At 62.0% G+C, this 115343-nt stretch carries 104 protein-coding genes and 2 pseudogenes; 46 read left to right on the plus strand and 60 right to left on the minus strand.

The features are described from left to right. Positions 1–251: 251 nt before the first annotated feature. From C8K44_RS01245 to C8K44_RS01260, 4 genes are all read left to right on the plus strand, one after another. Positions 252–1316, plus strand: a complete 1065-nt coding sequence (locus C8K44_RS01245; protein ID WP_109573922.1) for a GlxA family transcriptional regulator — start codon at positions 252–254, stop codon at positions 1314–1316. 101 nt (positions 1317–1417) lie between these two features. Next, a complete protein-coding gene (locus tag C8K44_RS01250; protein WP_158282690.1) occupies positions 1418–2167 on the plus strand; it encodes a GntR family transcriptional regulator in 750 nt (249 codons plus the stop codon). 214 nt (positions 2168–2381) lie between these two features. Beyond that, the gene (locus C8K44_RS01255) at positions 2382–3908 is read left to right on the plus strand and encodes a trimethylamine methyltransferase family protein (RefSeq protein ID WP_158282691.1); all 1527 of its coding nucleotides are present in this window, start codon (positions 2382–2384) and stop codon (positions 3906–3908) included. Beyond that, positions 3905–5128, plus strand: coding sequence for a Xaa-Pro peptidase family protein (locus tag C8K44_RS01260; RefSeq protein WP_109573925.1), 1224 nt, complete (start codon positions 3905–3907; stop codon positions 5126–5128). Before C8K44_RS01255 ends, C8K44_RS01260 begins: the two co-directional genes overlap by 4 nt. Positions 5129–5216: 88 nt before the next feature. Here C8K44_RS01260 and C8K44_RS01265 read toward each other — a convergent pair whose 3' ends face one another. Next, the gene (locus C8K44_RS01265; RefSeq protein ID WP_146203894.1) at positions 5217–5510 is read right to left on the minus strand and encodes a hypothetical protein; all 294 of its coding nucleotides are present in this window, start codon (positions 5508–5510) and stop codon (positions 5217–5219) included. A gap of 229 nt (positions 5511–5739) precedes the next feature. Between C8K44_RS01265 and C8K44_RS01270 the strand changes: the two genes are divergently transcribed. The 9 genes from C8K44_RS01270 (at position 5740) to C8K44_RS01310 (ending at position 14832) form a co-directional block, all read left to right on the plus strand. Continuing rightward, a complete protein-coding gene (locus C8K44_RS01270) occupies positions 5740–6114 on the plus strand; it encodes a nuclear transport factor 2 family protein (RefSeq protein ID WP_109573927.1) in 375 nt (124 codons plus the stop codon). Positions 6115–6143: 29 nt separating this feature from the next. Further along, complete coding sequence (locus C8K44_RS01275) at positions 6144–7676, plus strand: aldehyde dehydrogenase family protein (RefSeq protein WP_199226982.1); 1533 nt, start codon at positions 6144–6146, stop codon at positions 7674–7676. A gap of 4 nt (positions 7677–7680) precedes the next feature. Beyond that, entirely contained in the window at positions 7681–8802 is a 1122-nt protein-coding gene (locus C8K44_RS01280; protein ID WP_109573928.1) for an FAD-binding oxidoreductase, read from the plus strand. A gap of 411 nt (positions 8803–9213) precedes the next feature. After that, positions 9214–10383 carry an ABC transporter substrate-binding protein gene (locus C8K44_RS01285; protein WP_158282692.1) on the plus strand — a complete coding sequence of 390 codons (1170 nt, stop codon included), beginning with the start codon at positions 9214–9216 and terminating at the stop codon, positions 10381–10383. 124 nt (positions 10384–10507) lie between these two features. Further along, positions 10508–11395, plus strand: a complete 888-nt coding sequence (locus C8K44_RS01290) for a branched-chain amino acid ABC transporter permease (protein WP_109573930.1) — start codon at positions 10508–10510, stop codon at positions 11393–11395. 23 nt (positions 11396–11418) lie between these two features. Next, positions 11419–12156, plus strand: a complete 738-nt coding sequence (locus tag C8K44_RS01295; RefSeq protein ID WP_158282693.1) for an ABC transporter ATP-binding protein — start codon at positions 11419–11421, stop codon at positions 12154–12156. A 13-nt stretch (positions 12157–12169) separates the two neighbouring features. Continuing rightward, on the plus strand, positions 12170–12964 hold the full coding sequence (locus tag C8K44_RS01300) for an ATP-binding cassette domain-containing protein (protein WP_158282694.1): 795 nt from the start codon (positions 12170–12172) through the stop codon (positions 12962–12964). Then, positions 12948–13949 carry a branched-chain amino acid ABC transporter permease gene (locus C8K44_RS01305; protein WP_158282695.1) on the plus strand — a complete coding sequence of 334 codons (1002 nt, stop codon included), beginning with the start codon at positions 12948–12950 and terminating at the stop codon, positions 13947–13949. The genes C8K44_RS01300 and C8K44_RS01305 overlap by 17 nt, the downstream gene beginning before the upstream one ends. 34 nt (positions 13950–13983) lie before the next feature. Continuing rightward, the gene (locus tag C8K44_RS01310; RefSeq protein ID WP_109573934.1) at positions 13984–14832 is read left to right on the plus strand and encodes a fumarylacetoacetate hydrolase family protein; all 849 of its coding nucleotides are present in this window, start codon (positions 13984–13986) and stop codon (positions 14830–14832) included. Positions 14833–14898: 66 nt separating this feature from the next. Here the strand turns inward: C8K44_RS01310 and C8K44_RS01315 are convergent, their stop codons facing one another. Then, positions 14899–15471, minus strand: coding sequence for an NAD(P)H-dependent oxidoreductase (locus C8K44_RS01315; protein ID WP_109573935.1), 573 nt, complete (start codon positions 15469–15471; stop codon positions 14899–14901). A gap of 85 nt (positions 15472–15556) precedes the next feature. Then, positions 15557–17110: an NAD(P)/FAD-dependent oxidoreductase gene (locus C8K44_RS01320; protein WP_109573936.1), complete on the minus strand. Its 1554-nt coding sequence runs from the start codon at positions 17108–17110 to the stop codon at positions 15557–15559. Positions 17111–17370: 260 nt separating this feature from the next. On the opposite strand from C8K44_RS01320, the gene C8K44_RS01325 reads away from it, so the two are divergent. From C8K44_RS01325 to C8K44_RS27440, 9 genes are all read left to right on the plus strand, one after another. After that, positions 17371–18312 (plus strand): VOC family protein, encoded by a 942-nt coding sequence (locus C8K44_RS01325; protein WP_158282696.1) that lies wholly within the window; start codon positions 17371–17373, stop codon positions 18310–18312. A gap of 176 nt (positions 18313–18488) precedes the next feature. Next, a complete protein-coding gene (locus C8K44_RS01330; protein ID WP_245417313.1) occupies positions 18489–18902 on the plus strand; it encodes a cupin domain-containing protein in 414 nt (137 codons plus the stop codon). 51 nt (positions 18903–18953) lie between these two features. Further along, positions 18954–19358: a RidA family protein gene (locus C8K44_RS01335; RefSeq protein ID WP_109573939.1), complete on the plus strand. Its 405-nt coding sequence runs from the start codon at positions 18954–18956 to the stop codon at positions 19356–19358. Further along, positions 19358–20074 carry a ribonuclease activity regulator RraA gene (locus tag C8K44_RS01340; RefSeq protein ID WP_109573940.1) on the plus strand — a complete coding sequence of 239 codons (717 nt, stop codon included), beginning with the start codon at positions 19358–19360 and terminating at the stop codon, positions 20072–20074. The genes C8K44_RS01335 and C8K44_RS01340 overlap by 1 nt, the downstream gene beginning before the upstream one ends. 140 nt (positions 20075–20214) lie before the next feature. Further along, complete coding sequence (locus C8K44_RS01345; RefSeq protein WP_158282697.1) at positions 20215–21252, plus strand: helix-turn-helix transcriptional regulator; 1038 nt, start codon at positions 20215–20217, stop codon at positions 21250–21252. 202 nt (positions 21253–21454) lie between these two features. Beyond that, positions 21455–22162 carry a corrinoid protein gene (locus tag C8K44_RS01350; RefSeq protein WP_109573942.1) on the plus strand — a complete coding sequence of 236 codons (708 nt, stop codon included), beginning with the start codon at positions 21455–21457 and terminating at the stop codon, positions 22160–22162. A gap of 37 nt (positions 22163–22199) precedes the next feature. Next, positions 22200–23474 carry a flavin-dependent oxidoreductase gene (locus tag C8K44_RS01355; protein WP_109573943.1) on the plus strand — a complete coding sequence of 425 codons (1275 nt, stop codon included), beginning with the start codon at positions 22200–22202 and terminating at the stop codon, positions 23472–23474. A 35-nt stretch (positions 23475–23509) separates the two neighbouring features. Beyond that, positions 23510–24433, plus strand: a complete 924-nt coding sequence (gene purU, locus C8K44_RS01360; protein ID WP_109573944.1) for a formyltetrahydrofolate deformylase — start codon at positions 23510–23512, stop codon at positions 24431–24433. A 37-nt stretch (positions 24434–24470) separates the two neighbouring features. Continuing rightward, a complete protein-coding gene (locus C8K44_RS27440; protein ID WP_158282698.1) occupies positions 24471–24758 on the plus strand; it encodes a DUF2218 domain-containing protein in 288 nt (95 codons plus the stop codon). A 138-nt stretch (positions 24759–24896) separates the two neighbouring features. Here C8K44_RS27440 and C8K44_RS01370 read toward each other — a convergent pair whose 3' ends face one another. After that, positions 24897–25766, minus strand: coding sequence for a 5,10-methylenetetrahydrofolate reductase (locus tag C8K44_RS01370; RefSeq protein WP_109573946.1), 870 nt, complete (start codon positions 25764–25766; stop codon positions 24897–24899). A gap of 348 nt (positions 25767–26114) precedes the next feature. Between C8K44_RS01370 and C8K44_RS01375 the strand changes: the two genes are divergently transcribed. The 6 genes from C8K44_RS01375 to C8K44_RS01400 are packed head-to-tail and all read left to right on the plus strand — an operon-like array spanning position 26115 to position 29446. Then, entirely contained in the window at positions 26115–26432 is a 318-nt protein-coding gene (locus C8K44_RS01375) for a hypothetical protein (protein ID WP_109573947.1), read from the plus strand. Positions 26433–26442: 10 nt separating this feature from the next. Beyond that, positions 26443–26826 carry a hypothetical protein gene (locus C8K44_RS01380; RefSeq protein WP_109573948.1) on the plus strand — a complete coding sequence of 128 codons (384 nt, stop codon included), beginning with the start codon at positions 26443–26445 and terminating at the stop codon, positions 26824–26826. An 11-nt stretch (positions 26827–26837) separates the two neighbouring features. Next, entirely contained in the window at positions 26838–27005 is a 168-nt protein-coding gene (locus C8K44_RS01385; RefSeq protein ID WP_109573949.1) for a hypothetical protein, read from the plus strand. A gap of 10 nt (positions 27006–27015) precedes the next feature. Continuing rightward, positions 27016–28413, plus strand: a complete 1398-nt coding sequence (locus C8K44_RS01390) for an amino acid permease (protein ID WP_109573950.1) — start codon at positions 27016–27018, stop codon at positions 28411–28413. A 59-nt stretch (positions 28414–28472) separates the two neighbouring features. After that, complete coding sequence (locus C8K44_RS01395) at positions 28473–29171, plus strand: hypothetical protein (protein WP_109573951.1); 699 nt, start codon at positions 28473–28475, stop codon at positions 29169–29171. 8 nt (positions 29172–29179) lie between these two features. Beyond that, positions 29180–29446, plus strand: a complete 267-nt coding sequence (locus C8K44_RS01400; protein ID WP_109573952.1) for a hypothetical protein — start codon at positions 29180–29182, stop codon at positions 29444–29446. Positions 29447–29479: 33 nt separating this feature from the next. Here the strand turns inward: C8K44_RS01400 and hppD are convergent, their stop codons facing one another. Continuing rightward, the gene (gene hppD / locus C8K44_RS01405; protein WP_109573953.1) at positions 29480–30592 is read right to left on the minus strand and encodes a 4-hydroxyphenylpyruvate dioxygenase; all 1113 of its coding nucleotides are present in this window, start codon (positions 30590–30592) and stop codon (positions 29480–29482) included. 123 nt (positions 30593–30715) lie between these two features. Here hppD and C8K44_RS01410 point away from each other — a divergent pair, with 123 nt between their 5' ends. Then, positions 30716–31183 carry an Lrp/AsnC family transcriptional regulator gene (locus C8K44_RS01410; protein WP_109573954.1) on the plus strand — a complete coding sequence of 156 codons (468 nt, stop codon included), beginning with the start codon at positions 30716–30718 and terminating at the stop codon, positions 31181–31183. Positions 31184–31185: 2 nt separating this feature from the next. Here C8K44_RS01410 and C8K44_RS01415 read toward each other — a convergent pair whose 3' ends face one another. Next, positions 31186–31641: a MarR family transcriptional regulator gene (locus C8K44_RS01415; RefSeq protein WP_109573955.1), complete on the minus strand. Its 456-nt coding sequence runs from the start codon at positions 31639–31641 to the stop codon at positions 31186–31188. An 84-nt stretch (positions 31642–31725) separates the two neighbouring features. On the opposite strand from C8K44_RS01415, the gene hmgA reads away from it, so the two are divergent. The 3 genes from hmgA to maiA are packed head-to-tail and all read left to right on the plus strand — an operon-like array spanning position 31726 to position 34752. Further along, on the plus strand, positions 31726–33075 hold the full coding sequence (gene hmgA / locus C8K44_RS01420) for a homogentisate 1,2-dioxygenase (protein WP_109573956.1): 1350 nt from the start codon (positions 31726–31728) through the stop codon (positions 33073–33075). 13 nt (positions 33076–33088) lie between these two features. Then, the gene (locus tag C8K44_RS01425; protein WP_109573957.1) at positions 33089–34105 is read left to right on the plus strand and encodes a fumarylacetoacetate hydrolase family protein; all 1017 of its coding nucleotides are present in this window, start codon (positions 33089–33091) and stop codon (positions 34103–34105) included. A 5-nt stretch (positions 34106–34110) separates the two neighbouring features. Further along, complete coding sequence (gene maiA, locus C8K44_RS01430) at positions 34111–34752, plus strand: maleylacetoacetate isomerase (protein WP_109573958.1); 642 nt, start codon at positions 34111–34113, stop codon at positions 34750–34752. On the opposite strand, the gene C8K44_RS01435 is transcribed toward maiA, so the two are convergent. The 8 genes from C8K44_RS01435 to C8K44_RS01470 all read right to left on the minus strand — a co-directional run bounded on the left by C8K44_RS01435 (position 34745) and on the right by C8K44_RS01470 (position 46051). Continuing rightward, positions 34745–36757 carry a putative 2-aminoethylphosphonate ABC transporter permease subunit gene (locus C8K44_RS01435; protein WP_109573959.1) on the minus strand — a complete coding sequence of 671 codons (2013 nt, stop codon included), beginning with the start codon at positions 36755–36757 and terminating at the stop codon, positions 34745–34747. The two genes, maiA and C8K44_RS01435, sit on opposite strands and share 8 nt — an antisense overlap. A 1-nt stretch (position 36758) precedes the next feature. After that, positions 36759–37883 carry a putative 2-aminoethylphosphonate ABC transporter ATP-binding protein gene (locus C8K44_RS01440; protein WP_109573960.1) on the minus strand — a complete coding sequence of 375 codons (1125 nt, stop codon included), beginning with the start codon at positions 37881–37883 and terminating at the stop codon, positions 36759–36761. A gap of 130 nt (positions 37884–38013) precedes the next feature. Next, the gene (locus C8K44_RS01445; RefSeq protein WP_109573961.1) at positions 38014–39036 is read right to left on the minus strand and encodes a putative 2-aminoethylphosphonate ABC transporter substrate-binding protein; all 1023 of its coding nucleotides are present in this window, start codon (positions 39034–39036) and stop codon (positions 38014–38016) included. Between the two features lie 271 nt (positions 39037–39307). Then, positions 39308–40147: a DMT family transporter gene (locus C8K44_RS01450; RefSeq protein WP_109573962.1), complete on the minus strand. Its 840-nt coding sequence runs from the start codon at positions 40145–40147 to the stop codon at positions 39308–39310. Between the two features lie 145 nt (positions 40148–40292). Further along, positions 40293–41750: a phosphonoacetaldehyde dehydrogenase gene (gene phnY, locus C8K44_RS01455; RefSeq protein WP_109573963.1), complete on the minus strand. Its 1458-nt coding sequence runs from the start codon at positions 41748–41750 to the stop codon at positions 40293–40295. Positions 41751–41763: 13 nt separating this feature from the next. After that, a complete protein-coding gene (phnA, locus tag C8K44_RS01460) occupies positions 41764–43020 on the minus strand; it encodes a phosphonoacetate hydrolase (protein ID WP_109573964.1) in 1257 nt (418 codons plus the stop codon). 32 nt (positions 43021–43052) lie between these two features. Continuing rightward, positions 43053–44255 carry a 2-aminoethylphosphonate--pyruvate transaminase gene (locus tag C8K44_RS01465; RefSeq protein ID WP_109574065.1) on the minus strand — a complete coding sequence of 401 codons (1203 nt, stop codon included), beginning with the start codon at positions 44253–44255 and terminating at the stop codon, positions 43053–43055. 128 nt (positions 44256–44383) lie between these two features. Continuing rightward, positions 44384–46051 (minus strand): Na/Pi cotransporter family protein, encoded by a 1668-nt coding sequence (locus C8K44_RS01470; protein WP_109573965.1) that lies wholly within the window; start codon positions 46049–46051, stop codon positions 44384–44386. A 142-nt stretch (positions 46052–46193) separates the two neighbouring features. Between C8K44_RS01470 and C8K44_RS01475 the strand changes: the two genes are divergently transcribed. Further along, positions 46194–47063, plus strand: a complete 870-nt coding sequence (locus tag C8K44_RS01475) for a LysR substrate-binding domain-containing protein (RefSeq protein ID WP_109573966.1) — start codon at positions 46194–46196, stop codon at positions 47061–47063. Between the two features lie 32 nt (positions 47064–47095). On the opposite strand, the gene C8K44_RS01480 is transcribed toward C8K44_RS01475, so the two are convergent. The 3 genes from C8K44_RS01480 to C8K44_RS01490 are packed head-to-tail and all read right to left on the minus strand — an operon-like array spanning position 47096 to position 49262. After that, a complete protein-coding gene (locus C8K44_RS01480; protein WP_109573967.1) occupies positions 47096–47836 on the minus strand; it encodes an SDR family oxidoreductase in 741 nt (246 codons plus the stop codon). A gap of 26 nt (positions 47837–47862) precedes the next feature. After that, complete coding sequence (locus C8K44_RS01485; protein ID WP_109573968.1) at positions 47863–48852, minus strand: aldo/keto reductase; 990 nt, start codon at positions 48850–48852, stop codon at positions 47863–47865. 14 nt (positions 48853–48866) lie between these two features. Continuing rightward, entirely contained in the window at positions 48867–49262 is a 396-nt protein-coding gene (locus C8K44_RS01490) for a cupin domain-containing protein (RefSeq protein WP_109573969.1), read from the minus strand. A 107-nt stretch (positions 49263–49369) separates the two neighbouring features. Here C8K44_RS01490 and C8K44_RS01495 point away from each other — a divergent pair, with 107 nt between their 5' ends. Continuing rightward, positions 49370–50263, plus strand: coding sequence for a LysR family transcriptional regulator (locus C8K44_RS01495; RefSeq protein WP_109573970.1), 894 nt, complete (start codon positions 49370–49372; stop codon positions 50261–50263). A 262-nt stretch (positions 50264–50525) separates the two neighbouring features. Beyond that, positions 50526–51182 (plus strand): TerC family protein, encoded by a 657-nt coding sequence (locus C8K44_RS01500; protein WP_109573971.1) that lies wholly within the window; start codon positions 50526–50528, stop codon positions 51180–51182. 322 nt (positions 51183–51504) lie between these two features. Here C8K44_RS01500 and C8K44_RS01505 read toward each other — a convergent pair whose 3' ends face one another. Further along, positions 51505–52416, minus strand: a complete 912-nt coding sequence (locus C8K44_RS01505; protein WP_109573972.1) for a LysR family transcriptional regulator — start codon at positions 52414–52416, stop codon at positions 51505–51507. Between the two features lie 139 nt (positions 52417–52555). On the opposite strand from C8K44_RS01505, the gene gstA reads away from it, so the two are divergent. Then, positions 52556–53182 (plus strand): glutathione transferase GstA, encoded by a 627-nt coding sequence (gene gstA / locus C8K44_RS01510; protein WP_109573973.1) that lies wholly within the window; start codon positions 52556–52558, stop codon positions 53180–53182. A 2-nt stretch (positions 53183–53184) separates the two neighbouring features. Beyond that, positions 53185–53514: a multidrug efflux SMR transporter gene (locus C8K44_RS01515; protein ID WP_109573974.1), complete on the plus strand. Its 330-nt coding sequence runs from the start codon at positions 53185–53187 to the stop codon at positions 53512–53514. A 61-nt stretch (positions 53515–53575) separates the two neighbouring features. Here C8K44_RS01515 and C8K44_RS01520 read toward each other — a convergent pair whose 3' ends face one another. After that, a complete protein-coding gene (locus C8K44_RS01520; protein WP_109573975.1) occupies positions 53576–56053 on the minus strand; it encodes an FAD-dependent oxidoreductase in 2478 nt (825 codons plus the stop codon). Positions 56054–56250: 197 nt separating this feature from the next. Here C8K44_RS01520 and C8K44_RS01525 point away from each other — a divergent pair, with 197 nt between their 5' ends. Continuing rightward, positions 56251–56910: a dihydrofolate reductase family protein gene (locus C8K44_RS01525; protein WP_109574066.1), complete on the plus strand. Its 660-nt coding sequence runs from the start codon at positions 56251–56253 to the stop codon at positions 56908–56910. 53 nt (positions 56911–56963) lie between these two features. Here the strand turns inward: C8K44_RS01525 and C8K44_RS01530 are convergent, their stop codons facing one another. The 4 genes from C8K44_RS01530 to C8K44_RS01545 form a co-directional block, all read right to left on the minus strand. Then, the gene (locus tag C8K44_RS01530; protein ID WP_109573976.1) at positions 56964–57746 is read right to left on the minus strand and encodes a DeoR/GlpR family DNA-binding transcription regulator; all 783 of its coding nucleotides are present in this window, start codon (positions 57744–57746) and stop codon (positions 56964–56966) included. A 77-nt stretch (positions 57747–57823) separates the two neighbouring features. Then, positions 57824–60244 carry an FAD-dependent oxidoreductase gene (locus tag C8K44_RS01535; RefSeq protein ID WP_109573977.1) on the minus strand — a complete coding sequence of 807 codons (2421 nt, stop codon included), beginning with the start codon at positions 60242–60244 and terminating at the stop codon, positions 57824–57826. Between the two features lie 51 nt (positions 60245–60295). Further along, complete coding sequence (locus C8K44_RS01540) at positions 60296–61252, minus strand: PDR/VanB family oxidoreductase (RefSeq protein ID WP_109573978.1); 957 nt, start codon at positions 61250–61252, stop codon at positions 60296–60298. 130 nt (positions 61253–61382) lie between these two features. Further along, positions 61383–62582 (minus strand): aromatic ring-hydroxylating dioxygenase subunit alpha, encoded by a 1200-nt coding sequence (locus tag C8K44_RS01545; protein WP_109573979.1) that lies wholly within the window; start codon positions 62580–62582, stop codon positions 61383–61385. 103 nt (positions 62583–62685) lie between these two features. Here C8K44_RS01545 and gcvA point away from each other — a divergent pair, with 103 nt between their 5' ends. Both gcvA and C8K44_RS01555 read left to right on the plus strand, forming a co-directional pair. Then, a complete protein-coding gene (gene gcvA / locus C8K44_RS01550) occupies positions 62686–63570 on the plus strand; it encodes a transcriptional regulator GcvA (protein ID WP_109573980.1) in 885 nt (294 codons plus the stop codon). Positions 63571–63704: 134 nt separating this feature from the next. After that, the gene (locus C8K44_RS01555; protein WP_109573981.1) at positions 63705–64757 is read left to right on the plus strand and encodes a GlxA family transcriptional regulator; all 1053 of its coding nucleotides are present in this window, start codon (positions 63705–63707) and stop codon (positions 64755–64757) included. A gap of 67 nt (positions 64758–64824) precedes the next feature. Here the strand turns inward: C8K44_RS01555 and C8K44_RS01560 are convergent, their stop codons facing one another. From C8K44_RS01560 to C8K44_RS01585, 6 genes and pseudogenes are all read right to left on the minus strand, one after another. Beyond that, positions 64825–66234 (minus strand): HlyD family type I secretion periplasmic adaptor subunit, encoded by a 1410-nt coding sequence (locus C8K44_RS01560; RefSeq protein WP_109573982.1) that lies wholly within the window; start codon positions 66232–66234, stop codon positions 64825–64827. Next, positions 66231–68381, minus strand: coding sequence for a peptidase domain-containing ABC transporter (locus C8K44_RS01565; protein WP_109573983.1), 2151 nt, complete (start codon positions 68379–68381; stop codon positions 66231–66233). The genes C8K44_RS01560 and C8K44_RS01565 overlap by 4 nt, the downstream gene beginning before the upstream one ends. 40 nt (positions 68382–68421) lie before the next feature. After that, positions 68422–68733: a hypothetical protein gene (locus tag C8K44_RS01570; protein ID WP_109573984.1), complete on the minus strand. Its 312-nt coding sequence runs from the start codon at positions 68731–68733 to the stop codon at positions 68422–68424. A gap of 24 nt (positions 68734–68757) precedes the next feature. Continuing rightward, positions 68758–69975 carry a GTP-binding protein gene (locus C8K44_RS01575; RefSeq protein WP_109574067.1) on the minus strand — a complete coding sequence of 406 codons (1218 nt, stop codon included), beginning with the start codon at positions 69973–69975 and terminating at the stop codon, positions 68758–68760. Between the two features lie 21 nt (positions 69976–69996). Continuing rightward, positions 69997–75075: a DUF4082 domain-containing protein gene (locus C8K44_RS01580; RefSeq protein ID WP_245417315.1), complete on the minus strand. Its 5079-nt coding sequence runs from the start codon at positions 75073–75075 to the stop codon at positions 69997–69999. A 694-nt stretch (positions 75076–75769) separates the two neighbouring features. Then, positions 75770–76066, minus strand: a pseudogene (locus C8K44_RS01585) (integrase core domain-containing protein); the annotation flags it as partial. A 149-nt stretch (positions 76067–76215) separates the two neighbouring features. Here C8K44_RS01585 and C8K44_RS01590 point away from each other — a divergent pair. Next, positions 76216–77478, plus strand: a complete 1263-nt coding sequence (locus tag C8K44_RS01590) for an IS110 family transposase (RefSeq protein ID WP_109573986.1) — start codon at positions 76216–76218, stop codon at positions 77476–77478. 251 nt (positions 77479–77729) lie between these two features. On the opposite strand, the pseudogene C8K44_RS01595 reads toward C8K44_RS01590, so the two are convergent. The 16 genes and pseudogenes from C8K44_RS01595 to C8K44_RS01675 all read right to left on the minus strand — a co-directional run. Continuing rightward, positions 77730–78386: pseudogene (locus C8K44_RS01595) on the minus strand (leucine zipper domain-containing protein); the annotation flags it as partial. A gap of 278 nt (positions 78387–78664) precedes the next feature. Next, positions 78665–78961 carry a hypothetical protein gene (locus C8K44_RS01605; RefSeq protein WP_109573989.1) on the minus strand — a complete coding sequence of 99 codons (297 nt, stop codon included), beginning with the start codon at positions 78959–78961 and terminating at the stop codon, positions 78665–78667. A gap of 468 nt (positions 78962–79429) precedes the next feature. After that, entirely contained in the window at positions 79430–80125 is a 696-nt protein-coding gene (locus tag C8K44_RS01610; protein ID WP_245417316.1) for a response regulator transcription factor, read from the minus strand. A gap of 351 nt (positions 80126–80476) precedes the next feature. After that, positions 80477–81184: a Crp/Fnr family transcriptional regulator gene (locus C8K44_RS01615; RefSeq protein WP_245417317.1), complete on the minus strand. Its 708-nt coding sequence runs from the start codon at positions 81182–81184 to the stop codon at positions 80477–80479. Between the two features lie 519 nt (positions 81185–81703). Continuing rightward, a complete protein-coding gene (locus C8K44_RS01620) occupies positions 81704–81913 on the minus strand; it encodes a hypothetical protein (protein ID WP_146203896.1) in 210 nt (69 codons plus the stop codon). 396 nt (positions 81914–82309) lie between these two features. Beyond that, positions 82310–83305 carry an NAD(+) synthase gene (gene nadE, locus C8K44_RS01625; RefSeq protein WP_109573993.1) on the minus strand — a complete coding sequence of 332 codons (996 nt, stop codon included), beginning with the start codon at positions 83303–83305 and terminating at the stop codon, positions 82310–82312. Further along, complete coding sequence (locus C8K44_RS01630; protein ID WP_109573994.1) at positions 83305–84837, minus strand: class I adenylate-forming enzyme family protein; 1533 nt, start codon at positions 84835–84837, stop codon at positions 83305–83307. The genes nadE and C8K44_RS01630 overlap by 1 nt, the downstream gene beginning before the upstream one ends. 19 nt (positions 84838–84856) lie before the next feature. After that, the gene (locus C8K44_RS01635; protein ID WP_109573995.1) at positions 84857–85129 is read right to left on the minus strand and encodes an acyl carrier protein; all 273 of its coding nucleotides are present in this window, start codon (positions 85127–85129) and stop codon (positions 84857–84859) included. A gap of 22 nt (positions 85130–85151) precedes the next feature. Further along, positions 85152–87098 carry an asparagine synthase (glutamine-hydrolyzing) gene (gene asnB, locus C8K44_RS01640; protein WP_109573996.1) on the minus strand — a complete coding sequence of 649 codons (1947 nt, stop codon included), beginning with the start codon at positions 87096–87098 and terminating at the stop codon, positions 85152–85154. Positions 87099–87122: 24 nt separating this feature from the next. Continuing rightward, a complete protein-coding gene (locus tag C8K44_RS01645) occupies positions 87123–88232 on the minus strand; it encodes a hypothetical protein (protein ID WP_245417318.1) in 1110 nt (369 codons plus the stop codon). 157 nt (positions 88233–88389) lie between these two features. Next, a complete protein-coding gene (gene ugpC / locus C8K44_RS01650) occupies positions 88390–89460 on the minus strand; it encodes a sn-glycerol-3-phosphate ABC transporter ATP-binding protein UgpC (RefSeq protein ID WP_109573997.1) in 1071 nt (356 codons plus the stop codon). Between the two features lie 4 nt (positions 89461–89464). Beyond that, positions 89465–90313, minus strand: a complete 849-nt coding sequence (locus C8K44_RS01655; protein WP_109573998.1) for a carbohydrate ABC transporter permease — start codon at positions 90311–90313, stop codon at positions 89465–89467. Next, a complete protein-coding gene (locus C8K44_RS01660) occupies positions 90313–91236 on the minus strand; it encodes a sugar ABC transporter permease (protein WP_109574069.1) in 924 nt (307 codons plus the stop codon). Before C8K44_RS01660 ends, C8K44_RS01655 begins: the two co-directional genes overlap by 1 nt. A 172-nt stretch (positions 91237–91408) precedes the next feature. Beyond that, positions 91409–92686: a sugar ABC transporter substrate-binding protein gene (locus C8K44_RS01665; protein WP_109573999.1), complete on the minus strand. Its 1278-nt coding sequence runs from the start codon at positions 92684–92686 to the stop codon at positions 91409–91411. A 29-nt stretch (positions 92687–92715) separates the two neighbouring features. Continuing rightward, entirely contained in the window at positions 92716–93906 is a 1191-nt protein-coding gene (locus C8K44_RS01670) for a PLP-dependent transferase (RefSeq protein WP_109574000.1), read from the minus strand. Beyond that, positions 93903–94637, minus strand: a complete 735-nt coding sequence (locus tag C8K44_RS01675) for a FadR/GntR family transcriptional regulator (protein WP_245417319.1) — start codon at positions 94635–94637, stop codon at positions 93903–93905. Before C8K44_RS01675 ends, C8K44_RS01670 begins: the two co-directional genes overlap by 4 nt. 131 nt (positions 94638–94768) lie before the next feature. Here C8K44_RS01675 and C8K44_RS01680 point away from each other — a divergent pair, with 131 nt between their 5' ends. Next, positions 94769–95911, plus strand: a complete 1143-nt coding sequence (locus tag C8K44_RS01680) for an NAD(P)-binding domain-containing protein (protein WP_109574002.1) — start codon at positions 94769–94771, stop codon at positions 95909–95911. A 7-nt stretch (positions 95912–95918) separates the two neighbouring features. Here C8K44_RS01680 and C8K44_RS01685 read toward each other — a convergent pair whose 3' ends face one another. Then, positions 95919–96287: a helix-turn-helix domain-containing protein gene (locus C8K44_RS01685; protein ID WP_109574003.1), complete on the minus strand. Its 369-nt coding sequence runs from the start codon at positions 96285–96287 to the stop codon at positions 95919–95921. A gap of 113 nt (positions 96288–96400) precedes the next feature. Here C8K44_RS01685 and C8K44_RS01690 point away from each other — a divergent pair, with 113 nt between their 5' ends. The 3 genes from C8K44_RS01690 (at position 96401) to C8K44_RS01700 (ending at position 99532) form a co-directional block, all read left to right on the plus strand. After that, positions 96401–97444 (plus strand): LLM class flavin-dependent oxidoreductase, encoded by a 1044-nt coding sequence (locus tag C8K44_RS01690; protein ID WP_109574004.1) that lies wholly within the window; start codon positions 96401–96403, stop codon positions 97442–97444. 10 nt (positions 97445–97454) lie between these two features. After that, positions 97455–98111, plus strand: a complete 657-nt coding sequence (locus C8K44_RS01695) for an NAD(P)-binding domain-containing protein (protein WP_109574005.1) — start codon at positions 97455–97457, stop codon at positions 98109–98111. A gap of 221 nt (positions 98112–98332) precedes the next feature. After that, positions 98333–99532, plus strand: coding sequence for an NAD-dependent formate dehydrogenase (locus C8K44_RS01700; protein WP_109574006.1), 1200 nt, complete (start codon positions 98333–98335; stop codon positions 99530–99532). 34 nt (positions 99533–99566) lie between these two features. Here the strand turns inward: C8K44_RS01700 and C8K44_RS01705 are convergent, their stop codons facing one another. From C8K44_RS01705 to C8K44_RS01775, 14 genes are all read right to left on the minus strand, one after another. Beyond that, on the minus strand, positions 99567–100325 hold the full coding sequence (locus C8K44_RS01705) for an ATP-binding cassette domain-containing protein (protein ID WP_109574007.1): 759 nt from the start codon (positions 100323–100325) through the stop codon (positions 99567–99569). Further along, positions 100322–101263 (minus strand): iron chelate uptake ABC transporter family permease subunit, encoded by a 942-nt coding sequence (locus C8K44_RS01710; protein ID WP_245417320.1) that lies wholly within the window; start codon positions 101261–101263, stop codon positions 100322–100324. Before C8K44_RS01710 ends, C8K44_RS01705 begins: the two co-directional genes overlap by 4 nt. Then, entirely contained in the window at positions 101256–102209 is a 954-nt protein-coding gene (locus C8K44_RS01715) for an iron chelate uptake ABC transporter family permease subunit (RefSeq protein ID WP_245417321.1), read from the minus strand. Before C8K44_RS01715 ends, C8K44_RS01710 begins: the two co-directional genes overlap by 8 nt. A gap of 11 nt (positions 102210–102220) precedes the next feature. After that, positions 102221–103126 carry a siderophore ABC transporter substrate-binding protein gene (locus tag C8K44_RS01720; RefSeq protein ID WP_109574009.1) on the minus strand — a complete coding sequence of 302 codons (906 nt, stop codon included), beginning with the start codon at positions 103124–103126 and terminating at the stop codon, positions 102221–102223. A 190-nt stretch (positions 103127–103316) separates the two neighbouring features. Continuing rightward, positions 103317–103601 (minus strand): DUF2218 domain-containing protein, encoded by a 285-nt coding sequence (locus C8K44_RS01725; RefSeq protein ID WP_109574010.1) that lies wholly within the window; start codon positions 103599–103601, stop codon positions 103317–103319. Between the two features lie 334 nt (positions 103602–103935). After that, complete coding sequence (locus C8K44_RS01735; RefSeq protein ID WP_109574012.1) at positions 103936–105102, minus strand: hypothetical protein; 1167 nt, start codon at positions 105100–105102, stop codon at positions 103936–103938. 46 nt (positions 105103–105148) lie between these two features. Continuing rightward, positions 105149–106378: an amidohydrolase family protein gene (locus tag C8K44_RS01740; RefSeq protein WP_109574013.1), complete on the minus strand. Its 1230-nt coding sequence runs from the start codon at positions 106376–106378 to the stop codon at positions 105149–105151. A gap of 27 nt (positions 106379–106405) precedes the next feature. Continuing rightward, entirely contained in the window at positions 106406–107386 is a 981-nt protein-coding gene (locus C8K44_RS01745) for an oligopeptide/dipeptide ABC transporter ATP-binding protein (RefSeq protein WP_109574014.1), read from the minus strand. Continuing rightward, positions 107373–108404, minus strand: a complete 1032-nt coding sequence (locus C8K44_RS01750) for an ABC transporter ATP-binding protein (RefSeq protein ID WP_109574015.1) — start codon at positions 108402–108404, stop codon at positions 107373–107375. The genes C8K44_RS01745 and C8K44_RS01750 overlap by 14 nt, the downstream gene beginning before the upstream one ends. 69 nt (positions 108405–108473) lie before the next feature. Further along, a complete protein-coding gene (locus tag C8K44_RS01755) occupies positions 108474–109418 on the minus strand; it encodes a succinylglutamate desuccinylase/aspartoacylase family protein (RefSeq protein ID WP_109574016.1) in 945 nt (314 codons plus the stop codon). A gap of 37 nt (positions 109419–109455) precedes the next feature. Continuing rightward, positions 109456–110298, minus strand: coding sequence for an ABC transporter permease (locus C8K44_RS01760; RefSeq protein WP_109574017.1), 843 nt, complete (start codon positions 110296–110298; stop codon positions 109456–109458). Between the two features lie 4 nt (positions 110299–110302). Further along, positions 110303–111283 carry an ABC transporter permease gene (locus C8K44_RS01765; protein ID WP_109574071.1) on the minus strand — a complete coding sequence of 327 codons (981 nt, stop codon included), beginning with the start codon at positions 111281–111283 and terminating at the stop codon, positions 110303–110305. A 200-nt stretch (positions 111284–111483) separates the two neighbouring features. Then, positions 111484–113025: an ABC transporter substrate-binding protein gene (locus C8K44_RS01770; RefSeq protein ID WP_109574018.1), complete on the minus strand. Its 1542-nt coding sequence runs from the start codon at positions 113023–113025 to the stop codon at positions 111484–111486. 36 nt (positions 113026–113061) lie between these two features. After that, positions 113062–114081 (minus strand): GntR family transcriptional regulator, encoded by a 1020-nt coding sequence (locus tag C8K44_RS01775; RefSeq protein ID WP_109574019.1) that lies wholly within the window; start codon positions 114079–114081, stop codon positions 113062–113064. A gap of 189 nt (positions 114082–114270) precedes the next feature. Here C8K44_RS01775 and C8K44_RS01780 point away from each other — a divergent pair, with 189 nt between their 5' ends. Further along, a complete protein-coding gene (locus C8K44_RS01780) occupies positions 114271–115254 on the plus strand; it encodes an aldo/keto reductase (protein WP_109574072.1) in 984 nt (327 codons plus the stop codon). Positions 115255–115343 lie beyond the last annotated feature (89 nt).

Consider the following 115343-nt stretch of genomic DNA (forward strand, 5'->3'; position numbering starts at 1 on the left):
TACGCGATGCGGCCAAATGATCATTAGCGCACCGTGCCGGTTGTGTTGTCGCCAGGGAGAACGGCTTGCCAGGCGCGTTATTCCACGCCGGCAAATGAATCTTTTCGTCGCTATCGAGAGGGAAACCACCATCGGAAGGGGGCCATTTGGGACTTCTCGCCCCAACCTCAGCAGCGAAAATGCCATCTCTTCTGGAATTCCGTCTTCGGTTTCGAAGCGGGGTCCCAGCCTCAATCCAATGAGAGGCAGACGTGGCACGAAGCGCAATACTCCCAGTAGCCAGCAAGCCCACTTGGCCGGCAGGACATCGTGGCCATCAGGCGCGAGCCGAGATCAGGCCAAAGGCCGCCGAGGTCCAGGACATCCTCATTCTCGTCGTCGACGGGTTTTCGTTGATGAGTCTGTCGGGGCTGATCGAGCCGCTCAAGCAGGCCAATGACATTGCGCAGCAGGGGCATTTCCGATGGCGCACGATCGGCATCGAACGGGCGCAGGCGACCTCGTCTTCGGGCATATCGGTGAAGCTGGATGGCTGTCTTGGCGAACAGCATTCGGGCAGTTTCCATGGACTGCCCGCAACGATCCTGATTTGTGCCGGCGAGGATGTCGAAAACCATGCCAGTTGGCAGATCCGCTCGTTTCTCCATCGGATGAAACGCTGGGGCGTTTCGATCGGCGGGGTAGGCACCGGGGCATGGCTGGTGGCAGACGCCGGGCTGCTTGCCGGGCGCGACTGCACCATCCATTGGAGCAAGATCCCGGCCTTCGCCGAAAAGTTCCGCGACGCCAGGATCGACAACAGGTTGATACAGCAGGACGAGAATATCTACACATGCGCCGGCGAGATGGCAGCCTTCGACATGTCGATAGGCATGATCAACAGGATCATCGGCCACGAAACCGGCCGACGCGTCAGCAATCATTTCGTCACGGATCTGGCGCGCGCGCCCAACGACCGCCAACGGCTACCCAAGGCACTCAAGTATCGCACGCCGGGTGATCCCATGGTCCGCGCCATCGCCTTGATGGAAAGCAACATCGCGACACCCAAGACTATGGGCGAGATCGCAACGCAGACCGGCCTTTCACGCCGCCAACTCGAACGCCTTTTCAAGCAGCATCTCGACAGCACGCCTTACCACTACTACCTCACGCTGCGGCTCGACTGGGCGCGGGACCTGCTGCGCCAGACCAGAATACCGATCACCGAGGTTGCGATCGCTTCTGGGTTCACCAGCACGTCGCAATTTTCCAAGTCGTTTAAGGATGCCTATGCTTGCCGGCCGTCGGATCTACGCCAGATTAGTGCTGTGTAGCGTAAGGTTGGCGTAGGTGGCTTGCTGTTGGTTGCAAATTTCCGCACAAGCGCTAACCAATGTGGCGACGCTCGAACCGGATCAATATGGCTCTATCTTCGATGACTGAAGCAAAGCGTGGCCCGAAGGCCGGGAAACGGTCGGCCGCGCCAGCCAGCCAGGCCATGGACCAGGCGGCGCAGGATGCCGAGAATCATCCGAAGATGGCGGCGCGCAAGAACTCGCTGACCGAGCGCGCCTACCAGGAGATCAAGAGCCGCATCCTGACCGCGCAATACGAGCCCGGCCAGTTTCTGCAGGAGAACGCGATTTGCGACGACATCGGCATCGGCCGCACGCCGGTGCATCAGGCGTTGCAGCGGCTGATGCAGGAGGACTTGCTCGAAGTTATCCCGCGCAAGGGCATCCTGATCCGGCTGGATTCGCTCAACGAGATCATGATGGCGCTGGAAATCCGCAGCGTTCTCGAACCGCATTGCGCGGCAAAGGCGGCCACTCGGCTGACGCAGGCCGAACTGGCCGAACTGCGCCAGATCCTCGACGAGACGATCACCGCGATGAAAAGCGGCTCCAAGGACGCGCTGATGGTGCGCGACCGGCGCTTCCACTCGATCGTCACAGGTGCCGCCGGCAACCCTTTGATCGCCGACTTCCTGCAGCCGGTGCATGAGCGGCTCAACCGCCTGTGGTTCCAGCCACAATGGTCGCCGCAGGACTTTGCCCTGACCGAGGGCGAGCACGAGGCGATTTACGAAGCGCTTGCGGCGCGCGATCCCGAACGTGCCGGCAACGCGATGCGCGAACACATCCGCTCGCTGCACGAGCGGCTGCTGTCGTCCAGCCGCGGTTAGAGCTGCGGATCAACCTGCTCTCGAAGCTTCCCCTGCCTCCTGATCCAGACGCGGGCTACCCGCCAAAACTTGGCGGGTGCCAAATTGGACTATTGGGAGCGGCCGCTCTCTCGCAATGTCGAGGTGAACCTGCGCGGCATTGACTGACCATTCGCTCTTTTGCCGCCGCAGCCGATCCGGGCCCGTTGGGGCCGCAGCAATGGCGGGAAGCGATATGGACAGTCCGACAAGCAGGCGCGGCGGCGCCGCAAATCGCCGTGAGGCGCTGGCGCGACGCGGCAATGTGCAGCGTTCGGTGCTACAGAACGAGTTGCCGGCCTACTCGATCCTCGATGACGAGCGCAGCGACCGCGTGCTCGAACTCGCCTTCACTATCCTGGAGACGGTCGGCATCGAGTTCCGCCACCCCGAGGCGCCAGGCCGCTGGCGCAGCGTTGGTGCCGATGTCGAGGGCGCGCGTGTCCGCATCAAGCGAGACCTGCTGCTCAAGCTGATCGAGACAGTGCCGTCTGAGATCACGCTCAATGCCCGCAACCCGGAGCGCACGATCACGCTGTGCGGCCCACGCACGGCGTTCAGCGGCTCCTACGGCGCGCCGCACGTGCTCGACTTCGACAATGTCCGCAAGTCGAGCACGCTGGAGCACCTGCAGAACTTCACCAAGCTGGCGCACCAGGCCAAGACCATCCAGATCAATGGCGGTGTGCTGGCCGAGCCGCAGGATGTCGATGTCCGATTGCGGCATCTGCATCTGGTTGGCGAACCGCTGCTGCTTTCCGACAAGCCCTATATGGGCGCGGTGACCTCGCGCACGGCAGCCAACGACACTGTCAGGCTGTCGCAGCTGGTATTCGGCGAGGAGTTTGTCGATACCAACACGGTGGTCGGCTCGCTGATCAACTGCAACACGCCGCTCGTCTGGGACGAGGCGATGATCAACGCCCTGGAGATCTATTCGCGCGCTAACCAGGCGGTGATCTGCACGCCCTTCATCATGGGCGGCGCCAGCTCTCCTGTTTCGACGGTCGGCGCGTGCGCCATGATCATCGCCGAAGCGCTGACCGGCATGGCCTATTCGCAGATTATCCGCAAAGGCGCGCCGGCGATCTTCGGCTGCGTCGCCCAGACCATCTCGATGAAATCGGGCGCGCCGCTGCAGGGCAGCCCCGAACCGGTACTGATGAACCTGATCGTCGGCCAGATCGTACGCAAGCTTGGCCTTGTCTGGCGCGCCTCGGGCCTGTGGTCGACGGCCAAGGTGCCCGACATGCAGGCCGGCTATGAATCCATCATGTCAACCTGGGGCTACATGTTGGGGCAGGCCAACTGGATCATCCATGCGGCCGGCATGGTCGAGGGTGGGCTGGCCATCAGCTATTCGAAGTTCGTGCAGGACGTCGAGCAGATCGACATCCTTTACGAGATCTTCAAGCAGCCGCGCTTCGACGACCTTGACGAGGTTCTGGAAACGTTGATCAAGGTCGGCCCGGGAGGGCATTTCCTCGGCGAGGCCCATACCCGCAAGAACGCGTTTTACATCCCCGAACTCTCAGACGCCAACAGCTACGAGCAGTGGCGCGACGAAGGGCGCCGGGACGCGCACCAGGTCGGCCTCGACCGTGCCCGCAAACAGCTCGACGAATACCAGGCCCCGTGGATCGACGACGGCCTGAAGGATAGCATCACCGATTTCATGGCCCGGCGGTCCAGGGAAATCCTCAGTGGAGACTTTGAGCAATGACCAGCTTTGACGCCGTGGCCGTGGCAAGACCCGATTCATCCGCGTGGAGCTTGCATGCGCTGCGCGAGTATCGTCTGGCGCGGCTACGCGAGCAGATGATGGCAAACGACCTCGCCGGCATGGTGCTGTTTGATTCCGTCAACCTGCGCTACGCCACTGACACCACCAACATGCAGGTCTGGGGCCATCACAATCCTGTCCGCTATGCCTTTGTCGCTGCACAGGGTCCGGTGATCGTATTCGATGCAACGACCATGCTGCATCTCTATGAGGGCTTCGACCTTATAGACGAACTCCGGCCGTGCATTCCCTGGACCTATTTTACCGCCGGCCCCCGTTTCGAGGAAAACGCCAAGGCCTGGGCTGCCACCATCGCCGACCTGGTGCGCGAACATGGGGGTGGCAACAAACGCCTCGGCGTCGACCGCATCAACCCTTTCGGTGTGTGGGCGCTGGAACGCGAGGGCATCCAGGTCGTCGAAGGTCAGGGCATCATCGAGCACGCCCGGGTGATCAAGTCGCATGACGAACTTTGCGCCATGCGCTGCGCGATCGCCACTGCCGAGGACGGCATGGAGCGCATGCGTGAGGGGCTCCACCCCGGCGCCAGCGAGCGCGAGGTCTGGTCGATCCTGCACAAGCGCAACATCGAACTTGGCGGCGAGTGGCTGGAGGGGGCGTTGTTTTGCTCCGGCCCGCGCACCAATCCTTGGTTCAAGGAAGCCAGCGACCGCCGCATCGAAAACGGCGACATCGTCGCCTTCGACACCGACCTGATCGGCAATTACGGCTATTGCGCCGATATCTCGCGCAGCTGGATCTGTGGTGACGCAAAACCGACCGCCGAGCAGGACTATCTCTACAAGACGGCGATCGAGCACCTCGACATCAACATGGCGATGGTCAAGGCCGGGCTGACCTTTGGCGAGTTCGCCGAAAAGTCGGAAAACCTGCCGGACAGGTTCCGGCGCCAGCAATATGTCTGCGCCGCCCACGGCATCGGCATGTGCGACGAGTACCCGCAGATCCTGTACTGGCGCGACTACAAGAACTTCGGTTTCGACGGCGTGCTGGAAGCGGGCATGACGATCTGCGTCGAGAGTTATGTCGGCGAAGTTGGCGGCCGCGAAGGCATCAAGGTCGAGCAGCAGATCCTGGTGACCGAGGGGGGCTACGAACTTTTGTCCAAATACCCCATCGAGCTCTTGAACTCGCGCTGAGGCGTGGCGCATCAATAGAGAAAGGCCCGCGGTCTGGATGGAGCGCCGGCCTTTTTTTGATTTGAAGGATGATGTCAGTCGTAGCCGCCTACCAAGGCTCGCCCATGCCCGACTGCGGGTGGTTGCTGCTTGTCACCGTCGCGCGCTCTGTTCCGCGGCTGTTGCGGTGTTTGAACCACAGCACCGGAAAGGCCAGCAGGAAGAACAGCGCCGAGCGGCTGGTTGCCATCGCCTTGAGGAAGGCGAGGAAATCATCTGGCGACATGTGCACCGTCGTCTGCATCGCCTGCGACCGGTGGCTGTTGATCAACAGCGTGGTGCCGTCACGTTCGATCCGGCCAAAGCGGAATTCGACATCCGCAAGCTTGCTGGTCACTCTCATCCGGGTCCCCCTGAAATGCGGCGCACTCGCGGGGCGGAGGCCCGGCGGCTTGCCTTCGACCAGAATTGGGTCAGGCGACGCCATGGGTCGCTCAATAGGCATCGCCTGCATGACGGCCTAGTCACGAATGGGACAAGCATCGGACAGGGCCGCGTCCTAACAGATCACCATTCAGGACGCCTCCGTCTGGTCGGCCGGCGTCCCACATTCAGATATCGGGATTTCGAGCATGTTTGCGACTGTCGAGGCGGTGGAAAAGGCCTTCTACAAGGCGATCGAAGATCACGACCTTGGAGCCATGGAGCAGATCTGGGCGCAGGCCGACGACGTCATCTATGTCGGCCCGGACGGCAAGGCCTCGGTCGGCCGCGCGGCCGTGCTCGAGACGTTGGCGCAGGCGTTCGCAACGGCGCCGCTGGTGCAGTTCGATCTGGAGCGTTCGGTCGAGTACGGCACCGACACGCTTGCTGTCAGGGTCAACCGCGAAAACGTCACCCTGGTCGAAAGCGACAAGAAGACCGCGCTCGTCGGCGCCAACAATTTTCGCCGCGAGGCCGATGGCTGGCGGGTCGTGCTGCATCAGGCGACGCGTATCGCGGCGTGACGGCAGCTGGCAGCGGGAGGAATTCGAGCATGATGTTTGACGCAGAGCAGGCTTTCCTGAAACTGGGAATAGAACGGCTTAATTCGGGCGCCCATTGCAGCGCCGGCGGTTGGTCCGCTGCAAACAAGGACGACACATTCGCCGCGATCAATCCAGCGAACGAGACCGAGCTCGCACGGGTTACCAACGCCACAAGAGTCGACTACTGCCGCATCGTCGAGTGCGCGGTTGCGGCACAAAAGCGCTGGCGCATGGTGCCCGCCCCGGTACGCGGCGAACTAGTCAACCGCATCGGCCAGTTGGTTGCAGAGTATCACGACGCGCTGGGCGCGCTTGTCTCGCTCGACACCGGCAAGTCGATCATGGAAGGCAAGGCCGAGGTCAAGGAAGTGATCGACATGGCGACGATGGCCGCCGGCCAGTCGCGCATGCTCTATGGCTTCACCCAGCAGTCGCAGCGCGAACGCCACCGCATGTATGACCAGTGGCTGCCGCTCGGCGTCGCGGGCATCATCACCGCCTATAACTTCCCGGCGGCCGTCTGGGCCCAGAACGGGTTCCTCGCGGCCATCGGCGGCAACACTGTGATCTGGAAGCCGAGCCCGAAAGTGCCGCTGACAGCGATCGGCCTGCAGCATCTCGCCAATCGTGCGATGACCGAGATGGGCCATGAAGGCGTGTTTTCGATGTTCGTCACCGAGGACAATTCGGTGGCCGAGAAGATGGTCGCCGATCCGCGCGTTGCGCTGGTGTCCTTCACCGGCTCGTCCGGCGTTGGCCACAAGGTGGCGAATATCGTTGGCTCGACGCTCGGCCGTCGCTACATGCTCGAATGTTCTGGCAACAATGGCTGCATCGTCGATGAGACGGCCGACCTGGAGCTTGCCGCCGCTGCGATCGCCTTTGGCGCCGTCGGAACCACCGGCCAGCGCTGCACCAGCACGCGCCGCGTCATCGTTCACAAGAGCGTGTCGAGCCGGCTGGTCGAGCTGCTCGGCAAGGCGTTCTCACGTATCAAGGTCGGCGATCCCTCGGACAAGGACACACTGGTCGGCCCGCTTGTCGACAAAGGCGCGGTGGAGAAGTTCGAGGCCACGATCGCGGCTGCCACGGTGCTGGGCGGCAAGGTCGTGGCAGGTGGCAAGCGCATGCCGCGCGCCGGCTATTTCGTCGAACCGACAATCATTATCGACGCTCAGAACGACTGGCCCTGCGTACAGGACGAGACCTTTGCACCGATCCTGTTCGTCATCGAATATGACGAGTGGGAAGACGCGCTGGCGATGCATAATGACGTCGCCCAGGGCCTCGCTTCCGGCCTCCACAGCACCAACATCACCAACATCGAATCCTTCCTGTCGGCCGAAGGCAGCGACTGCGGCATCGCCAAGGTCAACATGGGCACGACAGGTGCCGATGTCGGCGCGGCGTTCGGCGGCGAAAAGGAAACCGGCGGCGGTCGCACTGCGGGCTCGGATGCGTGGAAAGGTTACATGCGCCGGCAAAGCGTGTGCGTGAACTGGAGCCGCGAGACGCCGTGGCGGCGCCTGGTCGAGGCCTGAGCCGATGGATTATCATGATGTCATCGTGATTGGCGGCGGCGTGGCGGGTGCTTCGGCGGCCGCGGAGATCGCGGCGCACGCCAAGGTGCTGGTGCTCGAGGCCGAGGACCAGCCCGGCTATCACTCGACCGGCCGTTCGGCCGCCTTCTTCACCACCACCTATGGCAACAGCGCCTCCCAGGCACTCGGGCGGATCAGCGAACCATTCTTCCGCAATCCGCCCGAAGAATTCTCCGAGAGCCCGCTGCTGCATCCGCGCGACCAGATCGTTGTCGCCAATGGCGATGGCCTTGGCCGTCTTGAGGCGATGCAGCAAGGCATTGCCTCAGACGTCACGCCGATCTCGGTCAGTGACGCGATCGGACGTGTTCCCGTGCTGAACGCAGATGAGGTTGCGGGCGCATTCCTCGATCGCACCGGTGGCGAACTCGATGCCGGCGCGATCCTTGGCGGTTATATCAAGCTGCTGAAGCAGCGCGGCGGTGTCCTCGTCGGCAATGCCCGCGTTAGTGCCTTGTCCTATAGGGATGGATTGTGGACGGTGACGACCGAGCGCGGTGACAGTTACAGCTCGCCGACCGTGATCAATGCCGCGGGCGCCTGGGCCGACCAGGTCGCCAAGCTCGCCGGTCTCGATCCTCTCGGCATCAAGCCGCTGCGCCGCACCGCGGTCCTGGTTCCGCCTTCCGAGGGCACCGAAGTAGCTGACTGGCCGATGGTCGTGCATCTCAGCGGCGAACTCTATTTCAAGCCGGACGCGGGCATGATCCTGGTGTCGCCAATGGATGAAACCGAAGATGTGCCCGGCGATGTCCAGGCGGACGAATATGATGTCGCGGTCGCCGTCGACCGGCTGATCAACAACACCTCGGTCACGGTTCAGAACGTGCCGCACAAATGGGCCGGTTTCCGCTGCTTTGCTTCGGATCGCAATCCGGTCGTCGGCTACGATCCGCGCAGCAACGGCTTCTTCTGGCTGGCGGGACAGGGCGGCTTCGGCGTTGGCACCGCTCCGGCATTGGCGCATCTGACCTGCGCGCTGGTGACAGGTGAAAAGATCCCGCCGGTTTATGACAGGGTACTCCATCTGACCAGCGCGCTCGCGCCTGGGCGTCTGCTGAGCTAGGGCGCGCGATGGTGCGAGCTACGAGCCAGCGCCATGCACCCACTTTCAGGCACACGGCCTGCGGCCGCAGCCTATTGCGGGCCACGAATATTCCGACGATTGCGCCCGCCGCGAACACGGTGGGCGTTCTGCTGCAAAACCCCCGCGCAATCTTGCTCGCCGACAAGAAAACCTGCCACTCGGAACCTTCCGGTTCTGCGACATTTCGCGCAGGCCCGGGCAAACAATCGGCATCCGCGCCATTGACAGGAATGAGCATAAATAGATACTGTGAAATATCACATGAACGAAGTATGCATTTTAATGATGGCATCCACTTCGCTTCCATGGGGTCAAGAACAAGAGGCGCGCCACGGACACCTGTCTGCGGAGTCGGGCCCGGCAACACGAACAATTTGGAGGAGAGAGATCGTGAAGCAGTCAACAGTATTTTCCGGCACCGCTATGGTGCTGATCAGCGCCTTGATGGCGGTTCAGGGCGCAACCGCCCAGGAGAAGGAACCGGTCGTAGTCGGTGTGATTTCCAACCTGAGCGGCCCAGAAAGCAAGCTCGGCACCGAGGCCGTGGGCCTCGCTGAGCTCTATGTCGAACACATCAATGGGAAGGGCAGCGTCGACGGCCGCAAGTTCGAACTGGTGGTCGGCGACAACGAGAACAATCCCGACAAGTTCATCTCGCTGGGCAAGCGCTTCATGCAGCAGCGCAATGTCATGGGCTTCACCGGCACCGCCGGTTCGGGCGAGATGCTGGCCTTCGAGAAGGCGGTGAAGAACACCAACGTGCCGATCTGCCTGAGCTATACGATGGGCAACAAGAATGTCGGGCCCGACCTGCCATCGGTGTTCCGCATCGGGCCCTACAACGGCCAGGTTGCCAAGCTGATGGCCAACTACCTGCAGAAGAAAAACTGGAAGAACGTCGTGGTGCTGGCCGAACGATCGGCCTTTGGCACCGACTTCGCCGATGCCTTGCAGGCGCTCGGCAATGATGACTTCAAGGTCGACGTCGTGTCCTATGATCCGCAAGCGGTCGACCTGAGCCCGATGCTGGTGCCGGTGGCGCGCCAGGAGGTCCAGCCGGATGCAGTCCTCGTCGTCGGCTACGGTCCGGCGATCTACACGTCGGCAGCGCGCATCCGCGAAGCCGGCATCAAGAGCCAGATCATCGGCACCTGGGAATTCCCCGAAATGCCGGAATTCTGGTCGGCCGCCGGCGATGCCGGCGCCGGAATCATGTACTCGACCTTCGGCATCTCCGAAGCGACGCTGACGGCTGGCGGCAAGGAATTCCGCAAGCTGTTCACCGACAAGTTCGGCCGCGAGCCGGTGTTCTACGACTACAACGAATGGGATTGCCTGACCGCCTTCACCAAGGCTGTCGAAAAGACCGGCAGCATCGATCGCGAGACGGTGTCGAAGGCCTTTGGCGACCTGACGTTCGAAGGCACCAGTGGCCAGATCACCTTCAAGCAGGACCCCGCGCCTGGCGCCTGGAACAGCTCGAAGGCAGGCACGATGTTCATGCTCCAGATGAGCAAGTCGGGCCAGGCCAAGGGCGATATCGTCGAAGAGATCAGATAACCAAAGCCTTATTGCATTTGCTTTTGCATCACCTGCAAATTGAAAGCGGCGCTCGCCCCACAAAGGCGGGCGCCAGTCATGCGGCTGGTACAGCGCCGGCCGTCTGGGAGGATGGAGGACTTCGTTGGAAACTTTTCTTCAGGCGCTCTCGCTCGGGGTCGCCATCGGCGGAACATATGCGTTGATGGGGGTCGGGCTTAACCTGATCTTCGGCGTCATGCGCATCGCCAATTTCGCCCATGGCGCGCTCTACATGATCGGCGGCTATGCGGCGTTCTACGCCTTCACCGGAACCGGCCTGCCGATCATCGCGGCCATGGCGCTGGCGATCGCCGTCGGCGGCATCTCCGGATACCTGGTCAACGCCGTCTTTCTCAGGCAGCTTTACAAGTCGCGCGTCGAGCGGCCGATCGACTTCGCCTTCATCGTCACCTTCGCGTTGTCGATGTTCCTCGGCTCGGCGGCGATCGCCACCGTCGGCTCGGGCTACAAGCGCCTTCCTGGCCTTTGGACCGAGAACGTCCACCTGTTTTCGTCGGTCCAGATGTCGGGCAACCGCATCGTCGCCTTCGTCGGCGCGCTGGCGCTGATCGGGCTGTTGCTGTGGGTCGTCAAGCGCACCGACATCGGCCGTGGCTGGCGTGCACTGACCCAGAGCCTGACCGGAGCCGAGGTCGTCGGCCTCGACGTTTTCCGGCTTGCAAATCTGGCCTTTGCCACCTCCGGCATGCTGGCCGCCGCCGCCGGCTCGCTTCTGGTACCAATCTATCTTGCTTATCCCGGCATGGGCAGCTGGGTGCTGTCCAAGAGCCTGATTATCGTCGTCATTGGCGGTCTCGGTTCGATCGGCGGCGGTCTCGTCGGCGGCTTCGCGCTTGCCCTCGCCGAGGTTTTCGGTGCCGTCTACATCGATCCGAACTTTACCGAGGTCTACGGCTTCGCCGCGATGCTGCTGATCCTGCTGCTCAGGCCGCAGGGCCTCTTTGGCTCGCGCATGGACAGGGCGGTGTGAGCGCGATGCTGGCGAGAACCGAAGTGACCAATATCCAACAAACCCCCGCTGTCTTGCCAACCGTCCTGTCGGTCAGGGCTGTCGGCAAGAGCTTTGGCGGCCTGCATGCCGTCAACGATGTCGGCTTCGACGTCGGCGCCGGTGAAGTGGTTGGCCTGATCGGCCCCAACGGTGCCGGTAAGACGACGATGTTCAACCTCGTCAGCGGCCAGCAGAAGCCCGACCGGGGCAGCGTTACGTTCGACGGCGTCGATGTGACGGCGCTTGCGCCCTCGGCGGCCAAGCGGCGCGGCATCATGCGCTCCTACCAGGATGGCGGCATCTTTTCGAAGATGACGGCGGCTGAAAACGTCATGGTGCCGATGCTGGCGCGCGGACTGAAGCCGCGCCAGGCCGACGATCTGGCGCGCAAGGCGCTGGGCCGGCTGGGTCTGTCGCCTGTCGTCGATGAATTGGCCGAACGCCTGTCCGGCGGCCAGCGCAAGCTGATCGACTTTGCCCGCTGCGCGGTGTCGGAGGCCAGCCTCGTGCTGCTCGACGAGCCGACCAACGGAGTTCACCCGAGCATCGCATCAACGATGGCCGAGGTCATCCGGGAGCGGCAGGAGGCCGGTGTCGCCTGCGTCATCATCAGCCACGATCTGCCATGGATTTTCTCCCTGTGCTCTCGCGTGGTGGTGATGGTGGCCGGGGAAAAGATGACTGAAGGCCTGCCCGAAGTTGTCGGCGCCGATCCCCGCGTCCACGCCGCCTATCTCTAAGTGGAGAGTTCAGTTGTTGAAGGTTGAGGAACGCCCAAGCGGCGTCAAGGCCGCCGGTAATCCACCGGGGCTTTTCGTCAGAGATCTTCGTGTCGCTTACCAACGCGACATCGAGATCCTGCGCGGCGTCGAACTGAATGCCGCTGGCGGTGAGATCACCGTCGTCATCGGGCCCAATGGTGCCGGCAAATCCACGTGCCTCAAGGCGATTGGCGGCCTCGCCCCGGTCACCGCAGGCACGGTGCGGATGGCCGATGAGATCGTCACCAGCTGGGCGCCGCGTCGGCTGCTTGCCCTCGGCATGGCCTTCGTGCCGCAGGAGGGCACGTTGTTTCGCGACATGACCGTGCGCGAAAACCTGGTCATGGGTGGCTGGCTCAGGCGCAAGGAGCGGGACTGGCTCAATGCCCGCGTAGCCGAGATCGCCGAGACATTTTTGATGTCGTCCGATTTCCTGGCTCGGCGCGCCGGCGACCTGTCGGGCGGACAGCAGAAACTGCTCGAAATCGCCCGCGGCATCATGCTGTCGCCTTCGGTGCTGCTGCTCGATGAGCCGACCGCCGGTCTGTCGCCCAAGATGATGGACCAGGTCTACGAACGCATCCGCAAGCTGTCGACCGAAGACCGGCTGACCGTCGTGCTTGTCGACCAGAATGTGCGGCAGGCGCTGGCCATCGCCGACATGGTTTATGTGCTGGCCATGGGACGCAACAATGCCAGCGGCCCGGCCAAGGAAATCGAAAGCCGCCTCGAGGAAATCATCGCAGGCTGGATGAAGGATGGAGCTTCAGGTGTCGCTCGGGTCTAAACGTATCAACGCCTATGTGCTGCTCGCCCTGCTGGCGCTCGGCCTGCTCTTCGTCGTGACGGTCAAGGACCCTGTCTTCATCGACTATGGCGTCTCGTTCTTCTACTTCTTGCTGCTTGCCGCGTCATGGAACCTGCTCGCCGGCTATGCCGGGCAGTTGTCCTTCGCCCAGATGGCGCTGGCACTTGCCGGTGGATATGCGACCGCCGGCATTTCCAACAGCACCGGCATTAGCCCGTTGATCAGCATGGTCCTGGCAGGCTTCGTCACCGCCGGCTTCGGCCTCGTCATGGGCATCGTCACGCTGCGCTTCCGCGAGATCTATCTTGGCCTCGCCACATATGCTTTTGGCGGCATGTTCGCGAGTTGGGCGCTGGCCGCGGGCGATATCACCGGCGGCAGCCGCGGCATGGAGGTTCTGCCGCTGTTTGCCGACGGCGAAAATTTGGCACTTTACGCGCTGTGGCTTGCGCTTGGGCTCAACGTCGCCTTCTTCGCCGCACAATGGGCGCTTCTCGCGAGCCGCTGGGGCTTCCTCGCCATGGCGGTTCGCGACCGTGAAGCCGTAGCCCAGGGGCTCGGCGTGCGCACCACCTTCGTCAAGGTCACTCTCTTTGCCTTCACCGCGTTCTGGGCAGGTCTCGCCGGCGGCTTCTACGCCTCCTATGTCAGCCTGGTAACGCCGGCGATGGGCTCGTTCACCAACATGGGCCTGGTCATGGCGATGACCGTCGTCGGCGGCATGGGCACCATGCTCGGACCGATCTTCGGCACCTTCATCTTCCGCGTCATCGACTACTGGACCAGCGGTTATGGCGGCGAATACACCAGCCTGATCTTTGCCGCGCTGATGCTGGGCGCGATGTTGTTTGCCCGTGACGGCGTCATCGGTCTGATCAGCCGCTACGGCGGCAGGCTGATGCCGAAGCGTGGGCGCTGGGCGCTCGACCGGCCGGCCGAGGCACCCAAACCACCCGTCGCGTAGGCGTGCCGCAGCAAGGAAGACAAAGGAGACCAAGATGAAGCTGGTCAGTTTCCGCAAGGACGGCCGTTCGGCCTACGGCCTCGTCAAAGGCGACGGCATCGTCGATGTGCATGCCCGTTTGGGTGGCGAGCACGCGACATTGCGCAGCCTGCTTGATCCGGAGGGGTTGCGGCTGCTCGCCTCGCTTGCCGACGCGCCGGCAGATCTGCCGCTCGCCAGCGTCGAGTTCTTGCCTGTCGTTCCCGATCCGGAAAAGGTCTTCTGCATCGGCGTGAACTACCTGTCGCATCTGATCGAGACGGGACGGCCGACGCCGGAGCATCCGATGGTGTTCCTGCGTGTGGCGTCGAGCCAGACCGGGCATCTGCAGCCGATCGTCAAGCCCGTCGATTCCGAACAGCTCGACTTCGAGGGCGAACTCGCCGTGATCATAGGCAAGGGTGGGCGGCGCATCGCCAAGGCTGATGCATTCGACCATGTCGCCGGCTACGCCTGCTACAATGACGGCAGCATCCGCGATTGGCAAAGGCACACCAGCCAGTTCGCGCCGGGCAAAAATTTCGACCGCACAGGGGCATTCGGACCCTGGCTGGTGACGGCTGACGAGATCGGCGATCCCGCGACGCTTAATATCTGGACCCGCCTCAATGGCGAGGTGATGCAGCAGGCGCCACTTTCGGATCTCGTCTTCGATATCCCTACGCTGATCGCCTATGTCTCGTCTTTCGCCACGCTGTCGCCGGGCGATGTGATCGTCACCGGCACGACCGGCGGCGTCGGCGCGTTCCGCGACCCGCAACTCTGGATGAAGCCCGGCGATATCGTCGAAATCGAGGTCGATCGCATCGGCGTGCTGCGCAACCCGGTAGTCGCCGAAAGCTGACCAGATACGTTGCCGCAAAGAAAAGCCCGGCAGCGATGCCGGGCTTTTTCGTTGTTGGTCGTTCCGTTAGGAGGAGGCTTGGGTCGTTGGTGCGTGCCGCTCTATCCAGACAGCGAATTCGTCTAGGACGCCGCGCAGGAATTGTGCTGTGTCCTCGCGCTTCAGCCTGCCTGCCTCGTCAAACAGTTCGGCCGCGCCGCCGACATAGGCCTCGGGCTGTTGCACCGTCGGCATGTTCAAGAACACCAGCGACTGGCGCAGATGGTGGTTGGCGCCGAAGCCGCCCATAGCGCCGGGCGATATGGTGATGATGGCGGCCGGCTTCTTGTCCCACACACTTTGGCCATAGGGCCGTGAGCCGACATCGACTGCGTTTTTCAGTACCGCCGGAACCGAGCGGTTAAATTCCGGCGTGATGAACAAAACGCCCTCGGCCTGCCTGATCCTGTTGCGGAACATAGTCCAGGTCGGCGGCGTCGCATCGCCTTCGATGTCCTGATTGTACAGCGGCAAACCGCCGATCTCTATGATCGAAAGCTGCAGCCGATCAGCAGCCAGCGGCTCGAGCGCATGTGCCAGCATCCGGCAATAGGAGCGCTTGCGCAGGCTGCCGATGAGGACCGCGATGTTGCGGGGCATGGGATGTTCCTTTGGCCGGTGGGAAGAAAAAGACAGTCCGGCAAAGGGCCTGGTGCCGGACTGCGCAAAAAACGGTGCGCCCGGCTCAGGCGGCGCCGATGTCGCGTAGGATCACGTTGGCGGCGATGGTGCCCATGGCCGATATGCCGTTGCCAGGATGGCAGTGCGGCCCGGTCATGTAGAGCTTGCGGACAGGCGACTTGTATTGCGAGTAGCCGGCAAAGGGCCGGAACGCGCCCCATTGCGCCAATGTGCGCTCGCCGCCGGTCGGGCAACCGTTGACGAAGGAGCGGTTGAAGCGGAACAGGTCTTCGGGCGTGTGCACCACCGAGCCGATGATATTACCCGCGTCGAGGTTGACGACATGCTTGCGCACCTCGTTGAGCATCGTCTCGCCAAAAGCTTCCTTGACGTCGTCCCAGCGCTGGCCTGAGCGCAGCTTCGACGGAACCACCGTATCGAGCGACAACGTGTGCTTGCCCTGCGGCGCGCGGCTAGGGTCGCGCACGGTCCAGTTGACGTAGATCAGACACGGCTCGGTTGGAAGTTCGCCAAGCTCGACCTCGGCGAACTGGTGGCGGATCTTGTCGACAGAACCGAAGAAGCGGTGGAAGGGAATGCCGTCGAGCGTCTCGTTGCGGAAGCGCGGCTGCTCTTTGAGCGCCAGGTGTATGCGCGAGATGCCGTGGTCGGAATATTTGAAGTTGTTGACGGTGCGCAGGAATTCGCCGCTGAGGTGCTTTTCGTCGATCAGGCGCAGGAACGTCTGCTTCGGGTCCAGCGCTGTGACCACGCCATGGCGGGCGAGATATTCGTTGCCATCTGAGGTCCTGATGCCCTTGCATTGGCCGTCGGCGATGATGAATTGCTCAACTTCGGCGCCGGTCAGCACCATGCCGCCGCGCGCCTCGATCAGCCTGACCATGGAAAGTGGCAGTTGCTGGCTGCCACCTTGCGGGATCGCCTGGCCATAGTGGTGGACCGACGGCACCATGACGTAGAAGCCGGCGCCCATGCCTTCTTGGTCGGGCCGCGTGTGCGGCGCCAGCGACCAGCCGAGGATCATGGCACGGATGGCCTCGCTCTCGAACTTCTCCTCGACGAAGGCGCGGGCACTGAGATTGAACTCGCGCAGCCGCCGCATGCCTTCGGCGCTCTTTTCCATCGCCGCCGCTTGCAGGCTCGGCTGGTTCGGTGGCGAGAAGACGCCGCGGATGAAGCCGTCGCGAATCTCGCCGAACTCGTCGACGATCCGCCGGTAGGTCGCGGCATCCGCCTTACTGTGTCGGGCGATGCTGTCGCAGGTTATGTCGACGTCCTTGTAGAGCACGACGCCCGAACCGTCGTCGAACGGATGGCCGGTGATCTTGTCCTCGGCCCATAGATATTTCAGCCCATGCGTCTCCAGTTCGCCGCGCAGGTGCTGGTTGAAGTCGGGGTTCATGTGGATGAAGATGTGCGATGAGCTGAACAGGTCGTGCTTGAAGCCGGGCGCAACGATCTCCTGCGTGACGGCACCGCCGCCAACCCAGGGATTTCGCTCGAGCACGAGGACCTTCAGGCCCTTGACGGCCAGCAGACTGGCGCATGCGAGGCCATTGTGGCTCCCGCCTGCGATGATGACATCACAATCCGACATTCTTCACTCCGGCGCAGAGCTGCGCTCCGCGAAAACCTGCTTTGGGGCAGCAGAATCGCATCTCGGGCCTGCGCCGATAGTCTCATTTTCGACAAGTCGGCGATTCCGCGGCGGACTATGAATCGAGCTGCCAACGTGCCCTCGACCGACTGGGAATATCTCGGGGCGTTGACAGTTCTGAAAATCGAATGTTATTCTGAAATATCAGACGCATTAAATTTGACAGCAAATCGCAGTCTTCATCCAAGGGAGGTATGTTCATGGCGCGCATCAAGCTGAAGCAGCTCGCTTACGTCACCTACGCGGTTCCTGACCTCGACCTGATCGAGCGCTTTCTCGGCGACTTCGGCCTGACGCGGAACCTTCGCACCAATGACGTGCTCTACATGCGCGGCAGCGGTTCGGAGCAGTATCTCTACGTTGCAGAGAAGGCGTCCAAGGCCGAATACATCGCTCTGGCCTTCGAGGTGCAGTCGCGCCAGGACCTGGAGACCGCATCCATGGTTCCAGGCGCATCTCCTATGGAGAAGCTGACTGGGCCTGGTGGCGGCACGCGCGTTCGGCTTACCAGCCCGGGCGGCCAGAAGATCGATCTTGTCCACGGCATATCAGAGCTTGCGCCATTGCCGATCCGCGACACCTTTCCGCTCAACATCTCCGACCGCCAGCCGCGCAAGAACCGTCCCGTTCGCCAGCGCGCGGAAGCGACGCCTATCTTGCGGCTTGGGCACTGCGCGCTTTGGGTCAAGGATGGCCAGGCGGAACTCGACTGGTTCCTCAAGCACCTGGAGCTGGTTGCTTCCGACTATATCTGCATTCCAGGTGAGCCGAAGCCCAAGGTTATTGGCGCCTTCCTGCGCCTCGACCGTGGCGCCGATTTCGTCGAGCACCACTGCATCCTGATCAACGAGTCGATCCATTCGGGCTGCCACCACGCTTCGTTCGAGGTGCTCGACCTCGACGCGGTGTTCGCCGCGCACGAGCATCTCAAGGCGCAGGACTGGTCGCTCGATGCCGGCATCGGCCGCCACTATCTCGGCAGCCTGATCTACGACTACTGGACCGACCCGTTCGGCAACCGGATCGAGCACTACACCGATTCAGATATCGTCAATCACGAGTACCAGCCGACGCGTTTCGTCGGCGGCGCCGAAGAGACAACCCAGTGGGGCATGGCCCCACCGCCGGAATTCTTCGCCTGAGCAAGAACAGACATCGGGGCGGGGAAGGCGAGCCTTCTCCGCCCGAGACGAAATCGCCCGGAGCGCCGCGTCCATTCGGACGCAAAGGACGCTCCAGGACTTTGAATCTACGCATCGTGCTTTCCGAAAATCGATTCCGATTTTCGGGCCGATGCGTGTGCAGGAGCATGCCGGCAGTGACGCTAGAAGTCCTCATCCACACCGCGAAGCTTGATCCCGACAATTGGATCAACTTCCCCGAATACGGTTTTCGCCAGTATTTCCTCCACAAGAACGAGGCGACCGGCGCGTCGATCGCCCTGCTCGAGTTCGACGAGGGCGCGGGCGTGCCGGTGGCGCATTCGCATGCCTCGAACCAGTTCATGTATTGCCTCGAGGGCGAATACGAATATTCGGGTGGGAAGCTGACGCTGAGACCGGGCGACTTCTACATGAATCCCAAGGATCACCCGCACGGCCCGACGGTTGCGCGCAAGAAGTCGGTGCTGATCGAGATCTATGACGGCCCGCACTACTACGAAAAGCCGGTCTTCCACACCGATGAGACGATCGGCGGCATGCTGGCCAAGCAGCCGGAAAGCCGCAGCTGACGGCGCATCGCCGTCGACGAAAAATTGCATTCTTGCATTGGGAGGAAACCAATGAGCTTTCGCCGCGTAACGTCACCACTCGCCCCGGAACCGGCGGCAGGCATGTGGTCGAACTGCCTGGTCGCAGGCAATATCGCCTACATCTCCGGCATGACCGCACGTTCGGTCGCAAACACCGAGCAGGTCCAGGGCGACAACGAATATGAGCAAGCCAGGCTGGTCTTCGGCAAGATCAAGGGCCTGGTCGAGGCAGCCGGCGGCACCATGTCGGATATTGCCAAGCTGACAATCTTCGTCACCCGGATTGCCAATCGCGACCAGGTCTGGAAGGCACGCCAGGAGTTCTTCACCGGCGATTTTCCGGCGTGTTCGCTCGTCGAGGTTAGTTCGCTCGCCAAGCCCGACATCTATTTAGAAATCGAAGGCATAGCCCATTTGAGCGGAAAGCCCGCCTGATGGACGCGCTTACCGCGCTCAACCGCGAGCGGCTGCGATACATCAGCGTCTCGACGCTGGCGACATGCCTGTTGCAGAAGGGATTTCGCAATCGCGTCATGCGCGGAGTACTACCGCTCAATGCACGGGCTGACCGTGTCGTTGGCGAGGCCTTTACGCTGCGCTTCATCCCGTCGCGCGAAGATCTCGATACCATGGCAAACTACGCCAAGGCGGACTTCCTGCACCGGCGCGCCATCGAGGAATGCCCGGCGGGGCATGTGCTCGTCATCGACAGCGGCGGTGTTGCCGAAGCAGGCTCTGCCGGCGACATCATGATCGCAAGGCTCAAGGCGCGCGGTGTTGCAGGTGCCGTCAGCGACGGCGGATTCCGCGACACGCCCGACATACGCAAACTCGATTTCCCGGCATTTCATCAGGCGCCGGCGCCACGTTCGACACCGGTAGCGCTAAGCCCGGTCGATCTGCAGCGGCCGATCGGCTGCGGTGGGGTCGCGGTCTATCCAGGCGACATCATAGTCGGCGATGGCGACGGGGTCGTTGTGATACCCATGCATCTGGCCAACGAAATCGCCGAAAAGGCCCAGGCTATGACCGAATATGAGGGCTTTGCCGCCGAAATGGTCGGCGAGGGCCGCAGCATCATCGGGCTGTATCCAGCATCCGAAGCGTCGCTGAAAGAATTCGAGTTGTGGCGCGCTCAACGGGGCAATTGAGCCGACGATATCGAAATGTCTGCAATTGTATGAAAAGACGCTTCCAAGCTTTGCCGAACTGCGCATTATGCTGACGCGATAGCGATGGAAGTAACTGGCCTTGCTATCCGCCTTGTACCTTGGTTGGGATTATGGACGGCATGTACGACAACCTGATTGGTGCCATACAATCGATAGGCACCTCGGAATTTTATCGCCCGCTCATCGATGTCGCCAAGCGGGAGGTCGCGGCCGACGTCGAGTGGGTCGTGCGCTATTCGCCGCATGTTCCGCCGGCGCTGATCCATTGCGGCAAGCGTCCCCAGACGCCTGTTTCAGTCGACTTCGACATGGTCAACAAGCTCTATGACGAGGGTTTTTATCGCCTCGATCCATGGCTTCGCTACTGGACCAGCTACAAGACCGCCGGGCTGGTTACCCCGGACACGCTGCCGAGCCACTTCGCCAAGGATGATTTCTATTCGGCGTTGAAGCCGTTTCTCGGCGACATGGACGTCATGGTGATGTTCTTGCCGGCATTCGGCGGAAATTGTGTCGCGCTGTTTTTGGAACGTGAGGAGCCGTTCGACATGGACGAACGGGCCACATTCCTTTCGCTGTTTCCGGCCATGCTGGCGATGCACAAGGTCCACATCCAGAACCTCATGACGCAGACCTGGCTTGGCGCGCCGGCCGAGCGCAGTGCAGCCCTCCAGCTGCCGTCGGCAGTGCAGATTCGCGATGGCGCTGGCCGCGTCGTTTACGAATCGGAATCCTGGCTGTCGGTGCGCAAGCAGAACCCGGGCTTTGCCCGCGCCGCCGAGGCCGTGCGCACCAAGGGCGACGGCAAGTCGGTCAAGACCGAGTTGGGCATGTTCCACGTCGATCGCATGGACTTTCCCGATTTGTGGGGCCGCGACCTCAGCGTCGTCACCTACGAGGTCAACGGCAAGGTGCGATCGTCGCTCGACATCGACAAGGCGATCGATGATTTCGAGCCGACCGACTTTACCCCGCGCGAGCGCGAGATGGTACGGCTGATGCTGCTTGGCAATTCCAATGAACGCATGGCCGAGAAGCTGTCGATCGGGATCGGCACCATCCGCAATCACCGCAAGCGCATCTACGACAAGCTCTACATCTCGGCCGAGCGCGACCTGTTTTCGATGTTCCTGAGCTCGCTCAACGAGAACGCCTGAACCTCCCGGTCGACTGAACCGACGGCACGCCCCGTGAGGGCGCGCCGTTTTCCGTTCAAGTGCGATTATCGCGCTGATTTCGCCGCATCATTTCAGCCGCTGTGATGGTCTCATTCGGGACTTCGCCTGCTTGGCCCCAATGCCTATCAACGATCTTGTCGATGGCTGGACTGCGCCATCACGAGGCATTTGGGAGCGTGCTATGAGCGGTGACATGGACGAGATCGTCCTTTCGGAATTGTCGGACGACGAACTCGTCGCGCAGATGCATGCCGACATGTATGACGGCCTGCTTGAGGAGGTCGCCGAAGGGACGCAGATCCTGCTCGACCGTGGCTGGCCGGCAACCGAAGTGCTGCAAAAGGCGCTGGTCGACGGCATGACGATTGTCGGTATCGATTTCCGCGACGGCATCCTGTTCGTGCCCGAAGTGCTGCTCTCGGCCAACGCCATGAAGGCAGGCATGAACCTGCTCAAGCCGCTTCTCGCCAACACTGGCGCCAAGCCGGTCGGCAAGGCGGTCATCGGCACGGTCAAGGGCGACATCCACGATATTGGCAAGAACCTCGTCATCATGATGTGGGAGGGCGCCGGCCTGGAGGTCGTCGACCTTGGGATCAACGTCGATGCAGATGTCTACATGCGGGCGCTGGAGGAGCATCAGCCCGACATTCTCGGCCTGTCGGCGCTGCTCACCACCACCATGCCCTACATGAAAGTCGTCATCGACACGATGAAGGAAAAGGGCGTGCGCGAGGACTACATCGTGCTGGTCGGCGGCGCCCCCCTCAACGAGGAATTCAGTGCCGCTGTCGGCGCCGATGCCTATTGCCGCGATGCTGCCGCCGCCGTCGACATGGCCAAGCACTATCTCGCCCAGAAGTACCGCATCAATTCGGTAGCCATGTAAGGGCGTCGCGCGCCTCAACAATTTTCGGGACAAGAAAATGACGAAAGCACTCATCGTAGGCGGCGGTATTGCGGGCCTTACCGCGGCCCTGAGGCTGCACGCCCTTGGCATCGACGTCGAAGTGTTCGAGGCGGCCGCCGAGATCCGTGAACTCGGTGTCGGCATAAATCTCCAGCCCAATGCGGTCAAGGAACTGACAAATCTCGGCCTCGCCGAGCGCCTCGCTGCGATAGGCGTGCCGATGCAGGAGCTCGCCTACTACAACAGGCACGGCCAGCAGATTTGGACCGAGCCGCGTGGTTTGAAAGCCGGCTATCTCTGGCCGCAGTTCGGCATCAACCGTGGCCGCTTCCAGGGGCTGCTGCTGCAGGCGGTGCGCGAGCGGCTGGATGATGACAGGGTACATCAATCCCACTACTTCGACCGGCTCACCCAGGACGGCAGCGGCGTCACCGCCGAGTTCTTGGATGCCAGGGGCGGCAAGCCGGTCGGCAGCTACCATGGCGACATCCTGATCGGCGCCGACGGCATCCATTCGGCGGTGCGCCGCTTCTACTACCCCGAGGAGGCGCAGCCACGCTTCGCCGGTCAGATCATGTGGCGCGGCGTCACCGATGCCGAAAGCTTCCTCGACGGCCGCACCATGTTCATGGCGGGCCATCGAGCGCAGAAGGTCGTGTTCTACCCGATGAGCGGCGAAGCGCTTGCCAGGGGCAAGGCCGAGATCAACTTCGTTGCCGAGGACACTGTAGATCCCGACAAGCCGATGCCGCGCGAGGAATGGAACCGCGCCTGCGCCGCCGATGAGGTTGCGCCACGCTTCGACAACTGGGCCTACGACTGGTGCGACGTTCCAGGCATCATCCGCGAGGCAAAGCAGATCTACATCTTTCCCAAGGTCGATCGCGACCCTATTCCGCAATGGACCTTCGGCCGCGTGACGATGATCGGCGATGCGGCGCATGCCATGCATCCGGCGGGCTCCAGCGGCGCGTCGCAGGCAATCGTCGACGTCCGCGCGCTCGCCATCTCCTTCGTCACCGAAGCCGACCCGGTGAGGGCACTATCGCTCTACGAAAAGCTGCGCCTCGAAGAGGTCTATTCGCTGGTGGCGCTCAACCGCAACAAAATGGGCCCCGAGTGGGTGATGGTGATGGCCGAGGAGCGCACGCCCGATGGCTTCAAGCACATCCATGACGTCATTGCCGCCGAAGAGCTGCAGAAGATAGCCGACGACTACAAACGCGCGGCCGGTTTCTACCCGACCGACGTCAACGCGCTCGACGTCAGGGTCGACGTCGATCCCCGCTAATTTCATTCAGTGGCCGCGAACAGGACCTCGCAAGTATGAACATTGTCATTGAAAATCCGATCGGGGCCGGTAGCGCCGAGCCGTTGGCATCAGCGGACCACAGGCCTTCTTTCGTTTTGGCTCTGTCGAGCCCCAACCGGCGTGGCATCGTCGCCGCCATCACCGCTATACTGTGCGAGGAACAAGGCGACATCACCGAGGCGCATCAATATGGCGACGAACGGACCGATCGCTTTTTCATGCGCATCGTGTTCAGCTTCGACGACGACGCGGCCAAGCTTGCTCATCTGAACTCACGCCTGGCCGAGGTCGGCGGACGTTTTGGAATGGAATGGTCCGTACGGGATCGCGGGCACAAGCATCGCATCATGCTTTTGGTGTCGAAATTCGACCATTGCCTGGTCGACTTGCTTTACCGCTGGCGCACCGGCGAACTCCCTGTCGAGATCGCCGCGATCGTTTCCAATCATCCAGCCGAGACTTTCGGGCATATCGACTTTGGCGCCATTCCGTTCCATCATCTGCCGATCAGCGCCGCCACCAAGCAGGCGCAGGAGCTGGTACTGCAGCGCCTCATCGACGAAACTGCGACCGACCTTGTCGTTCTGGCTCGCTACATGCAGGTGTTTTCCGACGAGATGTCGGCAAGGCTGTCGGGCCGTTGCATCAACATCCATCATTCGTTCCTGCCTGGCTTCAAGGGTGCCAAGCCCTATCATCAGGCGCATCAGCGCGGGGTCAAATTGATCGGCGCGACGGCTCACTACGTTACTGGCGACCTCGACGAAGGGCCGATCATCGAGCAGGGCGTCGAGCGCATCAGCCATATCGACACCGCCGATGAACTCGTGCGCAAGGGCCGGGACATCGAGCGCTGGGTGTTGGCGCGCGCCATTCGTTATCATGTCGAGCAGCGCGTCTTCCTCAACGGCAAGACGACCGTCGTCCTGCAAGACTAGCAAGATTTTCTTGTTGGAGCGCCAGAGGAGGCGACACATGCCTGAAGCCAACGTTACCTTGACCACGCCCAATGCGGCGAAATATGCAGCGCAGCTGTTGAAGCATTGGAGCCACCGCAATCCCGATATCGCGGCCGGCCCGCAATGGACCTCGATGACCTTTGGAGGGACCACCTACATCGTCGAGTCCAGGGCCGATGCGCTGGTTGCCCGTATCACCGCCGCCGACGATGCCGCGCTAAACGCGGCCAAGGGCGCGTTCCAGGAACATATCGACCGTTTCGCCTTCCGCGAAGCGCCAGCGCTCGCCTGGAACTGGCGCTAGGGCGATTTCTTAGGCCAAAGGTCCAAAACGGAAGCGCCCGGCAGTCATTCCGCCGGGCGCTTTTATTCTGTCTATGCTTCTCGTCAAGCTGGGTGACGGTCAAGCGCCGCCACCGCTGCGCACGACCGTCTTGCAAACTTACCTGCCGCGATAGGCGGCAAGCCAGTCGGAGGTTTTCTGCCAGCCACCGAATGGGAAGAAGTGGATATCCAGCGGTCCGGCCGGCTCGGAGTAGGCCGCTTCTATGGTTTCGACGAGATCCGCCGGATCGCGGTCGGAGAGCACGTTGAATAGCCCGGTTCCCGAACGCTTGAGTGCAGCAAGCGAAGGGCCTACGCCACACATCGCCGCGAACTTGATCAATTGGGGCAGCGACGTCACCCCGGCAAGTCCGATACGGACGGCGAGTCCAGGGTAATCGGCCTGAAGGCGCCGCGCCCAACCGGCCATGACTTCGCCGTCGAAGGCGAATTGCGACACGATGTTCGGCTCGAGGCCAAGCTCGGCGCAGCGTGCAAGCTTGCGCTTCAGTGCATCGCCAAGCGCTTGCTCGCCGATCGCCGAATGTCCCTCGGGATAACCGCCGATGAAGGCCGTGCGTAGCGAACTTTGGGCGACTGCGGGGTGCGCCAGAAGCATGGCCGCCTCGGTCAGTGGGCCCGACGAGATCAGCGGATTACCGCCCAGAAACAGCGCCTGAGAAATGCAATTGCGGCCATGGGCTTCGAGGTGCTGAACGAATTCGGCGACGGACACGAAGTTGCGTGCCGCCAGGTGCGGCACCGGACTGTAGCCCATGGTCTTGAGACGCGCCGAGGCTTCGACCTGGACCGGCAGGGCGGCGCTCGACAGATGTGTCAGGAAGACTCTGCTGCCAAGTGGAAAAACGTTTCTGTCTGGCTCGAATTTCAGTGCCTGCTGCGGTGAAAGTTCGATTGAAACATCGCCGAAGGCGAGGCCGGGAGAGGGAAGCTTGGGCGTGGCAAGAGCAGCATTCTGGTGAGGCATGGGCTCGCATTCGCTGGTTAGGGTTGGACGACTTCTTGTCCGGGCTAACACCCGCTATGCGCTGCCAGTAGTACCGTCTTGGATCATCACCGCCGGAGCGCGGTACTGCCATCGACCAATTCTCGCCTGATTCCGACCTCTCGCGTAAAATTTCCGACAGCCTGTCGAAGGTGACAAAAGCCAATCGTTTCAATGCTATTGCGCCTCGACCGAAAGTCGCGGTGCGACAGTTGCGCGCGGTCGTCACTTGACAGGAAATTAACTTTGCCGGACATTCCTCAAGGGAAATTAATTTCCCGCAGAGGCAAACCATTACGAAGCCGAAAACGGCCTGATGGAGGAGGAAATATGGAAGCGACTTTAAGTCAGCAGCGCGAGGCTGCGACTCTCGATCAGCGCATTGATCGGATGCATGCTCGCGATCGAGCGGGCCTCGTGGTTTTCGTGGCGGTGCTCTGGTGCACCATGTTGTTCGCGCTCTTCAGTATCTGGTCCTACATCTCGATCCCGGCTATCCGAGTCATCCTTTCGATCGCCTGCGGCCTCGTTCTGACGTTCAACACGGCGGCCATCGTTGCCATGCTGCGCCACTACGTCGAAGACAAACACTTCATCTATGGCCTCGACATCAAGCATCTCGACGAGATGCGCCGGCGTCGCGGCTGAGGAGCGGACAATGGCTTACAAACCTCCGAAACAGAGCCTGGCCGGCCAGATTTTCGACGTCGTGACTTTGCTCGTTCTGACCATCGGCGCGCTCTATATCCCGCTCTATCTGGGGCTGGCGGGCGCCGTGAAAGTGCCCAACCCGATCGCCAATCCGACCTGGGAGGCGCTTGGCCAGAACGCCGTCGAGCAGCAGCAATGGGCCGCCCTGGGCATCACCGATCCGGCTGCCGCCAATGACATCATCACCGCACGGTTCGACTACAGCTTCAGCTGGGTCGCGCTCGTCGTCATGGCCGTGCTGGTCATCGGCTACTTCGTGATGGTCGTGCGGCTTTCCGACAAAGAATACCGCGAAGTCATCGAAGAACGCTTCGGCAACAAGAAGCACTAGGAGAGGCCACAATGGATACCTGGAACATCCTTGAATATGTGGCCTGGGCACTCTCGGCCATGTTTGGCGTGCTGATGCTCATCGACGTCGTCCGCATCGACACGACTTACGACAACGAACTGCTGATCTCCTCTCGCGAAGGCGAGATCGAGGCGACCGCAGAACGCCACGAGATCTGAGGGGACGACGATGGCAAATGTTACATCAACGGTGGCGGAGCCTGAACGGCTTCAGCTGCTGCGCGTGCTTGGTCCTGCCCATATCTGGGCGCTCGGCGTCGGCATCGTTCTGGTCGGCGAATACATGGGCTGGAACTTCTCAGTCGGCAAAGGCGGCATGATTGCCGGCCTCATCGCCTGCTGGGTCGCTGGCCTGCTCTATACCTGCGTCGCCATGATCGACTCCGAAGTGACATCGACGGTTGCGGCGGCCGGCGGCCAGTACGCCCAGGCCAAGCACATCGTCGGCCCACTCATGGCTTTCAATGTCGGCCTGTTCCTGGTCATGGCCTATACCATGCTGGAGGCGGCCAACGCGATCACCGTCGGATTCCTGCTCGATACCGTGGCTGGTATGCAGGGCCATTCGGGGCTCAACCAGCAACCCTTCATCATCCTCGCCATCATGTTCCTGGCGTGGCTGAACTATCGCGGCGTGCTTGCGACGCTGACCTTCAATCTGGTCATCACCGCGGTCGCTTTCGTGGCGATCATCACGCTGTTTGTCTCGGTGCAGTTGGGTGCTTCCAATGTGCCGCTCGACTTCTCGGCGGTTACGGCCGATCCGTTGCCTTACGGTTGGGTGGGCATCGTTGCGGCCCTTCACTTCGGCCTGTGGTACTACCTCGGCATCGAAGGCACCTGCCAGGCGGCCGAGGAAGTGCGGTCGCCGGCGCGGTCGCTGCCCTACGGCACCATGGCCGGCATCATGACGCTGCTGATCGCCGCGACCATGACATGGTATGTCTGCTCGGGCCTCATCCCGTGGGAATATCTTGGCCAGGCCGGCACGCCGCTGTTCGATGCCGCTCGCGTCACCGGCAGCACCTCGCTGATGATCCTGCTGTTCGTCGGCACGACCTTTGCAACGCTGGCCTCGGCCAATGGCTGCATCAACGACGCCTCGCGCGCCTGGTTCTCTATGGGCCGCGACCGCTATCTGCCGAGCTGGTTCGGTGCCGTGCATCCGGTCTACCGCACGCCCTACCGCGCCATCGTCTTTCTGGTGCCGATCGCACTCATCTTCGCGCTCGGTGCACCGCTCGATCAGGTCGTGACCTTCTCGATCCTGTCGGGCCTGCTCGGCTACACCTTCATGACCTTCAACATGGTCATGTTCCGCAATAAGTGGCCGCTCGACACGATCAAGCGCGGCTATGTGCATCCGTTCCACCCGCTGCCGACGATCGTCCTGCTGATCCTGTGCTCGACCGCCTATTTTGCCGTGTTCCTCGGCTACGGCACGCAGCTCAGCGCGATGATGTGCTTCTACATCGTGGCATCGCTCTGGTTCCATTACCGGCGCTATCAGTTCGTGCGCCGTGGCGACCAGTTCACGATGCCCTGGCCAAAGCCAGTCGGCTACTGACCACGTCAAGGAGAGGCGGCGCAAACTCGCGCCGCCTCTCATCCAACAAGGCGCCGCCCATGATCACCACCATCGCCCTTTCAGTCTTTGCCGCCATCTGCTGCGGCTGGATGGGCACCCGTGCGGTGAGCGAGCACCGCTTGGCGCTGGCGCAGCGTCACGGCCTGCTCGATGACGCCGCAAGGCTTTTTGACAGCGCCCATATCACCTTCGGTCCCGATCATTTCCCGACACTTGTCGGCCGCCTTGATGATGGCCGTCAGGCCAAGGTCGAGCTCATCGTCGACACCATGGTTTTTCGTCGGCTGCCGCAACTTTGGCTCAGGGTAACGCTCAGCGAAGCTGGCGAATGTCAGCGGCCGACGATCGGCGCGCTAGCACGTCCGACCGGCGCCGAATACTACTCGCTGGTCCACGACATGCCTGAATGGATGTCCCAACCGCAGACCGATGCCTCGCTTCTGATGCGCGGCGACGGCACGGCCACGCATTGGCAGGTCGAACGGATCTCCGCCCTTTTCCGCAACCTGTTTGCCGATCCGCAAGTCAAGGAAGCTGTCGTCACGCCGCGCGGCACACGCATCATCCGCCAGGCCGCTCAAGGCGAGCCGGGCGCGCATCTCTTGCTGCGCCAGATCCGTTTTCCGGTGACGGCGATTTCGCCTGACCTTGTGAGCCTGGCCATCGCCGAGGCAAAGGCGCTTGGCGAAGCGTTTGCCAAACCGGCAGCTGCAATTCCCACCTACGAAGCCGCCTGAGGTTCCTGATGAGCAAGCCGATCAACCCCTACATCGTGCTGGCGCTGGCGATCGTGCTGCCGGGGGCAGGGCACGTCGCCGCGCGCGATGCCACGCGTGGGCTCGCCTTTGCATTCTTCGTGGTGCTTTTTTCGGTGATCACCTACGCCACGACCACGCCCGACCAGAGCTTCATCGGCCGCCATGCCGGCGGCCTGTTCGTTTGGGCGCTGTCGATCCCGGATGCTTACCGCCGGGCGCGTATGCAGGCTGCAACTGCGCAGCGCGCTACCTGAGGCCCGGCCCTCGTCGAAGCCGGGCCATGACGCTCAGGCCGCCGCGTTGCTTGTGATTGCGCCGCGCCGGATCTGGTCTTCTTCGATCGACTCGAACAGCGCGCGGAAATTGCCCTCGCCAAAGCCTTCATCGCCCTTGCGCTGGATGAACTCGAAGAAGATCGGCCCGATCACGGTCTTGGAGAATATCTGCAGCAGGATCTTGGTCATGCCGCCGTCTACGACGCCTTCGCCGTCGATCAGGATGCCGTACTTCTTCATCCGTTCGATCGGCTCGTCATGCCCATGCACGCGGGTGTGCGACAGCTCGTAATAAGTGTCGGGCGGACCGGGCATGAACTTCAGGCCCTTCTCGGCGATCCTGTCGGTCGAATTGTAGATATCGTCGGTGCCAACGGCGATGTGCTGGATGCCTTCGCCCTTGTATTTCCGCAGATATTCCTCGATCTGGCTGGTATCGTCCTTGGACTCGTTCAGCGGGATGCGGATCTTGCCGCAAGGCGAGGTGATCGCGCGGCTGACGAGGCCAGTGATGCGCCCGTCGATATTGAAGAAATGGATCTGCTTGAAACCGAACAATTCGCGGTAGAAGTCCCACCACTTGTCCATGTTGCCGCGATAGACATTGTGGGTGAGGTGATCGAGGAAATAGAAACCGACACCCGCAGGCTTTGGATCGGCTTCGCCGAGCCAATCGAATTCAGCCGCATAGGTCGAACCCTTGGCGCCATATTTGTCGACGAAGTAAAGCAGCGACCCGCCGATGCCGACAATGGCCGGCACATCGAGTGCCTTGTCGTTGCCGGTGTAGGGGGTGGCACCCTTTGATACCGCATGATCGAAGGCATGCCTGGCGTCGACTACCCGCCACGCCATCGACGCGGCACAGGGGCCGTGCTCGCCGACGAAACGCATGGCATGGCTGCCCGGCTCGGCATTGATCAGATAGTTGATATCGCCCTGGCGCCAGACGGTGATGTTCTTGGTCTTATGGCGCGCGACCGGCGCATAACCCATGCGGGCGAAAAGCTCTTCGAGCTTCTCCGGTTCGGGATGGGCGAATTCAACGAATTCGAAGCCGTCGGTGCCTGCGGGATTGTCGGCGCTGATCCTGGCCGGCGGCGCATCGTGCGGAAACGGACCCATGAAAATTCCTCCTCAAAATTCGGTGACGCATATTGTGCTCCTCATTCGATGCAATGTGCTTGCATTCTGATGTCATATGGGCCGATCTATGCATGAAACACGCATCGATCTGGAGAATCATGCATGGATGGCAGTCTTGACCAGTTCGACCTCAAGATCCTGCGCGAGCTGCAGATCGACGGCCGGCTAACCAATAACGAGTTGTCGGATAAGATCGCGCTGTCGGCCTCGCAGTGCTCGCGCCGCCGCGCCAGGCTGGAGGCAGAGGGCTACATTCGCGGCTATCAGGCCATGCTCGACCGTGAGAAGCTGGGGCTCGACCTGCTCGTCGTGATCTCTGTTACGCTCGCCACCCACAACCGCGACAACGCCCAGCGTTTCGCCCGGCTGGTCAACGATTTGCCGGAGGTGCTCGAGGCCTATTCATTGACCGGCGAGATGGATTACCACCTCAAGGTCGTGGTGCGCGGTCTGTCGGACCTGTCGCGCTTCGTCAATGAGGTGCTTCTGCCGCATGACGCAGTCCAGCACGTCAAGACATCGATCGTGTTGACCACGCTCAAGCAGTTCGGCGCATTGCCGATTGGCTGATATCAGTGGCCCTTGCGGGCCCCGGCCAGCAGCGCTTGTTCAACATCCGCCAGGCCCGCCTCGATGCGGCCGATTGCGCCTTGGCCAAGCGTTTGTTCCAGGCTCTCCTGATAGGCGCGGGCTAGCGCTGCAATCTCGCGATAGGCTTTCTGGCCGAGTACGCTCAACTCCAGATGCTCGATCCGCCGGTCGGCATCATCTTCTGCCCGCTTCAGCCAGCGGCGTTGTTCCAGCGCATGAACCGCACGGCTGACCTTGGTCTTATGCATGTTCGAATGCACCCCAACCTGAGTGGCGGTCATGCGACCGACGCTGCCAAGGGCCGCCAGCGTGCGCCATTCAGGCCGCGTGATCTGGTAGCGCTGCTTGTATTCGCGTGCGAAACTCAGGCTGATCAACTCGGCCGCACGGTTCAGCCGGTAGGGCAAAAAACTCTCGAGATCGAAGGGCGCCGGCATCGAACAGCCTTTGATAGTTACAAAATCGACGGTTACAATTGCAACCAATTCGACGATCTCATGTCCTGACGGGAGGTGCAAGCCATGCTGGACAAGACCGAAAAGCAGGTGACCGCTGTCACAGACGTGAAGTACATGCCCGGCTTCGGCAACGACTTCGAGACCGAGGCGCTTCCGGGCGCTCTGCCGCAGGGCCAAAACAGCCCGCAGAAATGCAATTACGGGCTTTATGCCGAGCAGCTGTCAGGGTCGCCGTTTACCGCGCCGCGCGGCACCAATGAACGCTCCTGGCTCTACCGCATCCGTCCGAGCGTGCGTCACACCAAGCGCTTTTCAGCTGCAAGCTACCCGCACTGGAAGACAGCGCCTTGCCACGACGATCATTCGCTCGCGCTCGGCCAATTGCGCTGGGGACCTCTGCCGCAGCCGAAGGAAAAGCTCAATTTCGTCCAGGGCATCCGAACCATGACGACGGCGGGCGATGCGATGACGCAGGTCGGCATGGCGGCGCATGTCTATGCCTTCAACGACGACATGGTGGACGACTACTTCTTCAATGCCGACGGCGAGCTGCTGATCGTGCCGGAGGTTGGTTCGATCCGTATCTTCACCGAGATGGGCATCATCGATGTCGAGCCATCGGAAATATGCCTGATCCCGCGCGGCATGATGTTCAAGGTCTCACGCCTCGGCGACGGCGAGATGCAGCGCGGCTATGTCTGCGAAAACTATGGCGCGAAGTTCACGCTTCCCGACCGGGGCCCGATCGGCGCAAACTGCCTGGCCAACCCGCGCGATTTCAAGACGCCGACCGCCGCATATGAAGACAAGGAAACGCCTTGTCGCGTGCTGGTCAAGTGGTGCGGCAAATTCCATGTCACCGAGATCGGCCATTCCCCGCTCGATGTCGTGGCATGGCACGGCAACTACGCGCCGTTCAAATACGATCTCAGGACGTTTTCGCCGGTTGGCGCGATCCTGTTCGACCATCCCGACCCGTCGATCTTCACGGTGCTGACGGCGCCGACGGAAGAGGCGGGTACGGCCAATATCGACTTCGTCATCTTCCCGCCGCGCTGGCTGGTGGCAGAGCACAGCTTCCGCCCACCCTGGTATCACCGCAACATCATGAGTGAGTTCATGGGCCTGATCTACGGCCAATACGACGCCAAGGAAGAGGGCTTCGTGCCCGGCGGCATGAGCCTGCACAACATGATGCTGCCGCACGGGCCAGATGCCATGGGCTTCGAAAAGGCGTCGAACGGCGAGCTCAAGCCGGTCAAGCTCGACCACACCATGGCCTTCATGTTCGAGACGCGCTTTCCCCAGCAGCTGACTAAATTCGCAGCTGAACTCGAGACGCTGCAGGACAACTACATCGATTGCTGGGATGGCCTCGAGCGTAAGTTCGACGGAACGCCGGGCATCAAGTGAAGACGGGAACATCATGAAACTCGCGACGTTGAAAGACTCCACCCGCGACGGCCGCCTTGTCGTCGTTTCGAAGGACCTCACCCGCTGTTCGGAGGTCGGCCATATCGCCCGCACATTGCAGGCAGCGCTCGACGACTGGGCTCATGTCGGACCGCGCCTCGCCAATGTCGCCGAAGGCATCGAGACCGGCAGCCAGCCGACGATGCGTTTCCACGAACATGACGCGGCTTCGCCCTTGCCGCGCGCCTATCAGTGGGCCGATGGCTCGGCCTATGTGAACCATGTCGAGCTGGTCAGAAAGGCGCGTGGCGCCGAGATGCCCGCGAGCTTCTGGACCGACCCGCTGATGTATCAGGGCGGCTCGGATTCGTTTCTTGGACCGCGCGATCCGATCGCGATGGCCGACGAGGCCTGGGGCATTGATCTCGAGGGCGAGATCGCCGTTATCGTTGATGACGTGGCGATGGGTGCTTCGGTCGAGGAAGCGCGCGACGCCATCCGCCTCGTCATGCTGGTCAACGACGTGTCGTTGCGCGGGCTGATCCCGGCCGAGCTGGCCAAGGGTTTTGGTTTCTTCCAGTCGAAGCCCTCGACGGCTTTCTCGCCGGTGGCGGTGTCGCCTGATGAACTGGGCGGGGCCTGGCATGGCGGCAAGCTGCACTTGCCGCTGCTGGTCTCGCTCAACGGCAAGCCGTTCGGCCGCGCCGATGCTGGCACAGACATGACCTTCGATTTCGGACAGCTCGTGGCACATGCCGCCAAGACCCGGCCGCTGGTCGCGGGTTCAATCATCGGTTCGGGTACGGTGTCCAACAAGCTTGATGGCGGTGCCGGCAAGCCGGTCAGCGAACGTGGGGCGGGCTATTCCTGCATCGCCGAAATCCGCACCATCGAAACCATCGACACGGGAGCAGCCAAGACGTCGTTCCTGAAGTTCGGCGATCAGGTCCGCATCGAGATGCACGACAAGTCAGGCCACTCGATCTTCGGCGCCATCGAACAGATCGTGATCAAGTACGAGAAAGCCTGAGCGCGATGAGCGACGTTGTCTTGTTCGACTATTGGCGCTCGTCCGCGAGCTACCGGGTGCGCATCGCGCTCAACATGCTAGGGCTGGAGTTTCGGTCCATCTCGGTCGACCTGCTGGCCAAGGGCCAGAAGTCACCGGACCATCTTGCGCGCAATCCGCAAGGTCTGGTGCCGGTGCTGGACATCGACGGCCACGCCTTCACACAGTCGCTGGCGATCATCGAATATCTCGACGAGACGCGGGCCGCCGGCTTCTTGCCGTCCGACCCTGTCGGGCGCCAGCGCGTACGCCAGTTGTCTTATGCGATTGCCATGGAGATCCACGCGGTCTGCAACACCGGCGTCGTGGCCGAGTTGATGCGGGTTGCTACCAACAGCGAGGCAGCGCGCGACGCCTGGATGCAGAAGTTCATCGGCGAAGGCATGGTCGCCTTTGAAAAGCTGCTCAACCATCCCGCCACCGGCAAGTTCTGCCATGGCGACACGCCCGGCATGGCCGATTTTTGCCTGGCGCCGCAGGTCTACAATGCGCGGCGCTGGAATGTCGATCTTTCGGGTCTCCCGCGCGTCCTTGAAATCGCCAAACGCTGCGAAGGCCTCGATGCCTTCGCCAGAGCCCATCCCCATCGGGTCAAGGAGCCTACCTAAGCCGCCACGCCTGTGTCCGCGCGACCAGCACCTTCGAAATGAACAGGTGGATCAGTCGGGCTGCGGCATTGGTATAAAAGATCATCATCGCCATCGCCGCGGCCGGCGCGACGTCACCAGCGTCGTCCATGTTGAGCACGGCGACAGAAGCCAATGCGGTGTCCTTCGAATAGAGGAACACCACGGCCGAAACCGTCGTCATGGCGTTGACGAACAGGTAGATCGAGATTTCGAGGATCGCCGGCAGGCAGACAGGGACGGTAACGCGCGCAAACAGCTTGTAAAAAGGTTGCTTGAGCGACGCAGCGACCGGCTCGAACTCCTGGTCGATCTGCTTCAGTGCCGTCAGCGCCGTCAGGTGTCCCACCGTGTAGAAGTGGGTGATGGTGCAGACCACCAGAATGGTCATGGTGCCATAGATGGCGTGCAGCGGGTTGGTCGGGTCGTTGAAGAAGAAGATGTAGGCGAGGCCAAGCACCATGCCCGGAACCGCCATGGGCAGCATGGCCAGAAACTGGAATGCCGAGCGCCCGGAGCGGAAGCCTTCGGTCTTTTCGACCATGTAGGCGCCGACAAAGACGATGATAGTGCCAAACACCGCCGTCAGAGCGGCGAGGCGAATCGAGTTGTAATATGAGCCCCAGCCGCCGCCATCCATGCGATCGAAGGCGTAGTGCTTGAGGCTCACGCTGAGATCGTAGGGCCACAGCTTGACGAGTGCCGCGAACTGGCTGGTGGCCATGATGCCGAGAATGAAGATGGCAATCAGCGAGCACCAAGCAAGGCACAGCGCGTCGAAACGCCTGTTGGGCTTGGGCTGGTAGGGCACCGAGCGCGCCGACAAGAGCGCGACCTGCTTTTTCTGCACCATGCGGTCGACAACGAAGGCGGCGATCGCAGGCACCAGCAGGATGACCGAGACCACAGCCCCCATCTCAAAATTCTGCTGGCCGATGACCTGCTTGTAGATATCGACGGCAAGCACGTTGAATTGGCCGCCAATCACCTTGGGCAGGCCGAAATCGGTGATGACGAGGGTGAAGACCACGAAAGCCGCCGAGATAAGGCCGTAGCGTGCGCCAGGGATTGTCACCGTCCAGAAGGTGCGCCAGCTGCTGGCCCGCAGAGAGGCCGCCGCCTCGTAGTGGCGCTGGTCGGAAATGGCGAGGGCCGTCGAGATGATGATCATCGCATGCGGGAAGGCGAAGAACACCGAGCCGACGACGATGCCGAGCGGTCCGTAGATCGGCACGCCCATCAGAACATCCTTGAACAGGCCCTGATTGCCGAACAGGTAGATCAGCGCGATGCCCGGCAAAAGCGACGGCACCAGGATCGGCACCATGGCCACCAGCTTGAACGCATCCTTGAAGCGCATGCACGAACGATTGAGCGCGTAGGCAAAGCCGAAGGCCAGGCCGACCGTGACGACGGTGCTTATGATGGCGATGAAGACCGAGTTCTCGATCGAACGAAACAGCGTCGGCGTCGAGAAATAGGTGGTGTAGTTTTCAAGCCCGATGGCGCGCGAGGGCCTGAGCATGACGCGCCGGAATTCGTTGGAGCCGAACTCCTGCCATTCGGTGCCGCTGTGCAACTGCAGCCCCACGAGGAACGATGCGTCGTCGCTGGTGCCACGGATCTTGTATTTCACCGGGCTGCGAAAGCTGAAATCGGGAAAGAACGCCGTGGCTTGCAGGCGACCGTCGGAATTGGTGCCGAGCTTTGCCGGCGGAACCACTGAAAGCTGTTGGTTGAGCGCGTCAGCCGTAATCGGCTCGCCCCAATTGCCGTCCTTGTCGCTGACCTGGAATTCGAATTTCGCCAGGTCGAAGCTGTAGGTCGAAAACGACTTGGACAGCATGACGTAGAGCGGAGCTGCCAGCGCGACGACGAGATAAAGCGCGATGACCACCATCAGGCCACGCTTGGTGATTTCGTCGCGATCGAGCGAAAGCTTCAGCTTGCGGCCTGTGGGCAGGGCGGCGTCGATTGCCATGGCCATGTCATTGTCCCCGCGGATAGACCAGAAGCCGTTCTTCCGGCAGCTCGACCGTAAGAGCGGTACCTTCGGCCAATGTCAGGCGGCGAGCGGCGTTGATGGAAAAATCGGCGATCAGCGTCTCGTCGCCGAGATCTGGGCCACGCAGCCGGGTGCGCCAGAACGAACCCAGGAACTCCATTTCGCCTATGGTCACATCGAGCAGGTTTTGGGGTTGCTTCACCACATCGGGTGCCCCCGGAGAACGGGCGCCTGGCCCGTGGGGGATAACATCTTCCGGCCGGATGGCCGCAATGACAGGCGCGCCGGCGTCGAACGCGTGGGAAGCGCATTTGAAGGTTTTCGAGCCGAAGCTCACGGCGCCTTTCTGAGCGTTGCCCTCGAATTTGTTGGCCTCGCCGATGAAATCGGCGACGAACAGGGTCGCTGGATGGCGGTAGATCTCGGTCGGCGTGCCAATCTGCTCGATGACGCCGTGGTTCATCACTACGATGCGGTCGGCCATGGACAGCGCCTCCTCCTGGTCGTGGGTGACCATGATGGTGGTTACGCCGAGCTTGCGCTGCAGCTCCTTGATCTCGTGGCGCAAATGCGTTCGCACCTTGGCGTCGAGCGCCGACAGCGGCTCGTCGAGCAAAAGCAGGCCGGGCGAGATGGCGATAGCACGGGCGAGCGCGATGCGCTGCTGCTGGCCGCCGGAGAGCTGGGCGGGATATTTGTTGCCTTGGTCGGGCAGGCCAACGAGCTTGAGAAGTTCGGTGACACGCGTTTCGATCTCGGCGCGCGGGCGCTTGGTGTTTTCGAGGCCAAAGGCGATGTTCTTGGCGATGGTCAGGTTGGGAAACAGCGCGTAGGACTGGAAGACGATGCCATAGTCGCGCTGCGACGGGGGCAGGGTGGATATGTCCTTGCCGCCCTGGTGTATGGTGCCGCGCGTCTGCAGGTCGAGGCCGGCGACGGCGCGGAGCAAGGTGGTCTTGCCGCAGCCCGATGGACCGAGGAAGCAGACGAACTCGCCCTCGCGGATATCGAGTGAAATGTCCTTCAGCGCGTGGAAGTCGCCGAAGGCTTTCCAGACATTGGATATCTTGAGGTAGGCTGGCTTCGTGTTCAGGCTGGCGGCGGTCATGGCGCTCACATCAGTCGGAGTTCGCGGCTGCCCGGCGAGGGTTTCGTGTCTCATCGTAATCATCCGGCTTGGGGCAAGAGATCGGACGCCGCTGGCGGCGGCGCCCGGTTCAACAGGCAAAAAGCCGCAATCAGCTCTTCGGCTCGGACTTGGAGTCGTAGCGCTTCGACCACTCGGCCAGAATGGCGTTGCGGTTGTTGGCCGCCCACTCGAAGTCGTTCTTGATCATCTTTTCTTCGATGTTGGCGGGCAGGTGCGGGACCGGCTTGGCAACGCCCGGCATGGCGACGATGGCCCAGCCGACATTGTACATCTCGTTGGCCTTCTTGGAGACCGACCAGTCGATCAGCGTCTTGGCTGCTTCTTCCTTGGCCGTGCCGGCAACGATCGCCGAGGCTTCCATGTCCCAGCCGATGCCTTCCTCGGGGATGATGATGTCGATCGGCGCGCCCTCGGCCTTCGACTTGGCGGCGCGGAACTCGAACGAGATGCCGATCACCGTTTCGCCGGCGGCTGCCATCTTGCAGGGCTTGGAGCCGGAGTGAGTGTAGGCGGCGATGTTTTCATGCAGGCCGTCCATGTAGGACCAGCCTTCCTTTTCGCCGAACAGCTGAATCCAGCTCGACACGTCGAGATAGCCGGTGCCCGAGGACGCCGGGTTCGGCATGACGACATGGCCCTTGTATTCGGGCTTGGTCAGGTCTTTCCAGCTCTTTGGCGCCGTCAGGCCGAGCTTCTGGCCCTCGACGGTGTTGTAGCAGATCGAAGCGGCCCAGCCGTCCATGCCGACCCATGCCGGAGGTGTATCCTTGTCGACATATTCGGGCTTCAGCAGTTCGACGCCCTTGGGCGCATACGGCTCAAGCATACCCTCTGCCTTGAGCACCAGTAGAGACGTCGCCGCCAGGCCCCAGATCACGTCGGCCTGCGGGTTGTCCTTCTCGGCGAACAGCTTGGCGGTGACGACGCCAGTGGAGTCGCGGATGAAGTTGAGCTTGATGTCGGGATGGTCCTGATTGAACGTTTCGGCATAGCGCTTGAGGTCTTCGGCCTCGATGGCCGTGTAGACGGTAAGCTCAGTCTCCGCCCAGGCCGCCGACGAGATCAATATCGTGGCAAAGGCAGCGAGCGCGAAGGATTTCTTGTGGTTCATGGATATCTGGCTCCCATTTGAATCGCTTAGGCACATTCTGATTGGGAGAGGTCTGAACAGGGATGCGCTTGCCGCGATTGCCCCCGATTGCGCCTCGTCCAAGGCTGATACTGGGAACGGGGGGTCAATAAGTAAAATCTATTCTTTTTATGATCTGGTAGGCTGAGCTTATGCAATGCACAAGGTTGCGACAGGCATGTGACACCACTGCCGAATGCTTGTGCAACGGCAGCGTAATCGAACCGAAAAAGGCAAGAAACAGCCCTAAATTTCAGCCCGAGGCGGCAAGCGCGATAACTCCGCAGGCGACTATGACCGCCGAGACGATGCGCACTGGCCACGGGCGTTCATGGAAGATGAACAGTCCGATGAGTGCGGCAATGATAACGCTCGATTCCCGCACGGCGGATACCGCGCCCAGCGGCGCGATCGTCTTGGCGTAGATGACCAGGCCGTAGGCGGTGACGGCGCCGAGGCCACCGATGAGACCCAGCATCAAGGACTTGCGGTCGATGGTGTGGAAGGCGTTGCGCCGTCGGTACAGCACGAAAAACGTCACCGGCAGCTCAAGCAGAAACAGCCAGCCCATGTAGCCGAAAGGACTGCCCGACAGTCTGACGCCGATGCCGTCGACTACCGAATAGGAGGCAATCAGCACGCCGTTGAATGCCGCCGCCGCGACCGTGCGCGGATCGGCACGGGCGGTGCTGCGCTGGAAGGCCAATAGGGCGATGCCGAAAGTGATGGCGCCGAGGCCGGCCCAGCCGAGCGGCGGCAAGGTTTCGCCGATCATCACATAGGCGCCGAAGGCGACGAGCGCCGGCGCGAGCCCGCGCGAGATCGGATAGACCTGGCTCAGGTCGCCCAACCGGTAGGATTGGAACAGGAATACGTAGTAGCCGAAGTGGATGACCGTCGAAAGGAAGATATAGATCCAGCTTTCGGGCGCCGGCGGCGTCGACAGCAGGACAAGCGTCAGGCCGACGGTGGCATGGGTGGCGGAGACCGAGGCGAGCACGACGGCACGGTCGCTCGCCGCCTTGACGACGGCGTTCCAGCTGGCGTGCAGGAACGCTGCCGCCAGCACGATTGTCAGTGCAAATCCGGACATGCGATCAATTTTCTATGCGGGGGAGGAAATGAGAACCCAGCGTTCGGCGCGGCACTTGCGCCAGAGCATTCCACAACATTTCCCCTCCAGACGCGAATGAGGGAGCGCATGCGCTCCCTCATCGAGGCTTATGCGATTTGCCAGCTCAAGACCATGGCAGCGAGAAGGTCTTGACGTTTGTGAAGCTCTTCATCGCTTCGATGACGCCTTCCTTGTAGCCATTGCCGGAATCCTTGATCCCGCCAAATGGCGACATCTCGATACGGTATCCGGGGACTTCCCAGATATTCACCGTGCCGACCTGCAGGCCTGCGATGTATTTCTGCATGCGGCGGAAGTCGTTTGTGCACACACCCGACGACAGGCCGAAGGCGGTGGAGTTGGACAGGGCGATCAGCTCGTCGTCATTGTCGGGCGCGCGCACGATCGGGATGATCGGCCCAAAGGTCTCTTCCATGACCAGCTCGGAGGTGTGCGGCACGCGGTCGACGACGATCGGCGGCAACAGCGCGCCCTTGCGGCCGGGGTCGTAGAGCACTTCCGCACCCTGCTCTGCGGCCATGTAGACGCGGCTTTCGAACAGCGTTGCGGCCTTTTCGTGCACCACGGTGCCGAGGTCGGTCGTCCAGTCCATCGGATCGCCGAACCTGAGCTTCTTTGCCCGCTCGAGCACCATCGGCACGAAGCGGTCGGCAACACTTTCCTGGCACAGGATGCGCTTGACCGCGGTGCAGCGCTGGCCCGAGTTCTTGGTGGCACCCGCCACCGCGAGGTCGGCCGCCCTGGCGAGATCGTCGTCGGAAAGGTCGTTGAGGATGATCAGCGGGTCGTTGCCGCCGAGCTCCAGCACCTGGCGCTTGTAGCCGGCGGTGCGCGCGATCAGCTTGCCGACCGGCACGCCGCCGGTGAAGGTGATCAGCTCGATGTTTTCGTTGGTGATCATCTCGGCGCCGATGTCGGCGGGCATGCCTGTCACCACCGACAGCATCTCCGGCGGCAGGCCGGCCTCGTAGAGGATGTCGGCGAGGATCAGCGCCGTCATCGGGGTCAGTTCGGTCGGCTTGACCACCACGCAATTGTTGGTGGCAATCGCCGGGGCGACCTTGTGCGAGACCATGTTGAGCGGGTGGTTGAACGGCGTGATCGCCGAGATCGCCTTCAGCGGCTCGCGCGTGGTGAAGATTTTCCGCGCTTTTCCGTGCGGAGTGAGGTCGCAGGAGAAGATCTGGCCGTCGTCCTGGATGCACATCTGCGCCGACAGCGTGAACACGTCATAGGCGCGGCCGACCTCGTAGAGGGAGTCGGCCTTGGAGATGCCGAGCTCGAGCGTGATGATATCGGAGATCTCCTCCTTGCGCGCCGCAAGTGCTTCGGCGGTGCGGAACAGGATCTGCTGGCGCTCGTAGCGCGTCAGCTTGGGCTTGTAGTTGGCGGCGATCTCGAAGGCCTGGCGGGCGTGCTCGGCACGCCCCGCCGGCACCGTGCCGATGATGGCATCGGTGTAGGGATAGTGGACGTTGACGACGCCATCGGCATCGACCTTGCGTCCGGCGATGCGCATCGGCTCGTGGCGCACCTTGAACGTCGTTTCAGCCTTGACCATGACAGGTCCTCCCTCAGGCCAGCGCTGCCGCCATGGCGGCATAATAGAACGCATCGAAATTGCGCAACGTTGGCTCGTTGGGCAGCGTCGGAAGCTTGCGGTTGACGATGAACGGCACCGCCTGCTCGGTCAGCCCGCCATGCGAGCGCAGCGGCTCGTTGAGGGCGGCGAGGTCGTGGCGATGCGCGCTTGTGCCGATCGTCTTGTTCTCCGAAGACACCAAAACGATGTCGCCGATGCGGTCGGACGGCAGTTCGAAGCGTTCGCAGGCGGTGGCGTTGTCGATGACGACATCGATGCCATCGATGGCGGCAAGACGCTTCATGATGTCGGCCTGGTCGGCACCTTCTGGCAGATAGGCGGTGGCGAAAGAACCCAGCGCGCCGTGATGGACGACGTAAGGGTCGGTGATCGGCAGGATGACGCGGGCCGCATCCTTGCCCAGCCACTCATCGAGCACGTCCTGGACGTAGACCACGTCGGGTGAGCCATCGGCCTTGTGCTTGGGTTTCATTCCATGGTCGGCGGTGATGACGATGGCCGCACCAAGCGCGTCGAGCTCGCCGAGATACTTGTCGAACATCTCGTAGAAGGCATTGGCCTGCGGCACACCGGGTGCGTATTTGTGCTGCACGTAGTCGGTGGTGGTCAGGTACATCACGTCAGGCTTGAATTCCTTCAAGAGCTTGACCCCGGCGGCGAAGACGAACTCCGACAGTTCGGCCGAATAGACCTCAGGCACCGGCTTGCCGAGCCAGGCCGACGCATTGTCGATGCCGTGCTCGGCCTTGGTCGAGACATCCGACTTCTCCGACGAAAAGCAGATCGCGCGGCCTTCGTCGAACTTCAGGCCGCTGCCCAAAAGCGCCCGCAGCTTGTCCTTGGCGGTGACCACGGCCACGCGCGCGCCGGCGTCGTAGAAGGCCTGGAAGACGGTCGGCGCGCGCAGGAAGCGCGGGTCGTTCATCATCACTTCCTTGCCGGTCTCGCGTTCGTAGAGATAGTTGCCGCAGATGCCGTGCACCGCCGGCGGACGGCCGGTGGCGATCGACAGATTGTTGGGGTTGGTGAAGCTCGGGATGACCGAGTGGGCGGTGCGTTCGGTGCCCTTGGCGCGAACCTTCACCAGGTTCGGCATCAGGCCCGCCTTGATCGCCTCGTCGAGATAGGCCGGCTCGCAGCCGTCGAGGCAGATCGCAATCGCCGGCACGCGCGGCCATTCGTAGCTGCGGCCGTTGGCGCTGACGTTGATCGTGGTCATCTTGTTCATAGTGGTGTCCTTGGAGATCGTTCTTGTTGTTGTCAGGCAGCGAGCTTGGCGCGCTCGGCGATTGCGGCGGCGGGGGGAGCCGCCGTATCGACGCCCATTTCACGCAGCGACTGGCCGGCCGCCTCGACCACCTTGCGCATGACGTGTTCGTCCATGCGCCCGATGCAGCCGACACGGAAGCTGTCGACGACGGTCAGCTTGCCCGGATAGATGATGAAGCCCTTTTCCTTCATCAGCTGGTAGAAGCGGTCGAAGGCGAAATCCGGATGCGCCGGGCAGAAGAAGGTGACGATGATCGGCGACAGCCAGCGGTCCTTGAGCAACGTCTCGAAGCCGAGCTCGCGCATGCCGGCCACCATCACGTCGCGGTTGCGCGTGTAGCGCGCGCCGCGGCCTTCGACTCCACCTTCTACCTCATGCTGGCGCAGCGCTTCGAGGAAGGCGGCGACCACATGCGTCGGCGGGGTATAGCGCCACTGGCCGGTCTTGTTCATGTGCGCCCACTGGGCGTGTACGTCGAGGCTGAGCGAATGGCTACGGCCCTTGGCGGCTTCCAGCTCGCTCTTACGGGCGATGATGAAGCCGAAGCCGGGCACGCCCTCGATGCACTTGTTGGCTGAGGACACCATCGCCTCGTAGCGGATCTCGCTGACGTTGAGCGGAATGGCGCCGAACGCGCTCATCGAGTCGACCAGGAACTTGCGGCCCTTGGCGTAGACGACTTCGGAAATCTCGGCGACCGGGTTGAGGATGCCGGAGCTAGTTTCGCAGTGGACCAGGATGACGTGGGTGATGGCCGGGTCGGCGTCCAGGGCCCTGGCAACCTCGTCGCCGCGCGGCGGCATGTAGTCGCCCTTGTCGATGGCGACGTGGTCGCGGCCGAGATAGCCGAGCGTCTGGACGATGCGCTGGCCATAGGCGCCATTGACCAGCACCAGCGCCTTGCCGTCGCGCGGTACGAAGGAGCCGAGCATGGCTTCCACCGCGAAGCTGCCTGAGCCCTGCATCGGCACGCAGTCGAACTCGTTGCTTCCGTCACCCAGCATCGCGAGCAGGCGCTGGCGCATTTCGGCAGTCATCGCCCGGAAGTCGCCGTCCCACGAACCCCAGTCGCGCAGCATCGCCTGCTTGACGGCATAGGACGTAGTCAGCGGGCCGGGCGTCAGCAAATAGGGTTCGCCGAGTGCTGGAGCAGGGAAGGGGGCCTGAGCCGCAAGCTTGTGTTCCGACAGCATTTCTTTCTCCTCGCCGTCTTCGGATGCCTTGTTCGACTTCACATTGCTGACCAGCAATCCATATGTAAAATCGTTATTTTGTATTCAAACATAAGCAGGGTTTATAGTCGTTCTGAGCGGTAGTTGGGTCATGCTGACTTCGCCAGCCGGCTCTCGAGCAGGTCGCCGCTTTGGGTCAGGATCGGGTAGGCGACCGACACCAGCAGCGAATTGAACTCCTTGAGCGCACGCACGGCCTCAAGATGGATGTCGCTGGTCTCGATGCTCTGCGGCGTTCCCGATTGCAGGCGCTTGAGGTGACGCTCATGGCTTTCGCGTTCCAGCTTGCGCATGCGCTCCTTCTCGACCACCAGCTGGCGTGCCGCATCGAGGTCGCCCGAGACCAGCACGTTCATGGCAATCTGCATGTTGGCCAGCACCCGGTCGTGCAGTGCTGTCAGCTCACTCCAGCCCTCCCTGGAGAAACTTAGGCGCTTGTCGTTTTTCTCCTGTGCCAGCACCAGAAGGTTCTTGGCGATGATGTCGCCGGCATGTTCGAGGTTGATGGCAAGGTCGGTCAGCTCGATGCCGCGCCGCGCCTCGTCCTGGGTCATCGTCCCACGATTGACCTCGGCGATGTAGAGCTTGATGTCGGTGTGGGCACGGTTGACCTCCTCGTCTAGCTTGCGCACCTGCTCGACGCGCGCCCGGTCGCCGGAATCGAAAAGCTCCATCACCGGGCGCAGCATGATCTCCACAACCTCGGCCATACGCAGCACCTCGCGGGTGGCGCTGGCGAGCGCTACGCTCGGCATCTTTATCACCGTGCGGTCGAGCGCGCTCATGCGCCGTGACATCAGGTCGAAGCTTTCAGCACCGGCCGGCGCATCGGGCAGGATCAGTGCCACCAGCCGCTCCATCGGAGCGGTGAAAGGCAGGCAAAGCGCCAGCAGCGACAGGTTGAAGGCAAGGTGCATGTTGACCACCTGCCGCGCCGCATTTTCGCCGAACCAGGCCATCGGCAACTCGACCATCTGCAACGCAATGAGGATCACGACGGCAGCGGTTGCTCGAAATATCAAGTTGCCGACCGGAATACGCCGCGCCTCGATCGCCTGGCCCCGCGTCAGGCCGACGGCGACGAGACCTGCGCCGAGATTGACCCCGAGGATCATCGGCAGAGCCACTTCTGCTGGTAGCACCCCTTGCGCCGCCATCGACATGAACAGCAAAACCGAGGCGACGCTGGAATGGATCAGCCAGGTGAACAGTGCCGCCGCGCCAAAGGCGGTGACGGGGTCGCCGCGCAGGTAGTCGATCGCCGTCGGCAAGAGCGCGCTGTGGCGCATCGGTGCGGTGGCTTCGCCCACCATGCGCAGGGAGATGAGGATGAAGGCGATACCCAGCAGCGTGCGCCCGGTCTGCTTGACGATGCGTGCCTCGACCTTGAGAAACATCGTGGCACCGGCAAACAGCAGCAGCGGCACCAGCCAGCTGAGATCAAAAGACAGTGCCTGCACGACCAGCGCCGAGCCGACATCGGCGCCGAGCATGACGGCGAGCCCGCCCGAGACGGTCATCACGCCTGTTGCCGCGAAGCCTGCCGCGAGCACGGCAACGGCGGTCGCGCTCTGCAGCATGACGGCGAGCACGGTGCCGGCCGCCGCCGCGCGCACCCGGCCCTTCGTCGCGCCGCGCAGGGCCTCGCGCAGCAGCGGGCCATGCGCTCGCTCGACCCCGGTGCGCACCATGCGCACGGCCCAGAGCAGAAGCATGATGGCGCCGGCCAGCTGCAGCAGGATATAAAGAAGATGCATGGTGCCGTGCCTCCCGACGCGCGGCGCGCAAGGGCGCCGCCTGCTCTATCCTCGGCACGGCTGGCCATAAATCAAATCGTTAGTTTCGATATTTCTATCGGCAGCGTTTATTGTTATCCTACCCTAACGTCAGGGAGTAGGCATGCGTTACGTACAGCTCAGGGCTTTCCACTATGTAGCGATATGCGGCGGCTTTTCGCGCGCAGCCGAAATGCTGTTTCTCACCCAGCCAGCGATATCCGACCAGGTGCGCAAGCTCGAGGAAGAGTATGACGTACTCTTGTTCAATCGTCACAAGAAGCAAGTGACGCCAACGGCTGCTGGCCAGCAGTTGCTCGAAATCACCCGGCGCATGTTCGACACCGAGCAGCAGGCGCTGGAACTCCTGTCGGAATCGCGCGCCCTGCGCTCGGGCACGCTGCGCATAGTCGCCGACGCCGCCCACCACCTGCTGCACATTCTCGGTCAGTTCCGCCAGAAATATCCGGGCATCCAGGTGTCCGTCCGTGCCGGAAACACCGAGACGGTAATCTCCAGCCTCTACAGCTACGAGGCCGACATCGGCGTGCTCGGCGAGATCCCGACCGGGCGCGACTTCGAGATCGTCAAGCTCAACTCGACCCCGATCGTAGCCTTCGTCTCGACTGGCCATCCGCTGGCTTCCGCCAAGTCGCTGTCCCTGCACGAGTTGTCGTTGCTGCCCTTGGTCATGCGCGAGCGCGGTTCGAAGACCCGTGCCAAGCTGGAAGACTTGGCCATCAAGGAAGGTTTCGAATTCAGGCCGGCAATCGAGGCGGAAGGCCGCGAGGCGGTGCGAGAGATAGTGGCGTCCGGTGCCGGCGTGGGTTTCGTTTCGGCCGCAGAATTCGGCCAGGATGCGCGGCTGGTTCAGATCCCCATCGCTGCGCCAGAGATGCTTATGGACGAGGCGCTGATCTGCCTCAAGGAACGCAGCGGCGGCAAGCTTGTGCGCGTGTTTCTCGACATCGCGAAGTCGATGGCGACCGGGTGAGGGGAGGCACGATCGCCTCCTCTCCCTTAAGATCAATATTCCTGCCGCGTTGGCCTGAACAGAATCTCGTTGACGTCGACGTCATCCGGCTGGCTCATGACGAACGCCACCATGCTGGCAAAGGAGTCGGCTGAGATAGCGATGTTGTCGTAGAGCGCGCGGATCACCTCGGCGACATCAGGCTCGGTGACGCTGTCAGGCAACTCGGTTGCAACCACTCCCGGCGAGATGATGGTGCTGCGGATGTTGTATGGCTTGACCTCCTGCCGCAGCCCTTCCGAGATCACCCGGACAGCGTGTTTGGTTGCGGAATAGACGGCACCGCCCGGACCAACCTTGTGCCCCGCGACCGATGACACGTTGATGATGTGCCCGCTCTTTTGTGTCTTCATATGCGGCAACGCTGCGGCGATACCGTACAACACGCCCTTGATGTTCACATCGATCATCCGGTCCCAGTCTTCCACCTTGCCGCGCTCGAGCGGCGAATGCGGCATCAGGCCGGCATTGTTGATGAGGACGTCAACGCGGCCATGTTTTTCGACCGCATGATCGACCAGGCGCTTGACCTGGTCGGCCTGTGTGACATCGGTCTGAACAACGGCGTCCTGCCCGAGCGAAAGCTCTTTTGCGAGTGCCTGCAACCGGTCGAGGCGACGCGCACCCAGGATAAGCTTTGCCCCATCGCGCGCCAGGCGGCGAACAGCCGCCTCTCCGAGTCCGCTGCTGGCGCCGGTTATGACGACGATCTTGCCTTCAATACCTTGTGTCATTGTGCTGTCCGAGTTATCGCCTGCGCTCAACGTCCAACCCGCGCCTGCAGGTGCGGAGGATAGCGGTCGCCCTGCACTGTGATCTTTGAGACAGCGTCATTGATGCTGCGCAGATCGTCCGGGGTCAGTTCAACTGTAGCCGCTCCGACGTTTTCTTCGAGCCGGTGAAGCTTGGTGGTGCCTGGAATGGGGACGATCCACGGTTTCTGGGCAAGCAGCCATGCCAGCGCGATCTGGGCCGATGTGCGCTTCTTGCGTGCGGCGATCTCGCCGAGCAGATCGACCAGCCCCTGGTTCGCCTTTCGGGCTTGTGGCGTGAATCTGGGAACGACGTTGCGAAAGTCCGTGCTGTCGAATGTAGTCGTTTCACTGATCGCACCGGTGAGGAAGCCCTTGCCCAACGGGCTGAAGGGAACAAACCCGATGCCCAGTTCCTCGAGCGTCGGCAATATCTCCTGCTCCGGCTCGCGCCACCACAGAGAATATTCGCTCTGAAGTGCTGTGACGGGCTGAACCGCATGTGCGCGCCGGATCGTTTGCACGCCGGCTTCGGACAGGCCGAAATGCTTGACCTTGCCTTCGCGGATCAGATCCTTGACTGTGCCGGCTACGTCTTCGATCGGAACGTTCGGATCGACGCGATGCTGGTAAAACAGGTCTATGACGTCGGTCTTAAGGCGTTTCAGCGCCGCAACCGCGACCTGCCGAATATGCTCTGGCCGGCTGTTCATGCCGCTCTGTCCGCCTTTTTGGTCGAAGTCGAAACCGAACTTGGTTGCAATGACGACCTTGTCGCGAATGGGCGCCAAAGCTTCGCCCAAAAGCTCTTCGTTCTTGTACGGCCCGTAGGCTTCTGCGCTGTCAAACAAGGTGACACCACGCTCGAACGCGGTGCGTATCAAGGCGATCGCTTCCTTGGTGTCCGTCGCCGGACCATAGCCATAGCTCAGCCCCATGCAACCAAGGCCGATCGCAGACACTTCCAGTCCGCTGTTACCCAATTTGCGCTTCTGCATCATTTGCTCCTTTGTCAGGCCCGGTATTGTTCGTCGCTGACCTTTTCCAACCAATCGACCACCTTGCCCTCAAGCGCTTCCGCTATGGCAATGTGGGTCATGGCGGTGGTGGCCGTTGCGCCATGCCAGTGCTTTTCGCCTGGTTCGAACCGGACGATGTCACCCGGCCGTATCTCTTCGACGGGGCCGCCATCGCATTGCACCCAGCCGAAACCGGCTACAACGATCAGCGTTTGCCCCAGCGGATGCGTGTGCCAAGCGGTGCGCGCGCCTGGCTCGAAGGTGACCGTCGCGCCGCCGACACGGGCGGGGTCATGCGCCTGAAATGGAGAAACGATGCGCACAGTGCCCGTGAAGTAGTCGGCAGGCCCCCTGGTGGAGGGCAGCGTCCCGTTTCGCTTTATGTCCATCGGTCGATCCTCTTGAGGCTCATTGAGCGTCAAGGGGAAACTTAGACCCTGCAGGCATTGGTGATTAGGTGCTATAATCGGCATGAACCTATGAGATGGATTCATGAATGCCGCGTGAAAATGTCAACGACATCCTGGCCTTCCTTGCGGTGGCAAAGGAACGGAGCTTCACCAAGGCAGCAGCCAAGCTCGGGGTCTCCCAGTCGGCTCTCAGTCACACGGTCCGGGCACTGGAAGAGCGGCTCGGAATTCGACTTCTGACCCGTACCACCCGCAAAGTTTCGCCGACCGAAGCAGGCGAACGCCTTCTCAAGACCGTTGGACCCAGGTTCGATGAAATTGAAGCCGAGTTGGCCGCTCTGACCGAACTCCGCGACAAACCGGCGGGCAATATCCGCATCACCACTTCAGAGCATGCGGCCAAGACGATTCTATGGCCTGCCGTTGCACGGCTTCTACCGGAATATCCCGACGTCAGCATCGAAACTGTCGTCGAATCCGGCCTGACGGACATTGTCGCCGAGCGCTACGACGCTGGCATCCGCCTTGGTGAACAGGTGGCCAAGGACATGATCGCTGTGCGCATAGGGCCCGAAATGCGCATGGCCGTCGTTGGGGCTCCGTCGTATTTTGTCGGGCGTCCGCAGCCGAGGAGCCCGCAGGACCTCACCAGCCACCAATGCATCAACCTGCGCCTGCCAACCTATGGCGGGCTCTATGCCTGGGAGTTCGAGAAGGGCGGCAGGGAACTCAAGGTGCGCGTCGAAGGCCAGCTTGTTTTCAACAACCCGAACCTTATTGTGCAGGCTGCTACCGCCGGCTTCGGGCTGGCAAGCCTGCCGGAGGACAATGTCAGGGAGCAGCTTGCCGACGGACGGCTAGTCAGGGTCCTGGGCGACTGGTGCCCACCTTTTCCGGGATACCACCTCTACTTCCCGAGCCGGCGGCAATCATCGCCAGCTTTCACTTTGCTCGTCGATGCACTGCGCTACCGCGAGTGAGCGGGCACCGTGACAGCCCGGTACATGCCGTCAAGGGCAGCAGATTCCGTCTTGAAATTATCGTGATCGTCGACTACCAAGCCCGAACCAGACCGGGCCCCTCTGACAGTCTTTCCAGGCTGTGATGTCGGACTGGAATTCCAATCCGGCGGCCTGGCTTTGACGTTCCGTACTCCTTAGCAGCACCTGGCGAAGCACGCGTATTCCGCGCGACGCGTCCTTGTGCAAGCCATGCCGCCCAAGCTGAAAGCAAGGGTGCCGTATGACAGAATTCATTACTCCGGAGGCGCTTACCGCGCTGCTCCAGGTCATCATGATCGATCTGGTGCTGGCCGGCGACAACGCCATCGTTATCGGTCTCGCCGCGGCGGGCCTTCCCAAGGACCAGCGCGCCAAGGCAATCTTGATCGGCATCATCGCCGCGACAGTGCTTCGCATCGGCTTTGCCGCCGCCACCACCCAGCTCCTGCAGATCGTCGGTCTGCTGCTCGCCGGCGGCGTGCTGCTGCTTTGGGTGTGCTGGAAGATGTGGCGCGAACTCCGCCACAGCCATGCCGAGGAAACGCAGGCCATCGAGGCGCTGTCCGACGAGGACATCGACAAAGACGGCAAGGTTGCCGGCGGCGCGCCGCGCAAGACCTTCGCCCAGGCAGCCTGGCAGATCGTCATCGCCGACGTTTCGATGTCGCTCGACAACGTGCTGGCCGTAGCCGGCGCGGCGCGCGACCACCCGAACGTTTTGATTTTCGGCCTGGTGCTGTCGATCGCGCTTATGGGTATCGCCGCAAGCTTCATCGCCAGCCTGCTCCAGAAGCACCGCTGGATCGCTTACGTGGGCCTGGTGATCATCCTCTACGTGGCCGGCGAGATGATCTATCGCGGTGTCCTCGAGGTCATGCCGTATCTGACAAGCGCCTGATATCCGCAGTCGCGCGGGCCGGGGTAACATCCCGGCCCGCAACTGACTAGGCTGGTCGAGCCAAATAGAGTCCGCTAATTTTCGTCCCGCGCTACTGCAGGGAAATCTGGGAAATAGAGCGAGATCGGCCAGATTTTTCGGTCCAGTATTGGACGACTCCCTCGGCGTAATACGTCAAGATTGCGTAAAACATCGTTGACTCTGCTTGCCTCGTACAGATTTCGGTCGCCGCCTGGGGCCATTATTGAGGTCGATTGCCCACGAGCAAGCCATTTGGGGCAAGCCCGACCTTTGCGCCGCCTCCTGCACCTGACCACCGTTTTCAGTAGCGCCGGCTGCCTTCGAAAAGCTCCCGCTCGCTGGCGAGTCCCTCGCCAACGACATCGAAAAACGCACGAACGCGGGCTGTTGCCTTGAGATCGGAATGGGTGACGATCCAGAGTTCGCCGGCGAGTTCCTCGATCGGCTTGGCCAGCGCGCGTACCAGTCCCGGCTCGACATCGCCGAGATAGCAGGGCAGGAGCGCGAGGCCGATGCCGGCTCGGGCCGCCACAGACTGGTTGACCAGGCTGTTGGTGCGGTAGACAAAACGCTCGGCCGGAACATTGAGGTCCAGCCAGTCGGCGGCCATGATGCCGCCTGCAGTCTCTTCCCAGCCGACCAGGGAATGCGCGCCAAGCGCACCGGCTCCAGCGATCGGGCCACCTTGCGCATCGAGGTAGGCTTGAGAAGCAAAGAACGTCCAGGCGACGCCGGCCAGCTTGCGCCCCCAGAGATCGCCTTCCCTGGGTCGGATCGGCCTCAGCGCTACGTCGGCCTCGCGGCGTGACAGGCTGAGTACGCGGTTTTCGATGGCAAGTTCGACGACGATACCGGGGTGGACTGCGCGGAATTCGGCCAGATGCTTCGTCAGCCTGGAATAGGCGAGCGTTTCCGACGAGGTGACTCGCAGCCGGCCGGACAACCGGCCGTCGGCGCCGGCGATGTCGCGGGCAAGCGCCAGCGCCTCATCCTCCATGCGCTCGGCCGCCGCCGCCATGCGCTCGCCGGCTGGTGTCAGTTGGTAGACGCCACCGGGCAGGCGTTCGAACAGGCGCACCGCCAACCGTTGCTCGAACGCGTTGAGTCGGCGAAACACCGTCGAGTGGTCGATGCCGAGCAAAGCCGCCGCCGCAGTCAGGCTGCCGGCGCGGGCTACAGACAAGACAAGCCTGAGTTCGTTCCAATCTTCCATGCGAGCTTTCTAGCATGATCCAGACTTGCAGTCATGCAAGCATGATTGGCAATAACCCAACGAGCATTGCGGAGCCGCAAGAGTTAGCTTTGTCCCTGGAAGCAACGGCCGCACGGCCGACAACCCGAAAGGACAGATCATGAAACTCTACTACGCCACCGGCACCTGCTCGCTTTCGCCCCACATCGTCGCGCTCGAGGCAAGGATTGCGCTCGACATCGAGCGCGTCGACATCTTCAAGCAGCCGCACGTCACCGGCGCCGGGCTCGACTTCACCAAGGTCAACCCGAACGGCTATGTGCCGGCGCTGGAACTCGACGATGGTTCGCTGCTGACCGAGGGGGCGGCGATCGTCCAGTACCTCGCCGACCTGCGGCCGACCTCGAAGCTCGCGCCGGAAGCAGCAACGCGCGAACGCTATCAGCTGCAGTCCTGGCTCAACTTCGTCGCAACCGAACTTCACAAGATGTACAGCCCGTGGCTGTTCCACCCCGAATATGGCGTCCCGGCGCAGGAGGTGGCGCGCGCCAAGATCGCCGAGCGTCTCGCCTATGTCGAACGGCACTTGGAAGGCAGCGGTCCCTGGCTCATGGGCAACACCTTCACCGTCGCCGACGCCTATCTCTTCACCATCGTCGGCTGGTCCGGCTACGCCAAGGTCGATCTCTCGGCCTTCCCCAAGCTGCGTGCTTACATGAATCGCGTCGGCGCGCGGCCCAAAGTGCGCGAGGCGATGCATGCCGAAGGCATGAAGGTCGCGGCCTGAGCATGAACCAGGGACTTGCCTGGAGCCTGCTGGTGGTGGCCGGTGTTCTCGATGTCGGCTGGGCCGTGTCGATAAAATACGCGGAGGGTTACACGCGCCTCGGCTGGTCAATTGCCTCGGTGCTGCTGCTTGCAGCTTTCGTCTACCTGCTCGGCAAGGTTCTGGAAGCGCTGCCCGTCGGCACTGCCTATGCGGTTTGGACGGGGATCGGCGCTGCGGGCACCGTCGTCATGGGCGTTGTTTTGTTTGGCGAGACGCTTGGGGCATTGAAGCTAGGCGGTGTCGTTGCCGTGCTTGGCGGCATCGCCATGCTGAAGCTGGCGGAAGCCTGACGCCAAAGAAAAGCCCCTCCCGTAGAGGGAGGGGCAGTCGGGGGAGGGGTCTGGTGAATGATCAGGCTGCTTCGCTCAGTTCCGTGCTGTCGGCCCTCACCCGATCCGATTTCGGATCGTAGGGCGCCTTGAGATGGGCGGTCGCGGAGTGGCGTTCGCCGGCAAGGTCGATCTCGAAGCGGCCACTCTCGATGAAATCCTTGTCGACGCCCTCGGCATGGTCGAGCAGTCCAAGCGCCACCGAGCGGCCAAGCGTGTGTCCGTATGACGCCGAGCGCACCTCGCCGACCGGCTTGCCGTTGCGCAGGATCAGCTCGCCGCCCCAGAGCATGGGGGCCGCATCGTCGAGCGTGAACTGCACGATGCGGCGGGTGAGCTTGCCCTTGGCCTTGGCGGCGACCAGCGCCTCCTTGCCGATGAAGCCGCCAGGCTTGTCCATCGACACGGCGAAGGCGAGGCCGGCCTCGTAGGGGTTGATGTCAGGGGTGAGTTCGCGGCTCCACGCCCTGAAGCCCTTCTCGATGCGCAGCGCCTCGAGCGCGTAGTAGCCGCAGTCGGCCAGTCCGTGCTCGCGACCCGCCTCATGCAACGCCTCGTAGACGCCGACGGCGAACTCGGTCGGCACGATCAGCTCCCAGCCAAGCTCGCCGACATAGGTCATGCGGTTGGCATAGGCGGTGGCATAGCCGATGTCGATCTCGCGGATTGTGGCGAAGGGGAAGCCGGCATTGGAGAGATCCGCCGAGGTTAGCTTGGCCAGGATGTCGCGCGAACGTGGCCCCATCAGCGCCAGCACCGCATAGGACGAGGTGACGTCCGTCAGCGTCACATGCGCATCCTCGGGGATGTTCTTCGAGATCCAGTCGGCGTCGTGCACGGCCTGAGCCGAACCGGTGACGATCAGGAACTTGTCGCGGCCGAGGCGCATGACGGTCAGATCGCTCTCGTAGCCGCCGCGCTCGTTGAGCAGGCCGGTGTAGATGGAGCGGCCGATCTCGACGTCGATGTCGGCAGCGCAGATGCGGTTGAGCACGGTGGCCGCATCGCGGCCCTGCACCATGACCTTGGCGAACGAGGTCTGGTCGAAGATGCCGGCTGCCTCGCGGGTCGCCTTCATCTCGCGTTGCACGGCGCCATGCCAGTTCTGGCGGCCGAAGGAATATTCGGTCTCCGGCTTCTCGCCCGCAGCGGCAAACCAGTTGGCGCGCTCCCAGCCTATCTTCGAGCCGAAGCAGGCGCCCTTGGCGGCGAGCCGGTCATACAGCGCCGAGCGCCGGAAGGGGCGGGCGGTGTCCAGCTCGCGGTTCGGCCAAGGCATGGCATAATGCAGGCCGAGCGTTTCCTTGACGCGGTCGTGCAGCCAGCGCGGGTTGTTGTTGAAGCCGGCAAAACGCCTGATGTCGACTGGCCACAGATCCATGGTCGCAGCACCGTTGACGATCCATTCGGCCAGCGCCCGTCCGGCTCCGCCTGCACTGGCGATGCCCATCGAATTGAAGCCGGCGCCGACGAAGAAGTTCTTGAGCTCGGGTGCCTCACCGAGGATGAAGTTGTTGTCTGCAGTGAAGCTCTCGGGCCCGTTATAGAATTTCTTGACCTCTGTCGTTTCCAGCTGCGGCACGCGCACCAGCGCGTTCTGCATCAGGATCTCGAACTGGTCCCAGTCGTCGGGCAAAAGCGCGAATTCGAAATCGTCGGGGATACCCTTCATGCCCCATGGCTTGGCCTCGGGCTCGAAGCCGCCCATGACCAGGCCACCGACCTCTTCCTTGAAATAGATGTAGCCGTCGGGGTCGCGCATTACAGGCAAGTCGGGGTGCACGCCCTCCATCTTGCCTGTCACGATGTACATGTGCTCGGCCGAATGCAGAGGAACAGTCACGCCGCACATCGCACCGACCTTGCGCGCCCACTGGCCGGCACAGTTGACCACGATCTCGGCTGCGATGTCGCCCTTGTCGGTGGAAACTCCGGTCGCCCGGCCGTCCTTGGTCTTGATGCCGGTGACGCGAACGCGCTCGATGACCCGCGCCCCGCGGTTGCGCGCGCCCTTGGCGAGCGACTGGGTGAGATCCGTAGGATTGGCCTTGCCGTCGCCCGGCAGCCAGACGGCGCCGACGAGATCGTCGATCGCCATGACCGGCCACAGCTCTTGCGCCTCCTTGGCCGAAATCACCTCGATGTCGACGCCCTGCGCGCGCGCCGAAGCGGCGGTGCGCTTCAACACCGTCATACGGTCGGCGCTGCGGGCGACCGAGAGCGAGCCGCAGTTCTTCCAGCCGGTGGCGAGTCCGGTCTCGGCCTCGAGCTCGCTGTAGAGCTGGGTCGAATATTTGATCAGGCTCGTCATGTTGGCATGCGCGCGCAACTGGCCGACGAGGCCGGCTGCGTGCCAGGTGGTGCCACCGCTGAGCTGGCCCTGTTCGAGCAGAACGACATCGGTCCAGCCGAGTTTTGTCAGGTGATAGGCGACCGAGCAGCCAATGATGCCGCCGCCGACAATGACGACGCGTGCCTGCGTCGGGAATTCCTGCGCCATGATGAAGAGACCTCCCAAGGGTGATGGTCGTCACCATATCGCCGTCGCAACAAAATGCAACATTAGTTGCAACAAATAATCACATGCGTCACATCGCACATGCTGGCAGCCAGAAATTTTCGCCACCCTGTCGGAACGGGTCGCCGTCGAACGTCTTCAAGACGTGGAGCAGCCTCGGGGCGATGAAGGAGTACGACATGAGAAAGATCGTGGTGGGTGCATTCATGAGCCTCGACGGCGTCATGCAGGCGCCGGGCGGACCGGAGGAGGATCCGATCGGTGGCTTCAAATACGGCGGCTGGGGCGCGCCCTATTTCGACGAGACGATGACCGAGGCTGTGGGTGAGATGTTCGCCCGGCCATTCGACCTCCTGCTCGGGCGCAAGACCTGGGACATCTTCGCCGCGCACTGGCCCTATGTCGACGCCGACGATCCCATCGGCCCGCTGTTCGACCGCATCAACAAATTTGTCGCGACGCGCAACCCGGACCTGAAGCTCGGTTGGCAGAACAGCCACTCGCTCGGCGCAGACGCCGTCGCCGCCGTGCGCAAGCTGAAATCGGAAAATGGGCCCGACCTTTTGACCCAGGGCTCGACCGACTTCCTCAAGACGCTGCTTGCCAACGACCTGGTCGACGAGCTCAACATCTCGATCTTCCCGCTGGTGCTGGGCAAGGGCAAGCGGCTGTTCGGCGATGCCGCCATGCCGTCCGCGCTGAAGCTGGTGTCTTCGAAGGTTTCGGGCACGGGCGTTGTGGTCAACAAATACGTCCGCGACGGCGACATCGTCACCGGATCGTTCGAGTTCGAAACGCCGACGGACGCCGAATTGGAGCGGCGGCGGAAGCTGACCTGATCGCTGACAGGCAGGCGAGGCGGCAGCGTTTGCCGTCTCGCCGATCCGTCCGGTTACACCCCGACGATCACCTTCGGTCCCTTACGTTCCAGGGAGTCGACCATGGCTGGCGCGGGAGGGGCGTCGACGATGACGCCGGCGGCCAGTTCGAAGCGCTGAATGCGCAGCGGCGTCAACTTGCCGAACTTCGAGCTGTCGAGCACGAAATAGGCTCGGGCGGCCGTGGCGGCCATGCGAGAGCGCTGCTCGGCACCGTTGCGGGTGAAGTCGGTGATCTCGCCGTCAGGCGACAGCGCGCCGCCGCCGAGGAAGGCGACGTCGATGCGGAAGCGGCCGATGGCGTCGAGAGCGTCGATGCCGACCGCTGCCTCCTCCGACGGGTCGATCTCGCCGCCCAGCATGTGGACGCGCACATTGGGCTGGCGGCACATGTGCAGCGCGATCGTCAGGCTGGTGGTGCAGACAGTCAGGTTCTGCTTGCCTGATAGAGCATGGGCGACGGCAAGGGTGGTGGTGCCGGAATCGAGGAACACCACCATGCCGTCCTCGACGAGTGCCGCCGCTGCCCGGCCAATCGCCGCCTTGCCCGCCGCGTTTTCCTGACTGCGCTCGTTCAATGCCGGTTCGGTCGCCTCAAACAGCGTAGCTCCGCCATGGACAAGATCGAGCTGGCCGCGCTCGGCCAGGAACTTCATGTCGCGGCGGATGGTCTCCCGCGACAAGTCGAAGAAGGCGGCAAGCTCGGTGATGCCGACCGAGCCGTCAGCGGCCAGGCGCCTCAGGATTTCATCGTGGCGGCGCGGCGCGAGCGCCTTGTGGTTCTGCGAGTCGGACATGGGGCCAATGTGGCGGCAATGCCGTCACATTGGCAAGCAGATGTTGCAATATGTGGCACCTGCAACTTGCGACCACATCAAAGCCGGACGCGCTCGCCCGCCGCATCGTAGACGCAGCGTTCCACCACCGTCGCGCGGGAGCGTCGGCCGAAAGCCTCGACCTCGATCTCCTTGAGGCCCATGTCGTCGCCCTTGAGATAGCCGAACACGAGTGACGAACCGACCGTGTGGCCGAAATCGCCGCTGGTGGTCATGCCGACGACGCGGCCGTTCACCGACATCGCCTCGCCGCCATAGACCGACAGCGGCTCGTCGAGCCTGAAACAGGCGAGCTTGCGGGAAACGCCACCCTCCTTCTGGGCGGCAAGCGCGTCGCGGCCCTGGAAATCGCCCTTCTTCATCGCGACCGCAAAGCCGAGGCCGGCTTCGAGCGGCGTGTCGTCGGGGGTGATGTCGGCGCCCCAGTAGAGATAACGCTTTTCCATGCGCAGGCTGGAGATCGCCTTGTAGCCGACATCGGCGATGCCGAACGGGGCTCCCGCCTCGCGCAGCACTTCGTAGACATAGGCGATAAATTCGGTGGGCACGTGCAGCTCCCAGCCGAGTTCGCCGACATAGGTGACGCGTGCGGCGAAGACCGGCGCCCAGCCGACGCGGATCTCGCGGCAAGTCATGTAGGGGAAGGCCTCGTTGGAAACGTCGTGCTCGCTGACCTTGGCCAGCACCTCGCGCGCCAGCGGGCCGCAGAGATTGATGACCCCGTAGGTGCCGGTCACGTCATGCACCGACACCGAGCCGTCGCGTGGCATGTGGCGGCGGATCCAGCCGCCGTCGCGGGTGCCGAAGGCAGAACCGGTGACGACATGGAACCTCTGTTCGCCACGGCGCATGATGGTGAGATCGGCCTCGATGCCGCCGCGCTTGTTGAGCAGCTGTGTGTAGATGACTGCGTTGTCGCCCTTGTCGACATTGGCTGCCGCAAGCCACTGCAGATAGGCGAGCGCGCCGAGGCCGGACACCTCGAACTTGGAGAAGGACGACTGGTCGACCAGCGCCACGCCCTCGCGCACGATCTTGTGCTCGCGGCCGATGACCCCGGCATAGGGCGCGCGCTCGAAAGTTTCGAGCGGCGGCTTGGTTTCGCCCGGCTTCAGGAAATAGTTCGGCCGCTCCCAGCCGAACTTGACGCCGTTGATAGCGCCCTGGGCGGTCAAGGTCTGGTAGAGCGGCGAGCGGCGCAGCGGCCGGCAGGCCGAGCGTTCCTCCTCCGGCCACGCGATGGCGTAATATTTGGAATAGGCCTCGATGGCGCTGTCCCTGAGATAGGCGAGGCCGCCATGTGGGTGGCCGAAGCGGCGCAGGTCGAAGGCCCACAGGTCCATGCCCGGGTCGCCTTCGACGATCCAATTGGCCATGGCGCGGCCGGCGCCACCGGAGGCCGCGATGCCAGAGGTGAAGCCGCAGGCGACGAAGAAATTCTCGTAGTCGCCGGCAAGGCCCATCACCGGCTCGCCGTCGGCCGAGATCGGGATCGGGCCGTTGACCACGGCGCGTACGCCGAGTTCGCTCAGGATCGGGATCCGGTTGGCAGCACCCTCGATCACTTCGGAGATACGCTCCAGGTCGTCGGGGAACAGCTCCTGGCCAAAGCTCATCGGCAGCTTGCCGAGCCCGTAGGCAGCGCGCGTTTCCTTTTCCCAGCCGCCGATCGCCATCGCGCCCGGCTCCGGCTTGACGTAGAAATTGGCGTCGGGGTCGCGCAGCGTCGGCAGGTCGTCCGGCACCATCGGCGACTTCTCGGTGACGAAATATTCGTGCTCGACGACAGTGATCGGCAGGTCGATGCCGGCGAGTTCGCCGAGCTGGCGCGCCCACAGACCCGCGGCATTGACGACGATTTCGCAGGTGACGTCACCCTCCGCGGTCTTCACCGCAGTGATGCGGCGGTCCTTGATGGCGAAGCCGGTGACGGTGATGCCCTCGACGATGCGCACGCCGGCAGTGCGCGCCCCCTTGGCGTAGGCGTGGGTCAGCGAATAGGGGTCGACGTGGCCGTCGGAAGCGATCCAGGTCGCGCCGCGCAGATCCTTGGTGTCGACGAGCGGGAACAGCCGCTTCACCTCGTCGGGACCGACCAGCTCCATGTCGAAGCCGTAGCTCTTGGCGGCGGTGTGCGCGCGCTTGAGTTCCTCCCAGCGTGCGTCGGAGGCGGCGAGACGCAGGCTACCGACGTTCTTCCAGCCGACATCCTGGCCGGTCTCGGCGCCGATCTTGGCGCAAAGGTCGGCGCTGTATTGCATCAGGCGGGTCAGGTTCACCTTGCTGCGCAGCTGGCCCATCAGGCCGGCGGCATGCCAGGTCGAGCCGGCGGTGAGTTGGTTCTTTTCGACCAGCAGCACGTCCTTCTCGCCCATCTTGGCAAGGTGATAGGCGATGGAGGTGCCGATGGCGCCGCCGCCGACGATGACGATCCGGGCGTGCGAGGGAAGCTTGGACATGTTGGCCTTTCAGGACTGGCCTCGCGTCGCGCGAGGTATTGCTGTTCTTGTTCAGAGATCGAGGGTCAGGCCCGGCGAGCGAGCTCGCGAGCAGCAGACGGTGAGGAATTCGCGGCGCTCGTCGTCGCTCAGCGCCTGGTCGCGATGGTCTGGTTCGCCGTCGCTGTAAGGAACCATGCACGATCCGCAGATTCCCTGCCGGCAGCTGGTCGCGATGTCGTGGCCGGCGGCCTTCAGCGCTGCGAGCAGGGTCGTACCGGCGGGAACGTGGATGGTCTTGCCGGTCGAGGCGATGGTGACGTCGAAGGGCCGGTCGCCTTCGCTCTGCCTCGCCTCGGGCGCGAAGCCTTCGACATGGACCCGCTCCCGCGGCCAGCTTTCGGTAGCGCGGGCGAAGGCCTTGAGCAGGCCGGCCGGACCGCAGGCATAGACATGCGTGCCGTCGGTCGGGGCTCCGATCATTGCAGCCAGGTCGGGCCGTCGCGCCGGATCGTTGCCGTCGAGATGCAGTGCCGCGCGTCCGGCCGCGACCTCCGCCTGGATCAGGTCGCGAAACGCCACCTCCTTCAGCGAGCGGGCGCAGACATGGACAGCGTAGGTCGCCTTGCTGCGGCGGAGGTGATGGATCATCGCGACGATGGGCGTAATGCCGATGCCACCCGCGATCAGCACTTGGTGCTTCGCATCAGCCGCGAGCGGAAACCCGTTGCGCGGCGGATCGGCACGCACCACCACGCCGCGCGCGAAGGTCTCGGCCACCTCGAGCGAACCGCCTTCGCCGTGCTCCTCGCGTTGGACGGCCACCCAGTATTCGGCCGAACTGGCGGAGTCGCCGCACAGCGAATAGCAGCGCGCCCGACCGCTCGGCAGGCGGAAGTTGAGATGCGCGCCCGCGCTCCAGGCCGGCAGGCGTTCGCCATGGGGCGACACCAGCCGGTAGGCCGAGACGCGCGGCGTCATCGCCTTGATCTCGGCGACCTGCAGGAGGATTTCCGGCCTGGAAAGCATTTTTCGCACCGTCCCGGGAGGATGGGGTTCATGGCGGAGATGGTGCCTGCCGGTACCACCTGACTAGGAGGAGAGCATGATAGCCCCCTCACTCTCGGTCCCTCCGCACAAGGGGGGATGTAGGTGCGGCCTACGCCGTCATCTGGCTCGCGTACCACCTGACATATCGGTCCACGTTGGCTTCCTTGGTCGGCGAATAGGGACCGGGTTCGAAACCGGGCGAGGTGATGCCGATCCACTGGCGGCGGCAGATCTCCCAATCTTCCGACATGACTTCGTGGTGGAAGGCGGCGATCTTTTCGGGATCGTAGTCACGACCCTCGACGGCGTTCTCGTCGACAAGCCAGTAGCCGCGCACGATGGTTTTCGTCGGCGACACCGGCGTGATGCGCACGGTGTGGGCATAGTCGGAGTTGGCGTGGCACCAGAAGTTGATGTTGGTGTTGGCACGTGCGGTGCCCATGTCGGGATCGGTGAAGCCGGCCATCAGCACGTCGCACACGAGCTGCCCGTCGGGGCTTTCAGTGACCATGCCCTTGCGCACCGGGGTGCGGTTGGCACGGAACCATTCGGAGGTGTTGTTGGAGGAGGTGTTGACGCGGGCAGTGTCGAGCCCTGCCTTTTCCCAGCGGATGCGGCAGTCGCCCAGCCGCTCGGCGATCTCGTCCTTGAGATCGGGATTGTCGTTCTCGCTGTCGTACTGCACCGAGACATAGCCTTGGTGGTTGGCCTCGCAGTGGTAGCACTCGCGGTTGTTCTCGACGACGATCTTCCAGTTCACGTCGAGTTCGTAATCGCGGATCAGCGCGATCTTGGCCTTGGCCATGCCCTGCGATTTCAGGATCGGCGACAGGTGGTCGCGCAACTCATCGAACGGGGAAGGGGTCTCCGACAGGTTGACGAAGATCAGCCCGTCAAACTCCTCGGCATGCGCCCGCTTCAGGCCGTGGGCCTGCTTGTCGAAATCCTCGCCCATCATGGGCGCGCCGATCAACTGGCCGTCATGGGCGTAGGACCAGGAGTGGTAGGGGCAGACAAGCCGTGCCGCCTTACCCTTTTCCTTGGTGCAGATGATCGAGCCGCGATGGCGGCAGACATTGTGGTGGGCGTGCACCTTGCCGTCGCGGTCGCGTACCACCACCACCGGGGCGCCGCCAACGTCGAGCGTCATGTAGTCGCCCGACTTGGGTAGCTCCACCGAATGACCGGCGAAGAACCAGCTGTTGCGGAATATGCGCGCCTGCTCCTCGGCGAATATCTCCGGATCAGTGTAGAACGCGCGTGGCAGACCATGACCGGGCCGGTAACCATTGAGCCAGTGAACGTTCATCGCAGCGCCTCCCAGTGCTTGTTTGAGACAGATTAGAATTGTTCTTGTCTGCTGCGGCAAACGCGATTACCTTGGGGGGAGGCCAAGAAAAACTAATGGTGCCATGGCAACTGCCCGACCTCCACTGAACTGGCTCCGGGCGTTTGAGGCTGCAGCGCGCATGGGCAGCTTTGCCGCAGCGGCGAGCGCGCTCAATGTCACTGCTTCGGCGGTTTCCCAGCATATCCGGGCTCTGGAACTGCGCCTTGGCAAGGAACTTTTCGACCGCCACGCCAATGGCGTCCGCCTTACTGACCGCGGCCGCCTCTATGCCGAGGAACTTGGCCGCGCCTTTGCGATGATCGACCAGGCGACCGCCAAGCTCGCCGGGCGCGGCACCCGCGAAATGCTGGTCGTGCATGTCCCGACCTCGTTTGCCAGCCAGTGGATCGCACCCCGGCTCGACCTGTTTCGCTCCCAGTACCCGAATATCGACCTAAGGCTGACCGCACTCGATCATGGAGAGGGCAAGGTCGATGCGGCAATCGAGTTCGGCTGGGGCAACTGGCCGAAGCGCGAGGCTACACTCTTGCTTCGCGACGAGACCTTTCCCGTGTGCACGCCGCGATATGCCCAAACGCTACGTTCGCCCGAGGATCTGAAGGCCGGCGACTTGCTGCATGTGCCCGGCTATGACGAGGACTGGGACACCTGGCTAGCCCATGTCGGCGTCACAGGCATCGACACGTCCGCCGGCTCGTTCTTCGACCAGTCGATCATGGGCATCCGCGCCGCCATCGAAGGCAAGGGCGTCTTACTCGGCCGTACGGCGTTGATCGAACGCGAACTGGCCGCCGGCCTCCTCGTCGCGCCATTCGAACGGCGCCTGCAGGGCGCCGGCTCCTACTGGTTCCTCGCCACACCACAGAAGGCGAAGACACCGAAGGTGATAGCATTCCGCGACTGGCTGATGCGCATGACCGCGCCGGTGGCAACCATCGAAAGCTGAGCCGTGGTCTGCGGTCCTTGCGTCGCCCAAAAATTGTAATGTTGCATTTTGTGTTATTTTTTGCGAATTTGTGACTCGGGCGGCAATGTCGGTGGAGCAGACCTCCTCCCATTGCTGCGTGCCGGGAGGGTCACATGAACGCACCGAGCAAGCACACGGTCTTCAACATCGGGGCCTGTTGGTCGGGTGCGCGGGCTGCTCAGCCGCGACAGCCCCTGCCGCAGGTGTCGGCCGAGTTCTCGATACTTCTGCTGCAGGGCTTTTCGCAGCTCTGCCTGTCGTCATTGGTCGAGCCGCTGCGGGTGGCCAACGCACTGGCCGGCACCGAGCTGTTTCGCTGGAAGCTCGTCAGCCTCGACGGCTGCTCGGTGGCCAGCGCCAGCGGCATTTCGGTCGAGGTCTCGGGCAGCTGCGCCGAGGCGGCCAAGACCTTGCCGTTCGAACCGCAGGCGGCGATGGCGATCTGCGCCGGCGAAGGAGTGGAGCGCCACGGCTCGCACGAGCTGCGCGCCTGCCTGCGCCGCCTCGCCAGGGCGCAGCTGCCGGTCTATGCGCTGGGCACCGCGACCTGGTTGCTGGCCGATGCCGGCCTGCTCGGCGACATCAGATGCACCATCCACTGGGGCAAGATGGCGGCGCTGTCGGAGAGCTTCTACGACCTCGCCATCGACGACGCGCTGTTCGTGCGTGACGGCCAGATCGTCACCTGCGCCGGCGAGCTTGCCGCCTTCGACCTTGCCATCGACATCGTCCAGGAGCGCTGCGGCACAGAGCTCGCGCGCAGCATCTGCCAGCATGTAACCGCCGACCGCTGGCGGGATGGTGCGAGCTGCCAGTCGGTGCCGCCGGGGCTGCGCTATGGCAGCACCGGCAAGAAGCTTTTACGCATCCTGCAATTGATGGAAAAGAACATCGAAGACCCACTATCCCTGGAAGAGATTTCCTCCAAGGTGTCGCTCTCGCGCCGCCAGATCGAGCGACTGTTTGAACGCCATCTCTCGACGACGCCGTGGCAGCATTATCTCACGCTCAGGCTTGTCAAGGCGCGGCAGTTGATCGAGGCGACCGCGATGCCGATCATGGACGTCGCGGTCGCCTGCGGCTTCGTCTCGTCATCGCATTTTTCGAAGAGCTTTCGGGACCACTTCAAAGTGCTACCCAGCAAGCTTCGTTCTGCAGGGGCTTAAACACGGCGTTACGAACCGATGTGTGTACAAGTTCGGCAGCCTGGACAGCAACCTGTCGGAGCAACCTCTATGGCTCGCGGATACTCTCGTCGAGACCGCGGATCAGCGGGTAGAGGAAGTATGAAATCACGGTTCGCCGCCCAACCTTGATCTCCGCGGTCACGGTCATACCCGGAAGAAGCCGCACCGGCTGCAGGGGCGCGTCCAATTGCATGCCTGAAACAGGAATGAGGGCCCTGAAGAACGGAAGCGCTGCGGTCTGGGTGGTGCCGGACTGTGGGTCGGGTGTGAAGGCGTCGCGGCTGATCGTGCGGATGGCGCCGGTGGCGGTGCCGAATTTCTGGAACGGATAGGCATCGAACTTGATACGCACCTCGTCGTCGGCCTTGACCCTGCCGATATCACGCGCATTGACGGAAACCTCGGCCTCCAGCGGCACGTTCAACGGTACGAGGGTGATGATGCGCTCGGCCTCACGCACCACCGAGCCGATCGAGCGAGCGGCAAGGTCGAGCACCACCGCGTCTGCGGGTGCTGTCAGCGACACCATGGTGCGGCGCAGCTCCATTTTCTTGAGCTCTTCGCCCACGGTGCTGAGCTGGCTCCGCAATTCAACCAGGCGTTCCATCGAGGTGCGGCGGAAATCCTCGATGAAGGCCTGTCGGTCCGCCCGGAGCTTAGCGAGCGTATGCTCCGCAGCAACTGCGCCGCCTTGTAGCTGCGCCAAGCTGGCGTCGACGCTTAGGCGCGCATCGCGCGAGCTTAGCAGATTGAGCCGCGAGCCGAAGTCCTGTTCGTAGAGCTTTTCGCGGGCCCTTTCTATCTCGACGAGATTGTCGAGCCGTTCCTTCAGGACCACCTCTTGGCCTTTCGCCGTGGTGATCGTCGATTCCTGTCCGGCGATCTGCTGATCGAAGTTCTGCAACTGGGCCATGAGGAAGGCGCGTCGCTGGCCGAAAAGTTCGACCTGCAGTTGTTCGTCGGGAGCGCTGCCGGCCATTTTCGAATAATCGGCACCGGCGAGTTCGGCGTCGATGCGTTTTACCTGTGCGTCGAGGGCGATGAACTTTGCCCGCTGCTGGTCCACATCGGACTGGCTGAAGGTCGGATCGAGAGTCGCCAGCGTCTGTCCGGCACGGACGACATCGCCGGCGGCCACATCGATGGATCGGATAATCGAGGTTTCCAGCGGCTGAACGATGATGGTCGGTTGTTTGGTGATCAGCCGGCCCGGCGCAACCACGATCTCGTCGATCGAGGCAAGCGATGCCCATGCCACGGCGGCGACGATCAGAAGCGTGACGCCGTAAAGGGCAAGCCGCGCGATCCTCGGCGGCGCCCGTTCCTCGAGTTCCACAGCGTCAGGCTGGAACTCAGAGATGATGACCGGAAGCGTACGCACCGGGATGACTGCACGTTCATTCCGGTTCGCCGGCAGTGCGGGCGTTTGTGGTTGCCTCTGCGGAAGCGCGCTCATGCGACCTGCCTCGTCTGCTGGCTCCACAGGTGCCGGTAAGTCATGCAGCGCGAGAGCAGCTGATCATGGCGACCCATATCGGCGACCTTGCCGCGCTCGATCACCAGGATAGCGTCAGCGTCGGCCAGCGTGGAAAGGCGATGCGACACGATGACGACCGTCCGCCCAAGGGCGATCTGCCGCAAATTCTGTCGGATGATTGCCTCGCTGTCGGGGTCAAGCGCGCTTGTCGCCTCATCGAGGATGAGCAGTCGGGGATTTGTAATCAGCGCGCGGGCGATGGCCAGGCGCTGCTTCTGCCCGCCGGACAGGTTGGAGGCGTTTTCCTCGAGTTTGGTCTCGAATCCGCGAGACAGCCTTTCAATGAATTCTTCTGCGCCGGCCAAGCGCGCGGCGGTCGCGATTTCCTCCAGCGTGGCATCCGGCTTGGCGGCCGCGATGTTGTCCCTCACCGTGCCGCGAAACAGGAAGCTATCCTGCAGCACGACGCCGATGCTCTTGCGCAGATGGACTAGATCGATCTCGCGGCTGTCGAAGCCGTCCATCCGAACGAGCCCCTGCTGGATCGGGTAGAGACCCTGGATAAGCCGCGTAACGGTGGTCTTGCCTGAACCGCTCTTGCCGACGATCCCGAACACCGACCCTGCGGGAACGGAAAACGACACGGCGTCGAGCGCGGGTGCGCCATCGGTACCGTAGCGGAACGAGACGTTGTCGAACTCGATCTGGCCCTGCAGGTCGGGCCGCAGGCCGCGTCCGCGTCCATGTTGCTCGGGCCGCTGGTTCATGACCTCGCCCAGCATACGGACGGAAAGCGCTACTTCCTGGTATTCGTGAACCATCGTCACGATCTGCACCAGTGGGCCGGAGACCCGACCGGCCAGCATGTTGAACGCGACCAGCGCGCCAATCGTCAGTGTACCGGAGAACACGTCGAGAGCGCCCAGTCCGATAATGGCGACACTCATCAGCTTTTCGAGGAGCCCCGTCAGGGACTGCGCGACGGCGGAGATCTTTTCGACCCGGAAACGCACGGAAATGGACTCAGCGGAGCGATCGTCCCAGACACGGCGCTGCCGCGGCTCGAGCGCCAGCGATTTGACCGTCGGCATGCCGTGGACGGTTTCGACGAGCAACGCCTGCCGTTCGCCCTCAGCCTGGTAGAGCGCCTGGAGCCGCTCCTGGAACGGGCGGACGAGCATCATCACCGTCAGGCCGACAAGGGCGGCGAAGCCGAGCACTACAAGCGTCAGCTTGACGCTGTAGAGGAGCAATACCGGCAAAAACACCAGCAGCGACAGTCCATCGAGAAGCGTGAGGAAGAGCCGCCCCGTCAGGAATTCGCGTATGCGGCCGGTCTGCTGCATGTGCTTGACCAGCACGCCGGCGGATGCCTGTTCAAACAGCGCGATCGGTAGGTTGAGAAGATGCCCGAATGTGCGGGTCGCCACCCTGATGTCGATCTTATTGGTGGCGTAGAGCAACAGATACCGGCGCAGGAAGCCGAAGCCTGCGTCGAAGATCAGCGCGATGCCTATCCCGATGGTCAGTACCGTAAGCGTCGCATACGTCTCGTGCACAAGCACCTTGTCGATGACGAGCTGGAAAAAGATCGGCATCGCCAGGCCCAGCGCGTAGAGCACGAAGGCGGCGATCGCGACGTCGATGAACATGGACCGCTGACGCACGAGTTCCGGGATGAACCAGCGAAATCCGAACGGTTGGTTGGGGTCCGAAAGGCTGAAATTGCGCTTCGCCAAGATGACCGTGCCGTGCCAGCATTTGGCGAACTGCTCTTGCGTCAACAGCAGCTCTTCGGGGCGGTGCGCCAGCGGGTCAAGCACGTGGACAATCGAAGGCTCGCCGAGCCCGCCGGCACTGATGCCGGCGATCACCACCCAATTGCCGTTGTCGAGCTGGGCCAGCGCTGGGTATGCATCCCCGAGCTGGATCAGCGACGCCCATGAAAGCGTGGCCTGGCGCGCACGCAGCCCCGCGTCCTTCGCCATCCGAAGCAATTGCTGGTTGGCGACCGGCTTGTCCGTCACCGCGTAGTCATGCATCAGCCGCTCGGGCGCAAGGTCGATGCCGTGATGCCTGGCGATGTAGGCCAGGCATTGAAGACCGGTGTGCGGATCTGTGCTCATGGTTGCGTCCAGAAGGCCGAGGGACTTTCTTTGCCGCCAGTCAATTGAAGTTGGGGGATGCGTTCGTGGACTGCGCCTCGGTCTTGATCGTGCCTCCGGCGTCGCCGACCTTAGGCGCGTCGGAAATGCGCCGGACTGCACCGGCTTCGACAAGGCCGCCAAGGGCCTTCTGCATCAGGTCGACCGCGTTGGCGAAGGCGTCGACGGGCATGATGATCCTTTGCCGGAAAACGGCCTTGGGATTGTTCTTTTCGTCGCGTTCAGTCGCTGACAGGCTCATCAGGTCGATTCTGACGATCGATCCGGTGACGGTGATTTCGCCGATACCGTCGGCGTAAAGTTCGTTGGTCATAGTCGCCTCCTGTGCATAGGTTGGTCAGGCGACATGGCTTGATTGCCATGTCGGGAACGGGTCGCGAAGGTTATTGCCGAGCTTGGAGTCGAAGCGGTTTTCTTCGCCGACAAGGCAGGCGTCGAGGGCGTCGCACATTGCCACCCTTTGAAGATCCGTTCCGATGAACACCAGTTCCTGCCGGCGGTCGCCCCAGATCGCATCCCAGCGTTGAGCGATGAAACTGCGGAACTGCGGATGGCGCGGCCACTGGCTTAGAGGCACGGCGGCCCACCATAAGCCTTTCGCGTCGGCCCGCCGCTGCACACCCGCAATCGACAGAAGCCCAATCCAGTCCGGACGCGTGGCAAGCCAGAAATGACCCTTGGCGCGGATCAGCCCCTGCCAGTCGCGGGCAAGGAAGTCGTGAAACGCCGCCGGGTCGAACGGACGGTGCGCCCGGTACACGAAACTGGAGATGCCGTATTCCTCGGTCTCCGGAACGTGATCGCCGGCTCCGAACAGTTCTTTATGCCAGAGCGGATGCGTCGCTGCCTTCGCTTCGTCGAAGAGGCGGGTGTCGAGGATCTCGTCAAGAGGCAGGCGCCCAAAGTCGCAATTGACGACCCGTGCATCGGGGTTGAGCGCGGCGATGACGCGGCGCACGGCGTCGCGCTGTGCTGGGGGAACTTCGGAGATCTTGTTGACAACTACGACATCGGCGAACTCGATCTGCTCGACTAGGAGATCGACCAACGTGCGCTTGTCGCTGGTATCGCGGGTCTCACCTCTGTCGGCCAGGAAATCTCGGCTCGAGTAATCGCCAAGCAGGTTCACTGCATCGACCACCGTGACCATCGTGTCGAGCCGCGCCACGTCGCAGAGCGCTGCCCCGGCCTCGTCACGGAAGGAAAAAGTGGCCGCAACCGGAAGCGGCTCGGCAATGCCGGTGCCTTCGATCAGGAGATAGTCGAAGCGCCCTTCGGCCGCGAGGCGGTGGACTTCGCCCAATAGGTCCTCCCGCAAGGTGCAGCAGATGCAGCCATTGGTGAGTTCGACCAGCGTTTCGTCTGTGCGCGAGAGATTGCCGCCGCCATCGCGAACCAGTTCGGCGTCGATATTGATCTCGCTCATGTCGTTAACGATGACTGCGACGCGACGCGATTCGCGGTTCCTGAGGACGTGGTTCAAGATCGTCGTCTTGCCGGCGCCGAGAAAGCCCGCAAGCACCGTGACGGGCAGGCGGCGATCCTCACTGGCAATGTGAGCCCTCATACACTCCCCCTACGCCGCAAGCTGCGGCTTGAAGGCGACGTCGACGTAGTAATTGGTGTTGTTGTAGCTGCTGGTCGGGAACAGCCCGCTAGCGCCATAGGCGTAGACACCGTTGCCGCCGCTCAAGCCTCCGGCGGGGGCGGTGAGATTGCCAGACGAATGCTCGGCGGCGAAGAAGTTGCTGGTCGCCGAATAGAAGCCGTTGGTGTGATATGAGACCACATAGGTCTCGCCAGCGTTGATAGCGACGGGCTGGGCGAGGTCCACGGTCTGCCAGCCGCTGGCGGTTTCGTTGGTGAAGGTCGCGTTGGCGATCATCGTGCCCGATGAGGTCCACAGATGGGCTTCGTGCGGGCCGGTGTTGTCTACGCCCTTGTAGAAACTGATGCCGGTGATCCAGCCTGATACATCGGCCTTGAACTTCATGCCGAGTTCCACAGGGTTGCCGTCGTTGACCCTGACGGTTGTCGGCGTGTCAGTCGCGGCGAAGAGCTTCTGTGTGACATCCGGCGGGGTCACGTTCAGCGATGCTTGGGCCGAAGCCGTGCCGCCCTTGCCGTCGGATACGCTATAGCTGAAACTTGCGACGCCAGAGTAGCCTGCCGAAGGTGTAAAGGTAACGACGTTAGACTGGCTATCGAAGGCGACTGTTCCGTTAAGCGGGTTGGAGACACCGGTAATGGTCAAGGGATCGGCGTCGGCGTCGGTGTCGTTTGCCAAAAGGGCGGACCCCTGAATGGCAAGCGCGGTCTGATAGGGCGAGGTGAAGCCCGTATCGTTGTTGGCGACCGGCACCATGTTTTCGGTCGCCGGATTGAAAAGCACGTCCACCCAGTAGTTGGTTGCGTTGTAGGTGGAGGTGGGAAAGATGCTGCCGCTGCCGTAGGCGTAAAGGCCGTTTCCGGAACCGGAGGCGCTAGCCGGCGCGGTCAGCGGGCCACTTGAATGAGCCGTGGTGAAGTAGTTCGGGCTCGCGGCATAGAAGCCGTTTGAGTGGTAGCTCGCGACATAGCTGGTGCCGGCTGCAACCGTGATTGGTTGGGCGAAGGTCACTGTCTGCCAGCCGCTGGCGCTCTCGGCGGTGAAAGTCGCGGATGTAATAAGGGTGCCGGAACTCGTCCACAGCGAGCCGACATGGGTGCCGGTGTCCTGGGCGCTCTTGTAGTAGCGCATTCCAGTGATGGTGCCTGCCGCCGATACGGTGAACCGGACGCCGAGTTCGACAGAGCTCGGATCGTTGACTGAAGGCTGGCTTGGCGTGCTTGAGGACGCAAAAAGACTGACGGTGGTGTCGGGAGGCGTCACGTTCAGGCTTACTGTCGCCGATGACGTGCCGCCGCGGCCGTCGGTGATCGTGTATCTGAAGCTCGCCGGGCCAGTATGGCCTGAGGTCGGCGTGAACGTGACCTGATTTGTCTGGTTGTTGAAGGCGACAGAGCCGTTGGTTGCGTTGTCGACGCCGGTAATGGTCAGCGCATCGCCGTCCGGGTCGTTGTCGTTAGAAAGCAGTAGTGAGCCGGCCAGCGCGATCGGCGTGTTCTGGCTGACGGTGAAGCCGTTGTCATTGCTGGCGATTGGGACAGTGTTCATCGTAGATTGGTTGAAGACGACGTCGACCCAGTAGTTGGTCGCGTTGTAGCTCGAGTTCGGGAAAAGACTGCCGGTTCCGTAAGCGAAAAGACCGTTGCCGCCGCTCGCTTGTGAAGGCGGTGCCGTTAGCGGTCCGCGGGTAACAGCGGTCGAGAAGTAGTTCGGATCCGCGGCGTAGGTGCCGCTGGAATGATAGGACGCGACATAGCTTGCGCCTGCCGTGAGCTGGATGGGACTGGAGAACGTCGCCGTCTGCCAGCCGCTGATCGATTCATTGGTAAACGCAACCGTGGCAAGAAGCGTGCCTGTGGAGGTCCAAAGCGAACCGGTATGCGGCCCGGTATCACTTGCCATCTTGTAGAAGCGGATGGCCGTCACCGAGCCGCTGACGGAGGCCGAGAACCTCATGCCGAGTTCCAGTGAGAGGCCATCGACGACCGCCGGACCGGTCGGTCCGCTGGAAGCCTGGAACAGCGAGACCCCCGCGGGCGCTTCCTGGACGATTACCCCGACGCTTGCCGAGGACGTGCCGCCGCGCTGGTCCGAGACCGTATAGTCGAAGCTCGCTGGGCCGCTGTAGTTGGCGTTCGGCGTGAAGATCACGTTGCCGTTTTGCGAGTCGAGCGACACGGTCCCGTTCGACGCATTGCCAACGGCCGTGATGATCAGCGCGTCTCCATTGGGGTCGGTATCGTTGGCGATCAGCGAGCCGAATGAAATCACCAGGCTGCCGCCGCGTCCGACACTGAAGCCAGAATCGTTGGCGGCCGTCGGCGCCAGATTGGGTTCCGGCGTGAAGACGACGTCGACCCAATAATTCGAATCGATCGCAGCATTGGGGAAAGTGCCGGGGTTGGCGTTGTAGCTGTAGACGCCTCCAAGCGCCGTCAGTGTTCCGTTGTTGTAGGGCGAGGTAAAATAGTTCTCGTTAACCGAGAAGTAGCCGCCGGTGTGGTAGGATGCGACATAGGTTGTCCCCGACGATATCTGTACCGGCGACGAGAAGGTCACGGTTTGCCAACCTGACAAGGTCTCGCCGACCGATGTGGCGGTAGCAAGCAGGGTTCCGAGCGGCCCCCACAGACTGACGACATGCTCGCCGATGTTGTAGAAGCCCTTATAAAAGCGGATACCCTCGATGAGACCGCTGGCGGTTGTCTGGAAACGCATGCCCAGTTCCACCGCATCGCGGTCGAGGGCAGTCTCGACTGCGGGCTTGTTGGCAAAGGTCCACACGCTCGACGTCGACGGAAGCGAAACCGTAACCTGAGCGCTCGACGTGACATCTTCGATGTTGAGGCTATCGTCGACGGCGCGCGATTTGATCGTGTAGGTTCCGGTAGCCTGGGCGATCCAGGTGAAATTCCAGGTCTCGCGGCCCGTCGCCTTGAACCATGACTGGCCGCCATCGGTGGAAACCTCCACGCCGGCGATGATGCCGCCGCCGGTGTCATGTGCGGTACCGGTGATGGTGACACGCTGCCCTTCGACGAAGCTCGCACCCAATATGGGCGAGGTGATCGTCGAAATCGGCTTGGCGAAATCCGTCGATTGGGTCGCTAGGATCAGGCTTGCGTCCAGCGTTCCCGGCTGGATGCCCATGTCGGCGAACATGTTGACCATTGCCTGCTGGACATTCGGATCGGTGGGGGTTGTAGCTCCTTCATGGTCGGAATCGAGCCCCCAGGACCAGAACACCGTACCGGCACCGAAGACCAACGCGCCGCTGGCGGCCCGGTACATGGTCAGGCTGTGCGTGGCTACCGCCGAGCCGATCGACGTTCCGTAGTCGCGCAGATAGGTATCGACAGAAACGCTCGACAGCGACATGTTGATCAGGCCTGCTGGTCGGAAGCCGTTTTCGACGTCGGAATCCCATTCATAGCCGAGAAGATTCTGGACCAGTGAGGCGGTCTGGCCGGGCTGCAGGTTGGCGATGTCGGTGTTACGCCAGAAGCGCAGGTTCGAATATTCGTAAGGTATGGTGATCGTGTCCAGCCGGTAGCTGTCCACCTGGAACATCGTGCCGGTCAGGGCATTTTCAGGCTTCTGTCCCGGATCCTGAAACCGCGGATCGCGCCATGTTCCCGTCGATATGTCGCTCGGATCGGGGGTTCCGCCCCACGTCTCCTTGTAGGTGACCATCGTGCGATAGGGCGTACCGTTGCCGTCGATGCTGGTTTCCCAACGGACCTTCCAATAGACCTCGTTGCCGCTCCAGAAGGCGAGATTGACGCCGGAATCGCGCGCCGCCTCAACGTTGGTGCGCTGCTCGGCAGACCAGTATTCGTCGTGTCCGACCGAAAGGAAAGCATCGTGGTTGAGCAGCAGGCTGCCCGAACGGGTCGCATCTACCCCGGAAATGTAGGAGACGTCGTAGCCGTTCTGCTCGAGCCAGCGGATCGCCGAATGCTCGGCGCCGAAGATGAAATCGTGCGTGCCGCCCTTTACGCTCGTGTTGGTGACCAGGGGGCGGTTGTAGCTGACCGCCACGGCTCGGCCGATCGAGTTGACGCCGCAGCCGCAATTGGGCGGCAGATAGCCGATCATGTTGGCGGGGTCGACGGGCACGTCGCCAAAATAGAGGCTCGCGCCACCCCATTCGTTGTATGCCTGCCAGGTGGTGTCGGAAGTCTGGAAGACGATGTCGCTTGCCGAGGCATCGTCGCGCACGATGAACGGGATCATGCTTTCGCCGGGCGTGCCGTCCAGGCGGGACAGCCTGGCAAAGTAGACGCCGGATACCGCGTCTTCCGGGATTGCCCAACTCGCCGAGACCGCCCAGTTGCCCGCGTCGATCAGGCCGCGCGCCGCATCGACGATGGGATGCGGCTGGATCTGCGCGGAGGCGAGCGTCTTGTCGATGGTCGCCACTTTGCGGGCACCGTTTCCGCCATAGTAGCCGAGACGGTAGATGTCGATCTTGTAATGCGTCGAATCGGTGGCGATCTTGAAATCGACAGTCTGGCCGATATTGCGGCTGATGTCGGTCGCGAACCCCTGGATATTGCCGTCGCCGTCGCCGTTGATGCCCCACTCGCTCCACGGGGTGCCCTGCTTCTGGTTTTCGAGCACGATCTTGTTCGGCGTCGAAGTCAACGCCGTCGGGGTGGCTGTGAAGGAGGACACGCCTGAGCGTGCCGGCGCCGATGGCGACGCTTCGGTAGCGGCTGCATCATCGCCGACGGCGGCTTGAGGTGCGACGAGCAAGAAGGACTGAGGCGTGGGTTCGGAGGCTCCGGTGCCTGGATCTGCCGCGGGAGAAAAGCCAGCTTTGGCACTTTCCGCCATGCCCGCCGAAAACGTCGCTGATGGCGACACGGACGAGGTTGCGGCCCCCGAGTCGGGCGTTCCTATTAATGCAGAAGACGAGCCTTGCGGTATGGTGCCCGTAGCGTCGATATCCGCTCTTCCGAGATCAAGGGGCAACTCAGTGCTGTTGTAGGATCCCTGGACATAGTTGCCGCCCTGGTCCTGATGCGCCTGATAGGTAGCCATCACGATTTGCGAAGGGGCCGTGAGTGTATAGCCGTTGCCGTCGCCACTTCCTGCAACGTCCGGTACGACGGGAGACCCTTTGGGGTTGCTCGCGACCGTATTTGGGACGGCCGATCCGCCGGAAACACTCAGATACCTCTGGGTCCGATCTTCGCTCGTGAGCATTTTTCATCCCATACGGCTATACAGTGAAAACAAGGTCGCAACTTCGACCAAGGAATACTCTGCCAATTCATCGCCCCGTGGCAAAGAAACACCTTCGATATGGATCTACTCTCAAAGGTGTAGCTCCAAGGGGAGCATCAACCCATATGATGATGCTGTTCGAGAAATCAGCAGAAGTGCGTTGCGCGTTCATTTGGTAAGGCCGAGTTTGGCCGGCATGCTTTCGACGAACGACCGCGCCTCTTGGGCGGGCATGGTGCTCGCTCGCGCATCAGAAATGGCGGACAATCGCTCTTTTCGAGCCGAACTCTCGACGGGACACTTGGCGCGCCGCCTGGCTTGAGAACGGTGTTCATCGCCGCCTGGAGCGGTTTCGTGGAGCGTAGCGGAAGCACGAAAAAGCCGCGAGGACGAGCTGCCACTTTGCGGTTCGCAGCGAGTACGCTAAGGCGTCACTGCCGAACCGGGTGACTGTCTGTTCGAATATCTAATCCCTCGGATCAACTTCAGTTGTATCCGATCATGCTAGCTAGCTGTGGAGCCTCAATAGGTTGTCCCGATCCAGTCCAAGGCGACTGATGGGTGGTTTTGATCCTAGGCTTCCGTGTGGCCTGTGCCAATTGTAGCGATGAAGCCAATGCAGCAGCTCCGTCGTGCGTTCTTGAGAGCTGTTGTAGGCTCGAGCGTAAGCCCATTCGCGCAGGCTCGTTTGAATGAAGCGCTCAGCCTTGCCGTTTGTTTTGGGCGTGTACGGCCGGGTGAAGACTTGCCTTAGACTCAGACGTTTGCAGGCTGCCTGGAAAACCTCTGATCGATAGCAGGAGCCGTAGCACTTACGGAAGGAATGATGAGAGGCAACCGAGACAACGGTGCGCGCAGCTTTTCGCTGCAGGCGCGCACCGATCGAGGTGGCCATGGCCAGTCGAAGAATCTCTAGAATGTGAATGTTCACAGCCCATTCCGGAGAGACCGACCATGACCAGCCCAGATGTTATACCCGCCGATGCGGTGTTGGTAGCCATCGACATTGCCAAGGTTCGCAATGAAGTTCTGATCGAAGATCCAAGCCATACGCGTCGCCGCCGGCTGCAGGTCCTCAACAATCGTGCGGAGCATGATCGGCTGATCGAGATTCTGCGGGCGTATGGCCGACCGGTGATCTGCGGCTTCGAAGCGACGGGCAATTATCACCGACCCATCGGCTGGCGTTTGGCTGAGGCAGGCTTCGAGGTGCGGCTGGTGTCGTCACTGGCGCTCGCCCGAACACGCGAAGCCTTGCACAACAGTTGGGACAAGAACGATCCCAAGGATGCGCAGGTAATCCTGCACATGCTGAGAATCCAAGCGACGCAGCGCTATCACGATCCGCTGCGCGCCGGCATCAACGACGTGCAGGAACTGTCGAAGACCCATGAAGCGATCGCCAGGACCAAGACCGAGATCCAGCACCGCATCCTGACGCATTACCTGCCGCTGTATTTCCCCGAGATTGATCGCTTCCGGGGAAACAGCCGCAGCGATTGGTTCTTCGCCTTTCTCGATGCCTTTCCGACGCCGGCAAGCGTCACTGCGCTGACGAAGGAGGAGTTTGTGGCAGCAGCCTGGGATGTCGTCGGCCGCAAAGTCAGCAAGTCACAGATTCTCATGGATATTTACGAGACGGCGCGCACGTCGATCGGACTTCCGCTGCCGCTTGATGCCCCTGCCATTCGCATGTTCCGGATGGTCATTGCCGAAGCGCGCAGCCTGATCCGTCAACGCAACGAGATCGAGACACAGGCCGACGAACTGCTGCGGCACAGTCAGGATTACCAGCTGCTGCGGCAGATCCCGGGCATCGGGCCAATCAATGCACTGACGATCATCGCTGAAGCCGGAGACCTGCGCCGCTTCCACCATCATCGCCAGTTTCTCAAGTTCTGCGGACTGGATCTGTCGACACAGCAGTCCGGTCAATATCGAGGCCAGACCCGCCTTTCCAAGTTCGGCAACGCGCGGCTGCGCCGCACTCTATGGATCGCCGGGCAAGTCGCCATCCGTCAGCGTGAGAACGGCTTCCGACACAAGTTCGAACGCTACATCGCAAGAGATCGCGACAATCCAGATCTGCGCCGCAAGGCGATGACCGCTATTACCGCCAAGATGGCGCGCGTCGTACACGCCGTCGTCAAAGGCGGTTCCGACTACCGGCCCTTCGTTGAAGGGCGGGTGCCAGGAGGAAGAACCTCTGTCAGCTAGGGCCGTGAGGGCATCGCTGCGATGACCCTGTAGATAATGTTCGGGTCTTCCACCTGGATCAGAAGCTCGTGTTGAGGACGGTGAGGGCCGCCTGTGCGCGGACCCTGTGTTTGCTATGGACGAGACCTTTTCCCTTACAAGTGGAAGCCGCCTGGTTCGATCACCCAACTTGACGAACGTCACGCGGCGAGAGCATGCTGGCGAACAGAGAGACTTTGACTGTCTACCCCATTTCCTTCCGCTCTTAGGACGTTGTCGGTCATCACGCGCTCGACCCGGATTCCCAGCCTGGCATAGTAGGCGACGGCGGCCTCCAGGAAGGCAACGGCGCTGGCCTTGCGCTCATCCGGCATGACCTGCACGAAAGCGACGCGAGAGGCGTCATCGATACAGACGTGAACGAACTCCCAGCCGATGCCGAGATGGCGGTTGACCACGCCTGTCTGCCGTCCGGTGATGCGGTGCCCTACCGAGCCGATGCGGCCAAGCTTCTTGATGTCGAGATGAATGAGTTCGCCCGGATGCTCCCGTTCATAGCGGCGCACGGGTTCGGGTTCCAAGGTGCTCAGTTTGTTGAGGCCCAACCGGTGTAGAACGCGGCTGACCGTTGCCGGCGAGACGCCGGCCTCGACAGCGACCTGTTTGCCCGTCCAGCGCTGGCGGCGCAGCCGTACGCTCGTTTCGACGGTTTCAGCAGCTGTCGGCTGGCGCAGCCGATGCGGCCGGGATGAGCGATCAGCCAATCCGCCCAAGCCTTCGCGTCGGTATCGGTCGATCCATTTGCGAACTGTCCGCGGGCAAACGCCTGCAGCTTAGGCAACGGCCTCCGGCGTTTGTCCGCTCTCGACCTGCCTTACAATTCGCTCTCGACCGTGCCGCGTCAGGCGGGCATTCTTGTGGACGTTCATCCGATCCTCCCGGAATCACTGAAGCTTCGACAACCTCAGTCTTCTCGGTCAGGGTCGGATGGACAACCTATTGAAAGCTCACACCTAGGTAGAGTAGCAGCGCCTTCGCAATCGCGCACTGCCAATGAAGCTGTCATCGCCTGCGAAGCGCACACGTTGGAGGCAGCCGCTTCCGATCTGTACTCCTGACTTTTGGTCCCGGCCAATCCAACTGCTTTGCGCACGCCCGCAAGCAATTGCTCCCTTTCGCCATCAAACATGTCAGGAAGTATGAGAGACTAACTGTCGGCCACCAGTCGCCTTTCGGCAGGAAAATGCCCTGCGATCCAGCTTGTTGCCTCATGCAGCGTCTCGAACATCCGATGGCAACCACCCAAGCGGCCGTACCCGGTTTCCAAGAACCACCCGCTCTTGACGGAGTATTGTTCCTCGTCGACCTGGGTCAGAACGGCTACGAGTTGGTCCGATTTCATTACCAGCAGACCGCTTTCCCCTCCATCGACAGTCGCTAGCTTTACATTCAAAAAGGCAAAATCTTTCAGTTCTTCGCCGTGAGGCGACGTTATATTGCTCATTCGAGCAGCCCCTCATTCCCCAAGCAGACAAAAACGTGACCTGAAAATACATGCGGTGCTCACACAATGCGCACAGCTTAGAAAACGCACTCATACACGCGCTGCAATTGTTAGTCGATTATATAAACAGTCGCAAGTAGACCATAGAATCGATCCACCACACAGTAAACTGGCCAGATTTGCTGTGGATGGAGAGCTTTTTGGTCCACCCAATTTTTTCCATTGAACAGCATAAGGAACGGGCGTGATCAGCCGGCGGCATGCTCAGTCTCCCGCCGACGTAGCAACACGAAGGCATTCCAAGGCTTCCAGCTACGCTGTGGTGACAATTGGAAGCGCAGCCAATCACTGGCCGGCATCGTCAATCGCAGCCAAGAAGGCAGCCATACCCGCTATTTTGAGGAAACTGGCCCCGCAAGGCTGTCATAGCCTTGCGGGGCCATGGTGGTGGCCGCTGCTCAAGCTGAGTTAAGCGTCGCCAGGAAACAGGTCATTGAGCTTATAGGCAACCTCGGTACGGTTGGTAGCCTTCAGCTTTTTCATGATGTTTCGAATATGAACCTTCACCGTACTCTCGCGCAGCTTGAGCTCATAGGCGATGATCTTGTTGGCCTTGCCGCGACGCAAAGCCTGCACCACTTCGACCTGGCGAAGCGTGAACATTCCCGCCAGTGGGCGCGGCTCCTGACTGCCCGAGTCGATGAGGTGGCGCATGGCGAGCAAGCTGCTCGCCGGAATGAAGATGCCACCGGCAATCGCAAGACCGATCGCTTCCACGCAGACGTCGACCCCTACGGTCGTAGGGATGTAGCCGCGCGCGCCACACTCAAGCGCCTTCATGATCTGCTTGAGTTCATCCGTATCGGCCAGGATGACCACCGGGACCGACTTGAATTCGGCTGTTATTTGGGAGATTTCGCTGGCTACGTTGGCGTCTGTTATCTTCTTCCCGCCAAGGTTGAGAAGGATGGCAGCCAGTGACGGATGCAGATCCTTTTGCTTTCGCCATTCCTCGACTGAGGCCAGCGCGGAAACCTCCATGCCAAGGTCATGATAGACCAGGGCCCTAGCAAGACATTCGCGATCGAGCGCTCTGTTGTCGATGATGAGAAGACGATCGTGAGGATGTTGATCAGCGCCAACTCCATGCCGCGAAACGTCCACATTGCTCCTAGCACTGGGTAAGTTTGAACTCTTCCCATGCTCTCCGAAACTGGATTCCATAGAAGTACCCGCCCTTTCCGCACATGATTGCAATTGTTAGCAATCTGTGCACCCCATTTGACTTGAGTAAGCTTGTTTTTTGCCTTTCATACATATTTGGACGCTTGTATTTACCTATAGCGTCTTTGTTGTGCTGCTCCCGATTCTCGGCCTTCACCCAAATGACCGAACGAGATGCAACGATAACTCAACCAATTCCTTTTTCATTAACATAGATTAATGTAACCTATGGTGGTGTAGATCATCCTTTTGAAGCATTTGCGTGCATTCGATCGTACGCGGGGGCGCGTCTTACAGGGTCGCTGGTCGAGGCGCGGGCGAGTGCCGCGAGCTGGCACTTTTCTGCAGAGCGGACGGCCAATTGTACTGCAGGTAGGCCCTATCGAAACCTGCCAGCTTCACCAATTTGGGCCGGCTGAGGAATTCAACCGAGCCTGCGCGGAACGACACCAACTCTCGTTCGCGCAGCTCGCGCAACGTCCGATTGACGTGGATCTGCGTGAGCCCCAGCGCGTCAGCAAGATCGTGCTGCGTCAGCGGACAGTCGTAACCGTGGTCTCCCGCCCCCAGTCTTTCTCCCGTTTCGAGCAGATAATGAGCCGTCCGCTCGAGGGCGCTGCGCCGGCAAACACTGGTCAGCCGCTCGACGGTAATCGCATGTTGGCGCGCGGCAATCCGTGCAAAAAGCACGCTCAATGTCGCATTTTGGTCGAGTACTTTTCTGAAGCTCTGCCCTGGTATCTCATACAGTGTCACGTCGGACACGCAGCTCAGAGAATTGATGCCACCTCCATCAAATTGGGGGAAGCCAAGTATGTCGCCCCTGAGTGGCGTGTCGATGATCTGCCTGCTGCCGTTCGAGAGATGGCGGGAGACGCAAGACCATCCAGAAGCGATTATGAAAATCCGTGTATTGCTGTCGCCTTGGTGGCTTACAACTGCACCGGCAGGATAATTCCTGGGCGTTGCCTCCAGTAATTCTGCTGTCTTGTCTTCCAATGCAATCGTCACTCCCAGAGGAGATGACTGCATGAATGTCAGCAATGTACTATCTGGCATCGATCTTACTACAAACTCACGACATGGTTGATTCAAACATCATGCATTTAGACATGTCTCGAAATGATCTCCCGTATTTCACAGCACGCTTACAGCCCAAACGGCTCGTGCTAGGCAAATGGACCCCACAGATACTTAGTATTCATCATCTCATCTGATATCATGCGCAAGTGGATGTCCATGGCTCTTAAGGGCGGCCCTCATCTACCTCCAATGCGCCATTGACCTTTCGGGCATACAAGCCGGAAACTCGCTTTGCCTGCGTGGAGGCGCGCTTGCTCATCACGCGGTCTGATTGTGTCATTGCGCACATCAGGATAGGGGAGTCGTTACCCCAGCCCCACCGCCCAGCGGCTCTCCTATCGCGCCTCCTGCATGGCAATCGCCAGCACAAATCGCGCAACAACCCACGCAACCAGCACGTGAGTACCGCCCAGGCAGGGTAAGAATGCGAGGCGCTTATGCGTGGCCTTGCGGCCTCGCCAGCCGCAGATCGAAGCTGGCGCTGTCCGCCTTGCCGTTAAAGGCTGCGATCAGCCGCCGCGCCGCAATACTCGCAATGTGCGTACGCGGGAGTTTGGCCTCTATCCGGCGAGCGGATTCGTAAACTTCCAAAAGAATTGCGTATTGCTTGGGGCCCAGCACATCGTGATCGACCACGTCGCACATGTGGTATCCTCCTCTACGCAAGAGCATCATGCGTCCGCCCGGCACAGCGATGCCCCTAGACCTTCAACGCTAGCAGATCATCGCGCGACATGTAAGCAACGTGGAGGTGTAAGCGCCAATGCGCTGGCACGGCACCATTGTCGCTGGGTACGCCCGCGCATTGTCCTTTCGTCATAGACAGCGATGCCTATGCGCATTGTTGGCATCTTCGCGACTACGACGCACGGGTGCCCCCCAAGGCCGAAAGAGGTACCGAACCCACCTTATGGCGTAGGTCTGCGCGTCTCTTGCTATTCCTTAGGATGTCGGCAGAGAAGTCGGGCAGCTCTGCTGAACCGTGGTGAACCTTATTGCTGACCGTTGCTTGGTTAGTCGACTAGTTTCGCTCCGCTTCTGTCATGCTTCGACAAGCAGCGGTTGCTGATGGAGGTAACGCGCTGCCTTGCGCTTGGCTGCGATGTCTTGCCAAATGGCGACCGCCTGTTCATCGCTCAGGGAGGCCGCTTTGCCAGTGTTGGCAGCGCTCCATCCATTGTTGAGGCCAAAAAGGCACACGTCCATCTGGGCGTAGGGTACGGCGAAGTAGAACTCTTCCTGCGTTTGTGGCAGCGAATAGGTATCCGTTGTCGGCGGCCTTTGCCGGATTTCCTGTGGTACGCCGAGATAAGCCGCCAATTGATAGACCTGGGACTTGTAAAGATGCGCGATCGGCTTGATGTCGGCCGCGCCATCGCCATTCTTGACGAAAAAACCCTGGTCGTATTCCAGCCTATTAGGTGTGCCGATCACCGCATAGTTCAGGCGGTCGGCGTGGTAATACTCCATCTGCTTGCGCGTACGCTGCTTCATGTTCGTGGCCGCGACGATGCCGAGATAGGCCGGGGCCGGCAGGCGGTGCTTTTCGACCTTGCCGTCAGGCGAGCGCACGACTAGCGAAGAAATGTTGTAGCCACCTGTTGTCAGCGCATTGGCGAAGACGATTTTCGACGCCCAACCGGGACCGAATTCCGGCACCACCTGGCGGATGCAGGCATCACGGCGCTCATAGCAGCGCATGGCCTCGAGCGTAGGTCCGATATCCTCGACGACGGCTTCAATGCCGTAAGTGTCAGCGACCGCGCGGCCGAGCCTCAGGCTCTCTGGATCGGAATCATGCTCAGGCATGAAAACGCAAAACACGTTCGCGGCGCCGAGCGCCCGAACCGCAAGGGCAGCGCACACGCTGGAATCGATGCCGCCCGACAGGCCAAGCACGAAGCCGCGCCGCTTCAGGCCGTGGCGCACCTGCTCCCGCATTGCCATGGCGATTTTGTCGGCTTCGGCCGCGCAATCGATATCGAGCGCGGCCATTGAATACTGGCCGCTTTGCTCTTGTTCGTCGGCAACGCGCATCATTTTTCCTCCATCGCCGCCAACGCCAGACGCCGGCTGGGCTTTCCACTATCCGTCTTGGGCAGGCTCGAGCGGAATTCCACCGTCTTCGGAACCATGAAATCTTCGAGCCGCCGGGCGCAAAAGCGCATCACATCGCGCTGTGTAAGGGCCGGATCGGATGGCACGACCAGGGCATGTATCGCCTGGCCCAAGACGGGGTCAGCGATGCCAACCACCAGGGCTTCGGCGACGCCCGGGCAATCATGGAGAACCGCCTCTATCTGTAGTGGCGGAACTTTCTCACCCCGCGACTTGATGATGTCGTCCTTGCGGGCGATGAAATGGAAGAACCCTTGTTTGTCCTGCCTGAAGAGGTCGCCGGTGAACAGCACCTTCTCCCAGGAGTGACGGCCAGGTCGCAGAGCATGAGAAGTCGCATCCGCGTTCTCCCAGTAACCCTGCATGACATGCGGCCCGCGCACTACCAGTTCGCCTGTCACGCCTGGTTCAGTTGCAACGCCGTCGTCATCCACGATGAACAGTTCGGTGCCTGGAATGGCGATGCCGACCGATTCCGGCCGAATGGAAAGCTCATCGGGAGGTAAGTAGGTACAGCGGGCACATTCGGTCTGGCCGTACATCGAAAAAATTCGTGCTGCCGGAAACAGTACTCGCAGCCGGCTGATATGGTCTAGCGGCAAGGGAGCCGCAGCGCTCGTTATCGTGCGGAGGTCGGGCAGGGGTTGCTGGCCCAAATCCTTCATCTGAATCAACATCGCAGCCATGGTCGGAACCAGCGGCAGTATCGTCGCTCGTTCGGCGCGCATGACTTCCATCACCGCGTAGGGATAGGCGAAGGACTTTTCGAGAATAAGCGTTCCGCCGCTCCGGACAGTCACGATCAGCTGGTAGAACCCGTAGTTGAACGCCAGCGGCAAGGCGCTGAGGACAACGTCCTCCGGACCGGCATCCAGATAGGTCACGATCGATGAAGCCGCTGCCTCGACATTGCGATGGCTCATCATGACGCCCTTTGGCTCGCCCGTGGAGCCGGACGTGTAGATCAGCATCGCCAGATCGATGTCGATCCCACCGTGTGCCGGCGGCGTGGCCGCCACTTCAAGGCAGGTCTCGAAGGATACGGCCTCTCCCATCGCGGCATTGCCAGACACGACCATCAAACCAAGATCTGGCGCGCCACGCGCGGCCTCGTCCGCGGCAGCCTTGAGCCGGGCAAGCGTCAGAACTGCTCGCGCGCGGCAGTTGCGCACCAAAAAGCCGAGGCGATCAGCCTTCACCGAGGCGTTCACTGGCACCACGACCGCGCCAGCCTTCAGTACAGCGAAGATCGCGATCACCGCTTCGGGGCAGTTGTCCATGAAAACCAGCACGCGGTCGTCGCGTGCGATGCCCTGGTCGTATAGCGCCGAAGCCAGGCGGTCCGACCTGTCGTTTAGTTCGGAATAGCTCAGCCTGCGCGCGCCAGCGACAAGCACTGTCTTAGCGGGGTACTTGCGCGCGCTCTCGCGCAGGAATTCCTCGACGCGCATGGCCTTGCTCGGATCCCTTCTAGTTTGCGGCGGAATTGGACTGGCCGAGGCGGCCACCGACAAAGGAACTGATCCTGGCGATGGAATCGAGGTTGGCGGGAACAATATCGGAATCGTTGACTGCGATCGCGAAACGCTGCTCCAGGAATGCAACGAGTTCGAGAATTCCGGTCGAGTCGATCAGATCGTTTTCGATAAGCGACGTGTCATCGGTGAGCGGGTGATTTTCGTCGCCAAACAGGAAGTTGTCGACGATGAAGGTGCGGATTTCGGCCGTGGAGGGGTCGGTCATGGTTTTGTTTCCAGGGTTCACGTCAGGATCGCCGCGTCTTTTGGAACGGCGGCTGTTTACCGGCAAAGCGGTCGACCCAGAGCTGGGTCGACAACACGCCGACGAATGCGGCGTTGTCGCGAAAGCCGGCAGCTTGCTTGTTCAGGCATTTTTCCACCAGCTTGCCGCTCGAGCGCGGATTGAACAGACCGGCATCGGCAAGTGCGGCAGCCGACAGCCGCTCGGCGACATAGCCGCCCTTGCGGGCGAAGGACACGCTCTCAGGTGCTCGGTAGGGCTGCTTGGGGCGCTTGACGATTGCGTCGGGCACGAGACCCCTTGCCGCTATCTTCAACAGGTGTTTGCCCGAAAGGCCTCTCAGCTTGAACCTTGGTGGAATGCGCGCGGAGAACTCCACCAGCCGGGGATCGAGGAATGGGAAGCGGGTCTCGACGCCATGCGCCATCGCCATCCTGTCGCCCTGGCTGGACAGGATGTAGCCTGGCAGAAGCTGCGTCGTTTCGATGTATTGCGCCTGATGTAGCGGGTGCCATCGGACGAACGCGGCCGGCAGCGTCGAGGCCAGCTCTTCGGCGGCGTCGTAACCGCCTAGCGTTGCGCGCAGATCATCAGAGAAAAACATCTTGGCCGCTGCGGTGCTGCGCAGCCTCGGCCGGTGCGAAAACAGGGGCTCGTCAGCGGCATCGAGGCCCGCGCCGAAGAAGGCAGCGAGGTATTCCGGCGTCTGCTGCTGAAGGGCTGGCAGGTACGGATAGAGCTTGCGGAAGAGGTGCGGCCTGATACGCGATCTGGGCTGGCGGGCGCAGAAGCGCCGCACGCGGGCTTCCGCGAAGAGGTCGTAGCCGGCGAGGATTTCGTCGGCGCCTTCCCCCGTCAGAACCACCTTGATGCCCTGCTCGCGAACGTGGTCGGCCAGGCGATAAAGGGGGGAGGGCGCGGTTCGCAGAATAGGCTGCTCGGTGCCGCTGACGACCTCCGGAAACAGATCCGCCGTGTCGCTAGCGCGGAACTGCACCGAGGTGTGAGTTGTGCCGAGCATCTCGACCATCTGCGACTGGTAGACGCTTTCGTCGTAGTCGGCATCGGTGAAGGTGACCGAGAAGGTGCGCAAGCCCTGCGGCACCTTCTTCGCGGCCATGGCCGCGATCACCGAGGAGTCTATGCCACCCGACAGGTATGAGCCGACCGGAACATCGGCACGCAGCCTAATGCGTGTTGCGTCGTCGAGAAGCGCCCGCAACTCCTCGGCGAGTGCCGCTTCCGAACGATCGTCGCCTGGATCATTGGCATCAGGAAACTCAAGGTTCCAGTAGGGCCTGCTCGCCGCCTCACCGCCTTCGATCAGCATGATATGGGCGGGCGGCAATTGCGATATGCCGAGGAACGCCGTCCGGGGCGCGATCGGCGCCCATAGAGTGAAGATCTGGTCGAGCGCGACCGGATCGATCCTCGCGACAAGACCCGGAACCTCCAGCAGCGCCTTTACCTCGGAGGCGAAGTACAAGGTGCCGTTCTGCCAGCTATGGAACAGTGGCCGCACACCCATCCGATCGCGGGCCAGCATCATGCGTTTGCGGCGCTCGTCCCAGATCGCGAAGGCGAAATCGCCGTTGAGAAGCGAGACGCAATCCGGGCCCAACTCTTCGTAGAGATGGAGAATGACTTCAGTGTCGGACGACGTCTTGAAAATGCGCCCGCGTTGCATCATCGCGTCGCGCAGCTCGACGTAGTTGAATATCTCGCCGTTGTAGCTGATATGGACATGCCCATCGGCACTGACCATCGGTTGGTGCCCGTCGGAGATGCCGACGACCGAAAGGCGCCGGTGTCCAAGGCCGGCGGCTTCGCCGATATACAGGCCGCCGTCATCAGGGCCGCGGTGCCGCAGCGCGCCCGTCATGTCTCGAAGCAGCGCCTGTGCGTTGTCCGCGCCGAACGCGGGCCCGCAATAGCCGGCTACACCGCACATCAGCCTGCAATCCTGGCTGGGTCGTCAGTCAAACGCATCCCCCATCAGCCTGCACCATGACTCGCCGGCAAAGCCGTTGAAGAATGCCCTCCCGTCGAGAAATGGCTGGATCAGTGCCGGATCGCGCGCATGCACGATGCTTGACGAGGCGTGGACGAAGGCAAAGCGCCGCCCAAGCATCGCATTGAGCAACGCCGGTTGCGTGCGTCCGCGTAGCGCCACCAGCCCGTTCGATGCCGCGTGGGCGATCATGTTGTCGATGACCGCCCCCTCCTGACCCGGCAGGGCCATCACCTGGAAGGCGCGGCCGATGCGCCCGCGATCGCCATAATAGATGTAAAGGCCAACTGGATGGCCAGTGCCGGTGCGCACGACACGGCGAACCCCTGGGCCGTAGTTGGCCTTGCGTCGGGCATGAACGATGATGCGAGCGAGCGTCTCGCGCCGCCAGGCTGGGCGCATGGGGTAATGCGCGGCGAGTTTCGGGATGAGGTCCAGCAACTCGTCTTCATCAACGTCCGTATCCACCAGCTTGCCTTTCGGAGCCGACGTGAAATGGGACCAGTGCGGTTCGCCATCGATGGGACGCCGGCGGATGAAGGCGTCGATCGGTCGAGCCAACGGTGAAAAGACGCGCGCAGCGCTCACGTCAGCCGCAGCGAGTTCCACCATGAAACCGGCCGGACGAATGACGCGGATCCATTCGAGACTGTAATCCGGCAGCACGGCGGCGTTCATCTTGCGCCACATGGCGGTCGAGACATCGTTGGCCGTTTCGGTCAGCGAGATGTCCTGCGGGCCGGCCAGGAACGCGCGCAACAGACGGGCGCCGGCAAAGGGGTCTTCCTTGTGGCCGTCGACCATCATCGTTCCGCACAGGGCCCCGCGCAGCGGCCTTCCCTCGAATTCGAGCGCGAGCGGCACGACGCCGACAAAGCCCGAGACGCTTCCGTCGTCGCGCTGGTGGATCAATGATGTGATGTCGTGCTGGGCGTCGGGCGCTTCGAGGAAAAGTTCCCGCAAATAGATTTCGAGAGAGCTTGTTGCCGATTGGCTGGTCTTGCGAAGGATGCGCTGAAACATCTCCGCGACCACCGGCACATCCGAAGTGATAAAGGGACGGACTTCGCTCATCTCTGTGTTTGTCGATCTGCTCTTAGCAACACGCGTTGCATTCGATCCGACGCATATCGAAGAGGTGTTAGGGAACTCTGAACTGGGGGCATCAAGCATGCTCGCCGGAATCCGTCCATGGACACCGGAAAGATATGACAGCGGCCAGCAGACCCAGCTAGTTGATCCGCTGTCCGGTTTCGGGGTCGAACAGATGCAGGTCGGACGCGGTTGCCGACAGGCGGACGGTGTCGCCCGGCTTGACCGCGACGCGGCCCATGACAAACACGCAAATCTGTTGGCCGGCGAGCCTGGCGTAGAACTGGGTCGACAGCCCAAGCGGCTCAACGACTTCGACTTCCGCCGACATGTCGCCATCGCCAGCGACATGCAGATGCTCAGGGCGCAACCCGACGGTCACCTTGTCGCCTTCGCTCACCGGCAGGCTGGCCAGGACGGGCAGCTTCTGCCCGTCGGCCAGGATTGCAGCGACAAAATCTGCACTTCTCTTGATCGTCGCTGGCAGGAAATTCATGCCGGGCGAGCCGATGAACCCGGCAACAAAGGTGTTGGACGGATGATCGTAGAGTTCGAGCGGCGCGCCGACCTGCTGGACGACGCCATCATGCATGACGACGATGCGGTCGGCCATGGTCATAGCCTCGGTCTGGTCGTGGGTGACATAGACCGACGTGGTCTTGAGCTGCTGGTGCAACGCCTTGATCTCCGTGCGCATGTGCACGCGCAGCTTGGCGTCGAGATTGGACAGTGGTTCGTCGAACAAGAACACCTTTGGATCGCGCACGATGGCACGACCCATGGCTACACGCTGCCGCTGGCCGCCGGAGAGCTGGCGCGGCAGACGGGCGAGCAGCTTGTTGAGACCGAGGCGGTCGGCGGCACCGCCGACCCTGGTATCGATCGCCTGCTTGTCGGTCTTCCTCAGCGCCAGGCTGAAGCCCATGTTGGCCGCGACATCCATATGCGGGTAAAGCGCGTAGGACTGGAACACCATGGCGATGTCGCGGTCTTTGGGCGCGACATCGTTGACGACGCGCTCGCCAATGCGGATTTCGCCGGCCGAGATTTCTTCCAGCCCGGCGATCATCCTCAGCAGCGTGGACTTGCCGCAGCCGGAGGGGCCAACCAGCACTACGAACTCGCCATCCGCGATCTCCAGGTCGACCGCCTCGAGCACGTTGAGGGTTCCGTAGTTCTTCTGCACCTTTTCGAGCGACACGGAGGCCATGGTCTTATCCTTTGACGGCGCCGGCGGTCAGGCCGGTCACGAGGTAACGCTGCAGGAATGCGAAGAAGATACAGACGGGGATGAGCGCGAGGATCGACGCCGCCATCATCTGCCCCCAGTCGACGGCGAACTTGCCGATGAAGGTGAGCAGGCCAACGGCGAAGGTCTTTTGGCCCTCGCTGGAGATCAGCATCAACGCGAACAACAGCTCGCTCCACGCGGCGGTGAAGACGAAGCCCAAGGTGGCGCCCATGCCAGGCAGGGTCAGCGGAATGATGACGCGGCGCAATGCCTGCAGTCGCGTGCAGCCGTCGATCATCGCTGCTTCCTCGAGGTCCTTCGGGATGCCGTCGAAAAACGACTGCATGAGGAAGGTGGCGAAGGCGGTGTTGAAGGCTGTGTAGATGATGATCAGCCCGGTCAGGCTGTTGGTCAGGCCGAGGTCGCCCATGATGCGGTAGATCGGCGGGATGACCATCACCAGCGGGAACGTCTGAGTGAGCAATAGCGCGATCGCAACCGTCGTCTTACCGTGGAAAGAGAAGCGCGACATCGCGTAGCCGGCGGCCGAGGCAATGACGGTCACGAACAACGCCGTGGTCACCGAAACGACCACCGAGTTGAAGAAATAGAGCGGAAAGTCGGTCGCCTTGAGCACCGTGACGTAATTTTCAAACGTCGTGGCCGAAGGCCACAGCGTAATGCCTTCGGAGTAGAGCAGCGACTGCGGTGTGACTGAAATCTTGAGCGTCCAATAGATGGGAAACAGCGCAAAGATCACATACGCGCCTATGGCGCCGTAGAGACCTATGCCGCCAAGGATCCGCGACGAGTTTGAGCGGCCGGCAATCATCACGAATACCTCGCAAGCGAGCGGCGGATGCCAATGAGCACGATCGCGTAAAGGATGAGCAGAACCAGCAGCAGCACTGCGACGGCCGAGGCGTATCCCTTGTCCAGCGACTTGAAGGCACTGACATAAATGTAAGTCGCGAGCGTGTTGGTCGACCCGGCAGGGCCGCCAGACGTCATGACGAAGATCAGGTCGGCAAAAGTTGCTATCCAGATCGTGCGCAACATGACGGTGATGGCGATGGTGGGCGCAAGGAAAGGCAGCGTGACCTTGGAAAACCGCTGCCATGGCGAAGCGCCGTCGATCGCGGCCGCCTCATGCAGTTCCGAAGGAATCGACTTGAGTGCCGCCAACAAGGTGATGGCGAAGAATGGGACGCCGAACCAGACATTGGCGATGATCGGCCCCCACATGGCGATGGCAGGATCGGACAGGATGTTGGTCGGCTCTGCCTTCAGCCCAAGCGCATAAAGCCAATGCGGCAACGGCCCGACTATGGGGTTGAACAGCCATGCCCAGGTGAGGCCCGAAAGGAAGGACGGGACCGCCCAAGGCAAGAACACTACCGCCTGGACGAGCTTGCGCCCGACAAAGGGGCGGTCGAGCAGCAAGGCTAGCCCGAGGCCAAGGAAAAACTGGAAAAACAGGCTGCCCACTGTCCACCACAAGGTGTTGAAGAGCGCCTGGCCGAGCAATGGATCCGACAGCATCGCCTGATACTGGCCAAGGCCGACATATTCGGACTTGAAGGCGGAGAACTTGCGGAAGGAATAGCTGATGCCGACGATCAGCGGCACCAGCAGCACCGTGACCAGCAGGACCAGCGCCGGGCTGAGATAGAGCCAGGGTTCGAGGCCGGGCAGGGACGAACGTCTGCGCCGCGCCTTTGGGGGAACTCTCAAATCGGTGACTGCTGAGGTCATGGCAATCTGCTTTCGACGCATCGAAAAAAAGCGCCCCCTCGCACGCAAGGCCTCGCATCCCAAGGGGAGAAAAGGCTTGGCGGCGATACCAGCGTGGCCGCTTTGCGGCCGGGCGAGGGGGCAGCAGGGAACAGGATCGGGCGGCGGAGCAACGCTGCTCCGCCGCAGCCGCCTACTTCTTGTTCTTGGCCATCCAGGCCTGCTGTTCCTTGGTCAGGAAGGCCGACCACTCATCGGCAATATCCTTGGCCGTGCGTTGGCCAAGCAGAACCTCCTGCACGTTCTTGACCGACACCTGGTCGTAGAAGTTACCGAGGTTTTCGAGGTGCACCGGCGGGGTCACGAACTCGAACTTGTCAGGATTGTTGAGCTCGTCGAACCAGCCCTTGAACTGCTCGGTCTTGAAGTGGGGATCATCGGCTGCGCTATTGTGGATTGGCAGCACGCCCACTTCCTTGGCCCAGGCAATGTTGTTTGCCGGCGAAAGCAGCGTCGACATCAGTTTCCAGGCGTCTTCCTTGACGTCGGAGTTGGCAAACATCGACCAGCCGGCATAACCGAGCGTCGGGTAGGACTTGCCGGACGGTCCCGCCGGCATCGGCGCAACCGCGAAGTCTTCCGGCTTCATCTTCTCAGCGATGCCAATCAGCGCATCCGGGTCCTGGTCGAGCATGGCGCAAGTGCCGGAATAGAAGCCCGTGACGATCTCGTTGAAGCCCCAGCTCACGCTGTCCTTGGGCGCGTAGCCTGCCTTGTAAATGTCAGCCAGCATCTGCAGGCCCTTGACCGAGCCTTCCTCATTGATCGTCGAGGTGCCGTCCTCGTTGAAGTAGCCGCCCTTGCCGTTGGCGATGTTCATGAACATCTGCACGCCGTTGAAGCCGCCCGGGCCGCCGCGCAGGCAGTAGCCGTATTTGCCGTCGAGCGCAGAAATCTTCTTGTTGGCGTCCATGAACTCGTCGAGCGTCGTCGGCGCATGGTCGAGGCCGGCTTCCTTGAACAGCTTCTTGTTCCAGAACATGGCCCGGAGGTAATAGCCGTAGGGGATCATGTACTGCTTGCCGTCGACCACGGAGCCGAATTGCTTGGCGCGGTCACCGAGCGTTGCGCCATCGCCCCACTTGGCCATGTAGGGTGCGAGGTCTTCGAGCTGGCCGTTGGTGCCGTAGAGGCCGAGCCAGCGCTCGGGCATTTCGACGATGTCGGGCGTGTCGCCCGCCTGTACCATGGTCAGGAACTTTTCGAAGGCCTGGCCCCAGGGCAGCGAGACGAGCTCTACCTTGATGCCTGGATTCGCAGCCTCGAACTCGGCGATCTGCTTCTTGATGAATTCGGTGCGCGGTGGGCTGGTGATGACCTCGACCATCTTGATCGTGGAGTCGGCCAGGGCCGATCCGGCTGAAAGCGCGAGGCCCAGGGCCGTTGCGAACAACAATCCGTACTTCTTCATTCCAATCACTCCCATTCTTGGTCTTGAAGCTATTTTCTTTTTGCACCCTCGAAGGCCCGACTGACGTCGGCCCAGAGATCCTCCACGTTTTCCAGCCCGACATTCAGCCTGATGGTTCGTGGGCTGACCCCGAACCGGCCGATGGAATTGGCACCAGGTGTCTGTTGCAGCGAGGCGAGCGCCGGCACGACGAGGCTTTCGTGGCCGCCCCAGCTGACGCCGATGCGAAACAGCTTGAGGGCATCGGTAAAGGCGGGAACGTCGATGTCTTCGGTGACCTCGAACGAGAACAGGCCGGAATAGCCTGACAGAGTGGCCTTGCCCGGATGATTGGAATAGGCGGGATGGTTGACCCGCTCGACCTGGGCATGGGCCTTCAGCCGCTCGGCGATAGTCAGGGCGCTTTTCATGTGATGCGGCAGGCGAAGCGGCAAGGTGCGCAGGCCACGCAGCAGAAGCCACGCCTCGAAGGGCGACAGTTTGGCGCCGAGATAGGGATAAGTGCGCTCGTTGATGCGGCGGATGTGCTCGGCCGAACCCGCCACCACGCCGGCCACGGTATCGCTGTGGCCACCCAGATATTTCGAGGCCGAATGCATTACGATGTCGACGCCGTGCAGGATGGGCTTTTGAAACAGCGGTGTCGCCCAGGAATTGTCGATGACGGTGACGATCCCTCGGGCCCTTGCCATGGCCGTGAGCGTCTCGAGATCCTGCAGCTCGAACATCATCGAAGTCGGGCTTTCGAGGTAGAGCATGGAAGCGCCCGGAAGTGCCGCGGCAACCGCCTCCGGGTCCGAACCATCGACATAATCGACCTTGATGCCGAGGTGCGGCAAGAGCCGCTCGAACAGGCGATAGGCATCGCCATAGCAGTTGCGAACCGCGACAATGCGCTCGCCCGTGCCGACGAATGCCAGAACGGTGGAGCTGATCGCAGCCATACCACTGGAAAATCCGCGTGCGGCTTCTGCGCCTTCAAGGGCGGCGATCTTGCTTTCGAACTCCATTACGGTCGGGTTGTTGCCGCGCGAATAGATGGGTCGCGCGCTGCGGCCGGCAAAGGTGTCGGCCATGTCGGCATAGTTGTCGAAGGTGAACAGCGAGGTCTGGTAGATCGGCGGGACGACGGCACCACCTGGAAAAGGCTCGTCATGAGCCAGTAAGGTCGCGGCCTCGGCTATGTAGTCACGGTCGAACTGGTTCGAACTGTCGTTCATTTGAGGTCCAGGAGTTTGAGATTGGCCGCGCCGCGACGGAGGTCGTCCTCGACGGTGGCAATGAGTTTCAACGCTTCGGCCCGCGCGCCTTCGGCGTCGTGCGCGACGATCCGCTCATAGAGCTTGCGGTGATATGGAAAGCTGGCATGGCCGAAATCGCGCACGCCGAGCGGATGTTCCCAGAAGCGGTGGAACGCTTCCTGCATAGCCGAGATGATCTGCTCGAACAGTGGGTTGCCCGACACGCGGTAGATCGACTGGTGGAAATCCCAGTCCTCGTCCGACGACATGCCGGCACGGCTGTGGAACGCTTCTTCCATGACCTCAAGCTTCTGCTTGATGAAGGCAAGTTCGGACGGACCGGCACGCAGGGCGCACAGCGCCGCCGCTTCCGCCTCCAGCGCGCGCCTGATCTCTAGCGTGTGCATCAGGCTTTCGAAGTCGTTTCCCGAGGCGAATGTCAGGGGCATGTGCAGCATGTCGCGCGACACCACCCCCTTGAGATAGGTCCCGCTGCCTTGCAGGCGCTCGACCAGGCCGAGCCCTTCCCATCGCGTCAGAGCCTCGCGCACCGTGGTGCGACTGACCTTCAATCGCTCCGACAGCACACGCTCGGTCGGCAGTCGATCACCGGGCTGCAGCTCTTCTTGCATGACGAAATCGGCAAGCGCGTTAAGCACGGCGTCGTCGCGAGCGGTCGTCTGGATCGGTAGCAGGCCGGGGTCGATCAAGGCGGCATCCAATTGGTACAATGGTCTGACCAATTTCTGCACGTACGTCAGTAGATGTCAATTACGCAGCGTCATGTATTACAGGCATGGCAAGCCTTGAAATCCAGGGACCCAGATCTCAGGTTCGGGGGATGGCCACTGAAGAATCAGCATCTGCCGCATCGAAGACGGACGAAGGCACGGAAAGTCGCGATGTTCGCGCCGTCCTCAAGACCGATATCGTCGTCATCGGTGCCGGTCAGGCTGGGCTTTCGTCAGCCTATCATCTCAGGGGGCTCGGCATTGCACCGGGCAAGGGCTTTCTGGTCCTCGACAAGTCGCCGGACTCAGGCGGTGCATGGCAATATCGCTGGCCGTCACTGACGCTGAGCACGGTCAACCGTGTCCACGACCTGCCAGGCATGCAGTTTGCCGACGTCGTCGATGCCGGCCACACCGAAGTGAAGGCCTCCGTCGCGGTGCCTCGCTATTTTGCCGCCTACGAAGAGAAATTCGAATTGCCTGTCTATCGGCCCCTGAGGGTCAAGGTCGTATGCGAACGCAATGAGCGGTTCCGCGTCGAGACCGACCGGGAAACTTTCTCGACGCGTGGCATCATCAATGCCACCGGCACGTGGGAAACGCCTTACATCCCGAACTATCCCGGCGCTGACCGGTTCAAGGGCCGCCAGCTGCACACGCGCGATTACCGCACGGCGGATGAATTCGTCGGCCAGCATGTCATCGTGGTTGGCAGCGGCATATCCGCCCTGCAACTGCTCGACGAGATTTCGCGCGTCACCTCCACCACCTGGGTGACGCGCCGCGAGCCGCAATTCCGCGACACGCCGTTCACCCCTGAGGACGGCCGGGCCGCCGTTGCCATCGTCGAAGACAGGGTCCGGCGTGGTCTTGTGCCCGGTTCGGTCGTTTCTGTCACCGGCATTCCCTGGACGCCCGCACTCGAGGCTGCGCGCGAACGCGGCATCCTCAACAGGCTGCCGATGTTCAGCGAGATCACCGAAGACGGCGTCCGCTGGGCTGACGGCACTGACCAGAAGGCCGACGTCATCTTGTGGTGCACGGGCTTCCGCAGTTCGCTCGATCACTTGGCGCCTTTGCAAATCCGCGAGGACGACGGCGGCATCTTCATGGACGGGCGCCTTGCGACCCGGGTTGCAAAGGATCCGCGCATCCATCTTGTCGGCTACGGGCCTTCCGCCTCGACCATCGGCGCCAACCGGGCCGGCGGAGCCGCAGCGCGGGAGTTGGCCAGCCATCTCGGCCTGATCTGAAGATTGGTCAGGCCGCGTCGCGGTCGAATGTCTGCTGTGCCTTGGCGATGTGCATCTCGTGCTCGATCGCCCAATGCCCCAGTTCTTCCACCGGCCGCCGAAGCGAGTGGCCGAGTTCGGTCAGTTCATAGTCGACGCGTGGCGGTTTTGTAGGGAAGACGGTCCGCTTGATCAGGCCGTCCCGCTCCATGCCCTTCAACGTCAGCGTCAGCATGCGCTGAGAAATCGTACCGATGGCACGCTTGATCTCGTTGAATCGGCGCGGACCATCGCGCAACGCCATGACGATCAACACGCTCCATTTGTCGCCGACCCGCGCCAGGATCTGGCGGACGGGTCTGCACATATCCAGCAGCTTGCTTGGCTCAGGTAACATGTATGTGCCTCCTTGCGTCCATTCAGTCAGTAACAACATTAGGCCAGGTTACGAATATATACTGACGGCGACATAGCTCCACAAGGAGCGCCGCCAGCGAAGGACACAAGAATATGGAACTTGGCGTTTACAGCTTTGGCGATGTCCAGAAGGACCCCGTCACGGGCAAGCTCGGCTCAACGGCGCAAGCCACGCGCAACCTGCTGGAAGCGATCCAGCTGGCCGACCAGGTCGGGCTGGACTATTTTGGTATCGGCGAACACCATACCTATGAAATGCCGGCGTCTGCCGCGACTGTTGTCCTGGGCGCTGCCGCCTCAACGACGAAAAACATCAAGCTCGGAAGTGCTGTCACCGTTCTCAGCACCGACGATCCGGTGCGTGTCTATCAACAGTTCGCGACGCTTGACGCCCTGTCCAACGGCCGTGCGGAGATCACCGCCGGACGCGGTTCGTCGACCGAGTCCTTTCCGCTTTTCGGCCACAGCCTCAACGATTACGACGAGCTGTATGCCGAGAAACTCGACCTGCTGCTGAAGATCAACGAGAGCGAGTCCATCACCTGGAGCGGCAAGTTCCGACCCGCGCTGAACGAGGCGCTGATTGTGCCGCGCCCGGAGAACGGTTCGCTGCCAATCTGGCTGGCGACCGGTGGCAACCCGCATTCATCGGTGCGGGCCGGGTTGCTCGGCCTGCCGATTTCTTACGCCATCATCGGCGGCCAGGCGTCGCGCTTTGCCCCACTCGCCGATCTCTACCGGCGTGCCGCCGCACAGGCCAACATCCCGGAGGCCCAAATCAAGGTCTCCGTCGCTAGCCCGGGCTTCGTCGGCGATGACGCCGCCCAGGCCAAGGAACGCTTCTGGACCCATTGGCATGCGGTGATGGAGTCGCTTGGCAAGATCCGCGGTTTCGCCCCGCCTCCGCGTCATCACTATGACAAGGAAGCCAGCGGTGGCGGCGCGCTGTTTGTCGGCGCCCCTGAAGAAATCGCCGAACGGATCGTCACGCTCCACAAGAGCATCGGTCATATGCGCCAGTTCCTCCAGATGGACGTCGGTCAACTGCCGCAGAAGGAGTTCCTGCGTTCGATCGAGTTGCTAGGCACGCGCGTCAAACCGCTTGTCGACGCAGAACTCGGCGCCGCCAGGAGCTAGGAGAAACAGCATGAAAGCCGCTGACGTTAAGACGATCGGCATCCTCGGCGCGGGCCGCGTCGGCACCGCGCTCGCCCGCCGCGCCATCGCGGCGGGGTACGATGTCAAGATAGCGACATCTAGGCCGCCGGCCGAGATCGGGCTCCTGGTCGAGATCATGGTGCCCGGTGCCAGGGCAGAGACGGCGGAAGCGGTGATCGCGGGCAGCGATGTCGTTGTTCTTGCACTGCCGCTGTCGAAGTACCGCAACCTTCGCCCTGCACTGTTTGCCGGCAAGATCGTGGTCGATGCCATGAACTATTGGGCGCCGACCGACGGCGTCATGTCCGAGTTCGAAGGCGATCGCGCAAGCAGCGAAATCATCCAGGACTACCTGACTGATGCCTTGATCGTGCGCAGCTTCAACCACATGGGCTACCATGAAATCGAAGAAGAGGCGCGGGCCGCTGGGCATCCTGACCGGCGCGCGCTCGCCGTTGCGGGCGACGACGCGCAGGCCCGACGCGTGGTGGCGGCGTTCATCGACCATCTCGGTTTCGACCCGGTCGATGCCGGCGAACTTGCCGCAAGTCGAAGCTTCGTCACGGGAACGCCGATCTTCGGGGCGAGCCTTGACCAGGCGGAAATGACGCGCGTTCTGCAAGGGACGTATGAGCGGGCATATTGATAGAGCATCAGCCCAAGAGGTCGCGCCAGCGCGACCTCCATCAGGCCTTGAAACTGCGTCCAGCTCCGCCACCTAGTTCGCCATAGCGCGCAACTTTCCAAACGAGGAAGCGCCAGGCAACGCGCCTGCTGGTCCTTGCTCCACTGGCTCGTCCTGCCCGGCGGTGTTTATCGCGAGCATCGAGGTCTTCCTCGTCCTTGTCAGACGAAGGGAGATAGGAAATGGCAAAGGTCGTTTGCGTCCTTTATGACGATCCGGTCGACGGTTATCCCACAGGCTATGCGCGGGACGGCCTGCCGAGACTCGACCGCTATCCCGGCGGCCAGACACTGCCTACGCCCAAAGCCATCGACTTTGAACCTGGCATGCTGCTCGGCAGCGTGTCGGGCGAACTGGGCTTACGGAAGTTTCTCGAAGGCGGCGGCCACAGGCTGGTCGTGACATCGGACAAGGATGGTCCGGGCAGCGTTTTTGAACGTGAGCTCGCCGATGCCGAGATCGTCATCTCGCAGCCGTTCTGGCCGGCCTACCTGACCGAGGAGCGGATCACCAAGGCCAAAAGCCTCAAGCTTGCGATCACCGCCGGCATTGGCTCCGACCATGTCGACCTGCAAGCGGCGATGGAGCGCGGCATCACCGTCGCCGAGGTGACTTTTTGCAACTCGATCAGCGTTGCCGAGCATGTGGTGATGATGATCCTGGGGCTCGTGCGCAACTATATCCCGTCTTACGGATGGGTCGTGAAGGGCGGCTGGAGCATCGCCGACTGCGTCGCGCGCTCCTACGATGTCGAGGGCATGCAGATCGGAACCGTTGGTGCTGGCCGGATCGGCAGTGCCGTGCTGCGGCGGCTGAAGCCGTTCGACGTCAAGCTGCACTACACCGACCGCCACCGCCTGCCCGAGGCGGTAGAGAAGGAGTTGGGCGTCAGCTTCCATAAGACGGCAGCCGAGATGGTGCCGGTCTGCGATGTCGTCACGATCAACGCCCCTTTGCACCCCGAGACCGAAAACCTCTTCGACGCGGCGATGATCGCCAGGATGAAACGCGGCGCCTATCTGGTGAACACGGCGCGCGGCAAAATCTGCAATCGCGACGCTGTCGCTCGCTCGTTGGAGAGCGGCCAGCTCGCCGGCTATGCAGGCGACGTCTGGTTCCCGCAGCCCGCCCCCAAGGACCATCCATGGCGATCGATGCCGCATCACGGCATGACGCCGCACATCTCCGGGTCGTCGCTTTCCGCCCAGGCGCGTTATGCCGCCGGCACCCGCGAAATCCTGGAATGCTGGTTCGAAGGCCGGCCGATCCGCGAGGAATATCTGATCGTCGATGGCGGCAAGCTCGCCGGAGCCGGCGCGCATTCCTATAGCGCGGGCGATGCCACACGCGGTTCGGAAGAAGCGGCGCGCTTCAAGAAGTGACTCAGAAACGGGACGAGTTATTCCGCGTCATGGCCTATCGGTGATGTAGAACGAGCGGGGCGCCATCGACGTCGATGACGTCCATGTCGTAGCCGAAGACTTCAGCCAATATTTTGGGCTGCAGCACATCGGCCGGTGACCCGTCGGCAACGATCCGTCCCGCCTTCATCGCCACGATCCGGTCGGCATAGACGGCAGCCTGATTGACGTCGTGCAAGACAACGATGACAGTGCGTTTGTCGTTGTCGGCCGCCGCGCGCAGGTCGCGCATCAGTTGGCGCGCGAAAAGCATGTCGAGATTGTTCAGCGGCTCGTCGAGTAGCATGTAGTCGGTGGCCTGGCAGAAGGCCATGGCGACCATGGCGCGCTGACGCTGCCCGCCGGAAAGCTTGTCGAGGAAACGTTCCGCGAGCGATTCCAGGTCGAACTGGCGCAGCGCCGTGTCGATCAGGATCTTGTCCTGAGCATCGATGCGGCGATTTTGATGGGGAAAGCGGCCGAAGCCGACGAGTTCGCGCACCCTGAGCCGGCTCGCCACGGCCGGGTCCTGACGCAGGATCGCAAGCGTCTGGGCTAGCCTGCGACCGGGCGTGGTGTCGACTGGCAGGCCGTCGACCGATATCGCACCGCTCTGCAACGGTTGCAGACGCGCGATCAGCGACAACAGGCTCGATTTGCCGGCGCCATTGGGTCCGACAAGTGCCGTCACCCCGCCCTTGGGCATGGTCAGCGAAACGTCGCTCAGGATTTGCGTGTCGCCGTACCGGAGCGAAACATTCTTGATCTCGATCATCGCTTGCTCGTTGTGATCAGCATACCCAGGAACGCCAGTCCGCCCACGAATTCGATGACGACACCCAGTGTCGACGCACCACCGAGGACGTGCTGAAGCAGCGTCTGGCCGCCAAGCAGCACGATCACGGCGGTCAGCATCGCGGCTGGCAGCAAAAGGTGATGGCGCCGGCTGTTGATGATGCGCTCGGCGAGCGCAACCACCAGCAGCCCAAAGAAGGTGACGGGGCCAACCAGTGCTGTCGATACGGCCACCAGCGCCGCGACAAGCATCAACAGGCCAGTCAGCGCCCGGGTCCAGTTGACGCCGAGACCTATGGCGCTGTCTGAACCGAGCGCCAGCACGTCGAGCAGATGGCGCTTGCGCCAGGTGATAGCGGCAGCGATCACCGTGACGACGAGCCCGACGACCACCAGGTCGGGACGCACTGTGTTGAAATCGGCGAAGCTCGAAGCCTGGACCACGGCGAACTCATTGGGGTCGATCAGGCGCGCAATCAGGGAAGCGAGGCTGCGAAACAGCACGCCGAGCACGACGCCGGTCAAGAGCAGAAGTCCGACATCGAAGCGACGCCTGAGCATGGGCAGAAACAGCAGCAAGGCCATGACCATCATCAGGCAGGCTTCGCCGGCGAATTTGACACGCGGGTCTAGGGCGACAAATCCGACGCTGCCAAGCGCAACGACCAGCGCCATCTGGCCAAACAGGTAGAGCGCGTCGAGCCCCATGATCTGCGGCGTCAGCACCCGGTTTGCCGTCACGGTCTGGAAAACCACGGTCGAGATGGCGATCGCCACACCGACCTGCACGAGCGTGAGCAGCCGCACCGCGCGCAGCTCGAGCGCGAAGGCGACGTTGCCGCGCAGCCCGACGGTCATGAAAGCGATAGCCGCGGCAAAAGCCAGCGCGCCCAATATCCACAGCCGCTTGTCAGGCACGTTCCGTCCGCCCAAACAGGATCCACAAGAATAGCCCCGAACCGACCACGCCGAGCACGGTGCCGACGGGAATTTCGTAAGGGTAGCGAATGACGCGGCCGACGATGTCGCAAGCGAGCACCAGTGCCGCGCCAGAAACGGCGACCCAGGGCAGGGCGCTCCTCAGGTTGTCGCCCATCAGCCTGGACACCAGATTGGGCACCACCAGGCCGACAAACGGGATCATGCCGACCACGACCACCGCCAGTGACGAAATCACCGCGACCATGACCAGCCCGAGCTGGACGATGCGCTGATAGTTGAGCCCGAGCCCGACGCTGACCTCACGCCCCATTGACACGATCGTCAGCCGGTCGGCGATCCACCAGGCAAGCGCGACCATGGCGGCGAGAATCCACAAAAGTTCGTAGCGCCCGCGCAGCACGCCGGAGAATTCGCCATTGGTCCAGATATCGACATATTGCAGCAGATCCGCCTGCCAGGCGATGAAGGTCACGGCCGCGCCAATGACCCCGCCATAGACCAGACCAAACAGCGGAATGAGAAAAGGCTGTGTCGGCGGCAGCCGGTGTGCGATGGACAGGAACACGGACGTGCCGGCAAGGGCAGTGGCGCTGGCGGCGAGCGTCTTCACGCCGATCGACGCCGATGGAAACAGCATGGTCGCCGCCAGGATGCCAAGTGCTGCACTTTGGCCAGTTCCGGTCATTGTCGGTTCGACAAACCGGTTACGCGCCAAGATCTGCAGTACGAGGCCGGCAATCGCGAGCCCAGCACCGGCGAGAACAGCCGCCAGCGTCCGGGGCAGCCGGCTGACCAGCAGCAGCTCAAGCGCTGCGGCATCGGCGAAGATCTTTTCGAGTGAGAAATCGTCGACGCCGACGCAAAGGCTCAGTGCGAAAAGCCCGGCCATGCTGGTGGCGACCACCAACCTGGCGCTGGGCATTGCCGTTGCCATCACTGCGCCTTGGCGAAGGCTTCTTCGATTGCCTTGAGGACCCGTTGGGTGGACTGAACGCCGCCAGCCGCGATGTAGAAGTCGGACGAGGGCAGGTAGATCACCTGGCCCTTTTTCCAGGCCGTGGTCTGTGCCACCAGTTCGTTGTCGAGGGTGGCTTTTGCGCCTTGCTCGCCGGAGCCGATAGCAGCGGCGCGGTCGAGCACGAGAAGCCAGTCGGGATTGGCCTTGCTGATGAACTCGAACGAGATCGCCTCGCCATGGGTTGCCGCTTCAACGTCGGCTACGGCAGGCTGGAGGTCGAGCGTCTTGTGCAGCCAGCCGAAGCGCGAGCCTGCGCCATATGCGGTGATCTTTGGGCCGTTTGTCATCAGGATCAGGCCCGTGCCCTTGCCTTTCACGGCCTGCCGTGCAGCTTCCACGGTGGCATCCAGTTCCTCGGCGGCAGCTGCAGCCTCATCGGCCTTGGCAAAGAGTGCGCCATAGGCGGCGAGGCGCTCCTTGGCCTGGGCAACCAGGTCATCGCCATTCATCGTCATGTCGATGGTGGGGGCAACGCGCGAGGTTGCTTCGACCTGGGTCGACGAACGTCCACCGACGATCACGAGGTCGGGCGCAAGCGCGTTCAATGCCTCGAGATCCGGTTCGAACAGCGTGCCGACGACAGTGGCACCCTTGGCGACATTTGCAAGTTCGGGAACGAACAGCTTGTTCGGGACGCCGGCCGGCTGGATACCAAGGCGGGTCAGCGTGTCAATGGCAGCGATGTCGTAGACGGCAATCTTGGCCGGAACCTTGTCAATGGTCTTTGGACCTGTTGCGGTTTGAATTTCAGCCGCAAACGCAGGTGCCGTGGCTATCGCAAGGGCGGCCACAAGATTTGCCAGGACCCGAACATACTTCATGCTTTGTCTCCGTCTATGCCTGATGGCGCTGGTTTCGTAAAACCTTCGTGAAACACTCTTGTTTTGCGCTTACCAGAAGCCGCCTGTGCAAAACAAGACTTGGGCAGGTGTTCACGGACACTTTATTGCCAATGGGCCTTATCGCTGTGGGCGGCGACCGGGTCGCACGCGCTCTCCGAGCCAAGGAACCTCAGGCGCTCCAGGCGATGGCGCGGCCAGGTTCGCGGAAAGCAAAGCGGATGAGATGATCGTCGATCACCGCTTTCGTGCGCGTAAGCTGCTCGGCATCCGGCGCAACCACATGGATCGTCAGAACCGCATCGTCGGCGTCGAGCACGGCGTTGCCGAATGGAAAGTGGCACTCGCCATGACGATCAGCGTAGGCAACCTCGATCTTGTGAGCGAAATGCTTGCAGAGCTGGGTGAGATATTTGGCGCCGTGCTCGGTCTCGAAGCGTCCCGTCGATTCAACCATGATGTCTTATCCGTCTTTGACCTGTCCACGCGAACGGCAGGCTAGGTGACCCAAATAAGACGGCCTCTAACATTGTTGAGTATTACAATCAAGAAAATGGGGAAGCACCGCGTCGTCGGCGAAAGTCATGGCGCGATTTCGCGCTCGACGGACGCGTGGGGATGCTCTCCTGCACGTGAACCCGCTGTCGCCAAAATCCGCGTGTCGCGACGGCGTTCATTATCGTGGAGCCGGAGGACACACTGCCAATGTCCGGCACCAACTCAATCTGCATCCTGCTCGAAAGCAGCATCCTGCCGATGCATCAGGATGACGTTGGCCATGAGGCGGGCAGCTATTGATCCCAGAAGGTGCGAAGCGTCGTCGGCGTGTGCATGTTGGCATAGAGATAATGCCAGAATTCGGCGCGGCGCTCGCGCCCGACCGTCTTCCACACATCGTGCACGGCAACTTCACCGCACCAGTAGGCATAGACAAAGGGGGCGCGCAAATTGTGGTGCAGGAAAGAGAGGCGCCCCTTCACCGTCTCATGGTCCTGGAACCCGGCTTCGGCGATGATTGGAGCGATGTCATCGAGCCCCATGTTCTGGGCGTGCATCATCCAGGCCGCGTTGCAGCGCAGTGCGCTTCGCAGCCGTTGCAATGCGACGGCTAGCTCATCGGCTGGCGTGTCGACCCAGTCGAGGAAAAACAGGCCATTGTCGGCGATGCCCTCGAAAAGCGCACTGCTTGCCGAACTCGTCACCACCTGCGCGCCGTCGAGCGGCATGCTGCCTTCTGCGACGTAGCGCTGTCGCAAGGCAAGATGCACCAGATGTCCCGGAAATGCTTCGTGACAGGCCAGATGTTTCAGCGCGTAAGGGGTATAGGGAAAGTCCAGATTGAGCAGAAGCTGCCGCCCCGGATAGTCGCAATAGGCCGAGAACGGCACGTTCTGGACCGCCACCGGTTCAAGCCATTCCTGGCCCATCTCGTACATCAGTGCGCTGGTGCGCCGGCGCGCCTCCTCGCCGTAACCACGCAGCACGTCGAGGACGGCGCTTGGGGCGACCCGATTGTCCAGCTCCCACCGGCGAACTTCCTCGCTCAGCGATGTGCCGCGATAGCCGAGTTCATCCAGCCCTTCCCTGATCGTTGCGCGGTAGCCGTCCAGGATCGACTGGCGCACCATCTGGGTATCGACGCCGATTTGACGGCGCACCCGGTCGGCGAAGGAAATCTCCCGTTCCTGAAACGTCACCAGCAGCGTTTGAAGCGAGTCGATCATTTCGCTGAGATAGCTCTGCCGTAGCGCACTCGTAGCCTCATGCGGCAGGCGGGCGTTCAGTCCGTGAAGGGCCTGAACCGCCTCGTCATAGCCGCGAAGGGTGGCCGGCTCGACCTCGGCGACGGCAACCGGAACGAGGCCCTCCCTGTCGAGGAAGCCGTCGCTTCGCGGCGTGTTGCGGTAGAGCTGGTCTATGCCCGCCGTGATCGCGGCCAGTTCTTTTCCCAACTGCATGACATGTCTCACAATCTGGTGGCGGGCATTGCCGGCCGGGTTGGAACTAGAGCAGGCGGTTCTTGACGAACCGGCCATTGGCCATGATGGCGCTCATATGCGCGCCATCATCCTGAAGCAGGGCGATGTCGCTCAGCGGGTCCCCATCGACGACGAGCAGATCGGCAAAGGCACCCGGTGCGACCACGCCGACTTCCAGCCGGCAAAGCTGGGCGCCAACGATCGTTGCCGAACGGATGATCTCGGCTGGCGTCAGCACCTTGGCGAGCAGCTCGAACTCCATGCAGTGATACTTGCGCAACTGGCCGAGCAGGTCGGAGCCGAAGGCCATCGGCAGGCCTGCGTCACGCATGATCTCGAGCGAGCGCAGGCCTCCCTGGCGCACCACCTCGATCTTGGCGAATTCGGCCTCGCCAAGGCCTAGCTCTTCGCCGTCGAGCGCGAGCGCGTCGTAGGCGACCAGCGTCGGAACGGCAATGCAGCCTCGTTCCGCCGCAAGCTTGGCGGTCTCGGCCGTGATCAGATTGCAATGCTCGAGCGAGTGGACGCCCAGTTCGACGACACGGCGAATGGCGGCATCGGTATAGACGTGGGCCGAAACATAAAGGCCCGCGTTCTCCGCTTCCTCCACGATCGCTGCCATTTCATCTCGTGAGAACTGCAGCGAGTGGATCGGATCATTGGGCGAAGAGACCCCGCCATTGGCCATGACCTTGATGAAGCGCGCGCCGCTTTTGATCATTTCGCGCGATACCCGGCGAACGTCATCGACACCATCGACAAGAATACCCATCGACCCGAGGCGGTCGGACATGATGCCCGGACGATCGTCGGTGCGTTGGCGCAAGTCACAGTGTCCGCCGGTCGTCGACAGACCCTTGCCGCAGATCACCAGTCTTGGGCCATCGATCAGGCCTTCATCCACGGCGCGCACCAGTCCGTGGTCGGCGCCACCAAGGTCGCGGAGCGTAGTGAAGCCGCGCATCAGCGCCTCGTTCATCACGCGTGCAGAGCGCAATGCCGCGAGTGACGAAGGAGCGATGGCGTTTGACCAGAGGTCGAGGGATTCAGCCACGACATGGACATGGCAGTCGACCAGGCCCGGCATCAGCGTCCTGCCGCCCAGCGCGACCTCGACAGCCCCGGCGGGCGCCGGGATGGACGAAGCGACCTCAAGAATCCTGCCGTCACGCACAAGCACGGACAGGCCGTCGAGCAGGACGCCCTTGGCGGCATCGAGAACCTTGCCGCCGGTGAAGATGTAGGTCTGGGTCATGGGATCATTTCAGCAGGTTAAAGGTGGCTATCGGTGATGGCAGGCCAGCGAGCGGCCATCGTCGCGCAGGCTCAGTTGCGGTTCGCTCTCGCGGCAGGCATCCGTCGCAAGCGGGCAGCGCGTGTGAAACGAGCAGCCGGAAGGCTTGTTCGTGGCGCTTGGAATATCGTCGTTCGACGCCTTGAACTGATGACGGTTGCGCGGATCGAGCGACGGTGCCGAGCCTATGAGAAGCTCTGTGTAAGGGTGCGAGGGGTTGGCGAAGATCGCTGTCTTGTCGGCGATCTCGACAATCTTGCCAAGATACATGACCGCCACGCGATGGGAGAGATACTCGACGACACCGAGGTCATGCGAAATGAAGAGGAAGGCGACGCCAAGGTCGCGCTGCAGGTCAGATAGCAGATTGAGGATCTGCGCCTGCACCGAAACGTCCAGTGCTGAAACCGGCTCGTCGCAGACGATGATGTCAGGGTTCAGCGCAAGAGCGCGCGCAATTCCGATACGCTGGCGCTGTCCACCAGAAAACTGATGCGCGAAATTGTTGGCCTGATCGGGGCGCAGCCCGACGCGCTCCATGAGTTCAGCGACGCGCGCATCGCGCTCGGCCCGCGTGCCGACCTGATGGATGTCGAGCGGCGCGCGGATGATGTCGCGCACGCGGTGCCGCGGATTGAGCGACGAGAACGGATCCTGAAAGATGATCTGCACGCGTTTGCGGTAGGATTTGAGAGCCGCACCGCGAAAGTCACGAACTGTTTGGCCGTCGAACTCGACCTGGCCCCCGGTGGGTTTGAGCAGCCCGAGCAGGGCGAGCCCGGTGGTGGATTTGCCGCAGCCGGACTCACCTACCAAGCTTAGCGTTTCGCCGCGCCGTAATGAAAAGCTTACGCCATCCACCGCCCGTACGGCGCCGACCACGCGATTGAGTACGCCCTTGCGGATCGCAAAGTGAACCTTGAGGCCATTGACCGTCAGCAGCGGTGCGGATCCGTCAGCCGTTTGCATGAGTGACCTCCCAGCAGGCGGCAAAGTGGCCCGGCTGCTTTTCTTCGAATTCCGGTCGTTCTTGATGGCAGCGCGACACAGCCTTGGGGCAACGCGGGGCAAAGGCGCAGCCCTTGGGTAGGTCCCAAAGCGGGGGGACGGTTCCCGTTATGTCGACCAGCCGGCTACCGACTTTGGCACCCGCGTGCGAGCGTGGAATGGCGCCAAGCAGGCCGAGCGTATAGGGATGCATCGGATTGTCGAAGAGATCGTTGGCTGACGCCTCCTCGATCCGACGCCCGGCATACATCACCACGACGCGATCGGCGATCTCGGCGACGACTCCGAGGTCATGGGTGATCATCACCAGGGCGGTGCCAAGCCGTTTCTGCAGGTCGGAAATGAGCCCGAGTATCTGTGCCTGGATGGTGACATCGAGGGCGGTGGTTGGTTCGTCCGCAACAAGGATGCGGGGTTCGCATACCAGGGCGAGGGCGATCATGGCGCGCTGGCGCATGCCGCCGGAAAGTTCGTGCGGATATTGCCGGGCCCGGCGCTGCGGATCGGGCATCTGCACGAGGCGCAGCGCCTCGACAGCGCGATCGAACGCGGCACGACGGCCAAGCTTGCGGTGCTGGCGCACGGCTTCGGCGATCTGCTCGCCGATGGTCAGAACAGGGTTGAGTGCTGTGAGCGGCTCCTGGAAGATCATGGCGATCTTTTCGCCGCGATAGTCCTCGACGGTTCGCTGGTCGAGGGCAAGAAGATCGACCCCGTCGATCTCGATCTTGCCGCCAGTGACGCTCGCGGCTTCAGGAAGCAGCCTTAGCAACGACAAAGCCGTCATCGACTTGCCGCAACCGGACTCGCCCACGATGCAGACAGTTTCGCCCGGCGCGACCGACAGAGCCATGTCGGACACCACTGCAAACGAACCTTGTCCGGTTCGAATGCGGATCTCCAGACCGCTGACCGTCAGGATAGGCTGATCGGGCCTGCCGGAGGCTGGCTGAGAACTGACGGCTGACGTGTGGCTCATCTTGCTTCGTTCCTTGTTGGTGAGCGGGAGCGCGTGAGGTGCGCTCCCGCTTGCCGGAGCTTCCCCCAGTCAGTCGGTGGCGCTTTCCATGTTGCCGACCATGAAGCCATAGTCGCCGGACTCGACCAGATTGCGCGACAGATGCGAGAGGATCATGATCCCGTTGTCGTAAGGGGTCGGGATTTCTTCCAGCGTCTGGAACGAATAGGGGCTGACGACGCGGCCAAGCAGCTCGCCCTTCTTGATCGTCGCGCCAAGTGCCGGGCACAGCGGCTCGAGCCAACCGCCCTGAGTCGGGCGGATGCCGGCGATTTCATTGACGACGATCTGCTTGGGCTGCGGCTTGACGTCGCCTGGGATGACGCCCTTGTGGCGCAGCATGTTGAGCACGCCGTCGACGGTGCGCTGGACATAGGGCGTCTGATCGACGATGCCGCCGCCCAGCTCCACAACAACCGACGAGATGCCGCGCTTGTCGACAGTCACGGCCTTGGTGGTGCCGTCAAATGAAGTCCCTTCCTTCGAAGCGGTCGGGCGATAGAGAACCGTCGAGCCGAAGGCGCGCGACAACGGTTCGTCATTCAGGATGTAGACGTAGTCCACCGTCGGCCGGTCGGTGCCCGAATGCAGATCGATATGCAGGTCGATCTTTTCCAGGAAATGATCGCTGATCGCCTTGGCCATCTGCTGGCTGTAGGTGCCGCTGGCATTGCCCGGGAACTCACGATTGAGGTTGAGTTCGTCAAGTGGGGTGAAGCGGCGATTGAGCGCCATGGCGCGTGGGTTGGCTACTGGAAGCATCCGGATGCGACCCTTGAGTGGCGTATCCATCAGCACCCGGAAAAGCTCGAGCATGGCCTGCGAACCAGCGTTTTCATTGCCGTGGATCGAAGCTGACAGACCAATGGTCGGGCCATCTTGTTCACCGACCAGCTCGTTCATGAACAGCACGGCGTTGCTGCCGTCGGCATGGGTGGTGAATTTGGGCGTCAGCACATTGATTTGTTTGACCATTTTGATTTTCCTTGCATGTAGGATTTGAGAGGATGGGTCAGGACTTGCCGCCGCCGCGCGAGAGCTGGCGAGGGTCGAGGACGTCCCTGAGGCCGTCGCCGAGAAGGTTGAACCCGAGCACGGTGATCATGATGGTCGCGCCCGAAATGATGGACAGCCATGGCTCGTCACGAATGAACTTCGTGCCATAGGCGAGCGTCCATCCCCAGGTAGGCGTGGGGGGCGGCAGGCCGAAGCCGAGGAAGCTCAAGGCGGATTCGGCGATGATGGCTGTTCCCAGACCAAGCGACGCCAGCACGATGATCGGGCCGAGGGCGTTGGGCAGGATTTCCTTGAACAGGATGCGGGAAGGACGAGCGCCGAGCGCGCGCGCCGCCTGGACGTAATTCTGTTCGCGCAGAACCAAGGTCGTGGCACGAACGACGCGCGCATACTCGGTCCAGGCAACCACGATCAGCGCGAGTGCCACGTTCATGACGCCTGGCCCGAGAATGGCAACGATGGCCAATGCCAGCACGATTGCCGGTACGCCCAGGAAAATGTCGGTGATCCGCATCAGCACCAGATCGACCCAGCCGCCAAAATAGCCGGCGACCAGCCCAACGATCGTGCCGATGATGACGGAGCAGACAACGGCGATGATGGCGATGGTGAGCGAGACACGCGCACCCCAGATCAGACGAGACCACAGGTCGCGCCCGAAATTGTCGGTGCCGAGCAGATGCTGGAACGACGGTCCCGCGAAGCGGTTGCGCATGTCCATTTGTTCCACGCCATGCGTAGCAATGGCGGGTGCGAAAATCGCCAACAGAACGATCGTCAAGGTAATTGCGGCGCCAACAACCAGGGATGTGTTGCGAAGGGCTTTGGGTAGCTGCATCGGATTATCCCAGGCGAATGCGCGGATCGACGGCCGCGTAGAGGAGATCGACGATCAGATTGACCAGCGCGAAGATGATCGCGAAGGTCAGAACGATGCCTTGGATGAGCGGCAGGTCGCGCTGCGAGATCGCCGAGATGGTCAGCTGACCCAGTCCCGGCCAGGCGAAGATGGTTTCGGTCAAAACCGCGCCGCCGAGAAGCGCACCGAAACGCAGGCCAATGACGCTGAGCACGGGCAGCAGCGCGTTGCGCAATGCGTGACGGACAATGACGCGTGGCCGGCGTAGGCCCTTGGCATAGGCGGTGCGGATGAAATCCTCGCGCAGGATTTCAAGCATCGACGTCCTGACAAGGCGCGAGATGATGGCGGCGGAATTGACCGCGAGCGCGAATGCGGGCAGCGCGATATGAGAAAGAGACTTGATCAGCACCTCGGGCCGGCCGGAAAGGGCCGCCGCCAGAGCGTCGAGCAACGGCTCGCCTCGACCGATGGCCGGCAGCCAGCCGAGATTGACGGCAAACAGCAGCATCAGCAGCAGGCCGAGCCAATAGACCGGCATCGAAACGCCGAGCTGGGCGAGTAGCATCGTTGCGGTGTCGATGATCGACCCCTGCCAGATCGCCGAGATCACGCCGAGCACCAGGCCCAGGATCGTGGCCAGCACAAGCGAGACCACGGCCAGTTCGATCGTTGCGGCCAGGCGACCGGCGATGATGGTTGAAACCGGCTGGCTCTGGAAGATCGACTGTCCCATGTCGCCATGTGCGAGTGCCGCGAAATAGTCCCACAGCCTGATGTACCAGGGATCGTCCAGCCCCAGATTGGCGCGCAGCGTGGCGATGGCTTCCGGCGTCGCTTCCTGTCCGAGCAGTACGGAGGCTGGATCGCCGGGAATGATCAGCAGCAATGCAAAAGTCACCACCACCATGCCTATGGCCAGCGGGATCAGCAGCAGCAGCCGGCGTATGATATAGGCGATCATGTGGTCGGTCCCTTTGTCCGAAGCCATTTGAAGGCGGTTTGTCCGGCCATCAGGCGACGACCATTGCGTACTTTAGCGTGCGGCGTGAAGCAGCCATTCCCGCTCCCGTGCAGCACTTGGGCGACGGGTTTCGCAGATGTGCCGCTCGCCAAGGAAGCGGTCGGCCAACGCGCCTGAGCGATGTTGGCCGACCCATCGGCTTAGTCGTTGAGGCCGATCAGGCCGCGCAGATAGCCGCGCGGGGTCGCCTGGACCTCGGTTGGCAGGTCCTTCTGGTAGAACATCTGGTAGCCCTGATCGGAAATGACGAAATAGGGCAGGTCGCTGGCCAGAATGGTCGCCGCCTTCTGGTAGACTTCGGTCCGCTTGGCCTGATCAAGGGTCGAACGCCCCTCGTTGAGCAGCGTGTCTACTTCCGCGTTGGAATAACCACCCCAATTGGTAGGCCCGCCAGTGGTGAACTGGGCGTACATCAGGCGATCCGGATCGACGATGTTAAGCCAGCCGAGCAGGGCGATCTGGTGTTTGCCTTGCTGCACATAGTTGGTGGAGAAGCTCGGCCAGTCGGAGATTTGCGCCTTTGCTTCCACGCCCGCCTGCTGGAATACTGCCTGCATGAACTCGAGCGCCTGAACCCGGTTCGGGTCCTCGCTGTGCGTGGCAAGCGTGATCGTGAGCGGCTTGCCGTCCTTGTCCAGGATGCCGTCGCTGTTGGTGTCCTTCCAGCCGAGTTCGTTGAGAAGCTTCACTGCGCCCTCGACGTTGAAGGTCGGCTGCTTGATATCGGCCGAATAGGCCCAGGACGAAGGTAGGATCAGGGATGAGGCAACCTGGTCGACGCCCTGGTAGATGTCGTTGACAATGGTCTGCTGGTCGACCAGCATCGACAGGGCCTGCCGCATCTTGGGATCGGCAAGCAGCGGGTCCTTCGCATTGAAGTTGAGGTAGGTAACCCCGAGCCCGGCCATCTTGACGTTGCCGAAGCGGTCGTCGCCGGCAAGGCGCGTAATGTCCTGCGGCGAAAGCGGCGACTGGATGACATCTAGGTCGCCCGCTTCAAAGGCCTGCGCGCGAGCCGAATTGTCGCCGATCACCTTGAGGGTGACCTTGTCGATGGACGGGGCGCCGCGCCAGTAGTCCGGGTTGGCCTCCAGCGTGATGTCGCTGCCGCGGTTCCAGGAGGCGAGCTTCATCGGACCAGCGCCGACCGGCTTGGTCGAGATGTCCTGTCCGCTTTCGGCGGCCTTCTTCGAGATGATGCCGACATCGAGATAGGTGAGCAGCGGCGCGTACGGAGCTGCCAACTCGAACTTGACGGTCTGCGCATCGACAGCGGTGACCGCCTTGACCGGCGTGAACAGGGCACGGATCGGCGAGCTGAAGTCCGGATTGAGCAAGGTCGAATAGGTAAAGACAACGTCGTCGGCCGTCAGAGGCGAGCCGTCGGAAAATTTCAGTCCGGGCCTAAGCTTGAAGATGAACGTCTGCGGATCTGGCGTCTCCCAGCTTTCGGCCAGGTCGGGAACCGGTTCCAGCTTCGGCGTGATGTGTACCAGGCCGGCATAGACCAGATCGGCGACACGGTATGCGGTGGAGTCGCGGGCCAGACGCGGGTCGAGCGTGCCGGCGTCAACGTCGGTGCCCACGACAAGGGTTCCCGCCGCCTGCGCCGAAAAGGATCCGCCGGAAAATACCGCCAGTGCCAGCCCGACAGCGCTTACAGTCGATAGTAACGTTTTCATTCCCCAACCTTCTTGTTTTGAGTGTCTGGATTCAGCTCATTTGCCTGCGGCCGGCTCGCTGGAGCCCGGCTCGTTTCCGGCAATTTTCGCCTGCCTGAGCTCGCTCAGATATGGAACGAGCAGGTTCTCGACCGACGCCGGATCGGGCGCATGCCGGTATTCGAAACACGGGATGCCGGGCCGCACCATTTCGGCGATGTGGTCGGCGCCGGTCGCATAGATGACCGCGTCGGAGCCGGCGATGATCTCGCGAATGTCGGGTGCAGCCGACCAAGTTACCTTGATCTCGGAGACGTGCGGCGCGTATTCGCGCACGCTTGGCCGCATGACGGCGATGTAGTCCTGAAGCTGGGCGATCGCCGCCACGCGCGATCGCGGATCGAGCACTGCCAGCGCTTGCCGGGTCTGCCCGGAAGGTAGAAAGCGCAGTGGCAGGATGTTGGCGTCGGGCACGACTTCCCGCACTTCGGCTTCGCGATTGAGGAAAGTCAGTACGAGGTCAGCACCCAGGCAAGCCTGCCGTGACGCCTCGTCGGCCCGCAATCCATCAAGCGTCAGCAGTGATATCGTGTCGCCGGAAGCAAAGACCGGGCGGATCTGTTCGATGTAGTCGTATCCAGGCCCCTCGAAGATGGCCACGAACACCACATTGAGGCCCGCCTTCGGCTTGCGCAGCTGCGACTGCGCGTTGATCATCGAGACTAACGAAGCCGTCGGCACGCCGAGGCGCTCGGCCTTGCCCAGCAGAACTTCAATGTCGATTCGCAATGCTGCCGCCGGCGCGTTGTCAGCGACGATGTTGTAGTTCCTGTGGGCGACGAAGGCGCCGAGCCCCTGCCGCATCTCGATCAGACCAGCGTCGCGCAACTGCTGATACACATGCGCAACCGTCATCGGGGCGATGCCGAGTTCTGCTGCAAGCTGGCGAACGGACTGCAGCTTCGTGCCGTGCGGTATGTCGCCAAACGACAGCGAGTAATTGAGCAAGCCATGCAGCTGCGTCCCGACAGGGACGGGCAGGGACTTGTCGATACTGGAAGCGTCGATTGCAAACACGTGTGCTACTCAGTTGATACACTCAACGATAACACGAGAGTCGTTTTGCGCAAGACGGCAATTTGCCAGTGTGAGCGTTTTTTGAGTTTTGTGGAAAAATACAAGATTTCGAAATTTTATGGACTTTTCTGGGCGATGGTGGCAACAAATGCGAAGATTAGCCAGATCGAAGACGCAAGAGGTGTACTAATGGAATATGTCAATCTGGGCCGTTCGGGTCTCAAGATTTCGCGGATCGCTCTGGGCTGCATGTCGTTCGGCTCATCAAAATGGGCACCTTGGGTGCTCGATGAGGAAGCCTCGGTCCCGATCATCGCCAAGGCCGTCGAGCACGGCATCAACTTCTTCGACATGGCAGACATGTATTCGAACGGCGCCAGCGAAGAGGTGGTGGCCAAGGTGCTGAAGCCTTTGGTTCCGCGCCACAAGCTGGTGCTGGCGACCAAGCTCTACAATCCGATGAGTTCAGACCCCAATGATCGCGGCCTGTCGCGCAAGCATGTGTTCGAGGCTGTCGACGGAAGCCTGAAGCGGCTGGGCACCGACTACATCGACCTCTACCAGCTGCATAGATTCGACTACGGCACCCCGCTCGAGGAAACGCTCGACGCGCTCGACGACGTGGTGCGTGCCGGAAAGGTTCGCTATCTCGGGGCATCGTCGATGCACGCATGGCAGTTCATGAAGGCGATAGGGCTGCAGCGCCAGCATGGCTGGGCGCAGTTCGTGTCGATGCAGCCTCACTTCAACCTGATCTATCGCGAGGAGGAGCGCGAGATGCTGCCGCTCTGCCGCTCCGAAGGCGTCGGCGTCATCCCGTGGAGCCCGTTGGCACGCGGCCTTTTGGCCGGTCGCCGTAAGGAAGATGAAGCTGCGACGCTGCGTGCAAAGACCGACGGCACGGCTAACGCGCTGTATGACCGGACGCGCGTCCAGGACGACGCGGTGATCGATGCGGTGCGCAAGGTCGCCGAGCGCCACGGCCGGCCGATGGCGCAGATCGCCTATGCCTGGGTCGCTTCGCGACCGGGCATTTCGGCCCCCATCGTCGGCATCTCCAAGCTGCACCAGTTCGACGACGCGCTCGCCGCGCTGGATATCAAGCTGACGGACGCCGATGTTGCCGAGATGGAGGCGCCCTACAACGCAAAGAACGTCGCAGGCCATGTCTGACCGACCCGTCTAGCTGTCATGCAGTGGCGCTCGGCAATACGAGCGCGGCTACAAAGTGGTATGCGATGAGACCCCCAGCGGGGTCTCAT

The sequence above is a fragment of the Aminobacter sp. AP02 genome (genome assembly GCF_003148805.1).
Classification (GTDB): domain Bacteria; phylum Pseudomonadota; class Alphaproteobacteria; order Rhizobiales; family Rhizobiaceae; genus Aminobacter.

What these genes read in the sequence shown, in the direction of transcription:
- C8K44_RS01310 (WP_109573934.1), top strand. Translation starts at nt 13,984, where the DNA reads ATGAAGCTGGTCAGTTTCCGCAAGGACGGCCGTTCGGCCTACGGCCTC.
- C8K44_RS01350 (WP_109573942.1), top strand. Translation starts at nt 21,455, where the DNA reads ATGAGCGGTGACATGGACGAGATCGTCCTTTCGGAATTGTCGGACGAC.
- C8K44_RS01760 (WP_109574017.1), bottom strand. Translation starts at nt 110,298, where the DNA reads ATGCAGCTACCCAAAGCCCTTCGCAACACATCCCTGGTTGTTGGCGCC.
- C8K44_RS01630 (WP_109573994.1), bottom strand. Translation starts at nt 84,837, where the DNA reads ATGCGCGTCGAGGAATTCCTGCGCGAGAGCGCGCGCAAGTACCCCGCT.
- C8K44_RS01450 (WP_109573962.1), bottom strand. Translation starts at nt 40,147, where the DNA reads ATGTCCGGATTTGCACTGACAATCGTGCTGGCGGCAGCGTTCCTGCAC.
- C8K44_RS01765 (WP_109574071.1), bottom strand. Translation starts at nt 111,283, where the DNA reads ATGATCGCCTATATCATACGCCGGCTGCTGCTGCTGATCCCGCTGGCC.
- C8K44_RS01735 (WP_109574012.1), bottom strand. Translation starts at nt 105,102, where the DNA reads ATGCAGTTGGGAAAAGAACTGGCCGCGATCACGGCGGGCATAGACCAG.
- C8K44_RS01255 (WP_158282691.1), top strand. Translation starts at nt 2,382, where the DNA reads ATGGACAGTCCGACAAGCAGGCGCGGCGGCGCCGCAAATCGCCGTGAG.
- C8K44_RS01345 (WP_158282697.1), top strand. Translation starts at nt 20,215, where the DNA reads ATGTACGACAACCTGATTGGTGCCATACAATCGATAGGCACCTCGGAA.
- C8K44_RS01480 (WP_109573967.1), bottom strand. Translation starts at nt 47,836, where the DNA reads ATGACACAAGGTATTGAAGGCAAGATCGTCGTCATAACCGGCGCCAGC.
- C8K44_RS01340 (WP_109573940.1), top strand. Translation starts at nt 19,358, where the DNA reads ATGGACGCGCTTACCGCGCTCAACCGCGAGCGGCTGCGATACATCAGC.
- C8K44_RS01685 (WP_109574003.1), bottom strand. Translation starts at nt 96,287, where the DNA reads ATGTTACCTGAGCCAAGCAAGCTGCTGGATATGTGCAGACCCGTCCGC.
- C8K44_RS01740 (WP_109574013.1), bottom strand. Translation starts at nt 106,378, where the DNA reads ATGACCCAGACCTACATCTTCACCGGCGGCAAGGTTCTCGATGCCGCC.
- gcvA (WP_109573980.1), top strand. Translation starts at nt 62,686, where the DNA reads ATGGCAACTGCCCGACCTCCACTGAACTGGCTCCGGGCGTTTGAGGCT.
- ugpC (WP_109573997.1), bottom strand. Translation starts at nt 89,460, where the DNA reads ATGGCCTCCGTGTCGCTCGAAAAGGTGCAGAAGAACTACGGAACCCTC.
- C8K44_RS01520 (WP_109573975.1), bottom strand. Translation starts at nt 56,053, where the DNA reads ATGGCGCAGGAATTCCCGACGCAGGCACGCGTCGTCATTGTCGGCGGC.
- purU (WP_109573944.1), top strand. Translation starts at nt 23,510, where the DNA reads ATGAACATTGTCATTGAAAATCCGATCGGGGCCGGTAGCGCCGAGCCG.
- C8K44_RS01635 (WP_109573995.1), bottom strand. Translation starts at nt 85,129, where the DNA reads ATGACCGACCCCTCCACGGCCGAAATCCGCACCTTCATCGTCGACAAC.
- C8K44_RS01745 (WP_109574014.1), bottom strand. Translation starts at nt 107,386, where the DNA reads ATGCAAACGGCTGACGGATCCGCACCGCTGCTGACGGTCAATGGCCTC.
- C8K44_RS01780 (WP_109574072.1), top strand. Translation starts at nt 114,271, where the DNA reads ATGGAATATGTCAATCTGGGCCGTTCGGGTCTCAAGATTTCGCGGATC.
- phnA (WP_109573964.1), bottom strand. Translation starts at nt 43,020, where the DNA reads ATGAACAAGATGACCACGATCAACGTCAGCGCCAACGGCCGCAGCTAC.
- C8K44_RS01250 (WP_158282690.1), top strand. Translation starts at nt 1,418, where the DNA reads ATGACTGAAGCAAAGCGTGGCCCGAAGGCCGGGAAACGGTCGGCCGCG.
- nadE (WP_109573993.1), bottom strand. Translation starts at nt 83,305, where the DNA reads ATGCGCGTTGCCGACGAACAAGAGCAAAGCGGCCAGTATTCAATGGCC.
- C8K44_RS01355 (WP_109573943.1), top strand. Translation starts at nt 22,200, where the DNA reads ATGACGAAAGCACTCATCGTAGGCGGCGGTATTGCGGGCCTTACCGCG.
- C8K44_RS01435 (WP_109573959.1), bottom strand. Translation starts at nt 36,757, where the DNA reads ATGGCCATGGCAATCGACGCCGCCCTGCCCACAGGCCGCAAGCTGAAG.
- C8K44_RS01325 (WP_158282696.1), top strand. Translation starts at nt 17,371, where the DNA reads ATGGCGCGCATCAAGCTGAAGCAGCTCGCTTACGTCACCTACGCGGTT.
- C8K44_RS01380 (WP_109573948.1), top strand. Translation starts at nt 26,443, where the DNA reads ATGGCTTACAAACCTCCGAAACAGAGCCTGGCCGGCCAGATTTTCGAC.
- C8K44_RS01425 (WP_109573957.1), top strand. Translation starts at nt 33,089, where the DNA reads ATGAAACTCGCGACGTTGAAAGACTCCACCCGCGACGGCCGCCTTGTC.
- C8K44_RS01645 (WP_245417318.1), bottom strand. Translation starts at nt 88,232, where the DNA reads ATGAGCGAAGTCCGTCCCTTTATCACTTCGGATGTGCCGGTGGTCGCG.
- C8K44_RS01470 (WP_109573965.1), bottom strand. Translation starts at nt 46,051, where the DNA reads ATGCATCTTCTTTATATCCTGCTGCAGCTGGCCGGCGCCATCATGCTT.
- C8K44_RS01620 (WP_146203896.1), bottom strand. Translation starts at nt 81,913, where the DNA reads ATGTGCGACGTGGTCGATCACGATGTGCTGGGCCCCAAGCAATACGCA.
- C8K44_RS01690 (WP_109574004.1), top strand. Translation starts at nt 96,401, where the DNA reads ATGGAACTTGGCGTTTACAGCTTTGGCGATGTCCAGAAGGACCCCGTC.
- C8K44_RS01400 (WP_109573952.1), top strand. Translation starts at nt 29,180, where the DNA reads ATGAGCAAGCCGATCAACCCCTACATCGTGCTGGCGCTGGCGATCGTG.
- C8K44_RS01590 (WP_109573986.1), top strand. Translation starts at nt 76,216, where the DNA reads ATGACCAGCCCAGATGTTATACCCGCCGATGCGGTGTTGGTAGCCATC.
- C8K44_RS01375 (WP_109573947.1), top strand. Translation starts at nt 26,115, where the DNA reads ATGGAAGCGACTTTAAGTCAGCAGCGCGAGGCTGCGACTCTCGATCAG.
- C8K44_RS01665 (WP_109573999.1), bottom strand. Translation starts at nt 92,686, where the DNA reads ATGAAGAAGTACGGATTGTTGTTCGCAACGGCCCTGGGCCTCGCGCTT.
- C8K44_RS01315 (WP_109573935.1), bottom strand. Translation starts at nt 15,471, where the DNA reads ATGCCCCGCAACATCGCGGTCCTCATCGGCAGCCTGCGCAAGCGCTCC.
- C8K44_RS01755 (WP_109574016.1), bottom strand. Translation starts at nt 109,418, where the DNA reads ATGGTCAAACAAATCAATGTGCTGACGCCCAAATTCACCACCCATGCC.
- C8K44_RS01275 (WP_199226982.1), top strand. Translation starts at nt 6,144, where the DNA reads ATGATGTTTGACGCAGAGCAGGCTTTCCTGAAACTGGGAATAGAACGG.
- C8K44_RS01445 (WP_109573961.1), bottom strand. Translation starts at nt 39,036, where the DNA reads ATGAACCACAAGAAATCCTTCGCGCTCGCTGCCTTTGCCACGATATTG.
- hppD (WP_109573953.1), bottom strand. Translation starts at nt 30,592, where the DNA reads ATGGGTCCGTTTCCGCACGATGCGCCGCCGGCCAGGATCAGCGCCGAC.
- C8K44_RS01500 (WP_109573971.1), top strand. Translation starts at nt 50,526, where the DNA reads ATGACAGAATTCATTACTCCGGAGGCGCTTACCGCGCTGCTCCAGGTC.
- C8K44_RS01580 (WP_245417315.1), bottom strand. Translation starts at nt 75,075, where the DNA reads ATGGCTACCTATCAGGCGCATCAGGACCAGGGCGGCAACTATGTCCAG.
- C8K44_RS01530 (WP_109573976.1), bottom strand. Translation starts at nt 57,746, where the DNA reads ATGTCCGACTCGCAGAACCACAAGGCGCTCGCGCCGCGCCGCCACGAT.
- C8K44_RS01260 (WP_109573925.1), top strand. Translation starts at nt 3,905, where the DNA reads ATGACCAGCTTTGACGCCGTGGCCGTGGCAAGACCCGATTCATCCGCG.
- C8K44_RS01395 (WP_109573951.1), top strand. Translation starts at nt 28,473, where the DNA reads ATGATCACCACCATCGCCCTTTCAGTCTTTGCCGCCATCTGCTGCGGC.
- C8K44_RS01720 (WP_109574009.1), bottom strand. Translation starts at nt 103,126, where the DNA reads ATGAAGTATGTTCGGGTCCTGGCAAATCTTGTGGCCGCCCTTGCGATA.
- C8K44_RS01335 (WP_109573939.1), top strand. Translation starts at nt 18,954, where the DNA reads ATGAGCTTTCGCCGCGTAACGTCACCACTCGCCCCGGAACCGGCGGCA.
- C8K44_RS01540 (WP_109573978.1), bottom strand. Translation starts at nt 61,252, where the DNA reads ATGCTTTCCAGGCCGGAAATCCTCCTGCAGGTCGCCGAGATCAAGGCG.
- C8K44_RS01680 (WP_109574002.1), top strand. Translation starts at nt 94,769, where the DNA reads ATGGCCACTGAAGAATCAGCATCTGCCGCATCGAAGACGGACGAAGGC.
- C8K44_RS01700 (WP_109574006.1), top strand. Translation starts at nt 98,333, where the DNA reads ATGGCAAAGGTCGTTTGCGTCCTTTATGACGATCCGGTCGACGGTTAT.
- C8K44_RS01725 (WP_109574010.1), bottom strand. Translation starts at nt 103,601, where the DNA reads ATGGTTGAATCGACGGGACGCTTCGAGACCGAGCACGGCGCCAAATAT.
- asnB (WP_109573996.1), bottom strand. Translation starts at nt 87,098, where the DNA reads ATGTGCGGTGTAGCCGGCTATTGCGGGCCCGCGTTCGGCGCGGACAAC.
- gstA (WP_109573973.1), top strand. Translation starts at nt 52,556, where the DNA reads ATGAAACTCTACTACGCCACCGGCACCTGCTCGCTTTCGCCCCACATC.
- C8K44_RS01705 (WP_109574007.1), bottom strand. Translation starts at nt 100,325, where the DNA reads ATGATCGAGATCAAGAATGTTTCGCTCCGGTACGGCGACACGCAAATC.
- C8K44_RS01515 (WP_109573974.1), top strand. Translation starts at nt 53,185, where the DNA reads ATGAACCAGGGACTTGCCTGGAGCCTGCTGGTGGTGGCCGGTGTTCTC.
- C8K44_RS01490 (WP_109573969.1), bottom strand. Translation starts at nt 49,262, where the DNA reads ATGGACATAAAGCGAAACGGGACGCTGCCCTCCACCAGGGGGCCTGCC.
- C8K44_RS01570 (WP_109573984.1), bottom strand. Translation starts at nt 68,733, where the DNA reads ATGACCAACGAACTTTACGCCGACGGTATCGGCGAAATCACCGTCACC.
- C8K44_RS01505 (WP_109573972.1), bottom strand. Translation starts at nt 52,416, where the DNA reads ATGGAAGATTGGAACGAACTCAGGCTTGTCTTGTCTGTAGCCCGCGCC.
- C8K44_RS01750 (WP_109574015.1), bottom strand. Translation starts at nt 108,404, where the DNA reads ATGAGCCACACGTCAGCCGTCAGTTCTCAGCCAGCCTCCGGCAGGCCC.
- maiA (WP_109573958.1), top strand. Translation starts at nt 34,111, where the DNA reads ATGAGCGACGTTGTCTTGTTCGACTATTGGCGCTCGTCCGCGAGCTAC.
- phnY (WP_109573963.1), bottom strand. Translation starts at nt 41,750, where the DNA reads ATGGTCAAGGCTGAAACGACGTTCAAGGTGCGCCACGAGCCGATGCGC.
- C8K44_RS01545 (WP_109573979.1), bottom strand. Translation starts at nt 62,582, where the DNA reads ATGAACGTTCACTGGCTCAATGGTTACCGGCCCGGTCATGGTCTGCCA.
- C8K44_RS01535 (WP_109573977.1), bottom strand. Translation starts at nt 60,244, where the DNA reads ATGTCCAAGCTTCCCTCGCACGCCCGGATCGTCATCGTCGGCGGCGGC.
- C8K44_RS01670 (WP_109574000.1), bottom strand. Translation starts at nt 93,906, where the DNA reads ATGAACGACAGTTCGAACCAGTTCGACCGTGACTACATAGCCGAGGCC.
- C8K44_RS01280 (WP_109573928.1), top strand. Translation starts at nt 7,681, where the DNA reads ATGGATTATCATGATGTCATCGTGATTGGCGGCGGCGTGGCGGGTGCT.
- C8K44_RS01555 (WP_109573981.1), top strand. Translation starts at nt 63,705, where the DNA reads ATGAACGCACCGAGCAAGCACACGGTCTTCAACATCGGGGCCTGTTGG.
- C8K44_RS01605 (WP_109573989.1), bottom strand. Translation starts at nt 78,961, where the DNA reads ATGAGCAATATAACGTCGCCTCACGGCGAAGAACTGAAAGATTTTGCC.
- C8K44_RS01485 (WP_109573968.1), bottom strand. Translation starts at nt 48,852, where the DNA reads ATGCAGAAGCGCAAATTGGGTAACAGCGGACTGGAAGTGTCTGCGATC.
- C8K44_RS01410 (WP_109573954.1), top strand. Translation starts at nt 30,716, where the DNA reads ATGGATGGCAGTCTTGACCAGTTCGACCTCAAGATCCTGCGCGAGCTG.
- C8K44_RS01385 (WP_109573949.1), top strand. Translation starts at nt 26,838, where the DNA reads ATGGATACCTGGAACATCCTTGAATATGTGGCCTGGGCACTCTCGGCC.
- C8K44_RS01695 (WP_109574005.1), top strand. Translation starts at nt 97,455, where the DNA reads ATGAAAGCCGCTGACGTTAAGACGATCGGCATCCTCGGCGCGGGCCGC.
- hmgA (WP_109573956.1), top strand. Translation starts at nt 31,726, where the DNA reads ATGCTGGACAAGACCGAAAAGCAGGTGACCGCTGTCACAGACGTGAAG.
- C8K44_RS01270 (WP_109573927.1), top strand. Translation starts at nt 5,740, where the DNA reads ATGTTTGCGACTGTCGAGGCGGTGGAAAAGGCCTTCTACAAGGCGATC.
- C8K44_RS01565 (WP_109573983.1), bottom strand. Translation starts at nt 68,381, where the DNA reads ATGAGCACAGATCCGCACACCGGTCTTCAATGCCTGGCCTACATCGCC.
- C8K44_RS01465 (WP_109574065.1), bottom strand. Translation starts at nt 44,255, where the DNA reads ATGCTGTCGGAACACAAGCTTGCGGCTCAGGCCCCCTTCCCTGCTCCA.
- C8K44_RS27440 (WP_158282698.1), top strand. Translation starts at nt 24,471, where the DNA reads ATGCCTGAAGCCAACGTTACCTTGACCACGCCCAATGCGGCGAAATAT.
- C8K44_RS01415 (WP_109573955.1), bottom strand. Translation starts at nt 31,641, where the DNA reads ATGCCGGCGCCCTTCGATCTCGAGAGTTTTTTGCCCTACCGGCTGAAC.
- C8K44_RS01660 (WP_109574069.1), bottom strand. Translation starts at nt 91,236, where the DNA reads ATGACCTCAGCAGTCACCGATTTGAGAGTTCCCCCAAAGGCGCGGCGC.
- C8K44_RS01265 (WP_146203894.1), bottom strand. Translation starts at nt 5,510, where the DNA reads ATGAGAGTGACCAGCAAGCTTGCGGATGTCGAATTCCGCTTTGGCCGG.
- C8K44_RS01370 (WP_109573946.1), bottom strand. Translation starts at nt 25,766, where the DNA reads ATGCCTCACCAGAATGCTGCTCTTGCCACGCCCAAGCTTCCCTCTCCC.
- C8K44_RS01655 (WP_109573998.1), bottom strand. Translation starts at nt 90,313, where the DNA reads ATGATTGCCGGCCGCTCAAACTCGTCGCGGATCCTTGGCGGCATAGGT.
- C8K44_RS01525 (WP_109574066.1), top strand. Translation starts at nt 56,251, where the DNA reads ATGAGAAAGATCGTGGTGGGTGCATTCATGAGCCTCGACGGCGTCATG.
- C8K44_RS01440 (WP_109573960.1), bottom strand. Translation starts at nt 37,883, where the DNA reads ATGACCGCCGCCAGCCTGAACACGAAGCCAGCCTACCTCAAGATATCC.
- C8K44_RS01390 (WP_109573950.1), top strand. Translation starts at nt 27,016, where the DNA reads ATGGCAAATGTTACATCAACGGTGGCGGAGCCTGAACGGCTTCAGCTG.
- C8K44_RS01495 (WP_109573970.1), top strand. Translation starts at nt 49,370, where the DNA reads ATGCCGCGTGAAAATGTCAACGACATCCTGGCCTTCCTTGCGGTGGCA.
- C8K44_RS01770 (WP_109574018.1), bottom strand. Translation starts at nt 113,025, where the DNA reads ATGAAAACGTTACTATCGACTGTAAGCGCTGTCGGGCTGGCACTGGCG.
- C8K44_RS01560 (WP_109573982.1), bottom strand. Translation starts at nt 66,234, where the DNA reads ATGAGCGCGCTTCCGCAGAGGCAACCACAAACGCCCGCACTGCCGGCG.
- C8K44_RS01320 (WP_109573936.1), bottom strand. Translation starts at nt 17,110, where the DNA reads ATGTCGGATTGTGATGTCATCATCGCAGGCGGGAGCCACAATGGCCTC.
- C8K44_RS01475 (WP_109573966.1), top strand. Translation starts at nt 46,194, where the DNA reads ATGCGTTACGTACAGCTCAGGGCTTTCCACTATGTAGCGATATGCGGC.
- C8K44_RS01715 (WP_245417321.1), bottom strand. Translation starts at nt 102,209, where the DNA reads ATGCCCAGCGCCAGGTTGGTGGTCGCCACCAGCATGGCCGGGCTTTTC.